This window comes from Saccharopolyspora sp. NPDC045941, from assembly GCF_056431445.1.
Window position 1 is genome coordinate 1 of record NZ_JBWKKU010000005.1, and the last position, 114,195, is coordinate 114,195.

General features: G+C 71.2%; 109 protein-coding genes (2 of these 109 cut by a window edge). 71 read left to right on the forward strand and 38 right to left on the reverse strand.

Going from position 1 to position 114,195, the window contains the following annotated elements:
- Positions 1-199: 199 nt before the first annotated feature.
- Positions 200-1,537: an APC family permease gene (locus AC07FN_RS05280; protein WP_478394491.1), complete on the reverse strand. Its 1,338-nt coding sequence runs from the start codon at positions 1,535-1,537 to the stop codon at positions 200-202.
- Positions 1,538-1,747: 210 nt separating this feature from the next.
- Here AC07FN_RS05280 and AC07FN_RS05285 point away from each other — a divergent pair, with 210 nt between their 5' ends.
- From AC07FN_RS05285 to AC07FN_RS05320, 8 genes are all read left to right on the forward strand, one after another.
- A complete protein-coding gene (locus tag AC07FN_RS05285; protein WP_397527182.1) occupies positions 1,748-2,164 on the forward strand; it encodes an OsmC family protein in 417 nt (138 codons plus the stop codon).
- A gap of 214 nt (positions 2,165-2,378) precedes the next feature.
- Positions 2,379-3,773, forward strand: coding sequence for an amino acid permease (locus AC07FN_RS05290; RefSeq protein WP_478394492.1), 1,395 nt, complete (start codon positions 2,379-2,381; stop codon positions 3,771-3,773).
- 136 nt (positions 3,774-3,909) lie between these two features.
- Positions 3,910-4,590, forward strand: coding sequence for a ribulose-phosphate 3-epimerase (gene rpe, locus AC07FN_RS05295; protein ID WP_132494221.1), 681 nt, complete (start codon positions 3,910-3,912; stop codon positions 4,588-4,590).
- Between the two features lie 75 nt (positions 4,591-4,665).
- Positions 4,666-5,709, forward strand: a complete 1,044-nt coding sequence (gene ribD / locus AC07FN_RS05300; protein ID WP_478394493.1) for a bifunctional diaminohydroxyphosphoribosylaminopyrimidine deaminase/5-amino-6-(5-phosphoribosylamino)uracil reductase RibD — start codon at positions 4,666-4,668, stop codon at positions 5,707-5,709.
- Positions 5,710-5,725: 16 nt separating this feature from the next.
- The gene (locus AC07FN_RS05305) at positions 5,726-6,373 is read left to right on the forward strand and encodes a riboflavin synthase (protein WP_478394494.1); all 648 of its coding nucleotides are present in this window, start codon (positions 5,726-5,728) and stop codon (positions 6,371-6,373) included.
- Positions 6,373-7,671: a bifunctional 3,4-dihydroxy-2-butanone-4-phosphate synthase/GTP cyclohydrolase II gene (locus tag AC07FN_RS05310; RefSeq protein ID WP_478394667.1), complete on the forward strand. Its 1,299-nt coding sequence runs from the start codon at positions 6,373-6,375 to the stop codon at positions 7,669-7,671. The genes AC07FN_RS05305 and AC07FN_RS05310 overlap by 1 nt, the downstream gene beginning before the upstream one ends.
- On the forward strand, positions 7,668-8,165 hold the full coding sequence (ribH, locus tag AC07FN_RS05315) for a 6,7-dimethyl-8-ribityllumazine synthase (RefSeq protein ID WP_452612687.1): 498 nt from the start codon (positions 7,668-7,670) through the stop codon (positions 8,163-8,165). Before AC07FN_RS05310 ends, ribH begins: the two co-directional genes overlap by 4 nt.
- The gene (locus tag AC07FN_RS05320; protein WP_358570659.1) at positions 8,162-8,605 is read left to right on the forward strand and encodes a PH domain-containing protein; all 444 of its coding nucleotides are present in this window, start codon (positions 8,162-8,164) and stop codon (positions 8,603-8,605) included. The genes ribH and AC07FN_RS05320 overlap by 4 nt, the downstream gene beginning before the upstream one ends.
- A gap of 190 nt (positions 8,606-8,795) precedes the next feature.
- Here AC07FN_RS05320 and AC07FN_RS05325 read toward each other — a convergent pair whose 3' ends face one another.
- Together AC07FN_RS05325 and AC07FN_RS05330 are read right to left on the reverse strand one after the other, a co-directional pair.
- Entirely contained in the window at positions 8,796-9,170 is a 375-nt protein-coding gene (locus AC07FN_RS05325) for an FKBP-type peptidyl-prolyl cis-trans isomerase (protein ID WP_478394495.1), read from the reverse strand.
- A gap of 196 nt (positions 9,171-9,366) precedes the next feature.
- Positions 9,367-10,698, reverse strand: coding sequence for an aminotransferase-like domain-containing protein (locus AC07FN_RS05330; RefSeq protein ID WP_478394496.1), 1,332 nt, complete (start codon positions 10,696-10,698; stop codon positions 9,367-9,369).
- Between the two features lie 127 nt (positions 10,699-10,825).
- Here AC07FN_RS05330 and AC07FN_RS05335 point away from each other — a divergent pair, with 127 nt between their 5' ends.
- The 4 genes from AC07FN_RS05335 to AC07FN_RS05350 all read left to right on the forward strand — a co-directional run bounded on the left by AC07FN_RS05335 (position 10,826) and on the right by AC07FN_RS05350 (position 15,397).
- Positions 10,826-11,737 (forward strand): branched-chain amino acid transaminase, encoded by a 912-nt coding sequence (locus tag AC07FN_RS05335; protein WP_478394497.1) that lies wholly within the window; start codon positions 10,826-10,828, stop codon positions 11,735-11,737.
- A 127-nt stretch (positions 11,738-11,864) separates the two neighbouring features.
- A complete protein-coding gene (locus AC07FN_RS05340) occupies positions 11,865-12,656 on the forward strand; it encodes a nucleotidyltransferase domain-containing protein (protein ID WP_452612973.1) in 792 nt (263 codons plus the stop codon).
- Between the two features lie 362 nt (positions 12,657-13,018).
- The gene (locus AC07FN_RS05345; RefSeq protein ID WP_478394498.1) at positions 13,019-14,341 is read left to right on the forward strand and encodes an alkyl sulfatase dimerization domain-containing protein; all 1,323 of its coding nucleotides are present in this window, start codon (positions 13,019-13,021) and stop codon (positions 14,339-14,341) included.
- Between the two features lie 177 nt (positions 14,342-14,518).
- Positions 14,519-15,397, forward strand: coding sequence for a LysR family transcriptional regulator (locus AC07FN_RS05350; RefSeq protein WP_478394499.1), 879 nt, complete (start codon positions 14,519-14,521; stop codon positions 15,395-15,397).
- Positions 15,398-15,501: 104 nt separating this feature from the next.
- On the opposite strand, the gene AC07FN_RS05355 is transcribed toward AC07FN_RS05350, so the two are convergent.
- On the reverse strand, positions 15,502-16,650 hold the full coding sequence (locus AC07FN_RS05355) for an MFS transporter (RefSeq protein ID WP_478394500.1): 1,149 nt from the start codon (positions 16,648-16,650) through the stop codon (positions 15,502-15,504).
- Entirely contained in the window at positions 16,643-17,398 is a 756-nt protein-coding gene (locus AC07FN_RS05360; RefSeq protein WP_478394501.1) for a DeoR/GlpR family DNA-binding transcription regulator, read from the reverse strand. Before AC07FN_RS05360 ends, AC07FN_RS05355 begins: the two co-directional genes overlap by 8 nt.
- A gap of 136 nt (positions 17,399-17,534) precedes the next feature.
- Between AC07FN_RS05360 and AC07FN_RS05365 the strand changes: the two genes are divergently transcribed.
- From AC07FN_RS05365 to AC07FN_RS05385, 5 genes are all read left to right on the forward strand, one after another.
- The gene (locus AC07FN_RS05365) at positions 17,535-18,557 is read left to right on the forward strand and encodes a beta/alpha barrel domain-containing protein (RefSeq protein WP_452612696.1); all 1,023 of its coding nucleotides are present in this window, start codon (positions 17,535-17,537) and stop codon (positions 18,555-18,557) included.
- A gap of 137 nt (positions 18,558-18,694) precedes the next feature.
- Positions 18,695-19,474 (forward strand): hypothetical protein, encoded by a 780-nt coding sequence (locus AC07FN_RS05370; RefSeq protein ID WP_478394502.1) that lies wholly within the window; start codon positions 18,695-18,697, stop codon positions 19,472-19,474.
- Entirely contained in the window at positions 19,474-20,940 is a 1,467-nt protein-coding gene (locus tag AC07FN_RS05375) for a hypothetical protein (protein ID WP_478394503.1), read from the forward strand. Before AC07FN_RS05370 ends, AC07FN_RS05375 begins: the two co-directional genes overlap by 1 nt.
- A 179-nt stretch (positions 20,941-21,119) precedes the next feature.
- On the forward strand, positions 21,120-21,329 hold the full coding sequence (locus AC07FN_RS05380) for a hypothetical protein (RefSeq protein WP_478394504.1): 210 nt from the start codon (positions 21,120-21,122) through the stop codon (positions 21,327-21,329).
- Between the two features lie 91 nt (positions 21,330-21,420).
- Complete coding sequence (locus tag AC07FN_RS05385) at positions 21,421-22,500, forward strand: glycoside hydrolase family 172 protein (protein WP_478394505.1); 1,080 nt, start codon at positions 21,421-21,423, stop codon at positions 22,498-22,500.
- A gap of 154 nt (positions 22,501-22,654) precedes the next feature.
- Here the strand turns inward: AC07FN_RS05385 and AC07FN_RS05390 are convergent, their stop codons facing one another.
- A complete protein-coding gene (locus AC07FN_RS05390; RefSeq protein ID WP_478394506.1) occupies positions 22,655-23,593 on the reverse strand; it encodes an MBL fold metallo-hydrolase in 939 nt (312 codons plus the stop codon).
- Positions 23,594-23,737: 144 nt separating this feature from the next.
- Between AC07FN_RS05390 and uvrC the strand changes: the two genes are divergently transcribed.
- The 9 genes from uvrC to AC07FN_RS05435 all read left to right on the forward strand — a co-directional run bounded on the left by uvrC (position 23,738) and on the right by AC07FN_RS05435 (position 33,290).
- Entirely contained in the window at positions 23,738-25,765 is a 2,028-nt protein-coding gene (gene uvrC, locus AC07FN_RS05395) for an excinuclease ABC subunit UvrC (protein WP_478394507.1), read from the forward strand.
- Positions 25,758-26,636 (forward strand): RNase adapter RapZ, encoded by an 879-nt coding sequence (gene rapZ, locus AC07FN_RS05400; protein ID WP_478389518.1) that lies wholly within the window; start codon positions 25,758-25,760, stop codon positions 26,634-26,636. The genes uvrC and rapZ overlap by 8 nt, the downstream gene beginning before the upstream one ends.
- Positions 26,633-27,601 (forward strand): gluconeogenesis factor YvcK family protein, encoded by a 969-nt coding sequence (locus tag AC07FN_RS05405; protein ID WP_478394508.1) that lies wholly within the window; start codon positions 26,633-26,635, stop codon positions 27,599-27,601. Before rapZ ends, AC07FN_RS05405 begins: the two co-directional genes overlap by 4 nt.
- Positions 27,592-28,578: a DNA-binding protein WhiA gene (whiA, locus tag AC07FN_RS05410; protein WP_478394509.1), complete on the forward strand. Its 987-nt coding sequence runs from the start codon at positions 27,592-27,594 to the stop codon at positions 28,576-28,578. The genes AC07FN_RS05405 and whiA overlap by 10 nt, the downstream gene beginning before the upstream one ends.
- A gap of 357 nt (positions 28,579-28,935) precedes the next feature.
- Positions 28,936-29,946: a type I glyceraldehyde-3-phosphate dehydrogenase gene (gene gap, locus AC07FN_RS05415; RefSeq protein ID WP_132491588.1), complete on the forward strand. Its 1,011-nt coding sequence runs from the start codon at positions 28,936-28,938 to the stop codon at positions 29,944-29,946.
- Positions 29,947-30,121: 175 nt separating this feature from the next.
- Positions 30,122-31,324 carry a phosphoglycerate kinase gene (locus AC07FN_RS05420; protein ID WP_478394510.1) on the forward strand — a complete coding sequence of 401 codons (1,203 nt, stop codon included), beginning with the start codon at positions 30,122-30,124 and terminating at the stop codon, positions 31,322-31,324.
- A gap of 2 nt (positions 31,325-31,326) precedes the next feature.
- Positions 31,327-32,112 (forward strand): triose-phosphate isomerase, encoded by a 786-nt coding sequence (gene tpiA, locus AC07FN_RS05425; RefSeq protein ID WP_478389515.1) that lies wholly within the window; start codon positions 31,327-31,329, stop codon positions 32,110-32,112.
- Between the two features lie 544 nt (positions 32,113-32,656).
- Positions 32,657-32,890: a preprotein translocase subunit SecG gene (gene secG / locus AC07FN_RS05430; protein ID WP_358570723.1), complete on the forward strand. Its 234-nt coding sequence runs from the start codon at positions 32,657-32,659 to the stop codon at positions 32,888-32,890.
- Between the two features lie 55 nt (positions 32,891-32,945).
- Complete coding sequence (locus AC07FN_RS05435; protein ID WP_358570726.1) at positions 32,946-33,290, forward strand: RNA polymerase-binding protein RbpA; 345 nt, start codon at positions 32,946-32,948, stop codon at positions 33,288-33,290.
- A 90-nt stretch (positions 33,291-33,380) separates the two neighbouring features.
- Here AC07FN_RS05435 and AC07FN_RS05440 read toward each other — a convergent pair whose 3' ends face one another.
- Entirely contained in the window at positions 33,381-33,866 is a 486-nt protein-coding gene (locus AC07FN_RS05440; RefSeq protein WP_478394511.1) for a MarR family winged helix-turn-helix transcriptional regulator, read from the reverse strand.
- 26 nt (positions 33,867-33,892) lie between these two features.
- On the opposite strand from AC07FN_RS05440, the gene AC07FN_RS05445 reads away from it, so the two are divergent.
- Positions 33,893-34,696, forward strand: coding sequence for an alpha/beta fold hydrolase (locus tag AC07FN_RS05445; RefSeq protein ID WP_478394512.1), 804 nt, complete (start codon positions 33,893-33,895; stop codon positions 34,694-34,696).
- Positions 34,697-34,933: 237 nt separating this feature from the next.
- Positions 34,934-35,407, forward strand: coding sequence for a ribonuclease E activity regulator RraA (rraA, locus tag AC07FN_RS05450; protein WP_358570735.1), 474 nt, complete (start codon positions 34,934-34,936; stop codon positions 35,405-35,407).
- Between the two features lie 153 nt (positions 35,408-35,560).
- On the opposite strand, the gene AC07FN_RS05455 is transcribed toward rraA, so the two are convergent.
- Positions 35,561-36,829, reverse strand: a complete 1,269-nt coding sequence (locus AC07FN_RS05455; RefSeq protein WP_478394513.1) for an SLC13 family permease — start codon at positions 36,827-36,829, stop codon at positions 35,561-35,563.
- Positions 36,830-37,099: 270 nt separating this feature from the next.
- On the opposite strand from AC07FN_RS05455, the gene AC07FN_RS05460 reads away from it, so the two are divergent.
- From AC07FN_RS05460 to AC07FN_RS05485, 6 genes are read left to right on the forward strand one after another with little or no spacing between them, the layout of a single operon-like run.
- Entirely contained in the window at positions 37,100-38,581 is a 1,482-nt protein-coding gene (locus tag AC07FN_RS05460) for an aldehyde dehydrogenase (RefSeq protein ID WP_478394514.1), read from the forward strand.
- A 34-nt stretch (positions 38,582-38,615) separates the two neighbouring features.
- Complete coding sequence (locus AC07FN_RS05465) at positions 38,616-39,974, forward strand: MFS transporter (protein WP_478394515.1); 1,359 nt, start codon at positions 38,616-38,618, stop codon at positions 39,972-39,974.
- Entirely contained in the window at positions 39,967-40,878 is a 912-nt protein-coding gene (locus AC07FN_RS05470; protein ID WP_478394516.1) for an NAD(P)-dependent oxidoreductase, read from the forward strand. The genes AC07FN_RS05465 and AC07FN_RS05470 overlap by 8 nt, the downstream gene beginning before the upstream one ends.
- Positions 40,875-42,368, forward strand: a complete 1,494-nt coding sequence (gene tcuA / locus AC07FN_RS05475; protein ID WP_478394517.1) for an FAD-dependent tricarballylate dehydrogenase TcuA — start codon at positions 40,875-40,877, stop codon at positions 42,366-42,368. Before AC07FN_RS05470 ends, tcuA begins: the two co-directional genes overlap by 4 nt.
- Positions 42,361-43,146 carry an N-acyl homoserine lactonase family protein gene (locus tag AC07FN_RS05480; RefSeq protein ID WP_478394518.1) on the forward strand — a complete coding sequence of 262 codons (786 nt, stop codon included), beginning with the start codon at positions 42,361-42,363 and terminating at the stop codon, positions 43,144-43,146. Before tcuA ends, AC07FN_RS05480 begins: the two co-directional genes overlap by 8 nt.
- Before the next feature lie 44 nt (positions 43,147-43,190).
- Complete coding sequence (locus AC07FN_RS05485) at positions 43,191-43,952, forward strand: GntR family transcriptional regulator (protein WP_478394519.1); 762 nt, start codon at positions 43,191-43,193, stop codon at positions 43,950-43,952.
- 36 nt (positions 43,953-43,988) lie between these two features.
- On the opposite strand, the gene AC07FN_RS05490 is transcribed toward AC07FN_RS05485, so the two are convergent.
- Positions 43,989-45,203: a glycoside hydrolase family 10-like protein gene (locus tag AC07FN_RS05490; protein WP_478394520.1), complete on the reverse strand. Its 1,215-nt coding sequence runs from the start codon at positions 45,201-45,203 to the stop codon at positions 43,989-43,991.
- Between the two features lie 237 nt (positions 45,204-45,440).
- Here AC07FN_RS05490 and AC07FN_RS05495 point away from each other — a divergent pair, with 237 nt between their 5' ends.
- Both AC07FN_RS05495 and AC07FN_RS05500 read left to right on the forward strand, forming a co-directional pair.
- A complete protein-coding gene (locus AC07FN_RS05495) occupies positions 45,441-46,889 on the forward strand; it encodes a DHA2 family efflux MFS transporter permease subunit (protein WP_478394521.1) in 1,449 nt (482 codons plus the stop codon).
- 48 nt (positions 46,890-46,937) lie between these two features.
- On the forward strand, positions 46,938-47,717 hold the full coding sequence (locus AC07FN_RS05500) for an SDR family NAD(P)-dependent oxidoreductase (RefSeq protein ID WP_478394522.1): 780 nt from the start codon (positions 46,938-46,940) through the stop codon (positions 47,715-47,717).
- A gap of 291 nt (positions 47,718-48,008) precedes the next feature.
- On the opposite strand, the gene AC07FN_RS05505 is transcribed toward AC07FN_RS05500, so the two are convergent.
- From AC07FN_RS05505 to tkt, 8 genes are all read right to left on the reverse strand, one after another.
- Complete coding sequence (locus AC07FN_RS05505) at positions 48,009-50,195, reverse strand: NACHT domain-containing protein (protein WP_478394523.1); 2,187 nt, start codon at positions 50,193-50,195, stop codon at positions 48,009-48,011.
- A gap of 142 nt (positions 50,196-50,337) precedes the next feature.
- Positions 50,338-50,955, reverse strand: coding sequence for a hypothetical protein (locus AC07FN_RS05510; protein ID WP_478394524.1), 618 nt, complete (start codon positions 50,953-50,955; stop codon positions 50,338-50,340).
- Between the two features lie 136 nt (positions 50,956-51,091).
- Positions 51,092-51,856, reverse strand: a complete 765-nt coding sequence (pgl, locus tag AC07FN_RS05515; RefSeq protein ID WP_478394525.1) for a 6-phosphogluconolactonase — start codon at positions 51,854-51,856, stop codon at positions 51,092-51,094.
- Positions 51,853-52,821 (reverse strand): glucose-6-phosphate dehydrogenase assembly protein OpcA, encoded by a 969-nt coding sequence (gene opcA, locus AC07FN_RS05520; RefSeq protein WP_478394526.1) that lies wholly within the window; start codon positions 52,819-52,821, stop codon positions 51,853-51,855. Before opcA ends, pgl begins: the two co-directional genes overlap by 4 nt.
- Positions 52,818-54,353 carry a glucose-6-phosphate dehydrogenase gene (gene zwf / locus AC07FN_RS05525; protein ID WP_478394527.1) on the reverse strand — a complete coding sequence of 512 codons (1,536 nt, stop codon included), beginning with the start codon at positions 54,351-54,353 and terminating at the stop codon, positions 52,818-52,820. Before zwf ends, opcA begins: the two co-directional genes overlap by 4 nt.
- Positions 54,350-55,984, reverse strand: a complete 1,635-nt coding sequence (locus AC07FN_RS05530; RefSeq protein WP_478394528.1) for a glucose-6-phosphate isomerase — start codon at positions 55,982-55,984, stop codon at positions 54,350-54,352. Before AC07FN_RS05530 ends, zwf begins: the two co-directional genes overlap by 4 nt.
- Positions 55,985-56,148: 164 nt before the next feature.
- The gene (gene tal / locus AC07FN_RS05535; protein WP_478394529.1) at positions 56,149-57,255 is read right to left on the reverse strand and encodes a transaldolase; all 1,107 of its coding nucleotides are present in this window, start codon (positions 57,253-57,255) and stop codon (positions 56,149-56,151) included.
- 14 nt (positions 57,256-57,269) lie between these two features.
- Positions 57,270-59,366 (reverse strand): transketolase, encoded by a 2,097-nt coding sequence (gene tkt / locus AC07FN_RS05540; protein ID WP_478394530.1) that lies wholly within the window; start codon positions 59,364-59,366, stop codon positions 57,270-57,272.
- Positions 59,367-59,858: 492 nt separating this feature from the next.
- Between tkt and AC07FN_RS05545 the strand changes: the two genes are divergently transcribed.
- Positions 59,859-60,794: a heme o synthase gene (locus AC07FN_RS05545; protein ID WP_478394531.1), complete on the forward strand. Its 936-nt coding sequence runs from the start codon at positions 59,859-59,861 to the stop codon at positions 60,792-60,794.
- 164 nt (positions 60,795-60,958) lie between these two features.
- Here AC07FN_RS05545 and AC07FN_RS05550 read toward each other — a convergent pair whose 3' ends face one another.
- On the reverse strand, positions 60,959-61,927 hold the full coding sequence (locus AC07FN_RS05550) for a quinone oxidoreductase family protein (RefSeq protein ID WP_363810220.1): 969 nt from the start codon (positions 61,925-61,927) through the stop codon (positions 60,959-60,961).
- Positions 61,928-62,156: 229 nt separating this feature from the next.
- On the opposite strand from AC07FN_RS05550, the gene AC07FN_RS05555 reads away from it, so the two are divergent.
- The 6 genes from AC07FN_RS05555 to AC07FN_RS05580 all read left to right on the forward strand — a co-directional run bounded on the left by AC07FN_RS05555 (position 62,157) and on the right by AC07FN_RS05580 (position 66,726).
- Entirely contained in the window at positions 62,157-62,477 is a 321-nt protein-coding gene (locus AC07FN_RS05555) for a hypothetical protein (protein ID WP_478394532.1), read from the forward strand.
- Positions 62,478-62,587: 110 nt separating this feature from the next.
- Positions 62,588-63,082, forward strand: a complete 495-nt coding sequence (locus AC07FN_RS05560; RefSeq protein ID WP_452612724.1) for a GbsR/MarR family transcriptional regulator — start codon at positions 62,588-62,590, stop codon at positions 63,080-63,082.
- A 109-nt stretch (positions 63,083-63,191) separates the two neighbouring features.
- A complete protein-coding gene (locus AC07FN_RS05565; protein WP_478394533.1) occupies positions 63,192-64,094 on the forward strand; it encodes an ABC transporter ATP-binding protein in 903 nt (300 codons plus the stop codon).
- 1 nt (position 64,095) lies between these two features.
- Positions 64,096-64,854, forward strand: coding sequence for an ABC transporter permease (locus AC07FN_RS05570; RefSeq protein WP_478394534.1), 759 nt, complete (start codon positions 64,096-64,098; stop codon positions 64,852-64,854).
- A gap of 8 nt (positions 64,855-64,862) precedes the next feature.
- Positions 64,863-66,101, forward strand: coding sequence for a sensor histidine kinase (locus tag AC07FN_RS05575; protein WP_478394535.1), 1,239 nt, complete (start codon positions 64,863-64,865; stop codon positions 66,099-66,101).
- Complete coding sequence (locus AC07FN_RS05580; protein WP_478394536.1) at positions 66,094-66,726, forward strand: response regulator; 633 nt, start codon at positions 66,094-66,096, stop codon at positions 66,724-66,726. The genes AC07FN_RS05575 and AC07FN_RS05580 overlap by 8 nt, the downstream gene beginning before the upstream one ends.
- Positions 66,727-66,820: 94 nt before the next feature.
- Here the strand turns inward: AC07FN_RS05580 and AC07FN_RS05585 are convergent, their stop codons facing one another.
- From AC07FN_RS05585 to mptB, 5 genes are all read right to left on the reverse strand, one after another.
- Positions 66,821-67,783: a COX15/CtaA family protein gene (locus tag AC07FN_RS05585; RefSeq protein ID WP_478394537.1), complete on the reverse strand. Its 963-nt coding sequence runs from the start codon at positions 67,781-67,783 to the stop codon at positions 66,821-66,823.
- 71 nt (positions 67,784-67,854) lie between these two features.
- Positions 67,855-68,706, reverse strand: a complete 852-nt coding sequence (locus AC07FN_RS05590; RefSeq protein WP_478394538.1) for an SCO6745 family protein — start codon at positions 68,704-68,706, stop codon at positions 67,855-67,857.
- A gap of 129 nt (positions 68,707-68,835) precedes the next feature.
- Positions 68,836-69,552: an ABC transporter permease gene (locus AC07FN_RS05595; protein WP_478394668.1), complete on the reverse strand. Its 717-nt coding sequence runs from the start codon at positions 69,550-69,552 to the stop codon at positions 68,836-68,838.
- Positions 69,553-69,641: 89 nt separating this feature from the next.
- Positions 69,642-70,577 (reverse strand): ABC transporter ATP-binding protein, encoded by a 936-nt coding sequence (locus tag AC07FN_RS05600; RefSeq protein WP_478394539.1) that lies wholly within the window; start codon positions 70,575-70,577, stop codon positions 69,642-69,644.
- Between the two features lie 11 nt (positions 70,578-70,588).
- Positions 70,589-72,145: a polyprenol phosphomannose-dependent alpha 1,6 mannosyltransferase MptB gene (mptB, locus tag AC07FN_RS05605; RefSeq protein ID WP_478394540.1), complete on the reverse strand. Its 1,557-nt coding sequence runs from the start codon at positions 72,143-72,145 to the stop codon at positions 70,589-70,591.
- An 85-nt stretch (positions 72,146-72,230) separates the two neighbouring features.
- Between mptB and AC07FN_RS05610 the strand changes: the two genes are divergently transcribed.
- The 7 genes from AC07FN_RS05610 (at position 72,231) to AC07FN_RS05640 (ending at position 78,911) form a co-directional block, all read left to right on the forward strand.
- Entirely contained in the window at positions 72,231-73,064 is an 834-nt protein-coding gene (locus AC07FN_RS05610; protein ID WP_478394541.1) for a helix-turn-helix transcriptional regulator, read from the forward strand.
- On the forward strand, positions 73,061-74,524 hold the full coding sequence (sufB, locus tag AC07FN_RS05615) for a Fe-S cluster assembly protein SufB (protein ID WP_358570820.1): 1,464 nt from the start codon (positions 73,061-73,063) through the stop codon (positions 74,522-74,524). The genes AC07FN_RS05610 and sufB overlap by 4 nt, the downstream gene beginning before the upstream one ends.
- Before the next feature lies 1 nt (position 74,525).
- Entirely contained in the window at positions 74,526-75,710 is a 1,185-nt protein-coding gene (gene sufD, locus AC07FN_RS05620; protein WP_478394542.1) for a Fe-S cluster assembly protein SufD, read from the forward strand.
- A gap of 40 nt (positions 75,711-75,750) precedes the next feature.
- Entirely contained in the window at positions 75,751-76,524 is a 774-nt protein-coding gene (sufC, locus tag AC07FN_RS05625; RefSeq protein ID WP_478394543.1) for a Fe-S cluster assembly ATPase SufC, read from the forward strand.
- Positions 76,521-77,810 (forward strand): cysteine desulfurase, encoded by a 1,290-nt coding sequence (locus tag AC07FN_RS05630; protein ID WP_478394544.1) that lies wholly within the window; start codon positions 76,521-76,523, stop codon positions 77,808-77,810. The genes sufC and AC07FN_RS05630 overlap by 4 nt, the downstream gene beginning before the upstream one ends.
- 24 nt (positions 77,811-77,834) lie before the next feature.
- Positions 77,835-78,290: a Fe-S cluster assembly sulfur transfer protein SufU gene (gene sufU, locus AC07FN_RS05635; RefSeq protein ID WP_132491500.1), complete on the forward strand. Its 456-nt coding sequence runs from the start codon at positions 77,835-77,837 to the stop codon at positions 78,288-78,290.
- Between the two features lie 210 nt (positions 78,291-78,500).
- The gene (locus AC07FN_RS05640) at positions 78,501-78,911 is read left to right on the forward strand and encodes a metal-sulfur cluster assembly factor (protein ID WP_358307410.1); all 411 of its coding nucleotides are present in this window, start codon (positions 78,501-78,503) and stop codon (positions 78,909-78,911) included.
- Between the two features lie 69 nt (positions 78,912-78,980).
- Here AC07FN_RS05640 and AC07FN_RS05645 read toward each other — a convergent pair whose 3' ends face one another.
- Positions 78,981-79,154: a hypothetical protein gene (locus tag AC07FN_RS05645; protein WP_478394545.1), complete on the reverse strand. Its 174-nt coding sequence runs from the start codon at positions 79,152-79,154 to the stop codon at positions 78,981-78,983.
- 461 nt (positions 79,155-79,615) lie between these two features.
- Here AC07FN_RS05645 and AC07FN_RS05650 point away from each other — a divergent pair, with 461 nt between their 5' ends.
- Complete coding sequence (locus AC07FN_RS05650) at positions 79,616-80,596, forward strand: nitroreductase/quinone reductase family protein (RefSeq protein WP_478394546.1); 981 nt, start codon at positions 79,616-79,618, stop codon at positions 80,594-80,596.
- A 54-nt stretch (positions 80,597-80,650) separates the two neighbouring features.
- Here the strand turns inward: AC07FN_RS05650 and AC07FN_RS05655 are convergent, their stop codons facing one another.
- The 4 genes from AC07FN_RS05655 to AC07FN_RS05670 form a co-directional block, all read right to left on the reverse strand.
- A complete protein-coding gene (locus AC07FN_RS05655) occupies positions 80,651-80,824 on the reverse strand; it encodes a serine hydrolase (RefSeq protein ID WP_478394547.1) in 174 nt (57 codons plus the stop codon).
- Between the two features lie 29 nt (positions 80,825-80,853).
- Entirely contained in the window at positions 80,854-83,262 is a 2,409-nt protein-coding gene (locus AC07FN_RS05660) for a GH92 family glycosyl hydrolase (RefSeq protein ID WP_478394548.1), read from the reverse strand.
- Positions 83,263-83,355: 93 nt separating this feature from the next.
- Positions 83,356-85,050: an EAL domain-containing protein gene (locus tag AC07FN_RS05665; RefSeq protein WP_478394549.1), complete on the reverse strand. Its 1,695-nt coding sequence runs from the start codon at positions 85,048-85,050 to the stop codon at positions 83,356-83,358.
- Between the two features lie 189 nt (positions 85,051-85,239).
- Positions 85,240-86,439 carry a lycopene cyclase family protein gene (locus AC07FN_RS05670; RefSeq protein WP_478394550.1) on the reverse strand — a complete coding sequence of 400 codons (1,200 nt, stop codon included), beginning with the start codon at positions 86,437-86,439 and terminating at the stop codon, positions 85,240-85,242.
- A gap of 58 nt (positions 86,440-86,497) precedes the next feature.
- Here AC07FN_RS05670 and AC07FN_RS05675 point away from each other — a divergent pair, with 58 nt between their 5' ends.
- From AC07FN_RS05675 to AC07FN_RS05690, 4 genes are all read left to right on the forward strand, one after another.
- The gene (locus tag AC07FN_RS05675; RefSeq protein ID WP_478394551.1) at positions 86,498-88,069 is read left to right on the forward strand and encodes a deoxyguanosinetriphosphate triphosphohydrolase family protein; all 1,572 of its coding nucleotides are present in this window, start codon (positions 86,498-86,500) and stop codon (positions 88,067-88,069) included.
- A gap of 242 nt (positions 88,070-88,311) precedes the next feature.
- Positions 88,312-89,940 (forward strand): ABC-F family ATP-binding cassette domain-containing protein, encoded by a 1,629-nt coding sequence (locus AC07FN_RS05680; protein ID WP_478394552.1) that lies wholly within the window; start codon positions 88,312-88,314, stop codon positions 89,938-89,940.
- A gap of 188 nt (positions 89,941-90,128) precedes the next feature.
- On the forward strand, positions 90,129-90,338 hold the full coding sequence (locus AC07FN_RS05685; RefSeq protein WP_093260265.1) for a helix-turn-helix domain-containing protein: 210 nt from the start codon (positions 90,129-90,131) through the stop codon (positions 90,336-90,338).
- A gap of 67 nt (positions 90,339-90,405) precedes the next feature.
- On the forward strand, positions 90,406-91,227 hold the full coding sequence (locus AC07FN_RS05690; RefSeq protein WP_478394553.1) for an enoyl-CoA hydratase/isomerase family protein: 822 nt from the start codon (positions 90,406-90,408) through the stop codon (positions 91,225-91,227).
- Here the strand turns inward: AC07FN_RS05690 and AC07FN_RS05695 are convergent.
- The gene (locus tag AC07FN_RS05695; protein ID WP_478394554.1) at positions 91,224-91,958 is read right to left on the reverse strand and encodes a sugar isomerase domain-containing protein; all 735 of its coding nucleotides are present in this window, start codon (positions 91,956-91,958) and stop codon (positions 91,224-91,226) included. The two genes, AC07FN_RS05690 and AC07FN_RS05695, sit on opposite strands and share 4 nt — an antisense overlap.
- 153 nt (positions 91,959-92,111) lie before the next feature.
- Between AC07FN_RS05695 and AC07FN_RS05700 the strand changes: the two genes are divergently transcribed.
- Both AC07FN_RS05700 and AC07FN_RS05705 read left to right on the forward strand, forming a co-directional pair.
- Positions 92,112-92,738 (forward strand): TetR/AcrR family transcriptional regulator, encoded by a 627-nt coding sequence (locus AC07FN_RS05700; protein WP_358570947.1) that lies wholly within the window; start codon positions 92,112-92,114, stop codon positions 92,736-92,738.
- A gap of 119 nt (positions 92,739-92,857) precedes the next feature.
- Positions 92,858-93,571, forward strand: a complete 714-nt coding sequence (locus AC07FN_RS05705; protein ID WP_478394555.1) for an Imm1 family immunity protein — start codon at positions 92,858-92,860, stop codon at positions 93,569-93,571.
- On the opposite strand, the gene AC07FN_RS05710 is transcribed toward AC07FN_RS05705, so the two are convergent.
- The gene (locus AC07FN_RS05710) at positions 93,572-94,399 is read right to left on the reverse strand and encodes a M55 family metallopeptidase (protein ID WP_478394556.1); all 828 of its coding nucleotides are present in this window, start codon (positions 94,397-94,399) and stop codon (positions 93,572-93,574) included.
- A gap of 169 nt (positions 94,400-94,568) precedes the next feature.
- Here AC07FN_RS05710 and AC07FN_RS05715 point away from each other — a divergent pair, with 169 nt between their 5' ends.
- From AC07FN_RS05715 to AC07FN_RS05730, 4 genes are read left to right on the forward strand one after another with little or no spacing between them, the layout of a single operon-like run.
- Positions 94,569-96,359 carry an ABC transporter substrate-binding protein gene (locus AC07FN_RS05715; RefSeq protein WP_478394557.1) on the forward strand — a complete coding sequence of 597 codons (1,791 nt, stop codon included), beginning with the start codon at positions 94,569-94,571 and terminating at the stop codon, positions 96,357-96,359.
- 3 nt (positions 96,360-96,362) lie between these two features.
- Complete coding sequence (locus AC07FN_RS05720) at positions 96,363-97,400, forward strand: ABC transporter permease (protein ID WP_452612754.1); 1,038 nt, start codon at positions 96,363-96,365, stop codon at positions 97,398-97,400.
- Complete coding sequence (locus AC07FN_RS05725; RefSeq protein ID WP_478394558.1) at positions 97,397-98,293, forward strand: ABC transporter permease; 897 nt, start codon at positions 97,397-97,399, stop codon at positions 98,291-98,293. Before AC07FN_RS05720 ends, AC07FN_RS05725 begins: the two co-directional genes overlap by 4 nt.
- Positions 98,290-99,873 (forward strand): dipeptide ABC transporter ATP-binding protein, encoded by a 1,584-nt coding sequence (locus AC07FN_RS05730; RefSeq protein ID WP_478394559.1) that lies wholly within the window; start codon positions 98,290-98,292, stop codon positions 99,871-99,873. The genes AC07FN_RS05725 and AC07FN_RS05730 overlap by 4 nt, the downstream gene beginning before the upstream one ends.
- A 3-nt stretch (positions 99,874-99,876) precedes the next feature.
- Here the strand turns inward: AC07FN_RS05730 and AC07FN_RS05735 are convergent, their stop codons facing one another.
- The 4 genes from AC07FN_RS05735 to AC07FN_RS05750 are packed head-to-tail and all read right to left on the reverse strand — an operon-like array spanning position 99,877 to position 101,972.
- On the reverse strand, positions 99,877-100,197 hold the full coding sequence (locus AC07FN_RS05735) for a type II toxin-antitoxin system PemK/MazF family toxin (RefSeq protein ID WP_478394560.1): 321 nt from the start codon (positions 100,195-100,197) through the stop codon (positions 99,877-99,879).
- Entirely contained in the window at positions 100,194-100,418 is a 225-nt protein-coding gene (locus tag AC07FN_RS05740; RefSeq protein ID WP_478394561.1) for a hypothetical protein, read from the reverse strand. The genes AC07FN_RS05735 and AC07FN_RS05740 overlap by 4 nt, the downstream gene beginning before the upstream one ends.
- 56 nt (positions 100,419-100,474) lie before the next feature.
- Positions 100,475-101,104: a nucleoside/nucleotide kinase family protein gene (locus tag AC07FN_RS05745; RefSeq protein ID WP_478394562.1), complete on the reverse strand. Its 630-nt coding sequence runs from the start codon at positions 101,102-101,104 to the stop codon at positions 100,475-100,477.
- 13 nt (positions 101,105-101,117) lie between these two features.
- Positions 101,118-101,972 (reverse strand): alpha/beta fold hydrolase, encoded by an 855-nt coding sequence (locus AC07FN_RS05750; protein ID WP_452612758.1) that lies wholly within the window; start codon positions 101,970-101,972, stop codon positions 101,118-101,120.
- A gap of 78 nt (positions 101,973-102,050) precedes the next feature.
- Between AC07FN_RS05750 and AC07FN_RS05755 the strand changes: the two genes are divergently transcribed.
- Positions 102,051-102,617: a CGNR zinc finger domain-containing protein gene (locus AC07FN_RS05755; RefSeq protein WP_478394563.1), complete on the forward strand. Its 567-nt coding sequence runs from the start codon at positions 102,051-102,053 to the stop codon at positions 102,615-102,617.
- On the opposite strand, the gene AC07FN_RS05760 is transcribed toward AC07FN_RS05755, so the two are convergent.
- Positions 102,614-103,546: a S66 peptidase family protein gene (locus tag AC07FN_RS05760; RefSeq protein ID WP_478394564.1), complete on the reverse strand. Its 933-nt coding sequence runs from the start codon at positions 103,544-103,546 to the stop codon at positions 102,614-102,616. The two genes, AC07FN_RS05755 and AC07FN_RS05760, sit on opposite strands and share 4 nt — an antisense overlap.
- Positions 103,547-103,917: 371 nt before the next feature.
- Between AC07FN_RS05760 and AC07FN_RS05765 the strand changes: the two genes are divergently transcribed.
- Genes AC07FN_RS05765 through AC07FN_RS05775 form a run of 3 tightly spaced genes read left to right on the forward strand, consistent with a single transcriptional unit; the run spans position 103,918 to position 106,273 of the window.
- Entirely contained in the window at positions 103,918-104,484 is a 567-nt protein-coding gene (locus AC07FN_RS05765) for a DUF3090 domain-containing protein (RefSeq protein WP_478394565.1), read from the forward strand.
- A gap of 5 nt (positions 104,485-104,489) precedes the next feature.
- Positions 104,490-105,284, forward strand: a complete 795-nt coding sequence (locus tag AC07FN_RS05770) for an SCO1664 family protein (RefSeq protein ID WP_358570973.1) — start codon at positions 104,490-104,492, stop codon at positions 105,282-105,284.
- 44 nt (positions 105,285-105,328) lie between these two features.
- Positions 105,329-106,273, forward strand: a complete 945-nt coding sequence (locus tag AC07FN_RS05775) for an MBL fold metallo-hydrolase (RefSeq protein ID WP_478394566.1) — start codon at positions 105,329-105,331, stop codon at positions 106,271-106,273.
- A 49-nt stretch (positions 106,274-106,322) separates the two neighbouring features.
- On the opposite strand, the gene AC07FN_RS05780 is transcribed toward AC07FN_RS05775, so the two are convergent.
- Entirely contained in the window at positions 106,323-107,561 is a 1,239-nt protein-coding gene (locus tag AC07FN_RS05780) for a serine hydrolase domain-containing protein (RefSeq protein ID WP_478394567.1), read from the reverse strand.
- A gap of 118 nt (positions 107,562-107,679) precedes the next feature.
- On the opposite strand from AC07FN_RS05780, the gene AC07FN_RS05785 reads away from it, so the two are divergent.
- From AC07FN_RS05785 to AC07FN_RS05800, 4 genes are read left to right on the forward strand one after another with little or no spacing between them, the layout of a single operon-like run.
- Positions 107,680-109,080 (forward strand): ATP-binding protein, encoded by a 1,401-nt coding sequence (locus tag AC07FN_RS05785; protein ID WP_452613875.1) that lies wholly within the window; start codon positions 107,680-107,682, stop codon positions 109,078-109,080.
- Positions 109,080-111,032 carry a vWA domain-containing protein gene (locus tag AC07FN_RS05790; protein WP_478394568.1) on the forward strand — a complete coding sequence of 651 codons (1,953 nt, stop codon included), beginning with the start codon at positions 109,080-109,082 and terminating at the stop codon, positions 111,030-111,032. The genes AC07FN_RS05785 and AC07FN_RS05790 overlap by 1 nt, the downstream gene beginning before the upstream one ends.
- A gap of 9 nt (positions 111,033-111,041) precedes the next feature.
- Positions 111,042-111,215: a hypothetical protein gene (locus AC07FN_RS05795; protein WP_478394569.1), complete on the forward strand. Its 174-nt coding sequence runs from the start codon at positions 111,042-111,044 to the stop codon at positions 111,213-111,215.
- Positions 111,212-111,742 (forward strand): nitroreductase family protein, encoded by a 531-nt coding sequence (locus tag AC07FN_RS05800; RefSeq protein WP_478394570.1) that lies wholly within the window; start codon positions 111,212-111,214, stop codon positions 111,740-111,742. Before AC07FN_RS05795 ends, AC07FN_RS05800 begins: the two co-directional genes overlap by 4 nt.
- Before the next feature lie 6 nt (positions 111,743-111,748).
- Here AC07FN_RS05800 and AC07FN_RS05805 read toward each other — a convergent pair whose 3' ends face one another.
- A complete protein-coding gene (locus AC07FN_RS05805) occupies positions 111,749-112,300 on the reverse strand; it encodes a DedA family protein (RefSeq protein ID WP_478394571.1) in 552 nt (183 codons plus the stop codon).
- Entirely contained in the window at positions 112,258-112,914 is a 657-nt protein-coding gene (locus tag AC07FN_RS05810; protein ID WP_478394572.1) for a class I SAM-dependent methyltransferase, read from the reverse strand. The genes AC07FN_RS05805 and AC07FN_RS05810 overlap by 43 nt, the downstream gene beginning before the upstream one ends.
- Before the next feature lie 192 nt (positions 112,915-113,106).
- Here AC07FN_RS05810 and AC07FN_RS05815 point away from each other — a divergent pair, with 192 nt between their 5' ends.
- A protein-coding gene (locus AC07FN_RS05815) for a sensor histidine kinase (protein WP_478394573.1) crosses the window boundary here: on the forward strand, positions 113,107-114,195 show its 5' portion. It continues 9 nt past the right edge of the window; the window shows 1,089 of its 1,098 coding nt (coding positions 1-1,089); its start codon is at positions 113,107-113,109; its stop codon lies off the right edge, out of view.
- On the forward strand, positions 114,189-114,195 hold the start of the coding sequence (locus AC07FN_RS05820) for a response regulator transcription factor (RefSeq protein ID WP_478394574.1). The gene runs 641 nt beyond the window's last position; only the first 7 of its 648 coding nucleotides appear in the window; its start codon is at positions 114,189-114,191; its stop codon lies off the right edge, out of view. The genes AC07FN_RS05815 and AC07FN_RS05820 overlap by 16 nt, the downstream gene beginning before the upstream one ends.

Genomic DNA, 114,195 nt, shown 5'->3' on the forward strand with positions numbered 1-114,195 from the left:
CAAGCGGCGCCGACCGGGGACCACAGTGGATAAGCCGGACCACCAAGCCGGCAGCCCCCACACGCCCACCGACGGGATTGCCGATCACCACCAACAACGAAGATCAACAACCCCGCTAGCAAGCACCCACCGGCGGATCCGGGTTATAGCAGCGCAAAACACGCACGGGTCCTGGCCGGCGGAAACGGAGCGGCCTCGGCTACTCCGGGGCCTGTCCGGCGGTCCGGCGGCGGGCGAAGTAGGTGATCAGGCCGATCACCAGCCAGACCGCTCCCACCGTCAGCGCCAGCGGGCTCGCCGTGGCCAGCGCGACCGCCGCGATCAGGGCGCCGACGACCGGGACGACCACAGTGGACACCCGGCGTTCCCGCCCGGACACCGCGAAGTAGCCGATCACCGAGGCGTGCAGCAGGACGAACGCGGTCAACGCCCCGACCGTCACCATCGACGACAGGACCTCCAGCCCGTCCTCGGCCGACGCCGCCCACACCGACACGATCAGCGTCACCACCGCGGCCAGTAGCGTCGCGTTGCGCGGCACGTGCGCCCGCCGGTCCACCCGGCCGAGCGCCGCGGGCATCTGGCCGTCCCGCGCCATGCCGAACAGCAGCCGGCTCACCGCCGCCTGCGCCACCATCGCCGAGAACGCCGGCGCGACCGCCTTCACCGCCGTCACGGCCACCGCGAGCCAGCCGCCCAGCGAGGCCCGCAGCATGTCGTAGAACGCCGAGTCCTGCGCGTCCGCGTCCAGCGCCAGCTCCTGCGGCGTCAGCGGGTTCAGCAGCGAGGCGAGGTAGGTCTGCACGAAGAACAGCACGCCGCTGAGCGCCAGGCAGAACAGCAGCGCCCGGCCGACCTGGCGGGACGATCCGGTGTTCTCCTCGGCGAACGACGCGATCGCGTCGAAGCCGAGGAACGACAGCACCGCCACCGACACCGCGCCCAGCACGGCCAGCGGCGCGAACGCGCCCACCCCGGTCAGTGGCGACAGCCACGGCCGGGCCGGACCCTCGGTGGCCAGCACCACCAGCGCGGCGACCACGAACACCGCGAGCAGCACGATCTCCACCACCAGCACCACCGTGCCGACGATCGCCGCGACCTTGACGCCGGTCAGGTTCAGCGCCGTCACGACGACGATCGCCAGCCCGGTCGCCAGCCACACTGGGATCTGCGGCACCAGCGAGTTCGTCGCGATGCCGACGAACAGCGACGCCACGCTCGGGATGAACAGGTAGTCCAGCATGATCATCCACCCGGCCACGAAACCGGGCGCCCGCCCCAGGCCCGCCGAGGCGTAGGCGAACACCGAACCGGCCTTCGGCACCGCCGCCGACATCCGCGCGTAGGACCACGCGGTGAACGCCATCGCCACGGTCGCGACGACGTAGACCAGCGCCACCGCGCCGCCGCTGCGCGCGTCGAGCACGCCGAAGACGCCGACGGGCGCGAGCGGCCCGATGAACAGCAGGCCGGAAACGATCAGGTCGCGGAGCGACAGCCGCCGCTGCAACCCCTCCGCGGAAGTAGTGGTCATGGCAGAACACCTGTCTCCGAACTCGATGTGCGGGTTCCCCGGGGCAGGAGACGCCCGAGAACCCGCGGCGCTGCGGGTTGCGAGGATGGGATGCCCGATCAAAGCACGCCCCGGGCCCGGCCGGAACAACGCGGCGCCCGCGATGGTTGACCTTGCACGGTTCCGCACCGAGGCTGGACCGGCAACCGCAACTCACGTCAGGTGGTACGAATGTCTTCCACTCCGGTCGAAGTGACCCGCACCGGTCCGCACACCTTCACCGCGACCAACCCGCGCGGCGGCGAGGTGACGATCGGCCGCGAGGACGCGCCCGACGCGTTCACCCCCGGCGAGCTGCTGCTCGCCGCCATCGCCGCCTGCTCCGCGGTCACCAGCGAGAACCTGCTGGTCCGGCGGCTCGGGGAGGACGCGAAGGTGACGGTGCACGCCGACCGGACCAAGGTCCCGGAGGACAAGCACAAGTTCGCCTCGGTCCAGGTCGGTTTCGACGTGGACCTCAGCGGGATCGAGGACGACGGCGAGCGCGGCAAGGTCGTCGACGCGGTGCAGCGCGCGATCGAGAAGTACTGCACCGTCAGCCGCTCCGTCGAGGAGGGCACCCCGATCGAGCTGACCCTCCCGCGCTGACTCGCACTACCGGTAAGATCGGCGTCGCTGTCGGTGACAACCAAGCTGGCAGCGATGCGAACCATCTGGACATCCGTGTCCGGGAATCTCCGCGCCTTCAGGCCGGAGAGGACGTCAAAACTGTGCAACTGACGCGTTCCACGGCGGTGCCGCGTCGTAAGGTGCTCGTCGCGCCCCCGGCAGCTGGTGCGCGACGAGTGGGAGGCACAACACAGTGGCACAGGAGACCGCATCGGCGCAGAAGTCCGGGTTGCGCAGAGATCTCTCCGGGCGCCAAGTCGGCATGATCGCCATCGGCGGCGCCATCGGCACCGGGCTGTTCCTCGGGTCCGGCCTGGCGATCTCCATCGCCGGCCCGGCCGTGATCATCGCCTACGCGGTCGCCGCGTTCGCCGCGCTCGCCCTGGCCTACGCGCTGGCCGAGATGATCGTGGTGCACCCCGAGGCGGGCGGGTTCGGGGCGGTCATCAAGCGGTACCTCGGCGGGCTCGCCGGGTTCGTGTCCCGCTGGATCTACTGGGCCGCGCAGGTGGTCAACATCGGCAGCGAGGTCATCGCGGCCGGGCTGTACATGCAGTTCTGGTACCCGCAGCTGCCGCTGTGGATCCCGGTGGTGGTCTTCTCGGTGCTGATGCTGGCGATCAACGTCGCCGCGGTGCGCTTCTTCGGCGAGTTCGAGTACTGGTTCGCCATGATCAAGGTCGTCACGATCGTGGTGTTCGTGCTGCTCGGCGTGGTCTACATCGTCTTCGGTCTGCCGGGCCAGCAGCCGGCCGGCGTCGGCGCGCTGACCGAGCACGGCGGGTTCCTGCCCAACGGCATCGGCGCGGTGTGGCTGGCCCTGACCGTGGTCACGTTCTCCTACCTGGGCACCGAGGCCGTCTCGATGACCGCGGCCGAATCCCGCAACCCCGGCCGGGACGTGCCGCGCGCGGCGCGCAGCATGGTGCTGCGACTGGGCCTGTTCTACGTGCTCGGCATGCTGGTGGTCGTCTCGATCCTGCCGTGGAACCAGGCCTCGTCGTCGGGCGACATCACGGAGAGCCCGTTCGTGCGGCTGTTCACCATCGTGGGCATTCCCGCCGCGGCCGGGATCATGAACTTCGTGGTGCTCACCGCCGCGCTGTCGGCCATGAACACGAACCTGTACCTGACCGCCCGCATGACCCACTCGCTCGCCCTGGACGGCTATGCGCCGAAGTGGTTCGCCGCGGTCAGCAAGAACGGCGTGCCGCGGCGCGCCCTGGTGCTGTCGGCGGCCGGGCTGGCGCTGGCCGCGTCGCTGTCGGTGTTCGCCGAGGACACCGCGTTCCCGATGCTGCTGGGCCTGGCGCTGTTCGGCGCGCTGGTGGTGTGGTTGATGATCTTCGCCAGCCAGCTGGTGTTCCGCCGCAGCCGGGCACTGGAGGGCCTGCCGCCGTCGCCGGTGCGGTTGCCGGGCGCCCCGGTGACGACGGTGCTGGCGATGCTGTTCGTCGCGGCGGTGCTGCTGACCACGCCGTTCACCGAGCAGTTCAACACCGCCTGGAAGGCGGGCGTCCCGTTCGTGCTGATCCTCTGCGTGGCGTACTACGTCGTCCGGCGCCGCAGCGCCGCGCGGTCGGAGTGAGCACCGCTGGAGGCACCGGTCGTGGGACGGGTGCCCTCCAGCGGCTCCGCCGATCGGGTGAGGAGCGGGAGCGCGAGGGCGCTTGCGCGGCCCGCCGCACCAGGCATTTACACTCGCGCATGTGTCGAACCAGCCGATGATCGCGCCCTCCATCCTGTCCGCCGATTTCGCCCGCCTCGCCGACGAGATGGCAGCTGTGAACGGCGCGCCCGGCGTGCGCGCTGACTGGCTGCACGTGGACGTGATGGACGCGCACTTCGTGCCCAACCTGACCCTGGGGCTGCCGGTGGTCGAGTCGCTGCTGAAGGCGACCGACATCCCGATCGACTGCCACCTGATGATCGAGGACCCGGACCGCTGGGCCATCGGCTACGCCGAGGCCGGCGCCTACAACGTCACGGTGCACGTGGAGGCCGCCAAGGACCCGATCGCGATCGCCAAGGACCTGCGCGCCGCCGGCGCGAAGGCGGGCCTGTCGATCAAGCCGAACACCCCGCTGGACCCGTACGTCGAGGTCCTCAAGCACTACGACACGCTGCTGGTGATGTCCGTGGAGCCGGGCTTCGGCGGCCAGAGCTTCATCGCCGACGTGCTGGACAAGGCCCGCAAGGCCCGCGAGCTGGTCGACACGGGACACCTGAACCTGGTGGTGGAGATCGACGGCGGCATCAACGCCGACACCATCGAGCAGGCCGCGGAGGCCGGCGTCGACTGCTTCGTGGCGGGTTCGGCGGTCTACAACGCCGACGACCCGGCGAAGGCGATCGAGGCCCTGCGCGCCAAGGCCGCCCCGAACTTCGCCCACGCCCGGCAGTGATGTAGTTCCTCCGCAATTTCCATTGAAATCGAAGATTCGATTTCAATGGAAATTGCGGGATGGGGAGGGGAACCGATGGTCGCTCGCGCCGAGGAGCAGGCGATGCGCACCGCGATCGCCGCGAGCGAGCAGGTGCGCGGCACGACCAGCCCCAACCCGCCGGTGGGTTGCGTGGTGCTGGCCGCAGACGGCGAGGTCGTCGGCATCGGCGCGACGCAGCCGCCGGGCGGTCCGCACGCCGAGGTCGTCGCGCTCCGCGCGGCGGGGGAGCGGGCCAGGGGCGGCACCGCCGTGGTGACGCTGGAACCGTGCTCGCACACCGGCCGGACGCCGCCCTGCACGGATGCCCTGCGGTCGGCCGGGGTCGCGCGCGTGGTGCACGCGGCCTCCGATCCCAACCCGCAGGCCGCCGGTGGCGCCGGCGTGCTGCGCGCCGCGGGCATTGATGTCCACAGTGGATTCTTGGTCGACGAGGTGGCGAGAGGTCCGCTGCGGGCCTGGTTGCACTTCGCGCGGACCGGTCGGCCGCACGTCACCTGGAAGTACGCGGCCACATTGGACGGTCGCTCGGCCGCCGCCGACGGCACCAGCAAGTGGATCAGCTCTGCCGAATCCCGCGCCGAGGTGCATCGATTCCGCGCGCAGGTGGACGCGATCATCGCGGGCACCGGCACGGTTCTCGCCGACGACCCGCAGCTCACCGCCCGCACACCGGACGGCGCGCTGCTGGCCCGGCAGCCGCTGCGGGTCGTCGTCGGCGATCGCGAGATCCCGCGCGCCGCCAAGGTCTTCGACGACGCGGCCGAAACGATCCAGCTGCCCGGCAGCGACCCGGCCGCGGTGCTCGCCGCGCTCGCCGGCCGCGGCGTCGTCGACGTGCTGCTGGAGGGCGGGCCGCGGCTGGCCGGCGCGTTCATCGCCGCCGGCTGCGTGGACCGGGTGCTCGCCTACGTCGCGCCGCTGCTGCTGGGCGCCGGTCCGGCCGCGCTCGGGGAAGCGGGAGTGGGAAGCATCTCGGAAGCATGGCGGTTGACCGTTGAAGAGACGACTATGAGTGGCCCCGACGTCCGGATCAGCGCGGTCCCGTTGGACGGCCGGCCGGGCGCCCAAGGCGGGTAGTGCGAGGAGGCAGCAGGTGTTCACCGGGATCGTCGAGGAGCTCGGCACCATCGAGGCGGTCGAGCCGTTGGCCGACGGCAGCCGGTTGACCATCGCGGGACCGGTGGTCACCGGGGACGCCGAGCACGGTGATTCGATCGCCGTCAACGGCGTGTGCCTGACCGTCGTGACGGTGGGCGACGGGCGGTTCACCACCGACGTCGTGGCCGAGACGCTGCGCCGCTCCTCGCTGAAGGGCATCGCGGCCGGCGACCGGGTCAACCTGGAGCGCGCGATGGCGCTCGGCGACCGGCTCGGCGGGCACATCGTGCAGGGCCACGTCGACGGCACCGCGGTGCTGCGCGGCACCGACGCCGACGGGCTCACCCGCTTCGAGCTGCCCCGGCGGCTGTCCCGCTACCTGGTCGAGAAGGGCTCCATCACCGTCGACGGCGTTTCACTGACCGTGGTCGACGCCGGTGACGGAGAGTTCAGCATCGCGCTGATCCCCACCACCAAGGAGCTGACCACGCTGGGCTTCCGCGAGCCGGGTGACGAAGTGAACATCGAGGTGGATGTGCTGGCCAAGCACCTGGAACGGCTCGCCGCCGCGCAACTGGACCACCAGGCCCATGGTGCGCAGGCCCGTTCGGGGGACAATGGCGGCGTCAGGGAGGCGCGGTGATGAACCCCGAGGACGAGGTCGCGAACACGGTGAGCACGAAAAGGTTCGACAGCATCGAGCGCGCACTGGCCGACATCGCGGCTGGGCGCCCGGTCGTCGTGGTGGACGACGAGGACCGCGAGAACGAAGGCGATCTGATCTTCGCCGCGGAGAAGGCGACGCCGGAACTCGTGGCGTTCATGGTCCGCTACACCTCCGGCTACATCTGCGTCGGGCTCCCCGGCGAGGACTGCGATCGCCTCGACCTGCCCCCGATGTACTACTGGAACCAGGACCGCAAGGGCACGGCCTACACCGTCACGGTCGACGCCGCCGAAGGCGTCAGCACCGGCATCTCCGCCTCCGACCGCGCCAAGACGCTGCGCGTGCTGGCCGGCGAGGAGTCGACCGCCAAGGACCTCACCCGGCCCGGCCACGTGGTGCCGCTGCGCGCCCGCGACGGCGGCGTGCTGCGCCGCCCCGGCCACACCGAAGCCGCCGTGGACCTCTCCCGCCTCGCCGGGCTGCGGCCGGCCGGCGCGCTGTGCGAGATCGTCAGCCAGAAGTCCGAGGGCGACATGGCGCGCCGCGACGAGCTGGAGGTCTTCGCCGAGGAGCACGACCTGGCGCTGATCACCATCGCCGACCTGATCTCCTACCGGCGCCGCTTCGAGAAGCAGGTGGTGCGCGTCGCCGAGGCCCGCATCCCCACCGCGCACGGCACGTTCCGCACCTTCGGCTACGACAGCACCATCGACGGCATCGAGCACCTGGCGATGGTCTACGGCGAGATCGGTGACGGCGAGGACATCCTGGTCCGGGTGCACTCCGAATGCCTGACCGGCGACGTGCTGGGCTCGCTGCGCTGCGACTGCGGCCCGCAGCTGGACGCGGCGATGGCCAAGGTCGCCGAGGCCGGTCGCGGCGTGGTGCTCTACATGCGCGGGCACGAGGGTCGCGGCATCGGGCTGATCCACAAGCTGCAGGCGTACCAGCTGCAGGACGACGGCGCGGACACCGTGGACGCCAACGTCGCGCTGGGCATGCCGGTCGACAGCCGCGACTACGGGCAGGGCGCGCAGATCCTGAGCGACCTGGGTATCAAGTCGATGCGGCTGCTCACCAACAACCCGGCCAAGCGGGTCGGGCTGGAGGGCTACGGGCTGCGGATCGTGGACCGCGTGCCGCTGCCGATCCGCCCGAACCCGGAGAACATCCGCTACCTCCGCACCAAGCGCGACCGGATGGGGCACGTGCTGGACAATCTCGACGACGGGGAAGATTCCTCGATCAACGGCGAGACTGGAGTTACGGCATGAGTGGCGAGGGTCGACCGCGGATCAGCGTGCCGAAGGCGGGTGACCTGCGGCTGGGCATCGCCGCGATCCGCTGGCACGAGCGGCTCGTCGAGCAGATGCTCTCCCGCGCGCTGGCGGCGGCGAAGGAAGCGGGCATCGCGGAGCCGACCGTGGTGCGGGTGCCCGGTTCGATCGAGCTGCCGGTGGTCTGCCAGCAGCTGGCGCACCAGCACGACGCGGTGGTCGCGCTGGGCGTGGTGATCCGCGGCGGCACGCCGCACTTCGAGTACGTCTGCGACTCGGTCACCCAGGGCCTGACCCGGGTGGCGCTGGACGAGTCCACGGCCGTCGGCAACGGCGTGCTGACCTGCGACACCATGCAGCAGGCGGAAGACCGGGCCGGGTTCGACGACTCGGTGGAGGACAAGGGCTTCGAGGCGACCGCGGCGGCGCTGGAGACGGCGCTGGTGCTGCGGGAGCTGCGCGGCTGGGACGGGGAACGGGGTTTCTTGTGAGTGCCGAGCGGGTGGAGGTCCGGCCGCGGAAGGTGCGGCGGATTGCGATCCCGATCGCTGTCGTGCTGGTGCTGGCGTTCGCGGTGGTCGGGCTGCTGCTGCGCAACACCCCGACCGGCGTGATCTTCTCGGTGTCCGACCAGGTGGCGATGGTGGCGCTGGGCCTGCTGCTGGGCGGCGGCGTGATGCTGCTGACCCGGCCGCGGTTGCGCGCCGACGCCGACGGCGTGGAGGTCCGCAACATCATCGGCACGCAGCGCTTCTCGTGGCCGCTGGTGCAGGCCGTCACCTTCCCCGACGGCGCCTCGTGGGCCCGGCTGGAGCTGCCGGAGGACGAGTACGTGCCGATCATGGCGATCCAGGCGTCCGACGGCGAGCGGGCGATCAAGGCGATGCGGGAGCTCCGCGAACTCCGCCGCGAGGTCGACGCCGCGAACTGAGCGACGTGGTGGCGCCTTCGACCGGACGAACCCGGCGGAGGCGCCCTTTCATTTCCGCAGTCCGACCGCCTGGGCGGCGGCGGAACTTTCCCGATTTCAGGCGAAACCGGAAAGTCGTGAACGCTTGGAACGGGCCGGGTGGCTTCCCGATTTCAGGCAAAATCGGGAAGCCACCCCGTGCTCTCTGTCGTCAGCGAGCCGAGACCAGGTCGCAGACGAAGACCAGCGTCTCGCCGGGCGCGATCACGCCGCCCGCGCCGCGGTCGCCGTAGGCGAGCTGCGGCGGGATGGTGAGCTTGCGGCGGCCGCCGACCTTCATGCCCTGCAGGCCCTTGTCCCAGCCCGCGATGACCTGGCCCGCGCCGAGCTGCAGCTCCAGCGGCGTGCCGCGGTTCCAGCTGGCGTCGAACTCCTTGCCGGTGCTGTGCGAAACGCCCACGTAGTGCACGGCGACCTGGTCGCCCGCCTTGGCCTCGGGGCCCTCGCCGACCTCGATGTCCTCGATCACCAGGTCCGCCGGCGGCGCGCCGGTCGGCTTGGCGACCTGCGGCTTTTCCTTGTTCACGTGCGTTCTCCTCGATCGATGGTGCGCAGCGTCGTGCAACGGCTGCCGGTGAATTGTCTCGGACGGTCCCATGTGGAGCACACTCGCCCAGGCATCGTGCCAGGGTGGACGGATACCGCCGGGCCGGTACCCGTGCGTGTTTCGTGCTGCTACGACGCCACAAAGCACGCACGGCACAGAGGCGGCCGGACTTGGTTCACGGCCGTTCCCAGGTCCGGGCGAGCGCGGCGACCGCCTGGTCGAGCAGCTCCGAGCCGAGGGCGAAGCTGAGGCGCAGGCGGTCGCGGTGGCCGCGGTCGGCCGCGAACAGCGAGCCGGGCGCCACCGCCACGCCGTTGTCCCTGGCGAGCTCGGCGAAGCGGTCGGTGTCGGTGCCGGGCAGCCGGACCCACAGCGACAGGCCGCCCGCGGGCCGCTCCCAAGTCCACTGTGGAAGGTGGCTGCGCAGGATGCCGGCGAGGTGGTCGCGGCGGCGCGCCAGTTCCGCTCGCCAGGTCGCGAAGTCGTTGTGCCGCAGCAGTTCCGCCGCGAACCGCTGCCCGACCGTGCCGGTCGCCAGGTCGCTGGTCTGCTTGAGCTCGGTCAGCTGCGACAGCAGCGGTTCCGGCGCGGCGAGCCAGCCGACCCGCAGGCCGCCCCACAGCACCTTCGACAGCGAGTGCACCTCGACCGCGCCGTGCGGGTGCTCGTCGGCGAACCGGCCGGGCCGTGGTCCTTCGTGCACCAGCTCGGCGAGCGTGCGGTCCTCGACGACGGGCAGGGCGGCGTCGCGCGCGATCCCGGCGAGTTCCCCGACGCGATCGGCGTCGGCCACCGTTCCGGCCGGGTTGTGCACCGCCTGCGCGTAGGCGAAGGCGGGCCGGTGCCGCTCGATCGCGTCGCGGAACGCGCCGGGCAGCATGCCGCGCCGGTCGGTGGCCACGGCGACGGCCCGCGCCCCGCAGCTCTGGATCGCGGCGAGCGCGCCGGTGTAGGTGGGGTCTTCGACCAGCACCGCATCGCCGGGGCGGGCCAGGCAGCGGGTCGCGATGTCGATGCCCTGCTGCCCGCCGCCGGTGATCAGCGGCTCGCCGCCGATGAGTTCCCGCAGGCCCGGCTCGCCCGGCAGGTCGTAGCCGTGCCTGCTCGGCGTGCTCAGCAGCGCGGCCGGGTCGAGCTTGGGCACCCGCAGGTGCGACGGATCGGGAACGACCGAGGTGGACAGGTCGGCGAACACCGCTCCGGGGCGCAGCAGCCGGCCCATCGCCGACTCCCGCCCGGCGGCGGCCAGGTAGGTGCCGCTGCCGTGCCTGCGCTCGCAGATCCCCTCCTCGAACAGCGCGTTGAACGCCGCGGCCACCGCGCCGCGGCTGCATTCCAGCACCCGGGCGAGGTCGCGCTCGGACGGCAGGCGGGTGCCCGGGCTGAGCGCGCCGGTGCGCGCGAGGTCGGTCAGCGCGGCCGCCAGCCGGCGGCTGAGCGGGCCGTTCCCGTGGCGGAGCCGGTCGCGGATCAGCGCGGCGAATTGGTCCACATCGGCACTCGGCATGCGGCCATTCTGCACCAGGGAGGATTAATCACTAGTGGATGAACTGGCCACTTGATAGCGTGCCAAGTGGCCGCGAAGTGGCTGGTCCCACATCGCGAGATAAGCCACTTTGGTGAAGGGGATGGCGATGGCGCTGACCGAGGCGGAATACATCTGGATGGACGGCGAGCTGGTGCCGTGGCGCGAGGCCCAGGTCCACGTGCTCAGCCACGGGCTGCACTACGGCACCGGCGTTTTCGAAGGCATCCGCGCCTACGCCACGGCGGACGGGCCGGCGCTGTTCCGGCTCGACGAGCACCTCGACCGGCTGTTCCGCAGCGCCAAGATGCTGCGCATGACGTTGCCGCACCGCAAGGAAGAGCTGCGCGAGGCGACGCTGGAGCTGGTGCGGGCCAACGGGCACCGCTCCTGCTACGTCCGCCAGCTGGCCCACCTCGGCTACGGTGTGATGGGCGTCGACCCGACCGGCGCGCCGGTGCAGATGTCGATCGCCAGCTGGGAGTGGGGCGCCTACCTCGACGGCGGCGACAGCGGCGTGGGGCTCATGACGAGTTCCTGGCGGCGCAACGATCCCTCCGTGGTGCCGACCGCCGCCAAGGCCACCGGCCCGTACCTGAACTCCGCGCTGGCCAAGCTGGAGGCGCGCGAGGCCGGGTACGACGAAGCGGTGCTGCTGAGCACCGACGGCTACGTCAGCGAATGCTCCGGCGAGAACATCTTCGTCCGGCGCGGCGACGTGCTCTACACGCCGCCGTCGAGCGCGGGCGCGCTGGAAGGCATCACCCAGGACTCGGTCACGACGCTGGCCACCGACCTGGGCATCACCGTGCGCCGCGAGAACCTGCTGCGCTCGGACCTGTATTCGGCCGACGAGATGTTCCTCTGCGGCACCGCGGCGGAGGTCACCCCGGTCCGCGCGGTCGACAACCGCGAGATCGGCGAGCCGGGCCCGGTGACGCGCAAGATCCGCGACGCCTTCACCGCGGCGATGACCGGTGCGGACGAGCGCTACCGGCACTGGCTGACCTTCGTCGGTTGATCGACTTCCGCCGTGCGGCTGATAGCCTCCGCGGCATGGACTCCTGACGGTGGACGAAGGACCCGCCGGGCGAACCGCGCCCGAGCGGGATTCGCCGCGCGACGGGCGGAAACGGCCCGTCGCGCGGATGCTGGTCGCATCGCCGAAGGAGTCTGATCAAGTGCTGGAAGATGCCGAATTCGAAGCCCGCGTCGCGGATCGGCTGGCAGCGTTGCCCGGGGTCCGGGCGGTGAGCCTCGGCGGCTCGCGCGCCCAGGGGATCCACCACGCCGACAGCGACTGGGACTTCGCGATCTACTACCGCGGCAGCTTCGATCCGCAGGACCTCCGCGACGTCGGGTGGCCCGGGGAGGTCTCCGAACTGGGCGAGTGGGGCGGCGGCGTGTTCAACGGCGGCGCATGGCTGCAGATCGAGGGCCGCCACGTGGACGTCCACTACCGCGACCTGGACGTCGTGGAGCACGAGCTCGCCGAGGCCCGGGCCGGCCGGTTCCAGTGGCAGCCGCTGATGTTCCACCTCGCGGGCATCCCCAGCTACCTGGTGGTCGCCGAGATGGCCATCAACCGGGTGCTGCACGGCGAACTGCCGAGGCCGGAATACCCGGACGCCCTCCGCGAGGCCGCGCCCGCGGTCTGGTGGGGGCAGGCGTCGATGGGCCTGGCCTACGCGCGGGCGAACCACGCGCCGCACGGCCGGCTCGCGGAAACGGCGGGCCTGATCGCGCAGGCCGCCTGCCAGGCGGCGCACGGGGTGCTCGCGGCCCGCGGCGAGTGGGTCACCAACGAGAAGCGCCTGCTGACCAGGGCGGGCCTGCGCGACGTCGACAGGGTGGTGGCGGGGCTGACGGCGCAAACGCTGGTCGAGGCGGTGGACGAGGCCCACGCCCTGTGCGACGCGGCGGTATCCGAAGCCAGGTAGGAGCTTGTTTCCGAACTTGCTCTGCGTGGCGGTGCGGGTGGCGGCCCCCCTGCGGGAATTGCGGTCGTCTTCTCGCTGTGGGATCCCCGACTCATTCACCACGTCGGGGCTGTCCTCGCGAGAAGACACCTGAGAACCCGCGGCGGTGCCGGTTGCGAGGGTGGGCTAAGCGGCTGCGCCGCTTAGCCCACCCTGCCGCATCTGCGCTGCTACATCAAAGCAATCTCTTTGGTAAGACCAAAACGCTCACGAGAGGGTCCGGGCCTGTCGTTATAGGGCGGTCTTATCCGCGGGGGCGGAAACGCGTATTGGACCCGCCGGGGCTCCGCCGCCGAGGATGGCCGCGGCGGAAAGGAGCCGTGATGGCGAAGGATTTCCTGGCGTACTGCGACGAGGTCTGGCGCGGCGAGGCGACGACGGCCGACTACCAGAAGGGCCGCTGGCAGGACGGGCACGTCATCGAACTCGCCGAGGGCGTGGCCCTCTTCCCGGCCTTCGGCAACGTCGTTGCCGTCCGGGGCGAGGACGGGCTGCTGCTGTTCGACACCAGCCACGAGCGGTTCAGCGCCCGGCTGCACGCCGCCGTGCGCGCCTGGAGCGACCTGCCGCTGCGCTACGCGGTGTACTCGCACGGGCACATCGACCACGTCTTCGGCGTCGGGCCGTTCGACGCCGAGGCCGACGAGCTGGGGCGGCCCCGGCCGGTCGTCGTCGGGCACGAGGCGGTCGTCGCCCGGTTCGACCGCTACAAGCTCACCAGCGGCTACAACGAGGTGATCAACCAGCGGCAGTTCCAGCGCGCCGACTCCCGCTGGCCGCTCGACTACCGGTATCCCGACGTCACCTACCGGGACACCATGACGCTCACCGTCGGCGGCCGCGAAGTCCGGCTCCACCACGGCAAGGGCGAGACCGACGACGCGACCTACGCCTACCTGCCGGACCAGCGGGTGCTGATGACCGGCGACATGTTCATCTGGGTCACGCCGAACGCCGGGAACCCGCAGAAGGTGCAGCGCTACCCCCGCGAGTGGGCGCAGGCGCTGCGGCACATGGCCGGGTTCGGGGCCGAGATGTTGTTGCCCGGCCACGGGATTCCCATCGTCGGCGCGGACCGGGTGCGCACCGCGCTGCTGGACACCGCCGAATACCTGGAGAGCCTCGTCGAGCAGGCCCTGGAGCTGATGAACCGCGGAGCCCGGCTCGACGAGATCGTGCACGCCGTGCGCCCGCCGGAGCACCTCGCGGACAAGCCGTACCTGCGGCCGGTGTACGACGAGCCGGAGTTCGTCGTGCGCAACGTGTGGCGGCTCTACGGCGGTTGGTACGACGGGAACCCGGCGCACCTCAAGCCGGCCCCGGACGCGCAGCTCGCGACGGCGCTCGCCGAACTCGCCGGCGGCGCGGCGGCGCTGACCGAACGCGCGAAAGCCGCTGCGGCGGCGGGGGAGTTGCGGCTGGCCTGCCACCTCGTCGAGTTCGCGGTCCAGGCGGAGCCGGACGACACGGCGGTGCACGAGGTCCGCGCCGACGTCTACGCGCAGCGCGCCAAGCAGGAGCTCTCGACGATGTCGCGCGGCGTCTTCTCCTGGGCGGCGGCGGAGTCGAGGGGCCGGGTCAGCGGCACCGGCGTGCTCGACGAGGTGGCGGAGGCGTCGAAGGGCAAGACCCGCTGGGCGATCTGACGGCGACCACCCCACCGGACGCCAGGAGGCCCGCAATTTCCATTGAAATTGGAGCTTCGATTTCAATGGAAATTGCGGGCCCTCTGAGGGGTGGGGTCGGGTGGAGGGTGGGTGGGCCTTCGGTGGGCGGGTGCTGGTTGGGGCCGGGTCGGTGGTCGGCGGCTTAACGTGATGGGTGTGGATGCGCGTCAACTCCGGTACTTCCTGGCCGTCGTCGAGCACGGCACCATGACCAAGGCCGCCGAGGCCATGCACGTCTCCCAGCCGTCGCTGTCGCAGGCGATCGTCGGGCTCGAACGGGAGTTGCGGACGCAGTTGTTCCACCGCACCGGGCGCGGCCTGGTGCTCTCCGCGGCGGGGCAGGCCGCGCTGGAACCCGCCCGGCGGGTGGTGCACGGGCTGGCCGAGGTCGCCTCCGCCGTGGAGCCGGTCCGGGAGCTCTCCGGCGGTCGGCTCGACCTCGTCGTCCAGCACCTGCTCAGCGGGTGGGGAGTGGCGGTGGTGGCCGCGTTCTGCCACCAGTACCCGCAGGTCGCGGTGCGGATGATCGAGCCGCCCAACTGGCACCGGATCGGCCGCACCGTGCGCACCGGGACCTGCGAGCTCGGCCTGTGCACGCTGCCGATCGCCGACGGCGAGGGCCTGCACACCAGGCAGCTGGCCAGCCGCGAGCTGCACATCGCGCTGCCCGCGAACCACCCGCTCGCCGACGACGAGGGCCCGCTGGAGCCCGCCGCGCTGGTCGACCAGCGGTTCGTGACCAGCCCGCCCCGGACGGTCTGGCGGACGCTGCTGGAGGAGGTGCTGGAGGAGACCGGCCGCAGCCCGGTCGCCGCCGTCGAGATCACCGCCAACAGCGGGGCCATCCCGCTGGTCGTCGCCGGGGTGGGCGTCGCGGTCGTCGCCGGGCAGACGGTCCACCAGGCCCGCGAGCAGGGCGCGGTGGTCCGTCCACTTCGGACCGATGTGCGGATGCGGGTCGGCGTCGTGCACCGCCCCGGCCCGCTGTCCCCGGCGGCCGAGGCCCTGATCGCTCTCCTGGAGCGCGACGAGTAGCCAGGCGATCGGCTCGGGCTCGCCGCCGTTCACCAGGGCGGAACGTGATCAGCCAGGCCGGAAAGCGTTCGCGGCGAAGGACCTAACGCGGAAACAGGTGCGGCTCAGCGGGGCCGGACCGCGGCGGCGGAGAGCGCGACGAAGGCGGCCAGCACCGCCGGGATCGCGAGGCCGGTGGTCAGGTCCGTCCAGCTGGTGACCAGGCCGATCACCACCGGGCCCGCGAGCAGGCCGCCGTAGCCGAGCGTGCTGACCTGCGCGAGATCCCGGCCGCTGCGGCTCGGATCGCGGTTGCCCGCCGCGTTGAACACCTGCGGGATGATGCACGACAGCCCGATGCCGAACAGGGCGAAGCCGATGATCGCCGCCACCGGGTGGTGCAGCACCAGCGCGCCACCGAGACCCACGGCCGCGACGGTGCCGCAGCACCGCACCAGGACGACCGGTCCGAGCCGGGCGACCAGGAAGTCGCCGAGGAAGCGGAACACGGCCATCGTCGCGGAGAAAACCGCGTAGCCGGTCGCCGCGACCGCCGGGCTGGTCTGCAGGACGTCGTGCAGGTACAGCGGCGACCAGTCCGCCATCGAGCCTTCGCCCAGCGAGCAGAAGAAGGCCAGCACGCCCAGGAACAAGATGCCCGGCGAGATCCCGCGCTGCCGCACCGGCTTCCCGGCCGCGGGGGCCTCCGGGAGCAGCAGCGCGCGCCGCGCGATCACCGACACCACGCCGAGCGCGGCCGCGACGAGCGCGAAGTGCGCGCCGACGCCGATCGCCGCGTGCGCCGCGAGCGCGCCGGCTCCGGCGCCCAGCAGGCCACCGACGCTGAACATCGCGTGGAACGTGCTCACGATCGGGCGCCCGTACCGCCGCTGCACCTGCATCGCGTGGGTGTTCATGGCCACGTCGACGGTGCCGTGCCCGGCGCCGAACAGCAGCAGCGCGGCCACCAGCGAGGGGAGGTTCCCGGCGATGCCGGGCAGCAGCAGGCTCGCCGACATCGCGATGCCCGCCGGTCCCAGCACCCGCGCGCTGCCGAGCCGGTCGGCGAGGTGTCCGACGATCTGCATGGCCAGCACCGAGCCGGCCGCGACCGCGAACAGCGCCAGCGTCACCTGCGCGTCGTCGAGGCCGAGGTCCTGCTTGATCGCCGGGATCCGCGCGGTCCAGGTGCCCAGCGCCGCGCCAGTGATCACGAAGTAGGCCGTCACAGCCCACCGGGCCCGCTGCGGGACGGCGACGATCGCCTCAGACAACGCGCACCTCCACGCCCGCCGCGACCAGCTCGGCGCGCGCGTCCGCAGGCGCGGCCCGGTCGGTGACGATCACGTCGATGGCGGTGATCGGGCAGACGAATCCCAGGCCGGTCCGGGCGAACTTGGCGCCGTGGCAGACGGCGACGACGCGCTGCGCGGCGGCCACCGCGGCCTGCTTCACCGGCACTTCCTCGAGGTCGTGCGCCGTCAGGCCGTGCGTCGCGGAAAGCCCGCACACGCCGAGGATCGTGGTGTCCACCCGCAACGCGCGCAGCGACATCTCGGTGAGGTGGCCGATGAACGACAGCTCGCCCGGCTTCGTCCGCCCGCCCGGCATCAGCAGGTCGACCTGCGGCGCGCCGCTCAGCGCGTTCGCCGCGTGCAGGTCGAGCGGGATCGCGGTGATCCGGCGGTGCGCGAGCCGCCTGGCCACCTCCAGCGTCGTCGTGCCGGAGTCGATGATCACGGACTCGCAGTCCGCGATCAGCTCCTCGACCGCCGCGGCCAGATGCTTCTTGGTCCCGGTCTCGTCGCGCTCGCGGAGCGGGAACGGCGCGGAGTGGCCGCGCAGGAAGCTCACCGCGCCGCCCCGCACCCGCCGCAGGACGCCCTGCTCGGCGAGTTGGTCGAGGTCGCGGCGGATGGTCATCTCCGACGAACCGGTGGCCTCGGCCAGCTCAGCCACCGTGACCCGCTCCGCCCGCCGCAGCCGCTCGATGATCGCCGAAGTTCTTTCCGAACTCTCCATGGGTTCAATCGAACAAGAAAGATGTTCGAAAGACAACCCTGCGTGCGGGTGCGATGTGCGAACCCGGGGCGGTGCACTGCTCCGGGTGAGGGACAATGGGAGTCGACGGCGTGGAGACGTCGGGTAGGAGGAGATCGTGAGCGTGGCCCAGGAGCGCAACCTTCGGTTGGTGCGAGACGTCCCGTCCGAGCTCGGCGTGCGGCTCGGCGACATCAGACTGCGCAACCGCCTGGTGACCTCGTCCAGCCTGCTCGGCTACGGCGTGGCCAACACCAAGCTGGTGCCCTACGGCATGAGCCCGATCTCGCAGTTCGTGCCGCTGTCCCGGTTCGGCGCGGTCACCACCCGCACGGTCACCGTCGAGCCCCGCGAGGGGCACTTCACCACCCGCGACGTGTGGCCGCTGCACGAGCTGCCCGCGCTGATCAAGCGCTACGGGCAGGCGCTGCGGCAGGTCGACGGCGGCTGGCTCAACGCCTTCGGCTGGTGCAACGTCGGCATCGACGCCTACCTGCGCGACTACTACCCGCGCACCCGCGAGCAGAACACCATCATCTCCGTCGGCGGCTTCTCCGCCGAGGAGTTCGTCACGCTGGTCGACAAGGTCAACGCCGCGGTGCCGGCCGGCGAGATCGCCGCGGTCGAGTTCAACGTCTCCTGCCACAACGTCAACTTCGACTTCAACCAGATCATCGAGTCGGTGCTGGCCGAGGCGGTGCCGCGCAGCAACCACCCGGTGATCCTGAAGCTCTCGCCGGACTACGACTACCTCGGCCACGCCCGGCTGGCGGCCCGCCACGGGGTGGCGGCGCTGACCGCGATCAACACCGTCAAGGGCCTGCGGCTGGACCCGAACACCGGGCAGCCGCTGCTGAAGAACGGTTTCGGCGGGCTTTCCGGCCGCGCGATCAAGCCGATCGGCCTGCGGGTGGTCAAGGAACTGCGCGACGCGGGCGTGACGCTGCCGATCATCGCCACCGGCGGCATCCGCAGCTTCGACGACTGCCGCGAGTACTTCTGGGCGGGCGCCGACGCGGTCAGCCTGGGCAGCGCCAGCTGGTTCGCCAGCTACCCGGGCTACGCGCTCTCGCCGCTGTACGCGGCCCGGATCCGGAACCTGGTGCGCCGCATCGAGAACTACACGCCGCCGCAGCGCTGATCCGCCGGCGTTGCTCGCATCGGGCGACTTTCGCCTTGCGGGCAGCGGTGATCGGGCGAATACCGCCACTGGGCGCTCGCGCGCTCGGTACGCTCGGGGATGTTGATCCTTGGGCGTAGCCGAGGAGGCGACGCTTGGTGGCGACGGAATCGGATGGATCCGGCGCCGCGACACCGCGGCGCAAGTGGTGGCAACGCCTGCTGCGCGGCCCGGCGTTCGTGGTCGTGGCGCTCGTCGGCGCGCTGGCCGGGATCGCCGCGCCGATGCTGTGGAACGCCGCCCGCGACGTGTCGCGCCCGCCGGTCCTGGTCTGGGCGAGCTCGGACGGCGGCCCGGTCGACGATCGCAGCTACGCGCTGCCCGACGTGGCCGAACCCGCGGAAATCGGGACGCCTGCGGAGTTCCTGGCCGATTCGCCGGCGCTGCACCGCGCCGTGAAGGCCGGCGTGCACGGCACGACGGTGACCATCGAGGGCGCTCGCTCCCGCGACGTCGTGATCACGAACATGCGCGCCCGGATCCTGAGCCGGGAGCCGAACGTCGCGGGCACGCTGCTCTGCAGCACGCCGCAGGGCGACCTGCCCGCGAAGCGGGTCGGCTTCGACCTCGACGAGTTCCGCCCGGTGGCGCGGGTGCTCGACGGCAGGCGGCTCGGCGAGCCGTACTTCGCCGGTCAGGCGCAGCAGCTCGCCGACGGCGAAACGGTGGTGTTCCAGGTCGAATCGCGCGCCGACGACGGCCACTACCGCTGGGTGATCGACGTCGACCTCGTCATCGACGGGAAACCGCAGACCTACACCGCGAAGCCCGACGCCGGCGAGTTCGAGATGACCGGCTTCAGCCCGCGGTACGGGGCGGCTTTCGCGGCCCGGGGCCTGCGGGCCTGGAGCTTCCCGGACCGGGCGGGTGGTTGCTGATGCGGTACGGGCTCCGGGTGCTGGCGCTCGTCGTGGTCGTGGCGGCCGGGGTCAGGCTGGGGATCTGGTGGAACCGGCCGCCGGAGGTCCGTTCGCCGCAGGAGGTGGCCGCGCTGCTGCCGTCGGGAGGAGACGGATTCCGGGCGCAGGACGAAGACTCGTTCGACCGGGGCTTCTTCCTCGCGGCGGTGGAGGATTGCGCCCCGGTGCCGGCCGTCCAGCAGTTCCGCACCGCGAGTTCCGCCGTCTTCAAGGGCTACGCGATCGGCGAGGAAACCCCTGCGCAGGTGGCGATCGTGCAGCTGGCGCAGGACGACGTGGCGCCGGTGCGGGACGCGCTGCGCTCGGCCGGCAACTGTCAGCGTCCGACCACCAGCGGTGGAATCGCGTGGACGAAGATCGCGAGCCCGTGGTTCGGCGACGTGTCGGCGCTGTTCACCACCACCGACTTCACCGTGGATCCGGAGAGCCAGGTAGTCACCGACATCGGCGGCGGTCCGGTGTGGACGTTCACCATGTCGGACGAGTGGCTGGTGGCCATCGGCGCGTACACGTCCCCCTTGCGGACGGTCGCCGAGCTCTACCCGAGGATGCTGGCGGAATTCGACCGCGAGGTGGGCACGGACTTCCTGCAACCGGGCGAATCCCGCGGCGGCTGCCCGCCCGCGGACGTCGCCATCGCGGACCTGCCGCCGGAAGCGCTCAGCCGACAGGCGATCGCGCAGCTGCAGAGCATGCACGACATGGCCTGCCAGGGCCGGATGGACGCGGCCCTGGCGGCGATGTCGGCGCCGCTGGTGGTGGACGGCGGCGTCGCCGACGGGCTGGTGGCCGTCGACGATCCCGCCGGGTTCGCGCGAATCCTGGAGACCCGCGGCGTTTACCGCAACGGCGCGGTGACCTACCGGCACGGCGATTCGGCGCTGGTGTTCTCGACGTTCTACGACGCGTTGAACCCGCGGCTGGGCTGGGACGCCTACGTGCGCCATTGCTCCACCGCGGAAACCGGCGCGGCCCGGCTGTGCGAGCAGGATCCCTACGGTCCGCTCGGCGGTGCGGACTGGACGGCCGTGCTGGCGGAGCGGGGCTGCGACGAGGAATTCGGGGCTATCGTGCACGGCCGGTTCCAGGACCTGACCGGCGACGACCGTCCCGAGGCCGTGCTGGCGGTGAGCTGCGACCTGGCCGACGGCACCAGCCTCCGGGAAGTGCAGGTCTACGACGGCGGATCGCCACCGGATTCGCCGCGGCTGATCCAGGCGCTGCTGGGCGACGACCCGGGACCGCAGGGCACCGGGCTCGCCCCGGCGACCGTGACGCTGTCCGGCGACGAGCTGACCGTCCAGTCGTGGAGCCGACCGCCGGGCGATCCGCAGGGCGAACCGAACCTGCTGGTGACGGACGGATTCCGCTGGCAGGACGGCAACTTCGTGCCGGAATGGCGGGACGTCGAGGACGTGTCGTGACCGGGATCCGGGCGGTTCGGCGACGGCGCGGCCGTCTACCGCACGGGCTCGCACCACCCGGGACCCGACGCGCGGCCTTCACGTCTCCGGCCGGTGGCTGATCGCGATGCGGTTCGCCGACGGATCGCCGGAGCTGACCGCGTCGATCCAACGGCGCCCCGGATCCGCGACTCCTGCAGGTGCTGCTGCGCGGCGATCAGGGCGAGCTGGGCACCGGGCTCAGGCCGGACCTGCTGGCCGTGATCGATGGCGAGCTCTGGATCGCGTCGCTCACCTGGCGAGAGGACGACGCCAGGAAGCGCCCCAGCGTTCGGCAGGTGGACCGGTTCTGCTGGCTGCCCAACGGTGCTTTCCAGAGCGTCGGCCGGAAAGTCGCGCCGATGCGTTGAACGGGTCCGGGGGCCGGAAATTGCATCGTGCGCCGATCTTCGCGTGGTAAGAAGTGATCACGGACACACGCGCTATTTCTGGGGAGGAATCTTGTCCGGATACGGGGATTTCGGCAGCAGCCTGCGGGATCTGCCCCGGCTGCGGCAGACCCGGCGCGGCCGGGTGTCCAGCTGGGACCGCACCGGGGGCAACACCGACAACACGCGCGTCGAGCCGGGTGAGACCAGGGAACTGGCCGACATCGCCGGGCCGGGCGTGATCACCCACATCTGGTGCACCGTCGCCCTCGACCACGTCGGCAAGCCCGCCGAGCTGGAGGGCGACTACCTGCGGCGGCTCGTCCTGAAGATCACCTGGGACGACTCGGCGCACCCCGCGGTGCTGGTGCCGCTGGGCGACTTCTTCGGCATGGGGCACGGCCGCAGCGCCAACTTCTCCTCCGCGCCGCTGCAGATGAGCCCGCAGGACGGCAAGGGCTTCAACTGCTGGTTCGCGATGCCCTTCGCCGGGCGCGCCCGCTTCGAGCTGATCAGCGAGATGAGCGTCAAGCCGGTGACGTTCTACTACTACATCGACTACGAGACCTACGGCGAAGCCGACCCGGAACTGGGCTACTTCCACGCCCAGTGGCGGCGGCAGAACCCCACCGACGGCGTCGAGCAGGGCGATCAGACCAACGAGGAGTTCCTCTTCGGCGGCACCAACACCGACGGCGCGGGCAACTACGTGATGCTGGAGGCCGAGGGGCGCGGCCACTACGTCGGCACGGTGCTCAACGTGCACAACCTCCGCCGCACCAGCGACTGGAACTGGTACGGCGAGGGCGACGACATGTTCTTCATCGACGGCGAGCCCTGGCCGCCGCGGCTGCACGGCACCGGAACCGAGGATTACTTCAACACCGCGTGGTGCCCGAACCAGTCGTACCAGGCGCCGTACCACGGGCTGACCATGCCGGGCGGGCCGAACTGGAGCGGGCAGGTGTCCTACTACCGCTTCCACGTCGAAGACCCGGTGGTGTTCGAGAAGTCCATCAAGGTGACCATCGAGCACGGGCACGCCAACAAGCGCTCCGACGACGTCTCATCGGTGGCGTACTGGTACCAGACCCTCCCGGCGCTCCCGGTCACCCTCGCCCCGGTCGCAGACCGCATCCCACACCCCCTCTGACAGTGATGATGTTCGTGGTGACGCCGTCTGGCGGGTCTGACCCACCCTCTGACTGACGTCCCGGAAGTCCGCAATTTCAATGGAAATCGAACCTCTGATTTCCATTGAAATTGCGGACGGTCACACCAACCGGGGTCGCCCACCCGGGAAATCGCTAGACGGCGCAGCGGAGCGGGCCTCCGTTGTAGGCGATCGCGTCGGCGAACGCCGCCGCCCGGTCGAACTCGGTCTCGTCCGCTTCGGCGTAGGCGCGGTGCAGGTTCAGGACGATCCGCTCGCGGTCCGGCCAGCCCGCGAACTCGCCGAGGTCGCAGCGCCGGGCCGCCTCCAGCGGCGAGAGGCCGTCGGTGCGGGCCTGGCGGGCCGTGTCCAGCACGAACCGGTAGTAGCGGGCGTGGTCCTCCAGCACCCGCGGGAACGCCGAACCCGGCAGGACAGAGCCGTGGCCCGGCACCACCTTCGCCGCGCCGAACCCCGCCAGCCAGTCCAGCGCCTTCAGCGCGCCCTCCACCGAACCCATGAACACCAGCGGCGTGACGCCGTGGAAGATCAGGTCGCCGGTGAACAGCACCCCGGCGTCCGGCACCCACGCCACCACGTCGCCGGGCGTGTGCGCGGTGTACCCGGGGTGGTGCAGCTCGATCTGCCGGTCGCCGCTCTGCAAAACCAGCGAATCCTGCAGCAGCACCGTCGGCGCGCGGGTCTCGGTGATGCCCCAGTCCGGCACGGGATCCCACACCGGCGGCGGCTCCGCGAGGATCGTCTCCGCCAGGATGCCCGTCCGGGTCGCCGGGTGTCCGATGAGGACGGTCGAGTCGGGCAGCAGCGCGTTGCCGTGCGTGTGGTCGCCGTGCAGGTGGGTGTTCACCGCGAACCGGATCGGCGCATCGCCGCTCGCGGCGCGCACCGCGTCCAGGAACCGGCGGGTGCGCTGCGCGGTCGCGCAGGTGTCGATCAGCACGACGCCGTCGTCGCCGAGCACCGCCCCGGCGTTGTTGATCCACCACGAACCATCCGGTTGGACCCACGCGTGAACCCCGGGGCCGACCTCGGACAGCGTCGCTCGTTCGGGATGGGCGTTGTCGATGTTCACTGCTGACCTCCGCGGCTCCGGGCTCTCCGAGGTGCGCGATCACGGGCGTCCCCCAGTGTGCCCCGCCGGGCCGCCCCGGGTGGTAGACCGAACGGTCGGCGCACCGAGATCCGGGCGGTCGGCCCCCGCACGTAGGGTGGAGGCGTGGCCGATCCGTCCACCTACCGACCAGCGCCAGGCACGATCCCGGACGCCCCCGGCGTCTACCGGTTCCACGATGCCGGCGGCCGAGTGATCTACGTCGGCAAGGCGAAAAGCCTGCGCAGCAGGCTCTCGTCGTACTTCGCCGACCTCGCCGGGCTGCATCCGCGGACCCGGCAGATGGTCACCACGGCCACCGGCGTGCAGTGGACCGTCGTCGGCACCGAGGTCGAGGCGCTGCAGCTGGAGTACTCCTGGATCAAGGAGTACGACCCGAAGTTCAACGTCCGCTACCGCGACGACAAGTCGTACCCGGTGCTGGCGGTGACCCTGCACGAGGAGTTCCCGCGCCTGCACGTCTACCGCGGCCCGCGCCGCAAGGGCGTGCGGTACTTCGGCCCGTACGCGCACGCGTGGGCGATCCGCGAGACCCTCGACCTGCTGCTGCGGGTGTTCCCCGCGCGCACCTGCTCCGGCGGGGTGTTCAAGCGGCACTCGCAGATCGGCCGCCCCTGCCTGCTCGGCTACATCGGCAAGTGCTCGGCGCCCTGCGTGGGCCGGGTCGACGCCGACGAGCACCGGGACATCGTCGAGGACTTCTGCGACTTCCTGGCCGGGCACACCGACCAGCTGATGCGCAAGCTCGACAAGGAGATGCAGGCCGCCTCCGCGGAGCTGGAGTTCGAGCGCGCCGCCCGGCTGCGCGACGACCTGGAGGCCCTGCGGCGGGCGATGGAGAAGCAGGCCGTGGTGCTCGGCGACGGCACCGACGCCGACGTCGTGGCCTTCGCCGAGGACGAGCTCGCCGCCGCCGTGCAGGTCTTCCACATCCGCGGCGGCCGGGTGCGCGGCCAGCGCGGTTGGGTCATCGACAAGGTCGAGCAAACCGAGACCGCCGCCCTCACCTCGCAGTTCCTCACCCAGTTCTACGGTGAGCAGGCATCGTTGGCCGACCAGGCAGACGCGGGCGGCAGCCCGGTTCCGCGCGAGGTGCTGGTGCCGCAGCTGCCTGACGACGCGGAGGCGATCGCCGGCTGGCTCGGCGAGCTGCGCGGCAGCCGGGTCAGCCTCCGGGTGCCGCAGCGCGGCGACAAGCGGGCGCTGATGGAAACCGTCGAGCGCAACGCCAAAGAGTCGTTCCAGCAGTACAAGCTGCGCCGCGCCGGCGACCTGACGGCCCGGTCGGCGGCGTTGCAGGAGCTCCAGGAAGCGCTGGCGCTGGACACCGCGCCGCTGCGCATCGAGTGCATCGACGTCAGCCACGTGCAGGGCACCGACGTGGTGGCGTCGCTGGTGGTGTTCGAGGACGGCGTGCCGCGCAAGTCCGAGTACCGCCGCTTCGAGGTCCGGGAGGGCGCCGAGGGCGGCGACGTCGGCTCCATCGACGAGGTCGTGCGCCGCCGCTTCCACCGCTACCTCAGCGAGACGGCGAAGTCCGACATCCCGCCGCAGCAGACCGGATCGGGGCCCGTCGGCGCGGCGATCGACCCCGACACCGGCCGCCCGCGCAAGTTCGCCTACCCGCCGAACCTGCTGGTGATCGACGGCGGCGCGCCGCAGGCCAACGCGGCCGCGGACGCGCTGACCGAAATGGGCATCACCGACGTCGCGGTGATCGGGCTGGCCAAGCGGCTGGAGGAGGTCTGGCTGCCCGCCGACCCGGACCCGGTGATCCTGCCGCGCACCAGCGAGGCGCTCTACCTGCTGCAACGGGTCCGCGACGAGGCGCACCGCTTCGCCATCGGCTACCACCGGAAGAAGCGCGGCAAGCGCATGACAAGCTCCACATTGGACGCGATTCCGGGACTGGGCGAAACCCGCCGCGCGGCGTTGCTCAAGCACTTCGGCTCGGTGCGCAAGCTGCGCCAGGCCGGGGTGGACGAGATCGCTACGGTGCCCGGGATCGGCCGTCGCACCGCCGAGACCGTGCACTCGGCGCTGGCGGCCGAAGGGGGAACCGGGCCGAGCCCGGTGCCGGACGACCGGGCGGGGCCCGGCGCCGACAACGCTGAAGGGGAGAGCAGTGACTGACGAGCAGTCGGGCATCGAGGTCGCCGTGGTCAGCGGCCTGTCCGGGGCGGGGCGCAGCACCGCGGCCAAGTGCCTGGAAGACCTGGGCTGGTTCGTGGTGGACAACCTGCCACCGGAACTGATCGCCACGATGGTGGAGCTGGGGGCTCGCTCCAGCGGCGCGGTCACCCGCGTCGCGGTGGTGATGGACGTGCGCAGCCGCGCGTTCACCGAGGACCTGGGCGCGGTCATCAAGGACCTCGACGCCCGCGGCTACAAGCCGAAGGTCCTGTTCCTGGAGGCCACCGACGAGGTGCTGATCCGCCGCTTCGAGCAGGTGCGGCGCGGCCACCCGCTGCAGGGGGAGGGGCGGCTGGCCGACGGGATCGCCGCGGAGCGGTCGCTGCTGTCGAGGCTGCGCTCCGAGGCCGACCTGGTGCTGGACACCACCAGCCTGTCCGTGCACCAGCTGCGGTCCAAGATCGAGGACGCGTTCGGCACCGAGGCGAGCACCCGCACCCGGCTGACCGTGCTGTCCTTCGGCTACAAGTACGGCCTGCCGATGGACGCCGACCTGGTGATGGACTGCCGCTTCCTGCCGAACCCGTTCTGGATCCCGGAGCTGCGCGAGTTCAACGGCCTCGACGAGGAGGTCCGCAACTACGTGCTCGGCCAGGAGGGCGCGGAGGAGTTCCTGCAGAGCTACCAGCAGCTGCTGCGGCTGGTCGGGGCCGGCTACCACCGCGAGGGCAAGCGGTACCTGACGCTGGCGCTGGGCTGCACCGGCGGCAAGCACCGCAGCGTCGCGCTCGCCGAGGAACTGGCCCGCCGACTCGCCGAGGACGACGGGATGATGGTCAAGACGGTGCACCGGGACCTGGGGCGCGAGTGAGCGCCCCGCTGCGCGCGGTCGCGCTCGGCGGCGGCCACGGCCTGCAGGCGACGCTGTCCGCGCTGCGCCAGATCACCACCGACGTGACGGCGGTGGTGACGGTGGCCGACGACGGCGGGTCGTCCGGGCGGCTGCGCCGCGAGCTGGGCATGCTGCCGCCGGGCGACCTGCGCAAGGCGCTCGCCGCGCTCGCCGACTCCGACGCCGAGGGCCAGCTGTGGGCGACGGTGTTCCAGCACCGCTTCGGCGGCAGCGGGGCCCTCGCCGGCCACGCCGTCGGCAACCTGCTGCTGGCCGGGCTGCTGGAGGTGCTGGGCGATCCGGTCGAGGTCCTCGACCACGCCTGCCGGCTGCTCGGCGTGCAGGGCCGGGTCCTGCCGATGTCGACGGTGCCGCTGGACATGGCCGCCGACGTCGTCGGGCTCGACTCCGATCCCGACGCGATTCGCACGATCCGGGGGCAGGTGGCCATCGCCAGTACGCCCGGACGAGTGAAACAAGTGCGTTTGCACGCGAATGGTGTCGAAGAACCGGCAGCCTGCCCGCAAGCGGTGGAGGCCGTGCTGGGCGCCGATCTGGTGCTGCTCGGACCCGGCTCGTGGTTCACCAGCGTGCTGCCGCACCTGCTGGTCCCGGAGTTGCACGAGGCGTTGGTGAGCACCACCGCGCGCCGCGTGGTGGTGCTCAACCTCGTCCCGCAGCCGGGTGAGACGGCGGGCTTCTCACCCGAACAGCACCTGGACGTACTCTCGCAGCACGCACCGCGGCTGCGGGTCGACGCGGTGTTGGCCGACGCGGACTCGGTGCCCACCCCTGATCGGCTTCGAGCTGCGGCCGCCGATCTGGGTGCGCAGACTTTGCTGGACAAGATCGCCGCGCCGGCCGTGCCGGGACGGCACGACCCGGAGGCGCTGGCGGCCAGCCTGCGGGCCGCATTGGAGAGGAGGACGGACCGGTGGCGATGACCGCGGCGGTCAAGGACGAGTTGAGCCGGTTGTCGGTGACGAAGACGTGCTGCCGACGGGCTGAGGTGTCCTCGTTGCTGCGCTTCGCCGGCGGGCTGCACATCGTCGCCGGCCGGGTGGTGATCGAGGCCGAGCTGGACAGCGGCTCCACGGCGCGCCGGCTCCGCAAGGAGGTCCACGAGCTGTTCGGGCACCAGTCCGACGTGCACATGATCACCTCCGGCGGGCTGCGCAAGGGCACCCGGTACGTGGTGCGGGTGGTCAAGGACGGCGAGGGCCTCGCCCGGCAGACCGGACTGCTCGATCCGCGCGGCCGCCCCGTGCGCGGCCTGCCCGCGCACGTCGTCTCCGGCGGCGCCTGCGATTCGGAAGCCGCGTGGCGCGGCGCCTTCCTGGCGCACGGCTCGCTGACCGAGCCGGGCCGGTCGTCGTCGATGGAGGTCACCTGCCCGGGCCCGGAGGCGGCGCTGGCGCTGGTCGGTGCCGCGCGGCGGATCGGCGTGGCGGCGAAGTCGCGTGAGGTGCGCGGCGCGGACCGGGTGGTGGTGCGCGACGGCGACGCCATCGGCGCGCTGCTGACCAGGCTCGGCGCGCACTCCAGCGTGCTCGCGTGGGAAGAGCGCCGGATGCGCCGCGAGGTGCGGGCGACCGCCAACCGGCTGGCGAACTTCGACGATGCCAACCTGCGCCGCTCGGCGCGCGCCGCGGTCGCTGCGGCCGCCCGGGTGGAGCGCGCGCTGGAGCTGCTGGGCCCGACGGCCCCGGATCACCTGACGGTGGCGGGCCGGCTGCGGCTGGCGCACCGGCAGGCATCGCTGGAGGAGCTCGGCCAGCTGGCGGACCCGCCGATGACGAAGGACGCGGTGGCCGGCCGGATCCGCCGCCTGCTGGCGATGGCCGACAAGCGAGCCCGCGAACTGGGCGTCCCGGACACCGAATCCGCGGTGACCGCCGAGATGCTGGAAGCCGACGCCTGACCGGTCGACCGCAGTTTCAATTGAAACTGCGGTCCCGGCAGCCGGTAAATCACCGTTTCAATTCGAACTGTGAAAATCCGGCACCGCGCCGAACCGGTGCAGAGATGCCGATCACGGGCGGCGATCGTCGCGACCGCCCCGATCGGTTCGCTCCGCGGCGCGTTGACCTGCGCTGATGCGGGTGTGGTCGCGGTTGGTCGCGGGCCGGGTGCGGCTGGTGGGAGACGTCGCCTTTCCGGAGCGTGAGCCCGCTCGCCCGCCCGCGTGCGAAGGCCCCGGTGGCAGATAGGGTGATGCCGAGACCATCAACCTCACCCGCCGCGTCGTCGGCCGGGTCAGTCACGAGGAGAGATCGGCGTGACCGTTCGCGTAGGTATCAACGGCTTCGGTCGGATCGGGCGGAACTTCTGGCGGGCCGCGACCGCCAGTGATCACGACATCGAGATCGTGGCCGCCAACGACCTGGGCGATGTCGCGACCATGGCCCACCTGCTCAAGTACGACAGCATCCTCGGCCGCCTCGACCAGGAGGTGAAGGTCACCGGTGAGGGCATCGAGGTGGGCGGCAAGCTCATCAAGATCCTCGCCGAGCGCGACCCGGGCAAGCTGCCGTGGGGCGACCTGGGCGTCGACGTCGTCGTGGAGTCCACCGGCTTCTTCACCAACGCCGCGGACGCCCGCAAGCACGTCGACGAGGGCGGTGCGAAGAAGGTCATCATCTCCGCCCCGGCCAAGGGCGAAGACCTGACCGTGGTGCTGGGCGTCAACGACGACAAGTACGACGGCTCGCAGACCATCATCTCCAACGCCTCCTGCACCACCAACTGCCTGGCCCCGATGGTCAAGGTGCTCGACGACGCCTTCGGCATCGAGCAGGGCCTGATGACCACCATCCACGCCTACACGCAGGACCAGAACCTGCAGGACGCCCCGCACAAGGACCTGCGCCGCGCCCGCGCCGCCGCGGTCAACGTGGTGCCGACCAGCACCGGTGCGGCCAAGGCGATCGGCCTGGTGCTGCCGGAGCTCAACGGCAAGCTGGACGGCTACGCGCTGCGCGTGCCGGTGCCGACCGGCTCGGTCACCGACCTCACCGCCACCGTCCGCAAGGACGCCACGGTCGAGTCGGTCAACGAGGCGTTCAAGGCCGCGGCCGCCGAGGGCAAGCTCAAGGGCATCCTCAAGTACAACGAGGACCCGATCGTCTCCGCCGACATCGTCACCGACCCGCACTCGACGATCTACGACTCGCCGCTGACCAAGGTCATCGGCAACCAGGTCAAGATCGTCGGCTGGTACGACAACGAGTGGGGCTACTCCAACCGCCTCGCCGACCTCGTCGACCTGGTCGGCAAGAAGCTGGCGTGAGAGTTCCAGGCTCGTTTTGCGTAGCGGTGCGGGTAGCGAGCTGAGCACTGCGGCGGCCGGTCTACCGCTGGAAGCGGCTGCGCCGCTTGCAAAGACCAGTCTCTGAAGGCCCGCATGAGCCGTTCGACATACCCCGGCTCGTGCGGGCCTTTTCCATAACTGCGTAGGAGCAGACGTGAAGAACCTCGACGATCTGCTGTCCGAGGGTGTTCGGGGTCGGCGTGTTCTGGTGCGCGCCGACCTGAACGTGCCGCTGGACGGCGAGAAGATCACCGATGACGGCCGGGTGCGCGCCTCCCTGCCGACCATCCGGAAGCTGACCGGGGCCGGCGCCCAGGTGGTGCTCGCCGCGCACCTCGGTCGCCCCAAGGGCGAGCCGGACCCGAAGTTCTCCCTGGCCCCGGTCGCGCGGCGCCTCGGCGAGCTGCTCGGCGCCGACGTCGCGCTGGCCGGTGACCTGGTCGGCGACTCGGCGAAGTCCGTGGTGGCGGGCCTGACCGACGGGTCGGTCGCGCTGCTGGAGAACGTCCGCTTCGACGTCCGCGAGACCAGCAAGGACGACGCCGAGCGCGGCGCGCTGGCCGACGAGCTGGCCGCGCTGGTCGGCCCGGACGCAGCGTTCGTCTCCGACGGTTTCGGCGTGGTGCACCGCAAGCAGGCGTCGGTCTACGACGTCGCCAAGCGGCTGCCCGCTTACGCCGGCGGCCTGGTGCTCGCCGAGGTCGAGGTGCTGCGCACCCTGACCGGCGACCCGAAGCACCCCTACGTCGTGGTGCTCGGCGGCTCGAAGGTCTCCGACAAGCTCGGCGTCATCAAGGCCCTGCTGCCCAAGGTCGACAAGCTGCTCATCGGCGGCGGCATGGCGTACACGTTCCTGGCCGCCCAGGGCCACAACGTCGGCAACTCGCTGCTGCAGGAGGACCAGATCTCCTCCACCGAGCAGCTGCTCGCCGAGCACGGCGACAAGCTGGTGCTGCCTGTGGACGTGGTGGCCGCCGATCGCTTCGCCGCGGACGCGGAGAAGCAGGTCGTGGCCGCCGACGCGATCCCGGCCGACTGGATGGGGCTGGACATCGGGCCGCGCAGCGTCGAGCAGTTCGCCGGGATCCTCCGCGAGGCCGGCACGGTGTTCTGGAACGGCCCGGCCGGCGTGTTCGAGTTCCCGGCGTTCGCCGACGGCACCCGCGGCGTCGCGCAGGCCATCGTCGACTCCGACTCGTTCAGCGTGGTCGGCGGCGGCGACTCGGCCGCCGCGGTGCGGACCCTCGGGCTGCCCGAGGACGGCTTCTCGCACATCTCCACCGGCGGCGGCGCGTCGCTGGAATACCTCGAAGGCAAGGACCTGCCCGGTGTGGCCGTCCTGGAAGGTGAGCGCTGAACATGGCCAGGCAGCCACTGATCGCCGGCAACTGGAAGATGAACCTGAACCACCTGGAGGCGATCGCCCTGGTGCAGAAGGTCGCCTTCGCGTTGCCGGAGAAGTACTTCGCGAAGGTGGAGGTGGCGATGCTGCCGCCGTTCACCGACATCCGCAGCGTGCAGACCCTGATCGACGGCGACAAGCTGCTGCTCAAGCACGGCGCGCAGGACATCTCCGAGCACGAGTCCGGGGCCTACACCGGTGACGTGTCCGGGCCGATGCTGGCCAAGCTCGGGTGCAGCTACGTGGTGGTCGGCCACTCGGAGCGCCGCGAGTACCACGCGGAGACCGACGAGCTGGTGAACAAGAAGGTCCGCGCCACCCTCAAGCACGGCATGTCGCCGATCCTGTGCGTCGGCGAGCAGCTCGACGTGCGCGAGTCCGGCGGCCACGTCGAGCACTGCACGACGCAGCTGATCAACGCGCTCAAGGGCCTCAAGGCGGAGCAGGTGCGCCAGGTCGTGGTGGCCTACGAGCCGGTGTGGGCGATCGGCACCGGCAAGGTCGCCACCGCCGCGGACGCGCAGGAGGTCTGCGGGGCGCTGCGGGCGGCGCTGGAGGAGAAGTACGGCAAGGAGATCGCCGACGAGGTGCGGGTGCTCTACGGCGGCTCGGTGAAGTCGAGCAACATCGGCGACCTGATCGGGCAGTCGGACGTGGACGGCGCCCTGGTCGGCGGCGCGAGCCTCAACGGCGACGAGTTCGCCAAGCTCTCCGCCATGGCCGCAGGCGGCCCCATCCCGTGATCTTCCCGCAATTTCAATTGAGGTTTTTCCAACCTCGTATTGCGTGGCGGTGCGGGTAGCGGAACCTCAGAGGTTCCCTGGTCTGTGGGTGCCCCTCCTGATGTATGCCCAATACACGGCGGAGGGGCCGTCCTCGCCGAGGGAACCCCGGAGGGGTGGGCACCGTGAACCCGCGGCGGTGCAGGCGTCGTAGGTTGGCTATGCGCCTGCGGCGCATGCGACACCTCATCGACGTGCAGCTTTGCGACCCGCGGCTGCGGGCCGGCCAGGATGAAAAACGCTCGATGGAAATCGAACCTCTGATTTCCATTGAAATTGCGGTCCCCGGGCCACGGGGGCGAGGTCGGACGGGGTGAATGGCGTGTTGACCGGGGTGCTCGGTCGGCGGGTGCCCTTCGCTCATCACCTGATCGGGATCGGCCCCTGTGGTGGCTGTCGGCCCGGGTTGTGAGACCGTCGTGGCGGCAAACGGGTGGACGGTGGTCAACTCGCTGTTGGTGGCCCGGTACGCTTGGTCGCGGACCGCTGTGCGAACGAGGACGTGATGACTCTTTTCCTGCAGATCGTGTTGATCGTGACGAGTGTGCTGCTGGTGCTGCTGGTGCTGCTGCACCGGGCCAAGGGCGGCGGTCTGTCCTCGCTGTTCGGCGGCGGTATGCAGTCCAACCTGGCCGGTTCCAGTGTGGCGGAGAAGAACCTCGACCGGATGACGTTGTTCGTCATGGCGCTGTGGGTCATCTCCATCATCGGTGTCGGCGTGTTGATCAAGATCGGTTGATCGACCGGGCACCCAGCCGGTCGACAACCCCGGGCCGCTTGGTGGGTGAAGACGGATGACTGGTGGCAACGCCATTCGCGGCACGCGTGTGGGCTCGGGCCCCACGGTAGGCGAGTCGGAGCGGGGGGAAGCCGCGCCGCGCAAGCGGGTCGACTACTGGTGCGCCAACGCGCACCACAGCCGGCCGTCGTTTGCGATGGACGCCGAGGTGCCGGAGGAATGGGACTGCCCGCGCTGTGGTTTGCCGGCGGGCTTGGACCAGGAGAACCCGCCCGAGGCGCGGCGGAACGAGCCGTACAAGAGCCACCTCGCGTACGTCAAGGAGCGGCGCAGCGATGCCGACGGGATGGCCATCCTGGAGGAAGCGCTGGCCAAGCTCCGCGAGCGCAAGGGCCGCTGAAATCAACGAACCGGGCCGGGTGGGCGACAGCTCACCCGGCCCGGTTCGTTTCTCGTGAGTGCTGGCTCCGGTAAGAACCGGCTTCAGCGCTCACGACGGCTCGACGTCGATCTCGTTGACCGCGGCGAGCATGTGCCGCAGCACCCGCATGGTCGTCGCCACCTCGGCATCGGTCAGGTCGCCGCCGACGAGCCCCATCGTTCTGTGCTCCTCCGCCTGCACCCCGTGGATGGCGGTGCGCCCGGCCTCGGTGAGTGCCACGAGCGACGAGCGGCGGTGCGCGGGATTCGGCTTCAGCGCGACGAATTCCGCCGCCTGCGCGTCGTTGACCATGCGCTGCACGAACTGCCTGCTGAGCTCCAGGGTCCGGGCGATCTGGGGGACGGTCTCGGCGGTGCCGGCCATTTCCAGCCGTTCGAGCACCGCGCGCACGCCGACGGACAGCCCGTTGCTGGGGCTTTGCTGTTCGACCAGCCGCGCGACGCGGCGGTAGAGCGGCCCGAGGACGGCGTAGACCTCGGCCAGTCGCGGTCCGAGCTCGGTGGGCGGCAGCGGGGAATCAGAGTTGTCAACCACGGTGTCATTATGACACCTTGGTTGTCATGAACACCATCGAATCAGTACGAGTTCCGGTCCCGGACGGCGAGCTGTACGCCGAGGTGGTGGGTTCCGGTCCGCCGCTGGTGCTGCTGCACGCCGGCTACCTGGGCGTGGGGATGTGGGACGAGCAGCTCGAACTCGCCGCCGACCACCTGCTGATCCGCTACGACGCCCGCTCCCACGGGCGCTCCACCACCGCGATGGCCGACTGCCGGGCCGAGGAGGACCTGCTGGCGCTGCTGGACCACTTCGAGGTCGGCACCGCGTCGCTGATGGGCAACTCGATGGGCGGCGCCACCGCCCTGACCTTCGCGCTGCTGCACCCGGAGCGGGTGGACCGCATCGTGCTGTTCGGCCCGGGCATCCCGCCGGTCGACTTCCGCGACCCGTTCATCCAGGAAGGGCACCGCGAGCAGGAGGCCGCCAGGCAGGCGATGGACATCGACCGGTACGTCGAGGCGTTCCTGCGCATCGGGGTCGACGGCCCGCACCGCCGGCCGGACGAGGTGGACCAGCAGATCCGGTCGCGCTGCCGGGACATGGCGATGACGACCGTGGGCAACCACCACACCGCGACCGGGCGGCTGCTGGAGCGCGACGTCGCGAGCAGGCTGGCGGAGATCTCCGCGCCGACGCTGCTGGTCGTCGGCGAGCTGGAGGCGACCGACCTGCACCGGATGGCGCGCGACGCGGTGGAGCGGATGCCCAACGCCGAACTGGTCGAGATGGCCAGCGTCGGGCACATGGCCAGCATGGAGAACCCGCAGGAGGCCAACGAGTTGATCCGCCGCCATCTGGGCGGATAGGAGTTCGCGGAGAGGATCCGTCGGGCGCGTCGGTTCCCGGGGAGCCCGTTCGATGCGTCAGTGAGCGGCCGACCGCTCACCGACGAGGGAGCGATTCCTGGAAGCCGGCGTCTACCACCTGGCGTGCAGTTCAATTGAAACTGCGGGGCCGGTGTGGCGTTGGTCGCGGTGTTGGGCCGCGTCCGGCTACCGGTGGGTACGCTCGCCGTCCACGACAGCGGCGATCCGGGAGGACTCATGGCTCAGGCGACGGCTGATCTCGCGGACCGGGAAGGCCCGGAGGTGCGCAGCTGCGACGTGCAGTTCCGCAACCTCGGCGGGCGCGAGGCGTTCGAAGGCCGGATCCGCACGGTCACGTGCTTCCAGGACAACGCCTTGCTCAAGAAGGTCCTCTCCGAGCCCGGCGACGGCCAGGTGCTGGTCATCGACGGCCGCGGCTCGCTGCACACCGCGCTGATCGGCGACCTGATCGCCGAGATCGGCCGCTCGAACGGCTGGAGCGGGGTCATCATCAACGGCGCGGTGCGCGACTCGGCGGTGCTCGCCGGGATGGACTTCGGGGTCAAGGCGCTGGGCACCAACCCGCGCAAGAGCACCAAGACCGGCGAGGGAACCGTCGACGATGTCGTCGAGCTCGGTGGCATCCGGTTCGTGCCCGGCGAGCACGTGGTGTCCGACCAGGACGGCATCGTGGTGATCACCGAGCCGTAGTTTCGCCGACCCGACGGCCGAGCGCGCGCAGGCTGTCCCGATCACGTTCCGACGGTTGGCGGCGGTGCGCGAACGCCCGGCCGGGTCGGGCACTTCGCCGAACTCGCCTGACCGGGGCACCGGGCCGGAGCCCGGTCAGGCGCTCACGACCGCTCAGCCCAGGCCCAGCACCACCAGCAGGAACCACGGCACCAGGGATCCGGAGACCAGCATGGCGCCGGCATAGCTCAGCAGCTGGCGGAAGTAGACCTGCTTGTCGCGGTTGCGGACGTTGGCCATCAGCATCGCGCCGCTCGGGGAGGTGGGGCTGACGTCGACCACGCTGGCCGCCACGCCGAAACCGGCCACCGCGCCGGGGATGTGCGCGAAGTTCGCCGCCTGCAGCGGAGGGATCAGGATCGGGAAGGTCGCGCCCAGCGTCGCGGTGGTGGAGGCGAACGCCGACACGACACCACCGATCACGAACGCCAGCAGGGTGGTGATCAGCGGGTTGCCCAGGCTGCCGATGGCGTTGGAGGCGTAGTCGATCGCGCCGACCTCCTTGGCGACGCCGACGAAGACGAACAATCCCGAGGTCAGCAGGATGACGCTCCACGAGATGCCCTTGACCGCGCCGTCGGCTCGCTTCGGGAAGAACAGCGTGAGCAGCGCGCCGAGCCCGAACGCGGTGATGCCCACGTCCAGCCCGAAGCCCAGCGCCAGCACCATCAGCGCCGCGATGGCCAGCAGCGTGACCTTCTGCTCGCCGGCGATCTTCGTCCGCTCCACGGTGGTGTCGACGCCGTCGACCGCGGGCTCCTTGCCGTGGCCGTGCCGGATCAGGTGCATCCCGCCGAAGGCGAAGTACACCACCGCCATCAGCAGCACGTACATCGCCAGGAACAGCGTGAACACGCTCCAGATCGACACGTCGGCCAGACCGGACTTCTCCAGCACGCTCTTGGTCACCGCGCCGTAGGAGTTCATCGGCGACATCGCGGTGGCGTTGACGCCGTGCAGGATGATCAGGCCCATCAGCAGCGGGCTGACCCGGTACTGCGCGGCGAAGGTCATCGCCAGCGGCGCCAGCAGCGCCAGCGCCGCGGAGGGGAAGACGCCGAAGGCGACCAGGACCGCGGCGATCACGCCGAACACCACCGGGATCAGCGCCACCTTGCCGGCGACCAGCCGGACGCCGGTCCGGACTATCAGCTCGACGGTGCCGTTCTCGCGGGCGATCGCGAACAGGTACGTGACCCCGGCGATCAGCACGAAGATGTCGGCGGGGAAGGACTCCAGCACCTGGTCCACGGACAGCCCGCCGATGCCGGCGACCACCAGCGCGCCGACGAAGCCGAGCACGCCGATGTTGACGTTGAAGGCGATCGCCAGGGCGAACATCAGGACCAGGCAACCCACGCTGGCCGCGATCGCAGCGGACATCGTTGTTCCTCTCTGCGGGGTTGGGCGACGATAGAATTCAGTCGAATGCAGCAGTGTGCAACTGTATGCAGCAGAATACGGACACGTAGCGCGAGGTCAAGAGCTTCTTCGTCGTCGACTCGACTCCGTTGGGGCGCAAGGGTTCGGGCTTGACACGCCGCGCCGGAGCGAGAGTATGCTTCTGTATACAACGGCGTACCGGGGTTTGCGGGGCCTGTGGAGCCACCTGCCCCCGGCGCGATGACGTCGACCGACCATGGAGTGCGTCTCATGACCAACCCCAGTGACCGGATGCTCATCGGCGGGCAGCGGGTGCGGGCGTCCACCGGGCAGGAGCTGCCCGCGATCAACCCCTTCACCGCGGCGGAGTTCGCCACCATTCCGGACGCGAGCCCGCAAGACGTCGACGCCGCCGTCTCCGCGGCCCGCGCCGCCTTCGACGGCGGCTGGTCGACGACGCCTGGCGTGCGCCGCGCCGAGCTGATGAACCGGCTGGCCGCGCTGGTGGACGAGCACGCCGAGGAACTGGGACGGCTGGAGTCCACCGACAACGGCAAGCTGGTCCGCGAGACCACCGGCCAGGCCCGCTTCGCCGCCCGCAACTACCGGTTCTTCGCCGGTTACGCCGACAAGCTCTACGGGCGCACCATCCCGTTGGACAACCCGGACACCCTGGACTACACGCTCGCCGAGCCGATCGGCGTCGCCGCGCTGATCACCGCGTGGAACTCGCCGATGCAGCTGCTGGCCAACAAGCTCGCCCCGGCGCTGGCGGCGGGGTGCACCGTGGTCGTCAAGCCCTCCGAGCACGCTTCGGCGACGACGCTGCGGATGGCGGATCTGGTGACGGAGGCCGGTTTTCCGCCGGGTGTGATCAACATCGTCACGGGCGGACCGCAGGCCGGGATCGCGCTGACCGAGCACCCGGGCCTGGACCGGATCAGCTTCACCGGCAGCGTGCCCACCGGCCGGGCCATCGCGGCGGCCGCGGCGAAGAACCTGATCCCGGTCACGCTGGAGCTGGGCGGCAAGTCCCCGAACATCGTCTTCGCCGACGCGGACCTGGACCGCGCGGTCACCGGCGCGGTCGCCGGGATCTTCGCCGCGGGCGGCCAGACCTGCATCGCCGGAAGCCGGCTGCTGGTGCAGGAATCGGTCTACGAGCAGGTGGTGCAGGCGGTCGCGGCGCGAGCCGCGGAGATCCGCCTCGGGGACCCGGCGGATCCGCGGACCCAGATGGGGCCGGTGGCCAACGAGCCGCAGCGCGACCGAATCCAGCGCGCCATCGACTCCGGTGTCGAAGCCGGCGCCCGCGCGGTGGCCGGCGCCGAGCCGGTCGATGACCCGGCACTGGGCGAGGGGCTGTTCGTGCGGCCCACGGTGTTCGCCGACGTCGCCAACGACTCGAAGCTGGCCCGCGAGGAGATCTTCGGCCCGGTGCTGAGCGCGATCCCGTTCGCCGACGACGACGAAGCCGTCAAGACCGCCAACGACAGCGATTTCGGCCTGGCGTCCGGGATCTGGACCAACGACCTGACCCGCGCCCACCTGGTCGCCAAGCGGCTGCGAGCGGGCACGGTGTGGGTCAACACCTACCGGGCCAGCGCCGCGCAGGCGCCCTTCGGCGGCACCCGGAAGTCCGGCTACGGCCGCGAACGCGGCGAAGAAGCCCTCCACGAATACCTCAACACCAAGAACGTGATGGTCGACCTCACCGGCCAGACCCCCGACCCCTTCTCGATCCGCCTCTGAACGGCGGACCCGCGGCAACGAAGCCGGAGATCTCATGAGCACCGCAGTGCCGACCGCGCCCCCGAGCGCGCCGGAGAAGATGACGCCCGAAGGGCGTCGCAGCGCGATGGGCGCATTCCTCGGGTACTTCGTCGACTTCTACGACATCTACCTGCCGACCATCGCGCTGGCCCCGGCGATGGCCTACTTCCAGCCGCCGCACCTGGACACGGTCGCTGCCACCACCGTCTACTACGTGACGTTCGTGGTGACGCTGCTCGGCCGGCCGATCGGCGCGGCGATCTTCGGCCACCTGGCCGACACCATCGGCCGCAAGACCGCGACGATGGTCGCGGTGTCCGGCTTCGGCGTCGTGACGCTGTTGATGGCGCTGCTGCCCGGGTACGACACCTGGGGCTGGTTCGCCATCCTCGCGCTGATCCTGCTGCGGCTGGTCGACGGGATCTTCCTCGGCGGCGAGTACACCGCAGCGGTGCCGCTGGCGATGGAGCGCGCCCCCCGGTCGCGGCGGGCGGTGGTGTCCACGCGGATCATGCTCGGCTACCCGATGGCGTTCATCGCGATCAGCGCGATCACCACGCTGATGCTCTACATCGCCCCGACCGCGTCCGGCGCCTACCTGGAGTGGGGCTGGCGGGTCCCGTTCCTGGTCGGCGCGCTGCTCTCGGTCGTCGTCCTGCTGTACTACCGCAAGGTCGAAGAAGACGGCCCCGCCGGGAAGCCCGAGGCGGCGAAGGGGCCGTCGCCGCTGAAGCAGCTGTTCGCCAAGGGCCCGCACCGGCGCAGCCTGGTCCAGGTCTTCGTGCTGATGACCGGCATGTGGCTGTCGCTGCAAACCGCGGTGTCGATGATGCCCGGCCTGCTGACGTCGGTGCTGAAGCTGCCGAGCACCCAGGTCACGATCGCCACGATGCTGATGTTCCTGGTGCTGGGCGGGGTTTACCTCGGTGTCGGCGAGCTGGCCGAACGCGTCGGCCGCCGCCCGGTCCTGATCGGCTTCGGCGCGCTGACCGCGACCGCGGCCGCCGCGGTCTACTGGCTGATGGTGGCCACCGCCGACGCCGGCGACGGTCTGCTGTGGACGCTGCTGCTGGCCGGGGTCGTCGTGGTGATCGCCAACGCCCCGTGGTCGATCCTCAGCGCCTACATCCCGGAGCGGTTCGGGCCCGAGGTGCGCGCCACCGGATTCGGGGTCGGCTACACCTTCGCCGTGCTCATCCCGTCCTGCTACAGCTTCTTCCTGCTGTGGCTGAGCAGCCTGATGCCCTACGAGTACACCCAGATCCCGCTGGTCGTGATCGGCGGCGTGCTCGCCGTGACCGGCGCGGTGATGGGACCGGAGACCAAGAACGCCGATCTGGGCGCAACCGGAAAGGAGTACATCGGTGAGTGACACCGTCTCGTTGTGCGGCCTGGGGAACATGGGGGGCGCCGTCGCCGGCCGCCTCGCCGCGCACGGCCCGCTGCGCGTGTTCGACCTCGATCCGGGGCGGGTCGCTCAGGTCGCCGAGCACCCGCGGGTCACCGCCGCAGGCGCGGTGGCCGAGCTGGCCGGGTCCGGCGTCGTGGTGCTTTCCCTGCCCGCGCCGAAGGTTTCGCTGCAGGTGATCGCCGAGCTGGCGCCGCGGATGCGGGCCGGCAGCGTGATCGTGGAGACCAGCACGGTCAATCCCGCGGACATGGCCGAGGAGCTGAAGATCTGCGCTGCGCACGGCATCGGCATCGTGGACGCCGCGATCCTGTCCGGGGTGTCGCAGATGGCCGGGGGCACCGCGACGCTGCTGGTCGGCGGCGAGGAGTCCGATGTGGACAAGGTGGCCGACGTGCTGGCGGCGATCAGCGCGACCATCACCAGGTTCGGGCCGGTGGGCAGCGGCATGGCCGCGAAGGTGATCAACAACGCGGTGGCGCACGCGGTGATGGTGGTGCTCGCCGAGGCCGGTGCGCTGGGCGCGGCCACCGGGGTGTCCGGCTCGGCGCTGGCCGCGCTGCTGTCCGGCCCCGAGGCCGGGCTGACCCGCCCGCTGACGCACCGCTTCGTGGAACGGATCCTGCGGGGCGAGTACGACGGCGGCATGCCCACCGAGGCCGCCCGCAAGGACTCCACCCTGGCGTTGGCCATGGCCCAGGACACCGGGGTGCCGCTGTTCGGCATCCAGGGCGCGCACACCGTCTACGAGCTCGGCGTCTCGGAAGGGCTCGGCCGGCTCGACTACGCCTCGATCGCCACGCTCTGGGAGCGCTGGACCGGGCGCCCCATGACCGAAACCTCGAACGACAAGGGAGACGAAGAATGAGCAAGCCGGAGACCGACCGGTTCGACGTCGTGGTGGTCGGCGGCGGCAACGCAGGGTTCTCCGCCGCGCACTCGGCCGTGGAGCAGGGCGCGAAGGTGCTGCTGCTGGAGAAGGCGCCGGAAGACGCCGCCGGCGGCAACTCCTTCTACACCGCCGGCGCGTTCCGGTTCGCCTTCGACGGCCTCGACGACGTCGCCGACCTGCTCGAACCCGACGAGCGGCACGCCGATTCCGTGGTGCCCGCCTACCCGGAGAGCGCCTTCGAGGACGACATGCGCCGGGTCACCGACGGCAAGTGCGACCCGGTGCTGACCAAGATCCTGGTCTCCCGCTCCGCCGATGCCGTGCGCTGGCTGGCGGGCAAGGGCATCCAGTGGCGGCTGATGTACGAGCGCCAGGCCTACCTGTCCGACGGCAAGTGGGTGTTCTCCGGCGGCCTGTTCGTCGGCACCGTCGACGGCGGCAAGGGGCTCATCGCCCAGCACACCAAGGCCGCGCTGGAAGAGGGCGTGGAGATCCGCTACGGCGCCGAGGTCACGGTGCTGCACCTCTCCGGCCCGGCCGAGCGAGGCGTCACCTATCGCGATTCCAACGGCGTCGAGCACCGGATCAGGGCCGGTGCGGTGGTGTTGTCGGCCGGTGGCTTCGAATCCGACCCCGAGCGCCGCGCCGAGCACCTCGGCGAGGGCTGGGACCGCGCGCTGGTGCGCGGCACGCCGACCAACACCGGTGACGTGCTCGACCTCGCGCTGGCCGCCGGCGCCGCCCCGCACGGCGACTGGGGTTCCTGCCACAGCGTGGCGTGGGACGCCGACGGCAGCCCGACCGGCGGCAACCGGGAGCTGACCAACCAGCTGACCCGGCAGAGCTATCCGATCGGCATCGTGGTCAACGTCGAGGGCGAGCGGTTCGTCGACGAGGGCGCGGACTTCCGCAACTACACCTACGCCAAGTACGGGCGGGAGATCCTGCGCCAGCCGCAGGGCCGGGCGTTCCAGCTGTTCGACGCCAAGACCCGCCCGCTGCTGCGCAAGGAGGAGTACGACTCGCGGCCCATCGCCGGTGCGCAGGCCGACACCCTGGCCGAACTCGCCGACGAGCTCGGCATCGACGCTGCGGGCCTGGAGCGCACCGTCACCGCGTTCAACGAGTCCATCGTGGACGAACCGTTCGATCCGGCGGTCAAGGACGGGCGCGCCGCGCAGGTCCGGCCGCCGAAGTCCAACTGGGCGCAGGCCCTGGACACCGCCCCGTACTACGGCTATGCCGTGGGCTGCGGGATCACCTTCACCTTCGGCGGGGTGCACGTCGACGAATCCGCCCAGGTGCTCGACACCGACGGGCAGCCGATCGACGGGCTCTACGCCGCCGGCGAGATGGTCGGCGGGTTGTTCTCCGGCAACTACCCGGGCGGCAGCGGCCTGACCTCGGGTGCGGTGTTCGGCCGGTTGGCCGGGGCCCGCGCCGGGAACGCAGGGCGCCATGGCTGAGGAATTCCAGGTCTACGCGATCCGGTTCGCCCACCGCGAAGCATCGGTGCGCGGCGAGCACTTCTACGGCCACGACCCGTGCGCCCTGGAAGCCTGGCCGATCTCCTACCACGTGTGGCTGGCGGTGTCGGACTCCCACGCCGTGCTCGTCGACGCCGGGTTCACGCCGGAAACGGCGGCGCGGCGCGGGAATCGCGACTACCTGCAAACCCCGATGGACACCATCCGCGCGCTCGGCGTGGACCCGGACCGCATCGAGCACCTGGTGATCAGCCACCTGCACTACGACCACTCCGGGCACGTGGCGGACTTCCCGCAGGCCGAGATCGTGCTGCAGGAAGCCGAGATGGCGTTCTGGACCTCCCGGCACGCCGGACGCGGGCAGCTGGCGCACTTCGTGGAGCCGTCCGACGTCGCGTACCTGGTGGAGCAGAACTTCACCGGCCGGGTGCGCCTGATCGACGGGGTACACGAGGTGGTGCCGGGCATCACCGCGCACCGCGTCGGTGGGCACACCCCGGGCCTGCAGGTGGTGCAGGTCCGCACTGCCGCCGGGAACGTCGTGCTGGCGGCCGATGCGTCGCACTTCTACGAGAACGTCGAGCAGGAGAAGCCGTACGGGATCGTGACCCACCTGCCGTCGATGTACGACGCGTTCGACACTTTGCACGCGTTGGCATCCGGCCCGGAGCTGATCGTGCCCGGTCACGATCCGCAGGTGCTGCAACGGTTCCCGGCGGTGCCCGGCCTGGAAGGACTCGCCGTCCGCATCGCCTAGGGACGCAATGCATACCGAGGTATACTTTGCGTTCGGTGCTCGGCGTGGCGCCTTCGACCGGGTCCGCCCGGCGCGAAGGCGCCACGCACCGGACCGAACGTAGTCGTGAGTGGGTCGTGCCGGTAAGAGCCGGGGTCGGCGCTCACGAGGTGATCGCGGCAGAAGGAGTGACGACGCTGTCCGAGGTGTACGACCGGCTGCGCGGCGAGATCGTCGACGGCACCTTCGAGACCGGTGCCCAGCTGGTGGAGCTGGCCCTGGCGGAGCGGTACGGCACCAGCCGCACGCCGGTGCGCGAGGCGCTGCGCCGCCTGGAACAGGACGGACTGGTCGAGCGGGGCGACCGCGGCATGCGGGTCCGCACTCGAAGCCCGGAGGAGATCCTCGAGATCTACGAGGTCCGGATCTCCCTGGAGGCCACCGCGGCATCAGCGGCCGCCCAGCGGCACAGCGAGTTCGACCTGATCCGCATCCGCCGCGCCCAGGCGGCGATGGACGGCACCTCGACCGACGACCCGGCGGCGATGGCGGCGGCCAACCGGGCGGTGCACGAAGCGATCTGGGTGGCCAGTCACAACGGCACCATCGTCGATCTGCTGACCCGCCTGAACAACCACCTGACCCGCTACCCGGCGACCACCCTCAAGGTCCAGGGCCGCTGGGCGGAAGCCCTCGACGAACACCGGGCCCTGATCGACGCGATCGAACAACGCGACGTGGCCCGGGCCCACGACCTGGCCCGGGACCACATGACCAAGGCGCGCGATCTCCGCCTCCAGATCTACCGCGAAGACCCCACCGCCTGACCAGGTGCCCGCCGCGGTTCCGGCGGGGATGGCGGCTCAGCGGTCCGAGTAGTGCTCCTCGACGACGCGCGCCATGGCTTCGGCGGCGTTGGTGGTCAGCGACTTCGCGCTGAAGTAGATGTCGCCCTTGACGCCGCGGTAGTGGCTGTTGAGCGCCAGGTGGGCGGAGAGCTCGCCGGGGTCGGTCCAGCCCTCCTTGCCGACCCGGTAGGCGGCCTGGCCGATGTAGAGGTCCACGCCGGTGCCCGAGACCGTCTTGGACCACCACGGGATCAGGGCGGCGTAGTCGGCGGCCGGGTGGCCGATCTGCCAGTAGACCTGCGGGGCGATGTAGTCGACCCAGCCCTCCCGCACCCACTTGCGGGTGTCGGCGTAGATCGCCGAGTACGACTCCAGGCCCTTGGTGTCCGAGCCGGCCGGGTCGCTGGACGCGTTGCGCCAGATGCCGAACGGGCTGACGCCGAACTTCGCGTCCGGCTTGGCCCGGTGCACCCGGGCGTCGAGGTCCGCCACCAGCTGGTCGACGTTGTGCCGGCGCCAGTCCCCGATGTCGTCGAAGTCCTTGCCGTGCTCGGCGAAGGTCTTCTCGTCCGGGACCTTCTGGCCCTCGACGGGGTAGGGGTAGAAGTAGTCGTCCAGGTGCACGCCGTCGACGTCGTAGTTCTCGACCGCGTGCATGATCGCGCGGGTCACGAACTCGCGGGCCGCAGGCACGCCCGGGTCGTAGTAGAGCTTGCCGCCGTAGGCGAAGGTCCACTCCGGGTGCTTGCGGGCCGGGTGCTCCGGGACGAGCGCCTGCGGGTCGTCGGTCATGCTGATCCGGTACGGGTTGAACCAGGCGTGGAACTGCAGGCCGCGCCGGTGCGCCTCGTCGACCATGAACCGCAGCGGGTCGTAGCCGGGATCACGGCCCTGCTGCCCGGTCAACCAGTGCGACCACGGTTCGTGCGGCGACGGCCAGAACGCGTCGGCGGTCGGCCGCACCTGGACGAACACGGCGTTCAGCTTGTTCGCGGCGGCCTGGTCGAGCAGCTTCCGGTACTCGTCCTGCTGCTGCGCGGCGGAAAGCCCCGGCCTGCTCGGCCAGTCGATGTTCTCCACCCCGGCGATCCACATCCCGCGCATCGCGGTGGTCGGCTCCTTCGCCGCCGCCCCGGTGGTCCCGAAGAGCCCGAGCAGGATCGCCACCAACCCCAGCGCCAGCCCCATCACGTCTGCCCGGATCCGACGCAACCCCTGCGTGCGGGTCATCTCAGCTCACCTCGCCGCTGATCGACAACTGCGCGCCACAGCGTACGACCAACACCCGGCCCCGCGCGCCGATGGCGAGGAATTACCACGTCACCCGATCCGGGTGGTCCAGACAGGACGAGGTCCGAATCCCGCCGGAACCGACGGCTCCGCAGCGGTTACATCGACTCAACGCAACCGCGGATCTTCGCCCAGCCCGATGCAGCTCAGCCGGCGAAGTCAGGACTGGAGGAGACGGTGGCAGCACACGCGTCGGACGCGCAGACCTCGTCATCGGCGTCCGAAGTGCTTGCGGGGGAGGAACATTCGGGGCGGGCACTGTTCTTGCTCGGCTCGGTGTTGGCGCTCGGCGGGGTCCTGGCACTGCTGAGCACGACGCTGGTTTCGGTGGGCATCGGCCGGCTGGCCGAGACGTTCGAGGTCCCGCTGTCCACCGTCCAGTGGGTGAGCACGGCGTACCTGCTGGCGATCGCGGTCGTCATTCCGGTCGCCGGCTGGGCGATGGACCGCTTCGGGGAGAAAGCGCTGTGGCAGGCATCGCTGGCGGTTTTCCTGGCCGGTTGCGTGCTGACCGCTGTTGCCCCGTCGGTGGGCGTGCTGATCGGTGCGCGGGTCCTGCAAGGCCTCGGTGGCGGCTTGTTCGAGCCGATCATGCTGACCGTGCTGGCTCGGGCTGCGGGTCCGCGGCGGGCCACGATCGTGATGAGCCTGGTCCAGATCCCGATCACCCTGGCCCCGGTCTTCGGGCCGATGGTAGGTGGGGTGCTCATCGACCGGCTTGGCTGGGAGTGGCTGTTCTGGATCAACGTGCCGTTCGTCCTGCTGTGCGCGGTGCTGGCGCAACGGATCCTGCTTGCCGACCCGTCTCGGCACGAGCGCGCCGCCTCCCGGCTGGACCTGACCGGCACGGTGCTGCTGCCGACCTCGCTCGCGGGACTGCTGCTGGGGCTGTCCCAGATGACCAGCGACGGCGGGATCGCCTCGCCGGTCGTGCTGGTTTCGTTCGGCGTCGGCACGGTGCTGCTGCTCGCGTACGTGGTGCATGCGCTGCGGATGCGCGGTGTGCCGCTGGTCGACGTGCGGCTGTTCGCCAGCGGTCGGTTCGCCGCGTCCGCCGCCACTGCGTTCCTGTTCGGGGCCTCGGTGTACGGCGTCATGTTCGTGCTGCCGCTGTTCTTCCAGCAGGCCGGCGGGTTCGACGCCTGGACATCCGGCCTGCTGCTGGCGCCGCAGGGCGTGGGCACGGTGCTGATCCTGCCGGTGGTTTCCCGGCTCGTCGCCCGATTCGGCCCGCGCGCGGTGGTTCTGGCCGGAATGGTCCTCGCGGCCCTGGGCACCATCGCCTTCACCCAGCTCGACCCGCGTGAGGGCACCGCGCTGCTCGTCTGCTCGCTCCTGGTGCGCGGGATCGGCCTGGGTGCCACGCTCGCGCCCGCCCTGTCTTCCGGATTCGCAAGCATCGCCCCGGAAGACACCGGCCGGGCGAGCAGCGCGCTGATCGCTTCCATCCAGTTGGGCGGATCGGTCTCGACAGCGGTGCTGGCCGTCGTGGTGCAGCAGCGGCTCGCGGGTCACGCCGCGATCACCCAGGCCTATGGCGGGGCCTTCTGGTGGCCTTTGGGGATCTGCGTGCTCGGCGCCGCAGTAGCCGTTCGCCTGCCGGGCAGGGAGACCCGGGCGGGCTGATTCGTCTTCCCGCTCCGCGCGGGTGATTTCAACAACGATCGGAGAGAAGTGGACAACTCCTTCAAGGGCAAGACGGCCATCGTTTCGGGCGCCAGCCGGGGCATCGGCCTCGCCATCGTTCGTGAACTGGCCGACCGGGGCGCCAACGTCGTGGGCGGTGCCCGCACCACCAGCCCGGAACTGGCCGAGGCCACCCCGCACGTCTGCACCGTGGACCTCGGCGACCCCGCCGGGCCGGAGCGGCTGGTAGACCACGCGCTGGGCCTGTTCGGCCGCGTGGACATCCTGGTGAACAACGTCTCCAGCACTGCCGCCCAAGCGGGCGGTTTCCTGTCGGTCGACGACCAGGCCTGGGACGACGTGCTCGGAATCGCCTTCCTCAGCGCCGTGCGGGCGACCCGGGCCGCGATGCCCAGCCTGCTGGAACACCGTGGGGCAGTGATCAACATCGGCTCCGTCAACGCCCGCCTCGCGCTGCCCCACCTGGTGGCCTACTCGGCGGCGAAAGCCGCGCTGACCAACCTCGGGAAGGCCCTGGCCGAGGAATTCGGTCCGCAGGGCGTGCGCGTCAACACGATTTCCCCCGGGCCGGTCCTCACCGGCGTCTGGACCGATCCGGGCAGCACCGGAGAAGCGCTGGCCCAGCAGGCGGGCGTGCCGTTGGCGGACTTCCTCGAACAGATTCCCGCGAACCTCGGCGTCTCCACGGGCAGCTTCACCGCGCCGGAGGAGGTGGCTGCCCTGGTGGCGTTCCTGGCATCCGGGGAGGTGCCGAACATCAGCGGCTCGGACCTCGTCATCGACGGCGGAATGCTCAAGACCGCCTAACCCGCCGCTGCCAGGGAGGTGGGTCTTGTGGGCCGCCATGGCGACCCACAAGACCCACGGCCCGTGGCCGGCTCGGGCGGTTCGGACCGGTCATACCCGCTTCTGCGCCGGTCGCCCTGATCCGGAGAAGATCGGCGCGCCTCGTGCCGGGATGGCGAAGAACTCCCTCACCCGATCCGGGGGGTTCCGAACCGCAGCCGGAACAGCGCCCCTCCGTGACCGCCTCGCCGACCGGCGGCGCTGAACGGGCGACCGCTCGGTTGCGGTCGCCGGCATGAATGAACCCGGCCGTCACGCCGCCTGGCGGGAGCGGTTCCCGGCCAGTTCCCGGGCCCGCTGCTCGGCTCGGGCGCCGAGCAGGGCCGGATCGCATTCGGCGAGGTGGTCGCGCACCAGCAGGTGCACGAACCGCCACTCGCCGTCCGATCGGCTCAGCAGGCTCCGGTCCGCGGCGTGCGAGAGGAAGTCGCGCCGCCTGGGCGGCAGGTAGCCGGTGAGCCGGAAAACCAGCAGGCCGAGCAGCGACGCTCCTGGACCGTCTTCCCAGGCGAGGAGCCCGCAGCCGCCGACCACCAACCCGAAGGCGAACCCGAGGAACCGGGAGTCGGGCGGTGAGCCCACGACGATGCCCGGCAACACGGCGACGAGCGCTCCCGCGACCACGCAGAGCACGTTCTGCTTGATGAAGCCCCAGTTCCTCGGCGCATCCCGGGTCAGCCGCGAGATGCAGAACTGGTCCGTGCCCAAGACCATCGTTCCGATGAAGGCGCTGCCCGCCAGGCCGATCACCCAGCCGCCCACCAGTTCTTCGGTCGGGCCGATCCACAGCGCCAGCCCCACTGCCGCTAGGCCGGACGCGAGCCCGACCAACCACGCGGTGACGGCTTCCGCCACGAAATAGACAGATGCGGTGAGCCCGGCGCTGACGGCGGCGCCAGCGGCGACGATGGCGGCGCAAACCGGTGCGGGGACATCGGCGAGGATCCAGCGCACCGCCAGCACGAGGCCGATCGTGCCAGGCCCGGCCGTCAGGCCGACGACCACTGCGGAGCGGACGGTCTTCGCCAGGTGCGGCAACGGCCGTGCACGGGCGGGCGTGAGCGCTTCGTCGCTGGTCACGGCTGTCGCCACAGCTGCGGCGCACGCGGTGACCACGCCCGCGAACAGGCCGAACCGCACCATTGCGGCGAGCACGATCGGCGCGGTGAAAGCTCCCAGCGCCACCGGTATGAAAACGCCCGTGGTCGCCACGTTGACGTCGAGCGGGACGCACTTGTACCAGTCGAGGTTGGACAGGAACCGGATCCGCAACGCCGCGTTCCCGCGGTAGGAGTCCCGGGCCAGCATCGCCAGGAACCACAACGCGCGGATGGTCTCCCGGGGCGTGTAGCGGGACGGCGGGGTGACACGGCGCGCCAGCACCTCGCAGACGTAGGCGTCGAACAGCTCCCGGCGGGCGGTGGTGGTGTCCTCGGCCCGCAGTTGCTCGCCGTCGGCTCCCTGCACGGCCAGGGCCATGATGTTGAGCATCAGCGGGGAGTCCAGCAGTTCCCACAGCTCCGGGTCGCTGGTCAGCATCGACCGGACGCCGCCGAGCCCCCGCCCGGTGCCCTCGAAGTACTCCGCCAGCCGGCGGCGGGTCAGCGGCTGGATGCGCACCGCGCCGTGCAGGCTGAGCCGTTCGGGCAGCCTGTCGTACTCGCCCAGGCGGCTGCACACCGCGATCTGCGGCACGAACACCTTCTGCGGCAAGGAGTTCAGCTCGCGGCCGCACTCCTCGCGGTGTTCCGGGGCCACCTCGTCGAGACCGTCGAGCAACAACGCCAGCTTTCCCGCGGCGAGCCAGGCCTCGGTGACCGCGTGCGGAATGGTGTACCTGCGCCGCAGTTCGTCGCGCAGCCACTGGACGAAATCGTTCGGCCCGCGCTTCTTGTCGTCGGTGCCGGGCCACCCCGAGAGGTCGACCAGCACTGGGATCGGCTGCTCCGGGTCCCGCCGGGCGCGTCCGACCAGTGCGTGAGCGAGCTCCAGCAGCAGCGTGGTCTTGCCCGCGCCGGGATCGCCGAGGATGAGCATGGACTGGTGGAGCTCGTCGAAGACCTCGGAGATCGGCGCGTTCGACGCGATGGCCTTCTCGGCACCGCCGACCGGTTGCACCGTCAGGGATTGCGGGCGGATGACCGCGTCCGGCCGTTCGTCGAGGTCCAGTTCGATCCGCGCTTTGGCGGCGAGCGACTGCGAGAACCGCTGATCGACGTAGCGCTCGACGCGGTCCAGCGCGTTCGGCCGGTTGCGCGGGTGATCGACGGGGCGGCTGGTGATGGCCGACTGCTGGCGCGCCAGCATCTCCCACAACCCGACGACCACGGAAACGGCCCACAGCACACCGATGACCGGCCAGGTCCAGCCGGTGTACGGCGCGAGGAACGCCGGTGCGCTGCCGCCGGTGCCGATGTTGATGGCGGTCGGCAACAGCACGGCGCTGACGGAAATCCCCAGCACGAATGCGCAGACGCGAAGAAGTCGACCTCGTGCACGGCGCATAACGCGGAAGATTACCCAGCGCCCGCAGCGGATTGTTCCCGCTCACGCGGATTGGAACGCTCTCGAGCCGGTGCGTTCAGGGCAGGCAGCGCAGCCGGCCGCCGGTGAAGTGGGCGAATGCCCGGTCGATCTGTTCGAGGGGCTGCCGGAGCGGGCGGACTCCGAACCACAGGCCGCGGACGCCGAACGTCTTCGTGCGCAGTGCGCGCTGGACGTCGGGATGGTCCAGCCCCACAACGCCCGGCGTCGCGGCTGCGCCGGGCGCGAGTTCCAGCGCGAGCAGCGGTTGGCCGAGCCGTCGTTTGAGGTGGATCCCGGCGATCGCGGGCCAGGGGAGGAAGACGGCCGGTGCCGCCTCGTTGCTGCAGTGCAGTCCCGCGTCCGAGAATCGCATCGCCACCGCGGGAATCCCGGCTCGTTGCCACGTCTCCCGCAGGCGTCGCACCGCGGTGAACTGGCGTCCGGCGTCGAGCGCGAGGAACAGGCCGGGCAACGCGATCAGCAGCATCGTCGGCCAGTTGCCGGGGAGCACCAGCGCGCTGCCGCCGCCGAGTCCGATGATGAGCCCGGCGGCGATCGACGAAATCCAAGCGGAGGTGCGCCGCGACCGCAGGATGAACCTGCGTCCCTGGGCGACCATCCGGGCATCGATCTCGACGACGAACTCCGGGGCCACATCTCGTTCCTGGTGCACCGGCCCAGTCTGAACCAGCGGGACCACCCGCGGAACCGGAACGATCAACGTCCCGCCACCAGATGTGCGACCTGCGGAACGAGTGACGGGCACCTCCGAGCGACTCGTGCTCGGAGATGCCCGTCGCCTCGGGGGATCAGCCTCCGGTCGGGACGGCCGATGCCGCGGTCGGGTCCAGCAGCCACAGGGTCCGGTCCCGGCCGCGGGCTCCCGCCGCCGGGATGTCCACCGGCTCCGCCCCGCCCAGCGCCGCCGCCACCGGCTCGGCCTTCGCCTCGCCCGTGGTCATCAGCCAGACCTCCGAAGCCGCCCGGATCGCCGGGAGCGTCAGGGAGATCCGGGTCGGCGGCGGCTTCGGGCAGTCGTGCACGCCCACCACCGTCCGCTCGGCCTCCCGCACGTACGGCGTGTCCGGGAACAGCGACGCCGTGTGCCCCTCCTCGCCGACGCCCAGCAGCAGGACGTCGAAGTGCGGCACCGCGATGTCGGTCGCCCGCGACGCCGTGGTCGCGAGCACCTCCGCGTAGTGCGCCGCCGCCGCATCGGCGTCCGGGCCGAACTTGCCGTCCGACGGCGCCATCGCGTGCACCCGCTCCGGGGCGACCGGGACGTGGTCGAGCAGGGCGTGGCGGGCCTGGGTCTCGTTGCGGTCCGGGTCGCCGTCCGGCAGGAACCGCTCGTCGCCCCAGTACACGTCCACGTTCGCCCAGTCCACCGCGTCCCGGGCGGGGGAGCGGTTGACCTGTTCGAGCACGCCGATGCCCGTCCGGCCACCGGTGAGCACCACCGACGCCACGCCGTGCGCGGCCTGCGCGTCGACGATCCTGGTGATCAGCCGGGCCGCCGCCGCGGCGGCCAGCAGTTCGCCGGTTGCGTGCACGACCACTTCCGGTCGGCTCATGAACCGGCCTCTGCCGACTCGGCGACCTCCGCCGCCGGTTCGTCTCCGCCGCGCACGATCTTGTCCAGGCCCTGCAGGGTTGCCTCGTAGATCTCGTCCGGGTCGAGGCGGCGCAGCTCCTCGGTGAGGCAGTCGCGCACCTCGCGGCGGTGCAGCGACACCCGCCGGTCCGGCTGGCCGGGCTGGGTCAGCGTCCCGACCTTGCCGTCCGGGCGGACGATCTCCACGTTGCCCGACGGGCGCTCCAGCACCGCCGAGACGATGCCCGGCCCGCGCGGGTGCTCCACCCGGCGGACCGGGATGCCCAGGTAACTGGCCAGCCACGCGGCCAGCAGGTCGGTCGACGGCGAGTCCGCCGCGCCGGTGACCGTGGCGGCCGTGACCGCGTCGTGCGGCGGCAGGTCCAGCGCCGCCGCCAGCACCGCGCGCCACGAGGTCAGCCGGGTCCAGGCCAGATCCGTGTCACCGTCCGCATAGGACTTGACGCGATTCTGCAGCGAGGCGATCGGGTCGCCGTCGGCCGCCGCGTCGGTGATCCGCCGGTGCGACAGCGCGCCGATCGGGTCCTTCGCGGGGCTTTCCGGTGCGTCCGTGGGCCACCAGGCGACCACCGGGGCGTCCGGCAGCAGCAGCGGCACCACCGAGCCCGCGCCCTCGTCGGCCAGCGGCCCGTACAGCCGCAGCACGATGACCTCCGACGCGCCCGCGTCGCCGCCGACGCGGATCTGGGCGTCCAGCCGGGGCGCGGCCTGCCGCGCCCCGCTGGCCACCACGATCACCCGGCACGGGTGCTCCCGGCTGGCGTCGTTGGCGGCCTGGATGGCCTTCTCCACCTCGGTGCCGTCGCCGGTGACGATCACCAGCGTCAGCACCCGGCCCAGCGCGACCGCACCACCGGACTCGCGCAGTTCGACCAGCTTCTTGTTGACCTGCGAAGTGGTGGTGGACGGCAGATCGATGATCACGGTCGCCTCCAGACGCGTCCGGTTCGGGCCAGCATCGCGTCCGCCGACGGCGGACCCCACGTCCCGGCCTTGTACGGCTGGGGCTTGCCGCGGGCGGCCCAGTGCTCCAGCACCGGGTCCAGGATCTGCCAGGACAGTTCGACTTCCTCGTTCACCGGGAACAGCGACGGCTCGCCGAGCAGCACGTCCAGGATCAGCCGCTCGTAGGCCTCCGGCGAGGACTCGGTGAACGCGTGCCCGTAACCGAAGTCCATGGTCACGTCGCGCACCTCCATCGAGGTGCCCGGCACCTTCGCACCGAAGCGCATCGTGATGCCCTCGTCCGGCTGCACCCGGATCACCAGGGCGTTCTGCCCGAGCTCCTCGGTCATCGTGCTGTCGAACGGCAGGTGCGGGGCGCGCTTGAAGACCACCGCGATCTCGGTGACCCGGCGGCCCAGCCGCTTGCCGGTGCGCAGGTAGAACGGCACCCCGGCCCACCGCCGGCTCTCCACCTCCAAGGTGATCGCCGCGTAGGTCTCGGTGACCGAGTCGGACGCGAAACCGCCCTCCTCGTGCAGGCCCGGCACCAGCGAACCGCCCTGCCAGCCGCCGGTGTACTGGCCGCGGGCGGTGGTCTCGTCGAACGGCCCGACCGGCTTGGTCGCCGACAGCACCTTGACCTTCTCCGCGCGCAGGTCCTGCGGCGAGAAGGAGACCGGCTCCTCCATCGCGGTGAACGCCAGCAGCTGCAGCAGGTGGTTCTGGATCACGTCGCGCGCCGCGCCGATGCCGTCGTAGTAGCCGGCGCGCCCGCCCAGGCCGATGTCCTCGGCCATGGTGATCTGCACGTGGTCCACGTAGTGCGCGTTCCAGATCGGCTCGAACAGCTGGTTCGCGAAGCGCAGCGCCAGGATGTTCTGCACCGTCTCCTTGCCGAGGTAGTGGTCGATGCGGAACACCGACTCCTCGGGGAACACCTCGTTGACGATGCCGTTGAGGTGCCGCGCGCTCTCCAGGTCGTGGCCGAACGGTTTCTCGATGACCACCCGCCGCCAGCTCTCGTCGGTCGGCTCGGTCAGCCCGGACCGCGACAGCTGCTTGAGCACCGTCGGGAACGCCGACGGCGGCACCGACAGGTAGAACGCGTGGTTGCCGCCGGTGCCCCGGTCGGCGTCGAGTTCCTTGACCGTGGCGGCGAGCCGGTCGAACGCGGCGTCGTCGTCGAACGAGCCGGGCACGAACCGGATGCCCTCCGCCAGCCGGTCCCAGACGTTCTGGTGGAACGGGGTCCGCGCGTGCTCCTTGACCGCGTCGTAGACGACCTGGCCGAAGTCCTGGTCGGCCCAGTCGCGGCGGGCGAAGCCGGTCAGCGCGAAGCCCGGCGGCAGCAGGCCGCGGTTGGCGAGGTCGTAGATCGCCGGCATCAGCTTCTTGCGGGAGAGGTCACCGGTCACGCCGAAGATCGTCAGCCCGCACGGGCCTGCGATCCTGGGCAGCCGCTTGTCCCGCGGGTCGCGCAGCGGGTTGTGCCACTGTTCGCTTTGAGTCACGCCCGGTCCTCCAAGGAGCGCAGATCCTGCACGGCCTTGACCAGCTCGACGAGCCCGGCCGCCCGGTCGGTGAGGTGCAGGCGCAGCACCGGCCGGCCCCGGTTGGCGAGCACCTGCCCGTCGCCGAGCGCCTGGGCGCGCTGCAGCTCGGCCAGGGTGTACGGCCGGTCCGGCACCTCCAGGTCCTCTTCGGCGGCGCCGGTGATCTGCAGGAACACGCCGTTCTGGTGGCCGCCCTTGTGGTACTGGCCGGTGGAGTGCAAGAACCGCGGGCCCCAGCCGAACGTCGTCTGCAGCCCGGTGCGGCGCGCCAGCTCCGGCCGCAGCACCGCGGTCGAGGCGTCGTCGAGTCGGTCCAGGTACGCCTGCACCGAAAGGTAGCCGCGCTCCGGCGCGGTGGCCAGGAACGCCCGCAGCGCCTCGGCCACGGTGCCGACGCCTGCGGTCAGCCAGTCGCCGGAGGCGTGCACCTCGACCGAGCCGTCGACCACCGCCGGGGTCGCGGCCGGGCCACCGGCCGGGCCGTCCAGCAGCGCCCTCGCGGCCTTCTTCGCGGCCTCGACGTCCGGCTGGTCGAACGGGTCGATGCCCAGCAGCCGGCCGGCCACCGCGGTCGCGAACTCCCACAGCAGGAACATGCCGCCCAGCGGGCCGGTGGTGCTGATCCGAGCGCTGTCGACGGCCGGCCCGACGGCCACGGTCGTCGCGTCCAGACCGGCGTCGGCGAAGCCGGGGGCCTCGGTGTTCTCCACGACCACCGGCAGCAGGCCGGTGCCGTTCTTGCCGGTCGACTCGGCGATCAGCTGCTCGACCCAGTCGCCGAAGCCCTTGATGCCCGAGCCGGTGTCGGCGAACACGACCTTCTCGGCGCCCTTGGCGTGCGCGGCGCTCAGCGCCGCGGCCAGCTGCAACGCCGGGTTGCCGGCGTCATCGGCGCTCAGCCGCCCGAACGCGGCGGCCGCGTCGTCCAGCAGCGCGGCGACGTCGGCACCGGCCAGTCCGGCGGGCACCAGGCCGAAGGCGGTCAGCGCCGAGTAGCGGCCGCCCACGTGCGGGTCGGCGGTGAAGACCTTGCGGTAGCCCGCCTCGCGCGCCGCCGACTCCATCGGCGAACCGGGGTCGGTGACCACGATGATGCGGGTCACAGGATCGATTCCGTTTTGCGTGAAAGCCCGCTCGAAGATCCGGCGGTGGCTGTCGGTCTCGACGGTCGTGCCCGACTTCGAGGAGACCACCAGCACGGTCCGGTCGAGATCACCGGACAGCGCGTCGGCGACCTGCCCGGGGTCGGTGGTGTCCAGCACGACCAGCGGCACGCCGGCGGTCGCGGTGATCACCTCCGGAGCCAGCGACGAGCCACCCATCCCGGCCAGCACGATGCGGTCCAGGCCCTCGGCGTGCAGTTCGGCGCGCAGCGCGTCGATCTCGGCGAGCAGCGGACGCGAGCTCTCGTGCAGCGTCGTCCAGGACAGCCGGATGGATGCCTCGCTCTCCGCGTCCGGGCCCCACAGCGTGGCGTCCTGGGCGGCGAGCTTGCCGGCAACCGCATCGGCGGCCAACTGCTCGACCAGCGGTCGGGCCTCGGCCGCTAGCGCCACATCGCGAATGTCGACGGAGGTTTCGGTTGCCATGTAGTTCCTTCAGCGCTCGATTTAGTTGGACTCGAACCCCAGTTCGACCTGCTTTTCCGGAGTTCGATCTTGGAAGCCAACTTCGTGCGACCACAGTGTCGCCGATCCGGGCCGGTGCGGCAGATGCGCACCGGCCCGGAATTCCCGGAGACTTCGGCTGTTCGTTACTCGGACTGGGCCAGCTGCTGGCTGACGGTCTCCAGCAGTTCGGTCCAGGACTTCTCGAACTTCTCGACGCCCTCGCTCTCCAGCACCGCGAAGGCGTCGTCGAGGTCGATGCCGATCTTCGCGAGGTCGTCGAAGACCTGCTGCGAGGCGGCGGCCGTGCCGGTGACCAGGTCGCCGCGCACGTCGGCATGGTCGGCGGTGGCCTTCAGGGTCGCCTCCGGCATGGTGTTCACCGTGTTCGCCGCGACCAGCTCGTCCACGTAGCGCGTGTCGGAGTAGGACGGGTCCTTCACACCGGTGGACGCCCACAGCGGACGCTGCGCCTTGGCGCCGTCGGCCTCCAGCGCTTTCCAGCGCTCGGAGGAGAAGACCTCCAGGTAGGCCGCGTAGGCCAGCCGGGCGTTGGCGATCGCGGCCTTGCCGCGCAGCTCCTCGCCGCCCTCGATCTTCGCCAGCCGCTTGTCGATCTCGGTGTCCACCCGGGACACGAAGAACGACGCGACGGAGGAGATCTGGCCGAGTTCGTGGCCGTTGGCCTTGGCCTGCTCCAGACCGGCCAGGAAGGCGTCCATCACGTCGCGGTAGCGCTGCACCGAGAAGATCAGCGTGACGTTGACGCTGATGCCCTCGGCGAGCACGCGGGTGATCGCGGGCAGGCCCGCCAGGGTGGCCGGGATCTTGACCATCAGGTTCGGCCGGTCCACGGCCTTCCACAGGTCGATGGCCTCGGCCACGGTGCGGTCGGTGTCGTGCGCCAGCCGCGGGTCGACCTCCAGGGAGACCCGGCCGTCGACGCGGCCGGTCGACTCGTAGACGTTGCGGAAGATGTCCGCCGCGTCCCGGACGTCGGCGGTGGTCAGCTCGCGCACCGCGTCGTCGACGCTCGCGCCGCGGGCCGCCAGCTCGCGCACCTTCTCGTTGTAGTCGGCGGCGTTGGACAGCGCGTTGGCGAAGATCGTCGGGTTGCTCGTGACGCCGACGACCGCCTGGTCGGTGATGAGCTCCGCCAGGTTGCCCGAGGAGATCCGCTGGCGCGACAGGTCGTCCAGCCAGATCGAGACCCCGGCCTCGCTGAGCGCCTTGAGGTTCGGGTTGGTGGTCACAGGAATTCCTCCGCTCACGCCTGCTCGGCGTTGCTCAGGCTGCGCCGGGCCGCCGCGACAACGGCGTCGACGGTGATGCCGAACTCGTTGTAAAGGGTCTTGTAGTCGGCCGAGGCGCCGAAGTGCTCGATGGACACCGACTCGCCGGCGTCCTTGACGAACCGGTACCACGGCAGCGCGATGCCGGCCTCGACCGAGACGCGGGCCTTGACCGCCTTCGGCAGGACCTGCTCGCGGTAGGCCTCGTCCTGCGCGTCGAACCACTCGATGCACGGCATGGACACCACGCGGGTGGCAACGCCCTCGGCCTCCAGGATCTTCCTGGCCTCGACGGCCAGCTGGACCTCGGAGCCGGTGCCGATCAGGACCAGCTCGGGCTTGCCGTTGCCGGCCTCGGCCAGCACGTAGCCGCCCTTGGCGACGCCGTCGGCGTCCACGCCCTCCAGCGTCGGCACGCCCTGGCGGGTCAGCGCCAGCCCGGCCGGGCCGCTCGGGTCCTCCAGGATCGCCTTCCACGAGGCCGCGGTCTCGTTGGCGTCCGCCGGGCGGACCAGCGAGAAGCCGGGGATCGCGCGCAGCGAGGCGACGTGCTCGATCGGCTGGTGCGTCGGGCCGTCCTCGCCGAGGCCGATCGAGTCGTGCGTCCACACGAAGATGACCGGGGTCTTCATCAGCGCGGCCAGCCGGACCGCCGGGCGCATGTAGTCGCTGAACACCAGGAAGGTGCCGCCGTAGGGACGGGTGCCGCCGTGCAGCGCGATGCCGTTGAGGATCGCGCCCATCGCGTGCTCGCGGATGCCGAAGTGCAGCGTCCGGCCGTACGGGTTGGCGTTCCAGGTGCTGGTGGAGATCGACTCCGGGCCGAACGAGGCGGCGCCCTTCATCGTGGTGTTGTTGCTCTCCGCCAGGTCGGCCGAGCCGCCCCACAGCTCCGGCAGCACGTCGGCCAGCGCGTTGAGGACCTCACCGGAGGCCTTGCGGGTTGCGACGCCCTTGCCGTCTGCCTCCCAGGTCGGCAGCTTCTCCTGCCAGCCGGCGGGCAGCTCGCGGGTGCTCAGCCGGTCCAGCAGCGCCTTGCGCTCCGGGTTGGCCGAGGCCCACTTGTCGAAGGCGACCTGCCACTCGGCGCGGGCGGCCTTGCCGCGGGCCACGACCTCGCGGGCGTGGGTCAGCACCTCGGCGTCGACCTGGAACGACTGCTCCGGGTCGAATCCCAGCGCCTGCTTGACCCCGGCGACCTCGTCGGCACCCAGCGCGGCGCCGTGCGCCTTGCCGGTGTTCATCTTGGTCGGGGCCGGGTAGCCGATCACCGTGCGCAGCACGATCAGCGTCGGGCGGGAGGTCTCGGCCTTGGCCGACTCGATGGCCTCCAGCAGGCCCTTGACGTCCTCGCCGCCGTGCACCACCAGGACCTGCCAGCCGTAGGACTCGTACCGCTTGGCGGTGTCCTCGGACAGCGCGATGCGGGTGTCGTCCTCGATGGAGATCTCGTTGGCGTCGTAGATCACCGTGAGGTTGCCCAGCTGCTGGGTACCGGCCAGCGACGACGCCTCGGAGGTGATGCCCTCCTCGATGTCGCCGTCGGAGGCGATCACGTAGACGTGGTGGTCGAACGGGCTCTCACCCGCGGCGGCCTCCGGGTCGTACAGGCCGCGCTCGCGGCGGGCGGCCATCGCCATGCCGACCGCGGTGGCCAGGCCCTGGCCCAGCGGACCGGTGGTGGTCTCGACGCCGTCGGTGTGCCCGTACTCGGGGTGGCCCGGGGTCTTCGAACCCCACTTGCGCAGCGCCTTCAGGTCGTCCATCTCCAGGCCGTAGCCGGCCAGGAACAGCTGCACGTACAGCGTCAGGCTCGAGTGTCCGGCCGACAGCACGAACCGGTCGCGGCCGATCCAGTTCGGGTCGGTGGGGTCGTGGCGCATGACGCGCTGGAACAGCGCGTAGGCGGCGGGCGCCAGGCTCATCGCGGTGCCGGGGTGGCCGCTGCCGCAGTTCTCCACCGCGTCGGCGGCCAGCACGCGGGCGGTGTCCACCGCGCGCTGGTCCAGCTCGGTCCAGTCTTCGGGCAGGTGCTTGGTGGTCAAGCGGGCAAGGTCGTCGGTGACGGACACGGACGCAGCTCCAAGTTTCCTTCGGCGGTTTTCGTATGTGACGGCGAATGCGGTGCTGGACCGATTCGAACCGCGGTTATCCCTCGTCCGACGGGCAGCCTAGTCGTGTCCGATCAGCCACGTGCCGACCCGTCTGGATTGATGCCCACTGCTCGCGGGGAGCGGCGGCGGTCGGCGCCCGGCACTGCGCCTGGGAGACCACGGTTGCGCCATCCGGGTGATGTCGGAGACTCGGCTGCCGCCTGTCCGTGCCCTGCTGTTCTGCGCTGAGGGGCGACCCGTTCCCGATCGCGGCGGGAACACGGCCAGGATACCGGGGAAGGGGCGTGACCAGGGCCACCGGTCCGTTCGCGGCCCCTCGGGCGCGACCCGCGCGAGGGCGGCTTCAGTAGCGCGCCTACTATTCGTGGTGGCCCATTTCCGGGGTGCCCGGGTTGGTCCGGGTCGTCCGAATCGCCTTAGGAGTGCCATGTCGTCGGTGAGCGCAGCGTCGTGACCACCGTCGTCGACGCCCCCCGGTCGCAGCGCGCTCGGCGGCCCGCTGAGCTGCTGAAAGCCTATGCCGGGCTGATCAAGCCGCGGGTCATCGAGCTGCTGCTGGTGACCACCATCCCGGCGATGCTGCTGGCCGCGCGGGGCATTCCGTCGCCCTGGCTGGTGATCGCCACGCTGATCGGCGGCACCATGGCGGCGGGCAGCGCGAACGCGCTGAACTGCGTCGCCGACGCCGATATCGACCAGGTGATGAAGCGCACGCGGGCGCGCCCGCTGGTGCGGCACACGGTGTCCAACCGGCACGCGCTGATCTTCGGGATCGTGCTCGGCGTCGCGTCCTTCGGCTGGCTGTGGGCGACGACGAACCTGCTGGCCGCGTCGATGGCCGTCGGCACCATCCTGTTCTACGTCTTCGTCTACACACTGGTGCTCAAGCGGCGCACCGCGCAGAACATCGTCTGGGGCGGCGCTGCGGGCTGCATGCCGGTGGTGATCGGCTGGGCCGGGGTGACCGGCCGCGTGGACTGGCCGGCGCTGGTGATGTTCGGCGTGATCTTCTTCTGGACGCCGCCGCACACCTGGTCGCTGGCGATGAAGTACAAGGATGACTACGAGCGCGCCGGCGTCCCGATGCTGCCGGTGGTGGCCGAGCCGACGTACGTGTCGCGGCAGATCGTGATCTACACCTGGCTGATGGTGGCCTGGACGCTGCTGCTGGTCCCGGCGACCGGCTGGCTCTACGCGGCGTTCGCGGCCCTGGCGGGCGCGTGGTTCATCCTCCTGGCGCACCGGCTGCACGCCGCGACCAAGCGCGGCGAGAAGACCAAGCCGATGAAGCTGTTCCACATGTCGAACACGTACCTGATGATCGTGTGCGTGGCCCTCGCGGTGGACTCGGCGCTGAGCCTCCCGGTCCTCGGCTGGCCCTTCTGATCCCCTCCCCACCCTCACCCCGACGTCCCCGACGTCCCGTCGTCCGGTCGTCCGGTCGTCCGCAATTTCAATGGAAATCGGACCTTCGATTTCCATTGAAATTGCGTGAGTTGTCCACAGCCTCCGGCATGTCGGGATGCGACACGCCGGAGGCGGGCCGGCGGTCAGGGCAGGAGGAGGAGCTTCCCGGTGGTTCGGCGGCCTTCCAGGTCTTCGTGCGCCCGGCGGGCGTCCGGCAGCGGGTAGGTGCCGCCGATGCGGATCTTCAGGGTGCCTGCGGCGATCCAGGCGAACAGCTCCTCGGCCCGCCAGTCCAGCTCCTCGCGGGTCAGGATGTGGTGCGCCAGGCTCGGACGGGTCAGGAACACCGAGCCCGCCGCGTTCAGCCGCTGCGGGTCCACCGGCGGCACCGGGCCGCTGGACGCGCCGAACAGCGCCAGCATGCCGCGCGGCCGCAGGCTGGCCAGGCTCGCGTCGAAGGTGGTCTTGCCGACGCCGTCGTAGACCACGTCCACGCCGCGCCCGTCGGTGAGGTCCGCGACCTCCTCGGCCACGTCAGCCTCGGTGTAACGGATGATCTCGTCGGCGCCCGCTTCCCGCGCCAGCTCCTCCTTCTCCGCCGTGGACACGGTGCCGATCACGTTGGCGCCACGCGACTTGATCAGCTGCGTCAGCAGCAGGCCCATGCCGCCGGCCGCGGCGTGCACCAGGGCGGTCTCGCCGGTGCCCACCGGGTAGGTGGAGGTGATCAGGTAGTGCGCCGTCAACCCCTGCAGGAGGGCCGCGGCCGCGGTCCGGTCGTCCACCCCGTCCGGCACCCGCACCGCCTTGTCGGCGGGCACCAGCGCCCGCTCGGCGTAGCTGCCCGGCGCCATCGCCCAGGCGACCCGGTCGCCGACGCCGAAGCCGGTCACGTCGGGCCCCACCGCGACGACCTTGCCCGCGCCCTCCGAGCCGGGCGTGAACGGCAGCTGCATCGAGTAGATCCCGCTGCGCTGGTAGGTGTCGATGAAGTTGACCCCGGCCGCGGCCACCTCGACCAGCAGCTGGCCGGACTGCGGGTCGGACAGCTCGGCTTCGCCGTACTCCAGGACTTCCGGTCCGCCGTTGGCCGCCACCCGAATCGCACGCATGTTCGCTCCTTCGCCTGTTGTCGTTCGACGGGTGCAACTCCGCACGCCGACCCGATCTTCCCCGAAGGAAGGTTTCCAAACTCATCTTGCACGGCGGTGCTGGCTGCGTGGGTGGGCCGAGCGGCTGCGCCGCTTCGCCGAAATCATCCCCGGCGGGCCCGTTGATCGCGCGGGTGTCGTGCGCAACGTGGTGGCCTCCAACGGGTGAAACGTGTTTAGGATTCCGGGCATGACGGCTGCTGAGAAGGACACCGAACAGACCACCGCACCGTCGCCGAAGGAGATCGCCGCGGCCAAGGCGTTCGTCGCCGCGCACGGCGGGTCCGCGCGCGCGGTGGTGGAGAACCTGGGGCGGGCCGGTGCCCGGGTCGTGCTGGTCGGCGAGGACGGGCTGCTCGGCGACGTGATGGTGCCCGACGTGGCGGCGGGGGAGGCCCTCGTCGAAGCCGTCGACGGGCTGTCGCCGCACGAGTGGGACGGCGAGACGGTCGCGGCGCTGAAGATCGGCCCCGCGCACCGGCGGAAGATGGCCGGCCCGCGCGCCCGGTGATGCTCGCCCGGCGCTGACGTCCCGCGACACACCGGTGGTCGATGCTGGCCGAAATCTTCGCTGTGGTCTATTTTTTCAGCGATGACTAAAGTCGATCACTTGGAGTCGTCGTGTCCGACTACTTGCAGCGCACCGACCGGCCAGCCATGTCGGAGTGGATCGAGCAGATGGCCGCGCACTTCGAGGCCAGCGAGGGCATGCCGCTGATCGCCGGCCGCATCCTGGCGTTCCTGCTGGTCTGCGACCCACCGGAGCGCACCGCCGCGGAGCTGTCCCACGCGCTGGCCGCGAGCACGGGTTCGATCAGCACCAACGTCCGGCTGCTGATGCGGCTCGGGGTGATCTCCAAGACCACGCGGCAGGGCCGCGAAGCGGCGCTGTACCAGGTGGAGGAGGACCGCTGGCCGGCGCTGGTGCGCCAGCGCATGGAGCGGGTGACCGCGCTCGAAGCGCTCACCGCGGAGGGGCTGCGGATGTTCAGCGGCCAGGGCGAGCGGGCCCGCCGCCTGCGCACGGTGAACGAGTTCTACCAGTGGCTGTCCGGCGAGATGCCGGAGCTCTGGCGCCGCTGGGAGCGCGAGGGCAAGCCCAGGCTGCGCTTCTGACCGCCGCTTCGCCGGGGCGCGGGGGATGCCGGCATCGGCCGATCGGCTGATGCCGGTTCGAGCGGGCCGGGCGATGTCCGGCGGAGCGTCGTCCCGCGAGACTCGAGGCATGGCGATCATCGAAGTCGGCGGGCTGCGCAAGTCCTACGGCGGAAGGTCCGTCGTGGACGGCGTGGACTTCACCGTCGAAGCGGGCGAGATCTTCGGGATCCTCGGTCCCAACGGCGCGGGCAAGACGACCACCGTCGAATGCATCGAAGGCCTGCGCACGCCCGATGCCGGGAAGGTGCGGGTCGCCGGTCTCGACCCGGCGGCCGACCGCGACCGGCTCACCCGGATCCTGGGCGCGCAGCTGCAGGAATCCCAGCTGCAACCCAAGATCACCGTGCGCGAGGCGCTGGAGCTCTACGCCGCTTTCTACCCGCGACCCGCGGACTGGCGGGGCCTCGCGGAGCGGCTCGGGATCACCGCGCAGCTGAAGACCCGCTTCGACGCGCTCTCCGGCGGCCAGCAGCAGCGGCTGTTCATCGCGCTGGCCCTGATCGGCAATCCCGAGATCGTGGTGCTCGACGAGCTCACCACCGGCCTGGACCCGCGGGCCCGCCGGGACACCTGGCGGCTGATCGAGGAGGTGCGCGCGGGCGGCGTGACGGTCGTGCTGGTCACCCACTTCATGGAGGAGGCCCAGCGGCTGTGCGACCGGGTCGCGGTGATCGACCGCGGCAAGGTGGTGGCCCTCGACGCCCCGGCCGGGCTCGTCGGCCGGGCCGCCGCGTCGACCGTCATCTCCTTCGCGCCCTCGGAGCGGCTCGACGAGACCGAGCTGGCTTCGCTGCCGGACGTGGCGTCGGTGCGGCGAGAGGGCGATCGGCTGGTCATCAGCGGCACCGACGAGACGGTCAACGCGGTGCTCACGCTGCTGGCCCGGCAGGGCGTCACCGCCCGCGAGCTGCGCGTCACCGATACGACGCTGGACGAGGCATTCCTCGACCTGACCGGGAAGGAGGCCTGACATGGCGGCATCGGCATCCGTCGCGGTGCTCAAGGCCGAGGCCCGGTTGTTCGCCCGCGAGCCGGGGAACCTGTTCTGGATCGTGCTGTCGCCCACCGTGCTGCTGACGATCCTCGGCCTGATCCCGGCGTTCCGGGAGGCCGATCCCGGCCTCGGCGGCCGGCGCGTCATCGACCTCTACGTCCCGGTGGTGGTGCTGACGGCCATGATCATGGCCGGTGTCCAGGCCATGCCGCCGGTGCTTTCCGGCTACCGGGAGCGCGGCATCCTCCGCCGCATGTCGACCACGCCGGTGCGGCCGTACGCGCTGCTGGCCGCGCAGATCGGCCTGCACGGTGCTGGCGTGCTGTGCTCGGTGGTGCTGGCGATCACCGTCGGCCGCGTCGCCTTCGGCGTCGCGCTGCCCGACCGGTTCGCCGCCTACGCGTTGATCTTGTTCCTCGCCATGCTCAGCGCGCTCGCGCTGGGCGCGGCGTTGTCCGCCGTGGCGCGGAGTTCGAAGGCCGCGGCGGCGCTCGGTTCGATAGCGTTCTTCTCGATGATGTTCACCGCTGGGGTGTGGATTCCGGTTCCGGTCATGCCGGAACTCCTGCAACGGATCGTCTCGTTCACGCCGCTGGGGGCCGCGTCGCTGGCGCTCGGCGAGGCGGCCGGGGGCAGCTGGCCGAACTGGCTGCACCTGGTGGTCCTGGTGGTGTGGATCAGGGTTCTCGTCGGTGCCGCCGTGCGCTGGTTCCGCTGGGAGCAGCCGGGACGGTGAAGCGGGGCATGACGACGGTCGAGCAGCGGGAGGATTGGTCCATCCGCTGGGGTCCTTACGCGTTGCTGGGTGTCGCCACGCTGGTTTCGGCGTTCGCGGCGGATGCGGTGATGACGAGTGCGGAGATGGAGGTCGCGGCCGCGCTGGTCCTGGTGTCGCTCGTCTGGCAGCTGTGCTGGGAGCGCTTCCGGCCGGGCGTGCCCGAGCACGGGGTGCACGGGCAGGTCTACTTCGCCGTGCGGTGGGCGCTCGCGTTCGTGCTCACCTGGCTCAACCCGTTCTTCGCGCTCTACGCGCTGCAAGGCTACTTCGACTCCAAGCGCCTGCTGCCGCGGCGCGCGGCGCACGCCGGGTTGGTGGCCACCGCGGTCACGATGGCCGGTTCGCAGTCCGGCGGTCTGCCGCCGCAGAGCTCGCTGAACTGGTTCGCGTTCGTCGCGTTGTTCGCGGTCAACGCCGGGTTGGTGCTCTTGTTCGTGCAGCTGGAAACGCAGCGGGACGAGAACGTCCGGGCCAGGGCGCTCACGATCGACGAGCTTCAGCGGGCCAACGCCCAGTTGCGGCAGGCGCACGAGGAGAACGCGGGTCTGCACGCGCAGCTCTTGGTGCAGGCGAGGGAAGCCGGTGTCAGCGACGAGCGCCGGCGGCTGGCGGCCGAGATCCACGACACCATCGCGCAGAGCCTGGCCGGGATCGTCACGCAGTTGCAGGCGGCCGCGGACAGCGAGGACCCGGCGGTGGCTCGCGGCCACGTCGAGCGGGCTGCGCTCCTGGCGCGCCACGGTCTCGGCGAAGCTCGTCGGTCGGTGCAGGATCTCGGGCCCAGCGCGTTGGAGCACGACGCGCTGCCCGTGGCGCTGCACAAGACGGTCGAGGAATGGTCGGCCACAGCCGGTGTGCGGGCCGAGTTCACCGTGACCGGCGACGTCGAGGCCCTGCACGAGGAGATCGAGGCGACCTTGCTGCGCATTGCCCAGGAGGCGCTGGCCAACGCGGGGCGGCACGCCCGAGCGACCCGGGTCGGCGTGACCCTGTCGTACATGGACGACGAGGTGAGCGTCGACGTGCGCGATGACGGCCGCGGCTTCGATCCGCACCGCGTCGATGCCCGGGAGCGCGCGGGCGGCTTCGGGCTGGGCGGGATGCGCGCTCGCGCGCAGCGGGTGGCGGGGACCTTCGAGATCGAGTCCGAGCCCGGCTGCGGGACGGCGGTTTCGGCGCGCGTACCTTTGGTGCGCCATGTCTGACCGCGCCATCACGCTGCTGATCGTCGACGACCATCCGGTCGTGCGCGACGGGTTGCGCGGGATGTTCGATTCGGTGGCCGACATCGATGTTCTCGGCGAGGCGTCGGACGGGCCGTCGGCCGTCGCGCTGGCCGCGGAGCTGGATCCCGATGTGGTCCTGATGGATCTGCGGATGCCCGGTGGTGGCGGGGTGGCGGCGATCGCCGAGCTGGTCCGGCGCGGTCAGCGCTGCAAGGTGCTCGTGCTGACCACTTACGACACGGATTCCGACACCCTCGCGGCGATCGAGGCCGGCGCCACCGGCTACCTGCTCAAGGATGCGATGCGCGACGAGCTGTTCGCCGCGGTCCGGGCGGCGGCCGCGGGCCGGACGGTGCTCTCGCCGGCCGTGGCCTCGCGGCTGGTGTCGCGGGTGCGGTCGCCGGGCGAGCAGCCGTTGAGCGCGCGCGAGCGCGAGGTCCTGGGGCTGGTGGCCAAGGGGAGGTCGAATCGCGAGATCGCGGCGGACCTGTTCGTCAGCGAGGCGACGGTCAAGACCCACCTCACCCACCTCTACGGCAAGCTGGGGGTCAACGACCGGGCCGCCGCGGTAGCCGCGGCTTACGACCGCGGCATCCTCGGCTGAGGACTCCTCGCGCGGTGAACGAGTTCTGCCGGCGGGGCGGTCTTGTGGGTGCTGCGCCGGTCCCGCTCGACGGCGGGCACGCAGGAGACCGGGGTCAGGCGGTGACGGGTTCCTTGGCGGCGGCCTCGGCCGCCGGCTGCGGCAGCGGGCCGCGGTAGCGGGCCTCGCACCAGAGCATGGCGGTCACGATGATCACCAGCGTCGCCGCCAGCATGTGCAGCACGACCATCGCCTCGGGCACGCCGAGGAAGTACTGCACGGAGCCGATCCCGCCCTGCACCAGGACGAGCACGCACGCAGTGCCGTAGGTCTTCAGCAGGGCCTTGGTCGGGCGGGCGCTGCGCAGCCACACGCCGAAGATCGCGAGCAGCAGCACGTAGGCCATCACCGCCAGGCCATGGGCCTGGACCATCGTGTACACCGGGAGCCCGAGCCGCGGGGTGTCCGGATCGCCGGCGTGCGGGCCGGCGGCGGTGACCAGGGTGCCGAGGACCAGCACGGCCGCGGTGACCACGACGAGGGCGGCCAGCAGCTTGCGCATCGGCGGCGGCACCACGCCGACCGGCGGGCGGTCGCCCTCGGTGGTCGCCTTGACCAGGATCGCGGCCAGGAAGATGAGCACCGCCGAGGCCATGAAGTGGATCGACACGCTCCACCAGGCGAGGTTGACGCGCACCGTGATGCCGCCGATGATCGCCTGCGCTGCCACGCCCAGCGGCATGGTCAGCGCCAGCCGGACGAGCCGCTTCCGGTAGGGCAGGCAGCGCCACGCGGCGAGGAAGCAGGCCAGCGCGATGAATCCGATCACGCCGGTCAGCGTCCGGTTGCCGAACTCGATCACCTGGTGCAGCGTCGCGACCTCGGGGTGCTCGATGGGCACCATGCTGCCCGGGAAGCACTCCGGCCAGGTCGGGCAGCCGAGTCCGGAACCGGTGACCCGGACGATCACGCCGGTCACCGAGATCAGCGCCTGCATCACCAGCACGGTGATGGCCAGCGCGCGCACGGTGCGCGGCGACGGGCGGGAGATCCGGGAAGTCAGAGAGGCCGTTGGCACGACCTCGATGGTATGACGCCGCCGGGACTCGCCCGCCCGCAGGGGCTTGACAACGCGGTGCCGATGAACATTCAGCGCGTGCGGCGGAGTCCCTGCGGCATCGCGCCCGCCTCCGCCAGCTGCTTGCTGAGCCTTCCGCCGCTGCCGATCAGCTCGGTCGTCCGGGCTTCGCCGAGCGCGGACCAGGGGGCCATCGACATCGCGTCGGTCGCGGCTTCGATCTCCTCGCGCAGCGCGTGACCGGCCTCGGTGATCTCGCGGTCGGCGCTGACCAGGCCGCGCTCGCGCAGCTGCTGGAAGGCGCGGTCCCACTGCTCGTCGGACCAGGCGCGGAGCTTCTTGGCCGCGTCCCCGCTGAAGCCGCCGGGCACGGTGCTGTGCAGCGCGAGCGCCTGGATGCCGCTCACGTTGCCCTGCTGCAGCGCGGCGATGTGCGCGTCGCCGCGGAACTCGCGCAGCAGCGTGATCGCGTGCCAGAGGCTGAGGTGCGGCTCGTCGGGCCAGTCGAGGTCGGCGTGCGCGGCGTACAGCGGTTTGCCGTCCGGGGTGCAGGCCTGCGCGGCCTCGCGGGCCAGTTCGGCGGTTTTCGCCACGGCGTCGGAGGCGACGGTGTCGTCGCCGAGCAGCCGGCGCAGGGCCGCGTCGGCGGCCTTGAGCCGGGCGGTGAGGACGGCTTCCGGCGCGGCGATCGACCAGGCCCGGGGGATCACGGGGGCGATGGATTCGGGGTTGAAGTTGTAGAACGTCGCCGCGACGACGCCGGCGCCGACGGGGCCCATCGCGGCGGACCGGCCGGCGTAGTAGGACATCAGGCCGCGTTCGAGGCCGAGCCCGGCGAAGCCGTCGGCGGCCTCGGGGGCGAAGTAGATCATGGCGTGGATGAGTTCCAGGGACTGCTTCGCTCGCCGCGCGATCTCCGTCATGCGCGCATCGTAGAACGTCGTTCCAGTATTTGTCTGCCCTCTCGAGGCTTCACCGGACTCAAGGCCGTGTGCACTTTGTGCTGCCACAGCAACGCAAAGTGCACACGGTCACTTGCTTGCGGGAACGGGTCAGGTCAGGCGGGTGGTGCGGATCGCCAGGGCGCCGCACACCACGCCCCACGCCACCAGGACCGCCACCGGCTGGACACCCGGCAGGGCGCCGTTGACCAGGGCCGCGTCGAGCGCTTCCGCGAGGGCGCCGGAGGGCAGGTATCCGGCGACCGCGGCGACCGGGCCCGGCAGGTCACTCGTGGGCAGCGCCAGGCCGCCGGCGAGCAGCAGCACGAACCAGATCGCGTTGGCCAGCGCCAGCACGATCTCGGCTCGCAGCGAACCGCCGACCAGCACCCCGGCCGCGCCGAAGGCCAGCGTGCCGAGCACCAGCAGCGGGATCGCGGGCAGCAACCCGGAAAGCGCCGGTGACCAGCCCAGCAGCACTGCGGCGACGCTCAGCACGACCGCCTGCAGCGCGACGACCAGCAGGGTCGCCAGGACGCGCCCGGACACCAGCGTCCACCGCGGCAGCGCCGTCGCGGACAGCCGCTTGAGCACGCCGTAGCGGCGGTCGAAACCGAGCGCGATGGCCTGGCCGGTGAACGCCGTGGACATCACCGCCAGCGCCAGGATCCGCGGCATCACCGAATTCACCCGCGGCTCCGGCAGCGTGCCGATGTGCAGCGTGCTCAGCCCGATCAGCAGTGCCAGCGGGATGATCAGCGTCAGCAGGGCCTGCTCGCCGTGCCGGATGATCAGCAGTGCCTCGATCTTGGTCTGCGCGGCCAGCATCCGGCCCGCGCGGCCCCGGCCGGGCTTCGGCGTGAACGTGCCCGCCGGGAACTGGGCGCCGAGCTGGGCCGGCGCGTTGGTCTCGGCGTTCACGATCGCAGCTCCCGTCCGGTCAGTTCGAGGAACACGTCCTCCAGGCTGCGGCGGCTGACCCGGAGTTCCTGCGCGAGCACGCCGTGCTGCGCGCACCACGCGGTCACCGTCGACACCACCTGCGGGTCGACGGTGCCGCGCACCACGTAGTCGCCGGGGCGCAGCTCGGTGGCCTCGCAGTCCTCCGGCAGCGCCGCCAGCAGCAGCTTCAGGTCGAGCCCGGTCTGCGAGCGGAAGCGCAGTTCCTGCCTGCCGTCCGCGGGCTCGGTGAGTTCCTCGGCGGTGCCTTCGGCGACCGCGCGACCGTGGTCGACGATCAGCACCCGGTCGGCCAGCGCCTCCGCCTCGTCCATCAGGTGGGTCGTCAGCAGCACGCTGACGCCGTCCCTGCGCAGCGCGCCGACCAGGTCCCAGACCAGCCGCCGCGCCTGCGGGTCGAGGCCCGCGGTGGGTTCGTCGAGGAACACCAGCTCGGGGCGGCCGACCAGGGCGCACGCCAGCGACAGGCGCTGCTGCTGGCCGCCGGAGAGCCGCTTGTAGGGCGTGCGGCGGGCGGCTTCGAGACCGAGCACGTCCAGCAGCCACGCCGGGTCCAGCGGGTCGGCGGCGCAGGCGGCGACCAGGTGCAGCATCTCGTCGGCGCGCACGCCCGGGTAGGCGCCGCCGCCCTGCGGCATCACGCCGATCCGCGGCCGCAGCGCCTCGGACTGGGTGTGCGGGTCGAGCCCGAGCACGCGCACTTCGCCTTCGTCCGGGCGCTGGAAGCCCTCGCAGATCTCGACGGTGGTGGTCTTGCCCGCGCCGTTGGGGCCGAGCAGCGCCAGGACGCTGCCGCGCGGCAAGCACAGGTCGAGTCCGGCAACGGCGACGGTGTCGCCGAAGCGCTTCTTCAGCCCCCGCAACCGGACGGCCGGGCTGTCGGCGTTGCTCACGACATCCAAGCCTATTGCGTGACCGGCCGAACACCGCCGCGGGTCGGCAGCAGGACCGGCACCTTGCCGCGCACCAGCCAGAGCGTGATCGCGAAGGCGATCGCCGCGGCGATCACGGCGAACGGGATCTGGTAGGCGCGCAGCACGAATCCCGCGCCGGTCGGCGGCACCAGCAGCGAGACCGCTGCGCAGATCGCGGTCGCGGTGATCCGGAACCGGTTGCTGTTGGTGGACAGGGCCAGCGGCACGACCGACCACAGCAGGTACCAGGGCCACAGCACCGGCACCGCCAGTGCGAGGGTGAGGAACGTGATGCCCATCGCCGCCAGGGGTTCGATGCGGCCGCGGAAGGACAGCCACAGCATCCGCAGGCACATCGCGGCGACGATCAGATATCCGATGATCTTGGTGATGACCAGCATCGCGTCGGTCTGGTTGCCCAGCCCGAGCAGCGTGCTCAGGCCGCCGCCGGTCATCCCGAACGCGGTCAGCGGCGCCATGAACGTCTTGACCCGGTTGGGCACGTCGAAGGTGTCGATCCAGCCGAGGCCCCAGCCGCTGGCCACTGTGATCACCGTCATCGTGGCCAGGAACACCGCGCTCAGCAGCGCCGCGACCCGCACCAGGTCGCGGAACCGGCCGCCGCGCCGCAGCACCAGGTAGATGCCGAAGAAGCCGAGCGCGATCCACCCCGGCGGCTTGATCGCCCCGGCGACGCTCAGCAGCACGCCGGCGGCGATGGTGCCCGGCACGGTCTGGTAGCGCAGGCCCAGCTCGATGGCGGCGAGCATGATGCCGACCATCAATGCCTCGTTGTGCATGCCGCTGACCACGTGGAACAGCACGATGGGGTTGGCCGCGCCGAGCCACAGCGCGGCGGCCGGGTGCACCCCGCAGCGGCGGGCCAGCCGCGGGATCGCCCAGATCGCCAGCGCGAGCCCGCACAGCATCACCGCGCGCCACACCAGCACCCCGAACACCACGTTGTCGCCGACGATCCGGGAGATCACCTGGCCGAACATCAGGAACAGCGGCCCGTACGGCGACGGGGTGTCGCGCCAGATGTTGGGCACGTTGGCGGTGAACGGGTGGTCGACGCCCAGCGCGGCGGCGGAGCCCAGCACGTACGGGTTGAAGCCGCGCGCGGCCACCTCGCTCTGCGCCAGGTAGCTGTACATGTCGGTGCTGAACAGCGGCGGGGCCAGGGCCAGCGGCAGCGCCCACATCGCCAGCGTGCGGGCCAGCTGGGTGACCGACAGCATCCGGGCGCGGCCCGGCCAGCAGAGCTTGCCCAGCCACAGCCAGGCGATGACGATCATCAGCATGCCCAGCCAGCAGGAGGCCATCGCCACGGTCGGGATGCGGACGGGCAGGCCGATCAGGCGGGCTCCGGACAGCGGGTTGTCCACCGGGGCGGCGCCGGCGCCGATCGCGCCGACCGCGAGCACCAGCGACCCGGTGGTGCCGAACCGGCGCACGACGTCGAGCTGACGCCGCTCGGTGCGGTCCAGGGGCTGTTGCGCCGCGGGATCGACCGCCGCTGCGCCTTGGGATTCGACTGCCGCCACGATGACGAAGCGTAACCGGGTGAGTCAGCTCACGCGGCGACCCCGCACCCTGGTGCCTCACGGCGAAATAGGTAACATTCGTGTTGTGAAAAACGTCGGGACGCCTCCGCCTGCCCCAGTCGTGGGCACCGCGGCCGCTGCTGAGGCCCAGTCGGCCCAGCAGGGTGCGGCCGCGCACGGCGACGGGCGCACCCGGCACACGGTCGCGCGGTTGCTGCTGGAACGGGGACCGATCACCGCTGCCGCGGTGGCCGACGAACTCGGGCTCAGCCCCACCGCCGTGCGCCGGCACCTCGACGTGCTGGTCGCCGAAGGCGAGGCCTACACCCGGGAAGCCTCCTCGCGGGGCCGCCGGGGTCGCGGCCGGCCCGCGAAGCTGTTCCTGCTCACCGAGGTGGGCCGGGCGCGGTTCGGGCACGCCTACGACGACCTGGCGGTGGCCGCGCTGCGGTTCATCGCCGAACACGAAGGGGAGCAGGCGGTCCGCGAGTTCGCCGACCGGCGGATGGCCGCACTGGTGGCCAACCACCGGGAGGTGCTGGCGGCCGCGGCCAGCCCGGCCGAGCGCGCGGAGTTCCTTGCCGACGCGCTCACCAGGGAGGGCTACGCCGCCTCGACGCGAAGCGTCGCCAGCGGCGAGCAGCTCTGCCAGCACCACTGCCCGGTCGCGCACGTCGCCGCGGACTTCCCGCAGCTGTGCGAGGCCGAGACGGCGGCGTTCGCCGAAGTGCTCGGCACCCATGTGCAGCGACTGGCCACCATCGCGAACGGTGATGCGGCCTGCACCACGCACGTACCCACCGCGCGGTTCGCGGATCCGGGTGGCGACACCCGGGGCTCCGCCCAGAGACCTGCCGGCCCGCTCCTGAAGGGCCAGCAGATCACCGCCCCGATTCCTGATGGAGGGGAGTCCGTATGACTGCCGCTGCGGAGCAGCGCACACCCACCACGCCGTCCGAAGGCAATGGCCAGCTCAGCCAGGACGAGATCCTGGCCAGCGTGGGCAGCTACGAGTACGGCTGGGCCGACTCGGACGCCGCCGGTGCCAGCGCCCGCCGTGGTCTCGACGAGGGCGTCGTCCGCGACATCTCGGCCAAGAAGGACGAGGCCGACTGGATGCTGGAGACCCGGCTCAAGGCGCTGCGGCTGTTCGACCGCAAGCCGATGCCGAACTGGGGCGCCGACCTCTCCGGGATCGACTTCGACAACATCAAGTACTTCGTCCGCTCCACCGAGCAGCAGGCCCAGACCTGGGAGGACCTGCCGGAGGACATCAAGAACACCTACGACAAGCTGGGCATCCCGGAGGCGGAGAAGCAGCGTCTCGTCGCGGGTGTGGCCGCCCAGTACGAGTCGGAGGTCGTCTACCACAAGATCCGCGAGGACCTTGAGGAGCAGGGCGTCATCTTCCTGGACACCGACACCGGTCTCAAGGAACACCCGGAGCTGTTCAAGGAGTACTTCGGCTCGGTCATCCCGGCCGGCGACAACAAGTTCTCCGCGCTGAACACCGCGGTGTGGTCGGGCGGTTCGTTCATCTACGTGCCGCCGGGCGTGCACGTCGACATCCCGCTGCAGGCCTACTTCCGGATCAACACCGAGAACATGGGCCAGTTCGAGCGGACCCTGATCATCGTCGACGAGGGTGCCTACGTGCACTACGTCGAGGGCTGCACGGCGCCGATCTACTCCAGCGACTCGCTGCACTCCGCGGTCGTGGAGATCATCGTCAAGAAGGGCGGCCGCTGCCGCTACACGACGATCCAGAACTGGTCGACCAACGTCTACAACCTGGTCACCAAGCGCGCCAAGGCCGAAGAGGGCGCCACCATGGAGTGGGTCGACGGCAACCTCGGCTCCAAGGTGACCATGAAGTACCCGTCGGTGTTCCTGATGGGCGAGCACGCCAAGGGCGAGGTGCTCTCGGTGGCGTTCGCCGGCGAGGGCCAGCACCAGGACGCGGGCGCGAAGATGGAGCACCTGGCGCCGCACACCTCCTCGACGATCGTGTCGAAGTCGATCGCCCGGGGCGGCGGCCGCACCTCCTACCGCGGCCTGGTCAAGGTCGCGAAGCGGGCGCACCACTCGTCGTCCAACGTCAAGTGCGACGCGCTGCTGGTGGACACCATCAGCCGCTCCGACACCTACCCGTACGTGGACGTCCGGGTCGACGACGTGTCGATGGGCCACGAGGCGACCGTGTCCAAGGTCAGCGACGACCAGCTGTTCTACCTGATGCAGCGGGGCCTGACCGAGGACGAGGCGATGGCGGTGATCGTGCGCGGCTTCGTCGAGCCGATCGCCCGCGAGCTGCCGATGGAATACGCGCTGGAACTGAACCGCTTGATCGAGCTGCAGATGGAAGGGGCCGTCGGCTGAGATGAGCACCACCAAGACCGACGCCCAGCACGGCCTCACCGAGCACACGCACGGTGGCGGCACGGGCATCCCCCAGTCGTCCCGCGGGGCGCGCTTCACGTCCTACGACGTGGAGGCCTTCGAGGTGCCCGGCGGCCGCGAGGAGGACTGGCGCTTCACGCCGATGAAGCGGCTCAAGGGCCTGCACGACGGCACCGCCACCGCCACCGGCAACATCAAGGTCGAGGTCACCGGTGACGGCGCGACCGTGGAGACCGTGGGCCGCGACGACGCGCGGATCGGCAACGGCGGCATCCCGTCCGACCGCATCGCCGCGCAGGCATGGAGCTCCTTCACCGAGGCCACCGTCGTGACGGTCCCGAAGGACACCAAGCCCGAGGGCCCGATCACCATCACGGTGCACGGCCCGGGCGAGGGCCAGGTCGCCTTCGGGCACCTGCAGGTCCGCGCCGAGCAGTTCGCCGAGGCCGTCGTGGTGGTCGACTACCGCGGCTCCGGAACGCTGGGCGACAACGTCGAGTTCGTCGCCGGCGACGGCGCGCAGCTGCGCGTGGTGTCGGTGCACGACTGGGCCGACGACGCCACCCAGGTCAGCTCCGAGCATGCCTACCTGGGCCGCGACGCGGTGTTCCGGCACCTCGCCGTCACCCTCGGCGGCGACCTGGTGCGGGTCAACACGACCATCACCTACGGCGACAAGGGCGGCGACGCCGAGCTGCTCGGCCTGTACTTCGCCGACGCCGGCCAGCACCTGGAGCACCGGATGCTGGTGGACCACGCGGTGCCGAACTGCCGCAGCAACGTGCTCTACAAGGGCGCGCTGCAGGGCGACGCGGCGCACTCGGTGTGGATCGGCGACGTGCTGATCCGGGCCGCGGCCGAGGGCACCGACACCTACGAGCTCAACCGCAACCTGGTGCTGACCGAGGGTGCGCGGGCCGACTCGGTGCCGAACCTGGAGATCGAGACGGGCGAGATCGAGGGCGCCGGGCACGCCAGCGCCACCGGCCGCTTCGACGACGAGCAGCTGTTCTACCTGCAGGCCCGGGGCATCCCGCAGGACCAGGCCCGCCGCCTGGTGGTGCGCGGCTTCTTCGGCGAACTGCTGCAGAAGATCACCGTGCCCGAGGTCCGGGAGCGGCTCGAAGCGGCCATCGAGGCCGAACTCGCCGTCGTCGGCGCCTGACCCGCAAGCTTTTCGAACACACCAGGAGAACGAAGAAGAAATGGCCACCCTGGAGATCAAGGACCTGCACGGCTCGGTCCTCACCGAGGACGGCGCCAAGCCGATCCTCAACGGCGTCAACCTGACCATCCGCTCGGGCGAGATCCACGCGATCATGGGCCCGAACGGCTCCGGCAAGTCGACGCTGGCCTACGCCATCGCCGGGCATCCGAAGTACAAGATCGACTCCGGCACGGTGCTGCTGGACGGCGAGGACGTGCTGGAGATGAGCGTCGACGAGCGGGCCCGCGCCGGTCTGTTCCTCGCGATGCAGTACCCGGTCGAGGTGCCGGGCGTGTCGATGTCGAACTTCCTGCGCACCGCCGCGACCGCGGTCCGCGGCGAGGCGCCGCAGATCCGCAAGTGGGTCAAGGAAGTCAAGCAGGCCATGTCGGACCTGGACATCGACCCGTCGTTCGCCGAGCGCAGCGTCAACGAGGGCTTCTCCGGTGGTGAGAAGAAGCGCCACGAGATCCTGCAGCTGGACCTGCTGGACCCGAAGTTCGCGATCCTCGACGAGACCGACTCCGGCCTCGACGTCGACGCGCTGCGGGTGGTTTCCGAGGGCGTGAACAAGTACCACGGCAAGGGCGGCAAGGGTGTTCTGCTGATCACCCACTACACCCGGATCCTCAAGCACATCACCCCGGACTACGTGCACGTGTTCGCCGACGGCAAGGTCGTCGAGTCCGGTGGCGCCGAGCTCGCCGACGAGCTGGAGGAGAACGGCTACGTGCGCTTCACCGGCAAGAAGGAGGCGGCAGCCCAGTCATGACCGTTGAGCCTCCTCGCGCGAGCACGCCGCTGGACGTGGCGGCGATCCGCGCGGACTTCCCGATCCTGGGTCGCACGATCCGCGACGGGCAGCGCCTGGTGTACCTGGACTCCGGGGCGACCTCGCAACGGCCGCGCCAGGTGCTCGACGCGGAGCGTTCCTTCCTGGAGCACTCCAACGCGGCAGTGCACCGCGGCGCGCACCAGCTCGCCGAGGAGGCCACGGACGCGTACGAGGGCGCCCGGGAGCGGATCGCCCGCTTCGTCGGCGTCGACGCCGACGAGGTGGTGTTCGCCAAGAACGCCACCGAGGGCGTCAACCTCGTCGCCTACGCCATGAGCAACGCCGCCACGTCCGGGGCGGAGGCCGAGCGCTTCCGCCTCGGGCCGGGCGACGAGGTCGTGGTGACCGAGATGGAGCACCACGCGAACCTGGTGCCGTGGCAGCAGTTGTGCGAGCGCACCGGCGCCACGCTGCGCTGGTTCGGGGTCACCGACGAGGGCCGCCTCGATCTGTCCGATGTGGACGGTGTGATCACCGAGCGCGCCAAGGTGGTCGCCTTCACCCACCAGTCCAACGTGCTGGGCACGGTCAACCCGACCGAGCAGATCGTCTCGCGGGCGCACCAGGTCGGTGCGCTGGTGGTGCTGGACGCCTGCCAGTCGGTGCCGCACAAGCCGGTGGACTTCAAGGCGCTGGGCGTGGACTTCGCCGTGTTCTCCGGGCACAAGATGCTCGGCCCCTCCGGGGTCGGCGTGCTCTACGGGCGCCGCGAGCTGCTGGCCGCGATGCCGCCGTTCATCAGCGGCGGCTCGATGATCGAGCTGGTGCACATGGAGCGCTCCACGTTCGCCGCGCCGCCGCAGCGGTTCGAGGCGGGCGTGCCGATGACCTCGCAGGCCGTGGGCCTGGGCGCGGCCGTCGACTACCTCACGGCGATCGGCATGGACCGCATCGCCGAGCACGAGCAGCAGCTCATCGAGGTCGCGCTGCGGGAGCTGTCGGCGATCGACGGGGTGCGCATCATCGGGCCCACCAACACCGAGCACCGCGGCGGTACCGTGTCGTTCGTGATCGACGGCGTGCACCCGCACGACGCCGGTCAGGTGCTGGACGACAAGGGCGTGGAGGTCCGCGTCGGACACCACTGCGCATGGCCGCTGCACCGCCGGATGGGAATTCCGGCGACCGTGCGGGCGTCCTTCTACCTGTACAACGAACTGGACGAGGTCAAGGCGTTGGTGGACGCGGTGCGCGAGGCGCAGCGCTTCTTCGGGGTGGCTTGATCGGGGACTGCCGGAGAACTCTTCATGCAGCTTGAACAGATGTACCAGGAGATCATCCTGGACCACTACCGCAAACCGCACCGGCACGGCCTGCGGGAACCGTTCGACGCAGAGTCGTTCCAGGTGAACCCCACCTGCGGCGACGAGGTCACCCTCCGGGTCCGGTTGACGGGCACGGACACCGACGCGATCGTCGACGACGTGTCCTACGCGGGGCAGGGCTGTTCGATCAGCCAGGCGTCCGTGTCGGTGCTCACCGACCTGGTCGTCGGCAGGCCGCTGCGGGAGGCGCTGACCACCGAGGCCGCGTTCAGCGAGCTGATGCACGGCCGCGGGAAGGTCGAGCCGGACGAGGACGTGCTGGAGGACGGCGTCGCGTTCGCGGGAGTGGCGAAGTACCCGATGCGCGTGAAGTGCGCGCTGCTGGGTTGGATGGCTTTCAAGGACGCGGTTTCGCGTGTGGTCGTGGAGGCGTCATGAGCGACAATCTCTTCCGCGCTCATGTAAGCCGACCGGGTGCGGGTGTCGCGCAGAACACCGTGGAGGCGTCATGAGCAGCCCTGTGTCACCCCGAGTCCTCTTCAGTCGCACCTCAGGGGAACGTGACGCGAACCAGCCACGAGGAACTGCGAAACGCGAGATCGAGCCGGGCGCAACCACAACTGTGAAACGCGGAGAGGCGGAACTGGCATGAGCGAGCAAGCCCCGGTGCAGGAGGAAACCGACGTGGCCCGCAGCGCCGAGGCGCTGCCCGAGCAGGCTGCGCCGGCTGCCGAGGTGGCCGCGCTGGAAGACGTCGAGGAGGCCCTGCGCGACGTCGTCGACCCCGAGCTGGGGATCAACGTCGTCGACCTCGGCCTGGTCTACGACATCCGGGTGGACCAGGACAACACGGCGACCGTCGACATGACGCTGACCTCGGCGGCCTGCCCGCTGACCGACGTCATCGAGGACCAGGCGCGCGCCGCGCTGACCACCGGCCCGGGCGGCGGCCTGGTCAACGACTTCCGCATCAACTGGGTGTGGATGCCGCCGTGGGGCCCGGAGAAGATCACCGAGGAAGGCCGCGAGCAGCTGCGCGCCCTCGGATTCACCGTCTGATCCTGGCTTTCGACCTGTTGAGGGGACCTGCCGCAATGGCAGGTCCCCTCATCGTCGTGCTGGGGTTGTTCAGGGCGTGATCTCCGGTCCTAGATCCGCGACCGCCGCGACGCGCTCCAGCAGCAGTTGCGCGGCGTCGATCTCGGCGGAGGAGCGGGCCAGCGCTTCCTCGTGGAACGCCCGGCCGGGGCCCGGGCCGGGCGCGCCCAGCCGGAGTGGTCGACGGCGCTGATGTAGGACCACGCGCCGGACAGCCGCCAACGGATTTGCGCGGCACTCGAACCGTTCTTTACGTCTTCGCCCACGTCCAGCCGGCCGGCGGCTGGTGCGTGAACAACGCCGGCGTCCTCGTCTCCGCCGGTTCGCTGTCGAAGCCCCGGAAACCGTTGTGGTGGAACGGTTTCCGGGGCTTGGTGCGGTCCGGGTGAAGGTGGTTTCCGGGGTGCTCCGCCTTGCGGGCGTGGTAGGCCCCTGCTAATCTTTCGGCGCGCCCCGGATGGGCCTACGCATGGAGGTAGCGGCTTCTAAGCCACCTTTTGAGTTGCGGCACGATTCTGCGTGTCTCGCACCTGGTCTCGTCTTATTGCGGTAATCCGCCTGCGGTACGACGTTTCCCTCCAGCGTTCCTGGCCTGCGGGGCTCTTTTCGTGTCCGCTCCTGGTGGTGTTCGTCCTCCGATCAACCGATCCATTGGGAAGGACTGCATGACCGACGGACAGACCGACGACTACGCCGACTTCGACGCCAACGCGTTCAACCGGCAGGTCGTCGAGGAATTCAGGCGGAACAACGGCAAGCTCAGCGGCTGGATGGAGGGCTGGTCGCTGGTCGTGCTGACCACGATCGGCGCCAGGTCCGGCCGGCGCCGCGAGGGCCCGCTGGGCTACTTCGAGGTCGACGGGCAGCCGCTGGTCGTCGCGTCGGCGATGGGCGGCCCGAAGAATCCCGCCTGGTACCACAACATCGCGAAGAACCCGCAGGTGACGGTCGAAACCGGTACCGAGACCTACGAGGCGATCGCGACCATCACCACCGGCGCCGAGCGCGATGCGCTGTTCGCCGGGGTCGTCGCGCAGGCTCCGGGCATGGGTGAGTACCAGGAGAAGACCACCCGCGTGCTGCCGGTGATCACCCTGCGCCGGATCGGCGCCGAGCCGATCGCCGGGGCGGAACCGGCGGCGGAGTCCACATCGGATTCCGGCGCCGAGCGGGTGCGCGGCTTGGGCGACTTCCTTGTGGCGGGCCACGATTGGCTCCGCAAGGAGCTCACCGAGCTCCGTGCCCAGGTGGACGAGATCATCGCCGGCGCTGCGGGCGACGCCGCGCTGGAGCGGGCGAAGCCCGGGCTGGCGGAGCAGATGCGCGCGCACTGCATGGAGTTCTGCGCGGCCGTGAAGGAGCACCACACGGGCGAGGACATGGGCGCCTTCCCGATGCTTGCCCAGCAGTACCCCGAACTCGCCCCGGATCTGGCGAGGCTGGGCGAGGAGCACGAGGTGGTGGCGCGGCTGCAGGACGAGATCCGGCAGCTCGTGGAGGGCTACGTGCCGGGCGAGAGCGACCCGGTGCAGCTGCGGGAACGGCTGGAAGTCCTGGCGTCCGAACTCGAGGAGCACTTCGCCTACGAGGAGCGGACGGTCGTCGACGCCCTCAACAAGATGGGGCCGGCGCCGAACATCCCGTGAGCGCACGAGATCGCGGGTGGTTCCTGGCCTGGAACCACCCGCGATCGTCGTTCGTCAGCCGGCGAAGCCGGAGCGCTGGGCGAGCACCATGCGGAGCGTGATCCCGGCGGCGAATTCGGGCCAGTGCTCGGCGATCGGCGCGTCGAGCTCCAGCAGCCCGCGCTCGACCAGCACCACACGCCGGCCCTTCCGGCACCGCACCCAGCCTGCGCGGGAGGGCTGCACCACGGCTCGAGGACCGCTGTGGCGGAACCGGATCACGGTGCCGCGCAAGGAGAAGCGGGCGCGGCGTCCGGCCCGGTGGCCCAGTCGGTGGGCTGGTCGGCGAGGCGGTGCTCGATGGTGCCGCCCGACCGCAGCCGTTCCAGGTCCACCGACACCCGTTCTTGCGGGGCACCGGAGATCCGCACCTCGTCGATGTACTGCAGCTTCGAACCGTCGGCCCCGGGTGCCTCGATCTTCAGCGGCGGACCGCCCGGCAGCTCCACGACGGCGCCGGCGAACCGCGGCGCGTTCAGCACGAACTCGCCGGTGCCCGGCGTCGTCGGGTACAGGCCCAGGGCGCTGAACACGTACCAGGCCGACATGGTGCCCAGGTCGTCGTTGCCGGTCACGCCGTCCGCGGCGTTGGTGAACAGGGTCTGCTGCGCCCGCACCACCGCGGAGGTCTTCGCGGGCTGCCCGACCAGCGAGTACATCCACGGCGAGTGCAGGTCGGGTTCGTTGTTGGGATTGTAGCGGAACTGCCCGTAGTAGTCGTACGGGTCGATCACCCAATCCTCCCGCGCAGTCCGCGCCGGGTCCTGGACGAGCTTGTCGTAGGCGAAGAACACGTCCAGCCGCCGGCCGGCCTGCTCCGCGCCGCCCACGGCGTCGAGCAGCCCAGGCACGTCCTGCTGGGTCAGCCACTGGTACTGCCAGGCGGTGCCTTCGTGGAATCCCTTGTCGGAGATCGGTTCGTAGGGTTCGAACCAGCTGCCGTCGGCGTTCTTCGGCCGGGGGAACCCGGTGAAGCCGCGTTCCGCGTCGTGCACCTGCGGGTCCCACACGTTGCGCCAGGACCGGCCGCGCTCGGCCAGCGCCGCCGCGTCGTCGGCCCGGCCCAGCGCCCCGGCCAGCAGCGACAGCGAGCAGTCGGCCAGCGCGTACTCCATCGTCGCTGAGCCGCCGTGCGCCGGGTCGACGTCCTGGCCCTTCTCCGGGAAATCCGGGTCGTACTGCACGAAACCGCTTGCCAGGTAGGAGGGATTCCCGGCGCGGCCCTCGAACGGTGATTCCGCGGGCGGAACGCCGTTGGCGTTCTGCGACAGCGCCCGGTAGGCCTGCTCCTCGCGGCCCGCAAGGGCGCCGAAGCGCCACAGGTCCACCAGGAACGGGGTGACCGGGTCGCCGGTCATGGTGTTGGTCTCGAAGTTCGCGTACGCCCACCGCGGCAGCCAGCCGCCCTGCTCCTCGATGGCCAGCACGCTCCGCGCGATGTCGCGGGCCCGGTCCGGGACCAGCAGCGCCAGCAGCTGGTTCTGCGTCCGGTAGGTGTCCCACAGCGAGAAGAACTGATAGTAGGTCCAGTCGTCGGCGCGGTGGATCCGGTCGTTGAACCCGCGGTAGCGGCCGTCGGCGTCGGTGGCGGTCGACGGCTGCAGCAGCACGTGGTACAGCGAGGTGTAGAAGATCGCCGTGTCGTCGGCGTTTCCGCCGGAGACCTTGATCCGGTCCAGCTCTCGCCGCCAGTTCTCCTGGGTGTGCCTGCGAACCTGGTCGAACCGGAGCTGCTGCTCGCCGTCGAAGCCCTCCGCGGCCAGATTCGCATCCGCGCCGGCCTGGTCCACATAGGATATCGCCGTCGTCGCGGTGACCTGCCGGTCGGCGAAGGTCAACCACGCACCGCGCAGGCCCTCCCCGCCGGAGACCGCGGCGCGGTCGAACCGGCCGCCGTCCGGTTGCCAGGTGCCGAACGAGGTCACCGGCTTGTCGAAGCGCGTGGTGAACCAGAGCGTGTAGTCCCGGCCGCCGCAGAAACCCTTGCTGCGCACCCAGCCTCGCACCGTCTGGCCGTCGACGATCTCCAGGCCGCTCGCGTTGATCGGGTTCTTCGCGTTGGCCTGGCCGATGTTGAGGAACACGTGCGCCGGGGCGCCGCTGTCGAAGGTGTAACGCTCGACGCCGACGCGGGTGTCGGCGGTGGCTTCGACGTCGACGCCGCCGTAGTCGGTCAGCCGGGTGCGGTAGTAGCCCGCGTCGCCGACCTCGCCGTCGTGCGTGGCCGCGGCCGCGTAGCGCTCGTGGTCGAAAGTGGACGGTGCGGTGATGTCGAAGTCGTGCCCGGTGCCGGCGCCGATGCTGCCGGTGGTCGGCAGCGTCGAGACCAGCCCGCCCTGCTCCCAGCAGCCCGCGCCGGAGAGGAAGAAGTGCCCGAACCCCTTGATCTTGGCGTCGTCGTACTGCCAGCCCGCGTAGTGCGATCCGATCGGGCTGACCTGCGTCATGCCGAACGGCGCAGCCGCACCGGGGAAGGTGTTGCCCTCGTCCTTGGTGCCGATGAAGGTGTTCACCGCCTCGACGGGGTCGGCGGGCTGCGCGGCGGCGGGTAGTTGTGCTCCGGTCAGCCAGGCCAGGAGCAGTGCGGCGGTGGTCGCGATCCTGCGACGGCGGCGATGCGTTGGCACTCGGCCCTCCCACATTGGTGACAACGTTGTCATGTGGAGCTTGATCACCAGCCTAGGGCGATCCGGGGAGGGTTCGGCAATCCGCCGTGCGTGTTACGCGCCGCGGAGCACTTCGATGCGGTCCGAGCCGGGCCGCGACATGACCCAGCTCGAACCGGACAGCGACTTGGCGCGCTGCTTCAGCGGCGCGAGCCGGCTGGAAGCCTCGTCGTAGCCGTGGACCGTGGTCGGCGTGCACACCAGGGTCGCCAGCGAGAGGGTCACGTCGAGTTCGCCCGCCGAGCGCGACGGGTCGAGCACCAGGCTCGCCAGCCGTACCAGGTCGTCGAGATCGCTCACCAGTAAGAAGTCGTCGCCGCCGACGTGGCCGACCTGCACCGACCGCAGCGCCGTCGCCGCGTCGGTGAGGCCGCGGCCGATCGAGCGGATCAGGTCGTCGCCAGCGGAGAACCCGGCCGTGTCGTTGACCTTCTTGAAGCTGTCGATGTCCAGCCAGCTCACCGCGAAGATCTCACCGGCGGCGATCCGGCGCGCCACGTCGCGGGCGATCGCGTCGCTGCCCGGCAGCCGCGTAAGCGGGTTGAGCGCCGCTGCCTCCTCCACCTTCAGCTCCGCCATGCCGCGGATCAGGTCGCCGGCCCGCACCGCGCCCAGGCAGCGGCCCGACTCGTCGACCACGATCGCGTCGTCGTACATCCGGTACTGGTCCGAGCGGGTCACCAGGCCCAGCGCTTCCATCGCCGTCGTCGCCGTGTTGACCACCCGCGGCTCGTCGGCCAGCCGCGACGCCGCGCGCTTGGCGTGCAGCGCGTGCCCGTAGGGGCCGGTCACCGCGAGCAGGAACCGGTTGCGGTCGATGGTCCACCGCGGCCGGTTCAGCTCGTCGACCAGCACCACACCGCTGATCTCGGGGTGGTCGGCCAGCACGCCGCGCACCTTGTCGGCGGTCGCGTCGATCGGCAGCATCGTCGCGGGCGACAGGAACTCCGTCACCCGGGGCCCGGTCGCGAGGGTGCTGATCGACGGGCCGTGCGGGTCGGTCACCTCCGCCGCCACGCCGGGCACGCTGCTCGCCGTCGGGGGCCGCCGGGCCGCCGGCGCGAGCAAGTTCCCCTGCACCAGGCGAATGCCGTTGCGGCGCAGCGCGGTCAGCTGGCGCTCGTTCTCCACGCCCTCGGCGACCAGCTGGCTCTCGGTCGATTCGCACAGGTGGCGGACCGCCTCCACCACCGCGACCCGGGCGGCGCTGTCCGGCAGCCCGGCGACCACGCCGCGGTCCAGCTTCACCACGGCGGGCCCGATGTCGGCGATCAGGGTCAGCGGCACGTCGCCCTCGCCCACGCCGTCCAGGGCGACCTGGAAGCCGTCGGCGCGCAGCTTCTCCACCCCGCTGAGCAGCGTGGCGGAGTCCAGCCGGGCGAACGGTGGGCCGATCTCCAGCGTCACCTCCTGCTCGCGGCGGCCGATCTCGCGGAGCTTCTCGCGCAGCAGGTCGAGCCGGGAGAGGTCGTGGGTGACGGTGCCGCCGAAGATGTTCAGGTGGAGGGGCAGCAAGGACTCGTGCTCCGCCGCCGAGATCAACGCGGCGGTCGCGAGTTCCACGTCCAGCTCGGTCAGCCGCCGCTGCCGGGCGGCCTCCCGGAAGAGGTCCTGGACGTGCGCGCCCGCCGGCCGGGCCAACGCCTCGATCGCGACGATGGCACCGGTCTTGATGTTGATCAACGGCTGGAACGCGAAGCGCACTTCGTCAACCAGCGCAAGCACGGAGTCGATGTTGCCCGGGCTCATGCCGCTCCATCGACGATGTTCACGACCTGTTCACCGACATCTCAGTTCCTCATCCCCGGCGGAGGACACCGCCTCTCCCCGCGGCCCAACCTAGCCTGTTTTGCCAGCGTGAAGCATCGGCCAGTCGGCGACCCTGTGGCCATCGACACAACGAAACGGAGCGGTTTCGCTGCAGGCGGTGTGCGGGTTTCAGCTGCCGCCGAGTCCGTGCCGGGCGGGCGGGTGTCCCACCGTGAGGCCGCCGAGCATCAATCTGCGCCGGATCCGCCACGGCGCGCTGCGGAAGAGGGCCGACATCGCGGCGGTCGTCCCGGCGGCGCTGCCCTCGGCCGCCAGGAACGCCGTCCGGTGCGGCTCGTCCAGGCGGAAGAACACCTCGAAGAACTCCGGCACCAGGTCCGGGGGGAGCGACAGCAGGGCCTGCAGCGCCCGGTGCCGCAGCGAGTGCGCGGCCACCGCGCGCGGCGGCCACAAGATCGACCAGCTCGCCCTGGCGGCGGAGGCCGGGCCGGAGGGGAGCGCGGCGCTGATCGCCGCCGCCAGCCACGGCGCGCGTTGCAGGGAGCCCGCCACGCTGAACCCGGTCGCCGGGTGCACGAAGCCCGCCGCCGCGCCGAAGGGGATCACCCGCCCGGGCCGGGGCAGCGGATCGTCCACCGGGAACCGGACCCGCTCCTCGCCGATCCGCTCCTGCTCGGTCACCCCGGCGGCGGCGAGCCGTCCGGCGAGCCGCCTGCGCAGCAGGGCCAGCGGCAGCGCCGGGCGGCGCGCGAGCGAGGTCTCTTCGAGCAGCACCCGGTCCGGGCCGAGGCGGACCGCGTAGAGGAACGTGGGCCAGCCGCCGCGGGTCTGCGGCGCGGGGTGCCAGTCCATGAACACGCCGGCGTCCGGATCGCAGTACGGTTCCGCCGCCGCGGCGTCGACCACCCAGCCCACCGCGGACTGCTGGGCCGCGGGGTGCGCCGGGCGCCCGCCGGAGAGGGCCCGCGCGGCGCCGGTCGCGTCGACCACGACGGCCGCCGCGATCCGCCGGCCGTCCTTGAGCACCACCGTCGACCCCGTCGGCCCGTGCTCGGCGGCCGTCGCGCGCCCGGTCACCTCGACGATGTCGGGACGCCAGAGGTGCTTCCACAGCGCCGCGTTGTCCAGCACCGCGTACGGCCGCTGCCATTCGTGCCGCTCGGTGCCGCGCACCGCCATCCGCGGCATCACCGATGCCATCGCAGCTGGTGGCACCGACGGCGGCAGCTCGTCGCGCCAGGTCCCGTAGGTGTGCGGCCAGACGCGTCGCGGTGCGGGATCGACGAGCGTCACCTGCAGGCCGGTATCGCTGCAGGCAGCCGCCGCCGCACGACCCGCCGGGCCGCCGCCCACGACAACGACATCCACCGGATCATCAGATCACGTCGGCCACCAATCGCGCGGCCAGGGCCGCTAACGTGAGCCCATGCAGGATGTGCAGCCAACCCGGACCGGTCGGCGCAGCAGTCGCGCCGGATCCGCTCACGGCCCAGGTGACCTAGCCGCCAGCCCGTTCCGCGCGGACCGCGACCGGGTGTCCAGCTCCGCGTTCTTCGCCCGCCTCGGCGGCGTGACGCAGGTGGTCAGCCCCAGCGGCTCCGGGCTGCTCCTGCACAACCGGCTCACCCACAGCCTGAAGGTCGCGCAGGTCGCCCGGGCCATCGCCGAGCGGCTGATGGCCAACCGGGAGAACGTGGCGCGCCTGGACCGCCTCGGCGGCTGCGACCTGGACGTGGTCGAGGCCGCCGGGCTCGGCCACGACCTCGGGCACCCGCCGTTCGGGCACCTCGGCGAGAGCGTGCTGGACAGGCTGGCGCGGCAGCGCTTCTCGCTGCCGGACGGGTTCGAGGGCAACGCCCAGACCTACCGCGTGGTCACCCGCATCGACGTGCGCGGCGTCGGCGGCGAGGGACTGGACCTGACCGCGGCGGTGCGGGCCGCGCTGCTGAAGTACCCGTGGACCCGGCTGTCCCGCCCGCAGCCGCACCCCCGGCACCTGGCCTCGCCGCCGCGCGGCGCATCCGAGCCGGCGGACCAGCCGGGCACCGGATCGGCGAAATTCTCCTGCTACAGCAGCGAAATCGATGATCTGATCGATGCCCGCGCGGCGTTCGCCGGCCGGATCGAGGACTGGCAGCAGACCGTCGAGGCGTCGATCATGGACACCGCCGACGACATCGCCTACGCGATCCACGACCTGGAGGACTTCCACCGGGTCGGGGTCCTGCAGCACACCAGCGTCTCGCACGAGCTGACCGAGTGGCTCGGGCACGTCGCGGAGTTCGCCGCCCGCTCCGACGCCGAGCTCGCCGGCGACGGCATGCGCCCCGGCTGCTCGCTGGAGCGGCTGCGCCGCCGGCTGCACGCCAAGGACGACTGGATCGCCGACGACGAGGCGTTCGTCAGCGCGGTGAAGAAGGTCGTCGCGAACCTCGTCAACAAGCTGCTGGAGGTGCCCTTCGACCGGTCCCAACTCGCCGAGCGGTCCATCGCGGCCTTCTCCGGGGAGTGGACGCAGCGCCTGGTCGAGGGCATCCAGGTCGACGAGCACCCGAACACGCGGTCCGGGCACGTGGCGCTCGCGGTGGAGCAGTGGCACGAGGTGCAGGTGCTGAAGTTCGTGCACCGCCGGTTCGTGCTGCAGCGCCCCGACCTCGCGCTGCACCAGCGCGGCCAGGACCGGCTGCTGAGCAAGCTCGTCGAGGCCCTGGACAACTGGCTGATCGACCGCAGTGAGGCCGCCCGGCTGCCGCACCGCCTGCGCGACCTGTTCGACCGGGCCCGCGCCGAGTTCTCGCAGCTGCGCAGCGACGACCCGGAGCTGCTGCTGGCGCCGGGTGACGCGGAGCCGGTCGACGCGGAGCGCCTGGAGCGGATGGCGCGCGGCCGAGCGGTGATCGACTTCGTCGCCTCGCTGACCGACGACCAGGCCGCCGCCTTGCTGGAGGCGCTGTCGGGCCGGACCACGCAGCTGTGGAACGACACGTTCGTGCTGTGAGCAGGAGCACCGCCGGTTGTGACCGACGTGATGAGGTCTGCGATCAAATCGGTGGACAACGCCCGATACACTGGGTTCGTGGTTAGCAAGCGCTACGTGGTTCGCGTTCCCCGCGCCACTCCATCGCTGATTCGCCCGGTCGTCGTTTAGCGACCGAGCCGCTCAGCAGTGCCCACGCCCACCCGGCCCGGCCGGTGGGCGCGCTCATGGAATCGCTTGACCACCGACTTTCGGAGTTCCCCTTGATTTCTGCCACCGGCCTGGAACTGCGCGCCGGCTCCCGCATCCTGCTCTCCGACGCGACCCTGCGCGTCCAGCCCGGCGACCGGATCGGCCTGGTCGGCCGCAACGGCGCGGGCAAGACGACGACGCTGCGCGTGCTCGCCGGCGAGGGCCAGCCCTACGCGGGCGACGTGATCCGCCGCGGCGAGATCGGCTACCTGCCGCAGGACCCGCGCGAAGGCGACCTCACCGTCACGGCGAAGGACCGGGTGCTCTCCGCGCGCGGGCTGGACCAGCTGATCCGCGACATGGAGAAGGCCCAGACCGCCATGGCCGAGCTGGTCGACGACCGGGAGCGGGACAAGGCGATCGCCCGCTACGGCCGGCTGGAGGAGCGCTTCGCCGCGCGCGGCGGCTACGCCGCGGAGAGCGAGGCCGGGCGCATCTGCAGCAACCTCGGCCTGCCCGACCGGGTGCTCAACCAGCCGTTGCGCACGCTCTCCGGTGGTCAGCGCCGCCGCGTCGAGCTCGCCCGGATCCTGTTCGCCGCGTCGGAGTCCGGGCCCGGCGGCGGTTCGGCCAGCACGCTGCTGCTCGACGAGCCGACCAACCACCTCGACGCCGACTCGATCAACTGGCTGCGCGACTTCCTGAAGAACCACGACGGCGGCCTGGTGGTCATCAGCCACGACGTGGAGCTGCTGGCGGCCGTGGTCAACAAGGTGTGGTTCCTGGACGCCATCCGCGGCGAGGCGGACGTGTACAACATGGACTGGGACCGCTACCAGGACGCCCGCGCCGCGGACGAGAAGCGCCGCCGCCGCGAGCGCGCCAACGCCGAGAAGAAGGCGTCGGCCCTGATGGCGCAGGCCGACAAGATGCGGGCCAAGGCGACCAAGGCGGTCGCGGCCCAGAACATGGCCCGCCGGGCGGAGAAGCTGCTGGCCGAGGCCGAGACGGAGCAGGCCCAGGAGAAGGTCGCCAAGATCCGCTTCCCGGAGCCGGCCGCGTGCGGGCGCACCCCGCTGACCGCCGACGGGCTGTCCAAGTCCTACGGTTCGCTGGAGATCTTCAGCGGCGTCGACCTGGCGGTGGACCGCGGCGCCAAGGTCGTCATCCTCGGCCTCAACGGCGCGGGCAAGACCACCCTGCTGCGCCTGCTCGGCGGCATGGAGAAGCCCGATTCGGGTGAGATCGTGCCTGGTCACGGGCTGCGCGTCGGGTACTTCGCGCAGGAGCACGAAACGCTGGACCACGACGCGACGGTGTGGGAGAACGTCCGCAGCGCCGCGCCGGACACCCCTGAGCAGCAGCTGCGCACCCTGCTCGGCGCGTTCCTGTTCCAGGGCGAGCAGTTGAAGCAGCCCGCCGGCACCCTCTCCGGCGGCGAGAAGACCCGGCTCGCGCTCGCGGGCCTGGTCTCCAGCGCGGCGAACGTGCTGCTGCTGGACGAGCCGACCAACAACCTCGACCCGGCGAGCCGCGAGCAGGTGCTCGACGCGCTGCGCAGCTTCGCCGGCGCCGTCGTGCTGGTCACGCACGATCCCGGCGCGGTTCAGGCACTCGAACCGGAACGGGTCATCCTGCTGCCGGATGGGACCGAAGACCACTGGTCGGACGACTACTTGGACCTCGTCCAGTTGGCGTAGCAGAGGTTGCGCTCGCAGCGTCCGCTACTACGGATGGATTAGTGCATTCCGGTGATCGCCGCGCGGTCATCTCGACCATTGGCCGATCTTTTTTCCATGATCGCCTGGCGTTCCCGCGTTTCCTGTTCGATCATTGCGCTGACAGGGGTCGCGAGGCCCGACCTGCTCAGAGGGAAGGCGGGGACACCGTGGCTGAGCTGAAGAAAGGCGCGCGCATCACGGGTAGCGCGCGGGACAAGCTTGCCAGTGACCTGAGAAAGAAGTACGAGAAGGGGGCGAGCATCCGCGCTCTGGCCGAGTCGACCGGCCGGTCCTACGGGTTCGTGCACCGCGTCCTGAGCGAATCAGGCGTGCAGTTGCGGGGCCGCGGGGGCGCGACGCGCTCGAAGAAGAAGTGAGCACGACGGCCACCGGCCGTCTGCACCTACGACATAGCACGACTCCAGAGATCTGCTCAGATCTGCAATGGAGGTCCGCTTGGCGGATTCGATAGTGGACGCCGGCCTGTTGGATCGTGGCGGTGTGGGGTTCACGATCCACGGGCGGCGGGCCACGATCACCTTGGACCGCCCGGACAAGCTGAATGCGCAGACACCGCACACCTGGCAGGCGCTGCGGGAGATCGGACGATCCCTGGGCCCGGAGGTCCGGGTAGTGGTGGTGCGCGGCGCGGGCCGGTCGTTCTCGGCCGGCCTCGACCGCCGGCTCTTCGGTTTCGCCGACGTCGACGGGGCGCCCGGGCTGGCGGCGCTGGCCCAGCGCCCCACCGAGCAGGCCGATGCCGAGATCGCCGGCTTCCAACAGGGGTTCAGCTGGCTGCGCGAACCCGATCGGGTGACCATCGCGGCCGTGCAGGGGCACGCCATCGGCGCTGGTTTCCAGCTCGCCCTGGCGTGCGACCTGCGCGTGCTCGCCACCGATGCCCGGCTGCGCATGGCGGAGACCGGCCTGGGGCTCGTGCCGGATCTTGGCGGCACGTTGCCCCTGGTCAGGACCGTTGGTTACGCAAAGGCAGTGGAAATCTGCCTGACCGGGCGGGAAATTCAGGCGGACGAGGCATTGCGGCTCGGTCTGGCCAACTCCGTCGTCGAACCCGACCTGCTCGACGACGCCGTGGACCAGCTCGCCGATGCCGTCGCCCAACCGCCGGACGGTGCGGTCCGCGAGACCTTGGCGCTGCTGGTCCAGGCCGACGAGGCAGTCGACCCGGAGCAGCAGCTCGCCGCCGAGCGCGCCGCCCAGCTGCGCCGCATCGCGGAACTGGCCGAGCAGCTCGGCTCGGACTAGTTCAGGCCGGGCACCCGCGCTCCGTAGTGCGCGAGGTTGGCGGCGTTGGCTTCGTCGCCGCCGACCGTGTTCGAGCTGCGCCAGACCGGCAGGTCGACGCCGGCCGCGTCGGCCAGGTCGTACATCTGCACCAGCAGCATGTTCCACAGGAACGCGTTCGCCATCGAGGACAGCGGTGCCGTCACCGGCTCCGCCGGCGGGTAGCTCGCGTCGCCGCCCGGGACCAGGGTGTCCAGCACGATCTCGGCTTCTTCGGCCAGCGTCGTGCCCGCGCGCTTCGGGGCCTCGCCGCTGGCCGTCGGCGAGGTGATCGCCACGACCGTCGAGCCCGCCGCGCGGGCGAGCCTGGCAAGTTCCACCGGGTAGGGGTTCACCCCGGAGTTGGAGAACACCACCAGCGCGTCCGCGCCGCCCCGGAAACCGGCCGCGGTGAGCACCTCCTCGGCCAGGCCGGTGCGGCGTTCGGTCCTGGTGCTGGCCACCGCGCCGTGCAGGGGCAGCAGGTCCGGGTGGTACAGCGGCCGCACCGCGGCCAGGCCGCCCGCCCGGTAGTACGACTCCATCACGCCGGCCAGCGAATGGCCCGCGCCCGCGGTGAACACGAGGCCGTCCGCCCGGACCGCGGCGAAGAGGCGGTCGGCGGCGGCCCGAAGGGCCTCGGCGTTGTGGGTGCCGATCTTTCGCAGGTGTTCCAGCGTTCGCTCGGCGTGAACCGGGCCTGTTTCCGACATCTTGCGCTCCCGTGGCGAGGTGATCGCGGACATGAGGTCTATACCAATCGCGGGGATGCCGGTCAAGGCGCGCGGCGTGCCCCTGCCCACCACTGGTGTGGTGTGCGGGCTACGCTGTTGATCAGCCTGCAAGATCGAACAGCCAGGGGATGCATGCCGCAACGAGGCAACCGCCGGGAACTGCTCGCCGACGCCGCCATCGAGGTGCTGGCGCGCGATGGAGGCCGCGGGCTGACGCACCGCGCCATCGATCGCGAGGCCGAGGTTCCAGAGGGTACGACCAAGAACTACTACCCGACGCGCAGCGCGGTGTTCCTGGCCGTTGCGCGCTACCTCGCCGCCCAGCACACCGAGGCGCTGCGCGGCCTGCGCAGCCAGGTCCCCGCCGACGTCACCGGCGAGGACATCACCGCGCTGTACGCGGCGATGTTGCGGCGGATGTCGACGAGTGCGCGATCCCAGTTCCTGGCGCTGTTCGAGCTGCACCTGGAGGCCGTGCGCAATCCCGAAGTGCGCGAGGAGCTCGGGGACATCACCGAGGCCAATGTGGACACCGCGGTGCAGCTGCAGGCTGCGGTGGGGCGCCGGATGAGCCGCCGCGGCGCGGGATTGCTCGATGCGGGCATGCTCGGCGTCGCGCTGTCGATGCTCAGCCTGCCCGACGATCTGGTCGAGGAGCTCGGGTTCGACGACCCGGACGGGCTCGCGCGGGCGTTATTGTCCCTCGCCTCGGTGCGGGACGAACCGGCGATCAGCGTGCTGCGCGACCACGCCAGCTGAACGCCGGGCGACCGTGCGGTGAGGGTCCGTCGGATGACGCACGGTAGCCTTTGGGGGGAACGAGATCTGGGCAGGGCGTCCTGGGGGTCGCCCACGATCGAAGTGGATGCAGGGAACCCATGTCGAATCCAGCACCGGACGAGACCGGCCCGCTCGAACCGCCTGCGGTCGTGTTCGCCCGCCTCACGGACGTCCCGGTGGACGCCTTGGACAAGCTGATCGAGGCGACGCACGAGGTCTACGCCGACCTCAACAAGGTGCTCGGCCACCCGTACTGGGGAGACCTGGTGTTCCACCAGGGCGCGGCGATCAAGGCGCTGAAGGAGGCGCGGATCTGCCTGGAAGGCCTGCGTTCCGAGGCGATCGGGGCCCGCAACACCGAACTCGGGATCACGATCGCGACCGCGGTGGCCGACGGCGAGCGGTACTACGCGCAGACCGAGGACGACAAGGCCGAGCTGGTGGACCGGGTGCTCCGGCCGCAGCAGCCCGGCGCCAGCCACCTCTACGTCTGGGACCGCCCGCACGAGGATCCGGACGCGGCCGGGCCGTACCAGCAGATCCGGATCGTCACCGACGCGGAGACCGAGGTCGGCGTCCTGAACTTCACCGAGGAGTCCGAGGAAGGCGATCTCGACTCCTGGCACACGCTCAACCCGGAGCCGTCGGCGGACGCGCCCGCACTGCCGTTCGACGCGGGCAGCACGCTGAAGTTCCCGCGCAACGCGGTGCTGCCGTTCCGGGAACTCCGGGCGGCGCTGGACGAATTCACCCGAACCGGGCAGCGGCCGTCGGCCGTGCAGTGGCAGGCTGCGCGCTGGGGCGATCTGTAATCAGCCGTAGATGCCCTGGACGGCGCGCGCGGCGATGGTCGTCACGATCTTGAACGCCTTCATCGCCTCGGTCATGTCCGGCGCGTCGAACCCGACCCGCCGCACGCCCAGCTGCTCGACGGTCGGGATCACCGCGGCGGCCGCGGCGAGGTGCGCGGCGTCGAACTCCACCTCGATGCGGTGCGGGCGGGCCACGCCTCCGGTCCGCCCGGCCAGGCGCAGGCTTTCGCTTGCCGCGGCGCGGATGTCGGCCGCGGTGCGGGCCGGCGGGCGGCAGATCGCCGCGTAGCGGCTGACGCATTCCTTCACTGCGACGGTCTTCGCCGCGGGCGCGTACCCGGCGGCCTCGGCGCAGGCCCGGTCGTCGCCGGTGACCAGCAGGACTGGCACCCCGTACTCGGCGGCGAGCGCCGCGTTGAGGCCGCCCTCGCCGGCGGGCGCGCCGTCGAGCCACACCCCGGTGATGGAGTTCTCCAGGTAGGTGTGGGAAAGGACGCCTTCCTCGCCGGCGCCCGCGTGGTAGCCGACGAACGCCACACCGTCCACATCGGACTCGATGCCCTGCATCATCGACAGCGGCTTGTGCCGCCCGGTCAGCAGCACCGCGCGCTCGTCGAGGTCCTCCAGCAGCAGGTTCCGCTGGGACGAATGCGCTTCGTTCACCAGCACGCCGGTGGCGCCGGCCGCGCAGAGCCCTTCGACGCACGCGTTGACATCTCCGGTGAACAGGCGCCGGAAGCGTTGCCACTGCTCGGTTCCGGGCACCACGTCGTCGGTCCAGGTGACGCCGGTGACGCCTTCCATGTCCGCTGAGAGCAAGATCCGCACGCCGCCCAATCTATGCCCCACGACCAGACTTTCGAGACACGGCTCGCCGATCGGGTAACGGTTCGGTACCTGTGCGTGATGCTGCTCGGAGACAACCGCCGGTTAACCATTGACGAACAGCGCCTGAAGGTGGTTCCTTCTTCTCACTCGCCACGAAGGAGGGGTCGCCGTGGGCAGACGATTCGCCGTGCTCTGGACTGCGCTGCTGGTCGCCTTGTTGGTGCCGATGCCGGCAACCGCGCAGCAGGACGGCGCGCGCCAGGAGGGCGCGACGCTGCGGATCGGGCTGCAGCAGCAGATCGACTCGCTGAACCCCTTCCTGGGGTACACGTTGGCCTCCACCGACATCTTCCGCTCCATCTACCCGACGCTGACGACGTACAGCCCGGACGACTTCTCGGTGATGCCGGAGCTCGCCGAGAGCTGGGAGCCCTCCCCGGACAAGCTCACCTGGACCTTCCGGATCCGGGCCGGAGTCAAGTGGTCCGACGGGCAGCCGGTGACCGCCCGCGACGCCGCCTACACGTTCAACCGGATGATGACCGATCCGGCCGCGAGCACCGCCAACGGCAACTTCGTGGAGAACTTCGAGACCGTCACCGCACCGGACGACACCACGCTGGTCGTCCGCACCAAGACGCCGCAGGCCACGATGCTGGCGATCGACGCGCCGATCGTGCCCGAGCACGTGTGGTCGAAGGTCACCGACGTCGCGGGCTTCGCCAACGACCAGATGCCGGTGGTCGGCAGCGGGCCGTTCACGCTCACGGGCTACCGCGCGGAGCAGGACGTCACGCTGACCGCCAACCCCGATTTCTGGCGCGGCGCACCGAAGGTCGCGGGACTGCAGTTCGTCCAGTTCAAGAACAGCGACGCCGCGGTGCAGGCGCTGCGCAAGGGCGACGTCGACGTCGTCCAGAAGCTCACCCCGGCGCAGTTCGACGCGCTGGCGGGCGAGGCCGACGTCGAGCAGGTCAAGGGCCAGGGCCGGCGGTTCTTCGAACTGTCGCTCAACCCGGGCGCGACCAACAGCGAGAACGAGCCGATCGGCAGCGGCCACCCGGCGCTGAAGGACGTGCGGGTGCGGCAGGCCATCGACCAGGCGATCGACCGGAAGGTCCTGGTGGACCGGGTGCTCGGCGGCTACGGCCAGGAGGGCGGCGGGTACCTGCCGCCGATCTTCTCCGACTACCAGTGGACGCCGCCGCAGCCGCGGACCTTCGACCCGGCCGCCGCCAACCGCAAGCTCGACGAGGCGGGCTACGCCCGCGGCGCCGACGGCATCCGCCGCACCCCGCAGGGCGAGCCGCTGGACTTCAACCTCGTGCTGCACGGGTCCCGGTCGGAGGACACCCAGGTCGGCGAGTTCGTCAAGCGGTGGCTGGCCGATCTCGGCATCAACGTCGAACTCCAGCCCGTGTCGGACAACCAGCTCAACGACCGCACCACCAGCGCCGACTACGACATGGTGATCAGCGGCTGGTCGGCCAACCCGGACCCGGACTACGTGCTGCGGCTGCAGACCTGCGCGTCCCGGCCGACGCCCAGCGGCGGCGGCAACCCGGACACGTTCCTGTGCGACCAGCAGTACGACGACCTGTACAACCGGCAGCTCGGCGAGTTCGACAAGGACAAGCGCGTCGACCTGGTCCAGCAGGCGCAGGCCCGGTTCTACGACCAGGCCGCCGGGCTGATCCTGTGGTACCAGAACTCGCTGGAGGCCTACCGGGCCGACCGCTACAGCGGGTTCACCCTGCAACCGAAGGCCGATGGCGTGATCGTGGCGCAGCAGGGCTACTGGGGCTACTACGGCGCCCAGCCCACGGACAAGGCGCTGAGCGGCTCGGGCACCGACTACACCGGCGCCGCCTGGGTGCTCGGCGGGGTCGTGGTGCTGGTCGGCGTCGTCGTCGCGCTGGTGGTGGTCCGCCGCCGGGCGACCGCCGACACCCGGGAGTGAACCGTGTCCCAAGCACTCGCGACAGTCGCAGAACCGGCGCCGCCCACCGGCGGCGGCCGCCGGGCGGTCCGCTACGTGGCGGGCAAGCTGGGCGGCGGCCTGGTGAGCCTGTTCCTGGTGGCGGTGCTGGGCTTCTTCCTGTTCCGGGTGATGCCCGGCGACCCGGTGCGCACCATGACCCACGGCGCGCCGGTCACCGAGCAGCAGATAGCCGTGCTGCGCGAGCGGTTCGGCCTGGACCAGCCGCTGTGGAAGCAGTTCCTGGACTTCCTCGGCAACCTGCTGCGCGGTGACCTCGGCACCTCCTACACCTACAGCCGCCCGGTGGGCGAGCTGATCCTCGACCGCATCGGCCCGACCGTGCTGCTGGTGGGCACGGCGACCCTGATCGCCGTGCTGCTGGGGCTGTGGATGGGCTCGCGCGCGGCGTGGCAGCACGGCGGCGCCTTCGACAAGACCTCGACGTCGATCGCGCTGACGCTGTGGTCGGTGCCGACGTTCTGGCTCGGGTTGATCGTGCTGATGGCCTTCGGCGTCGGTGTCGGGCCGATCCCGGGCATGTTCCCGGTCGGCGGGATCTCCTCACCGGACACGCCGCCGGAGCTGCTGCCGCAGGTCCTCGACGTCGCCCACCACCTGGTGCTGCCCGCGCTGACGATGGTCGCGGTGATCTACGCCGAGTACCTGATGGTGATGCGCTCGTCGCTGCTGGAGGAGATGGGCGAGGACTACCTGACCACCGCGCGCGCCAAGGGCCTGCGCGAGGACCTGGTGCGGCGGCGGCACGCGGTGCCCAACGCGCTGCTGCCCACCGTCACGCTGATCTTCCTGCGGCTCGGTCTGGTGGTCGGGGGCGCGATCACGGTGGAGACGGTGTTCTCCTGGCCGGGTCTGGGATTGCTCACCTACGAGGCGCTGCGGGTGCCGGACCTTCCGTTGCTGCAGGGCATTTTCATCGTGCTTGCGGGGAGCGTGGTGGTGATGAACGTGCTGGCCGATGTGCTCTACCGGGTGCTCGATCCGAGGGTGCGGGAATCATGACGGCCACCGCAGGGCAGATCATCCGGGCTCGCCGCCGGGCCAGGGCGGCCGAGGCGTGGCGCGTCTTCCGCGCGGACCGGGCCTGTTTGGTGGGTCTCGTGGTGCTGGTCGTGGTCGGCTTGCTGGCGTTGTTCGCGCCGCTGCTCACCGATGCCGGCGGCCTGGACGTCACGCGGGCGCCGGGTCGCCCGCTGCAGGCGCCGAGCGGCGATTTCTGGCTCGGCACCGACGAATCCGGGCGTTCGGTGCTGCTGCTGACCTGGTGGGGCGCGCGGGTTTCGCTGGTCGTCGGCCTGTCGGCGGCCGTGCTGTCGGTGCTGATCGGCACCGTGGTGGGGGTGCTCGCCGCGCACTTCGGCGGCTGGACCTCCCGGGTGCTGCTGCGCTTCACCGACTTCTTCCTGGTCCTGCCGTCGCTGGTGCTGGCCATCGCGCTGTCCACGGTGCTCGCCCGCGGGCTGTGGACGATCGTGCTGGCCATCGGGGTGACGGCGTGGCCGCCGACGGCGCGGATGGTGCGCGCGCAGACGCTGACGATCGAGGCCCGCCCCTACATCGAGCGGGCCCGGGCGCTGGGCGCGGGGCACGGCCACGTCATCGGCCGCCACGTGCTGCCCGCCGTGCTGCCGCTGGTGTTCGCCAACACGACGTTGTCGGTGGCCAGCGCGATCATCGCCGAGTCGACGCTGTCGTTCCTGGGCCTGGGCGATCCGAGCATGGTTTCGTGGGGTTCGATGCTGAAGTCCGCGATGGACACCGGCGCGGTCACCGGCGGCGCGTGGTGGTACCTGCTGCCGCCGGGCGTGGGAATCGTGGTGGTGGTGCTCGGTTTCACGCTCTGCGGACGGGCGCTGGAGGCCGTGTTCAATCCGAGGCTGCGGGGGCGGCGGTGACTCCGATTCTGGAATTCCGGGACGTGTCGGTGACCTATCGGGGCGCCGAGGAACCCGCGGTGCGCGGCGTGAGCCTGAGCCTCGGCGAGGGCGAAACCCTTGGCCTGGCAGGGGAATCCGGCTGCGGCAAGACGACGCTGGCAATGTCCGTGCTGCGGCTGCTGCCGAGCTCGGCACGCATCGACGGCGAGGTCCTGCTGGACGGTCAGGACGTGCGCGAGATGACGTTCGGGCAGCTGCGCGCGGTGCGCTGGGCGAGCGCTTCGGTGGTGTTCCAGGGCGCCATGCACGCGTTGAACCCGGTGCGCACCATCGGCGATCAGATCGCCGAGCCGATCAAGCTGCACGGCCGGGCGAACGGCGACCTGCGCAAGCGGGTCGCGGAGCTGCTCGCGCAGGTGGAGCTGCCCGCGGAGCGGGCCGACGCCTATCCGCACGAGCTGTCCGGCGGGCAGAAGCAGCGGGTGATGATCGCGATGGCGCTGGCCTGCGAGCCGCGCCTGGTCATCGCCGACGAGCCGACCACGGCGCTGGACGTGGTGGTGCAGGCCCAGGTCCTGGATCTGATGGGCCGGCTGGTCGCCGAGCGCGGCATCGCGCTGCTGATGATCAGCCACGACCTGTCGGTGCTGTCGGCCAGCTGCGAGCGGCTGGCGGTGATGTACCAGGGGCAGGTCGTCGAGCACGGTCCGTCGGGGCAGGTCATGACCGATCCGCAGCACGCCCACAGCCAGGCGCTGGCCAGTGCCTTCCCGACCGTCGGCGACCCGCGGTTCCGGCTCACCGAAGGGGCGCCGAGCGGGCCCGCGCTGCTGTCGGCGGAGGCGGTGTCGGTCGACTTCACCAGCCGTTCCGGGCAGACCGTGCGCGCCGTGCGCGGGGTGGACCTGGAGGTGGGCGAGAACGAGATCGTCGCGCTGGTCGGCCAGTCCGGCTCCGGCAAGACGACGCTGGCCCGGACGATGCTGGGGCTGCAGCAGCCGACGGGCGGTGCGGTGCGCTTCGACGGCGTGCCGCTGCCGACCGGCAGCGCCGGGCTGCGCGAGTACCGCAAGCAGGTGCAGCTGGTGCTGCAGGACCCGACCGGCGCGCTCAACCCCCGGCACACGGTTTACGAAGCGGTGGCGGAAGGTCTGCGGATCCACGGCATCACCGACGACGAGCGCGGTCGTGTCGCGGCGGCGCTGGAGGCGGCGGAGCTGCGGCCTGCGGAGAAGTTCTTCGGCCGCCTGCCGCAGGAGCTCTCGGGCGGCCAGCGGCAGCGCGTGGTGATCGCGGGAGCGCTGGTGCTGGAACCGCGGGTGCTGATCGCGGACGAGCCGGTGGCGTCGCTGGACGCGACGGTGCGCGGCGAAATCCTGGCGCTGCTACTGCGCCTGCGGGTCGAACGCGGCCTGTCGACGCTGGTGATCACCCACGACCTCGGCCTGGCCTGGAACATCGCGGACCGGGTGGCGGTGATGTACCAGGGCGATCTGGTGGAGGTCGGCCCAGTGGAGCAGGTCCTGCTCGACCCCAAGCACGACTACACGAAGACGCTCCTGGCCGCCGTCCCGTCCGTCGAGCGCCGCGTGGCCTAGCTGTCAGATCAGGCCGAATCGCAGCAGCAACGCCCGGTCGAGGTCGGCGAGCTCACCGGCGTCGAGCGAGCCTTTGAACTCGCCAAGCCGATCAGGCGACACCGAGTAGATCTGGTCGGTGAGTATCCGGCTCTTGGTGCCGTTCAGCTCGATTTCGGGCCGGTAGACGGCTGCGCCTGCCCGGGTGGAGGTGAGTGCGACCGCGACCGTGCTGGTCGAGAAGCGGCCGGACTGGATGATCACGGCATACCGCTTGTCTTGTTGCTCGTGTCCGCGCGCTCCGGGGAGTGCTTTGATCTCGTACACGGCTCCCCGGAAGATCACTCGGCGGCTCCCATGAACCGTTGTATGGCCAGCATTTCGGCCTGGTCATCAGGATCTTCCTTCAGCCGCTCTGCGTCCTGCTCTGCCTGCTCGAGCAGGATTTCCTTATAAGTGCGCAGGAGCGCGTAGCGGACGGCCTCGGACCGGCTCCGCGTATCGCCGGTTAACGCCTTCAGCGCGGTTTCCATGGCCTCATCGGTGCGAACGTTCAGCGTGCCCATGCCACCGATCGTAACACATTTTGTAATACGTGCAGGTGGGATGTGGTCTGGTTGGTTCAGTCCAGGCTGTCGACGACGGCGGGGCGGCCTGGGCGGTCGACTCGGACCACGAGGTCCGCGAGACGTTCCGGGGTGGCTTCTTCGGCGTAGTGCCGGAATGCGGGCAGTGTCCAGCGGTCCGGTTCCGGGGTTCGCCGCTGCAGGGCCGCTTCCGGGAGCCAGAGGTGGATCGCGAAGTCGAAGTCCAGGCCCGCGCCGAGCAGCAGCGGTCCGTCCACAATGGCCACTCCGCGGAGTGGGAGGGCGATGCGGGCGAGTCGGGGCGAGCGGTCCGCTTCGGCGTCCCAGAAGGCGGGTAGCACCTGGCCGTTTCCGCTCGCGGACAGCGGGGTCAGCACCTCGCGGGTCAGGGCTTTCAGGTCGAACCAGTTCTCGTAGAACGAGTCCGGGTCGTGGTGGCCGTGTTCCAGTCGCAGCGAGGCCGGGCGCAGGTAGTCCGCGGCGCGCACCCGGACCACCTCGCGCCCCCGCGCCCGCAGCGGTTCCACCAGCGCGGCGGCGAATTCGCCGGTGTCGGCGGCGGGTGCGCCGTCCACCGCCACCCGCGCCCAGCGGCCCCGCAGGGCGTCGATGCGTTCCACCACCTCTGCGGCCAGCAGGTCGGGGGAGATGGGGCGGACGCGCATGGGCCCGAAGGTATCAAGCCGCCTTCAGGAACTCCCGCAGGTGCGCCAGCACCGCTTCCGGGCGTTCCTCGGGCAGGAAGTGGCCGCATTCCGGGATTTCGGCGCTGGTGAGGTCGTCGGCGTAGTCGAGCCAGATCTCGCGCATCGGCAGCCGGGCGGGCAGGCCGGCCGAGCCCCACAGCGCCAGCACCGGCATGGTCAGCTTCCGGCCCGCCGCCGCGTCGACGTCGTCGTGCTCGCTGTCGTGCGGGAACGACGCCCGGTAGTCGTCGAAACCGGCGCGCAGCGCGCCGGGCGCGGAGAAGGCGCGCACGTACTCGTCGATCGCCGCCGCTTCCAGGCCGTGCCGGTTGACCGTCCAGCGCTCGAAGAAGTACCCGAGGTAGCCCGCGACGTCGGCACCGGCCAGGCGTTCCGGCAGGTCCGGCTGCATGTGGAACAGCCAGTGCCAGTAGGCCATGCCGGCTTCGGTGTTCAGCCGCTTCCACATCTCGCGGGTCGGCACGACGTCCAGCAGCGCCAGCCGGTCGACCTGCGCCGGGCGGTCCAGGCCCCAGCGGTGTGCCACCCGCGCGCCCCGGTCGTGGCCGACGACGCTGACCGACTCGAAGCCCAGCGATTCGGCCAGCGCTGCCACGTCGGAGGCCATCGTGCGCTTGTCGTAGCCGGTGCGGGGCTTGTCGGTCCGGCCGTAGCCGCGCAGGTCCGGCGCGATCACGGTGTGGGTGCGGGCCAGCTCCGGGATCAGCTTCCGCCAGCAGTGGCTGGTCTGCGGCCAGCCGTGCAGCAGCACCAGACCCGGGCCGCTGCCCGCCCGCGTGTAGTGCACGCGCAAACCGTTGATCAGGGCGACTTCTTCGGTCGGCATCCGGCGAACTCCGATTCTAACCGTCTTGGGAGGTTAGAACTTAGAATGCCATATCGACGGCCGGCGGAGGGGACGAGAATGGGTGATTGGATCTGGGACGGCGGTCGTCCCAGCCTCGATCTGGTCAACACGCTGCGCGACCGCTACTGCGGCGGCCGCGAACTGCTGGTGACGCCGGATCGCCTGGCCGAATGGCTGCGCGAAGCCGGGCTCCGCGCGGGCAGCGCGCCCGCGGACGCGCACGTTGAGTTCGCGCGCGAGCTGCGCGAGGCGATCGACCGGCCGCTGCAGGCCAGGGCCCAGGGACTCGGCATCGCGGAGTCCGATGTGGACCTGATCAACGAAGCCGCTCGCGCGGAGAACCGCGCTGCGACCCAGCTGCTGGTGCGCCCGGACGGGTCGGTGGAAGCCCGGCGCCCGCCGCCGGACGACCCGGTGCGGGCCGCGCTGGCGGCGGTCGCAGTCGACGCGATCGACCTGCTCGCCACCGATCCGTTCCCGCGCGTCGCCGTCTGCGCCTTCCACCTCTGCGGGATCCGGTTCGTCGACGTCTCCCCGGCGCGAAACCGGCAGTGGTGCTCGATGGCTCGGTGCGGAAACCGCGCGAAGGCCCGCCAGCACTACGCGCGGAAGAAAGCGAACTAGAGCAGCGCGGGCTGCAGGATCGAGAGGCGCTGCGCGTCGGTGTCGAGTTCGGCGGCCACCCCGAGCGGGATGGTGCGCTGGGCCGTGCAGTGGCCGAAGCCCAGCTCCCACAGGATCGGCACGCCCAGGCCGCCCAGGCGGTCCGACATCACCGTGCGCACCTCTTCCAGCGGTCCGCACTCCGTCCAGGAACCGAGCGCGATCCCGGCGGCGTGGTCGAACCAACCCGCGCGCAGCAGCTGCGTGACGAACCGGTCCAGCTGGTACGGGTCCTCCGTGACGTCTTCGAGCATGGCGATGCCGCGCTCCGGCGGCGTCGGTGCGTCCGGTGCGCCGAAGGAACCCGCGACGATGCTCAGGTTGCCGCCGTAGGTGATGCCCCGCGCCCGCCCGGGCACGAGCGCGTCCGCGGTGGAGCGGGTCAGGATGGTGACCGACTCGGGCTGGAACAGGGTGCGGCGCAGGTGCTCCCGCGCCGCCGCGTCTTCGGTGAACGCCTTCGTCGCGGCCATCGGCCCGAACACCGTGACCAGGCCCAGCTGGGTGGCGAACGCGTCGTGCAGGGCCGTGATGTCGCTGGAGCCGGTGAACAGCTTCGGCCCGGCCGCGGCCATCTCGGTCCAGTCCAGGAGGTCGAGGATCCGCATGCTGCCGTAGCCGCCGCGCACGCAGAACACCGCGCTGACGTCCGGATCGCACCACGCCTCCTGCAGGTCGGCGGCGCGGTCGGCGTCGGTGCCCGCGAGGTAGTCCAGGCGCGGGTGGCGATCCCGGACGTGTTTGCCGACCCTGGTGTTCAGGCCCCACGAGCGCAGTTGCTCCAGCCCGGTTTCGAGCAGGTCCTCCGGCACCGGTCCGGCGGGCGCGACGAGCGCCACGGTGTCCCCGCTGCGCAGCCGGTGCGGGCGACGTAGTTCGCGCATGGTCATGACTGGTCCGCCTCTCCGCGATCCACAGTGGTGGTTGCGTCCAGCCCGATCTCCCGTTGCGTGGCTTCTTGTGGCTGGCTTGCGTCACGGTCCCCTGGGGTGCGGTTGAGGAGGACTGAGGTTGACACAGGGCTACTCATGCCTGCTCCATCCGGCGATCTTGACCACCGCCCGTGAGAGTATCCGCACCAGGCGTGACGCGCTGGAGTTCGCCGATGGCGAACAACGCTGAAACAGGTGGTCGACGAGCCCGTTCAGCGAGTAAACCGGCGGTGGACCCGGCGGAAGCCGGGCCGGTTCGCAACGGTGATGAAGGAAACGGGGGCCAGCCGCGCACGCACGGCGCGCGGTGGCCTAGGGTCGGAGGAGTCATGGCTCGTGTCATCCACGTCTTCCGTCAACCCGACCGATTCGTCGCCGGAACGGTCGGGGAACCCGGCGATCGCACCTTCTACCTGCAGGCGTCCGAGGACGTTCGCACGGTCAGCGTGCAGCTCGAGAAGCAGCAGGTGTCGGTGCTGGCCGAACGCATCGGCGCGCTGCTGGAAGAAGTGCAGCGCCGGTTCAACGCCGATCTGCCCAGCCAGACCCCCGACGACCTCGTCGACACCGACCCGCTGGTGGTGCCGGTCGACGAGGAGTTCCGGGTCGGCACCATGGGGCTGGGCTGGGACGCCGAAACCGAGGCGGTCGTCGTAGAGCTCCTCGCGGTCACCGAGGAGGAGATCGACGAATCGGTGGTGCTCGACGACACCGAGGAAGGCCCCGACGCGCTGCGGGTGTTCCTCAGCCCCGCGCACGCGCGGGCGTTCGCCGAGCGCGCCGAGCGCGTCATCAACGCGGGCCGCAAGCCGTGCCCGCTGTGCGCCGAGCCGCTGGACCCCGCCGGGCACATCTGCCCGCGGCAGAACGGCTACCGCCGCTCGGAAGAGGTCTGACGGTCGTGCACGCGGGCGATCCCGCGCTCGCGGAACTGCTCCGGCACGGCCGGCTGGACGTGCAGGGGCGGCTGGTGGAGGCGTCCAACGCGACGCTGTTCTGCGGGATCGAGGCCGACGGCGTGTCCGCCGAGTGCGTCTACAAGCCGGTGCGCGGCGAGCGGCCGTTATGGGACTTCCCGGACGGCACGCTGGCCGGTCGCGAGGTCGCGTCCTACCTGCTGTCCGAGGCCACCGGCTGGGGGCTGATCCCGCCGACGCTGCTGCGCGACGGCCCGTTCGGGCCGGGCATGGTGCAGCTGTGGGTGGACGTCGAGGAGGACTCGCAGCTGGTCGACATCGTCGCCCCCGGCGAGGTCCCGGACGGCTGGCTGGCGGTGCTGCGCGCCCAGGACCACCGCGGCGACCCGGTCGTGCTTGCGCACGCCGACCACGAGCAGCTGCGGCTGCTGGCGGTGCTCGACATCGTGATCAACAACGCCGACCGCAAGGGCGGGCACATCCTGCACGCCCCGGACGGCCGGGTGCTCGGCGTCGACCACGGCGTGAGCCTCAACACCGACGACAAGCTGCGCACCGTGCTGTGGGGCTGGATCGGGCAGCCGCTGCCGGGCGACGTCGTCGACCGGCTGGGCGAGCTGCGCGCCCTGATGGAGGGCGAGCTGGCCGCTGAGCTGGCCGAACACGTCACCCCGAAGGAAGTCCAGGCGGTCAACGCGCGCATCGAGCGACTGCTGGTGGACGGCGTGTTCCCCGCGCCGTCCGGGGAATGGCCGGCCATCCCCTGGCCCGCCTTCTGACGCCGCGGGTGCGGACCCGCGGCCGCGCAGGGCAATCTGGTCGGGTGCGACCCGAGTACCAGCAGCCGATGATCCAGTCCTCCTACGCGGACCGCTTGCACGAGCCGCTGCCCAGCTTCCGGGCCGTGATGCGGCTGATGTGGACCGGCGGGTTCCGCGGCCGGGTGGAGGACGCCGACCGGATCCCGGTGCTGCGGACCGGACTGCCGCCGGTGACGGCGCGGGACACCTCGGTCACCTGGGTCGGGCACTCGACGTACGTGGTGCGGATGGCCGGGACGACGGTGCTCACCGACCCGGTGTGGTCGTCGCGGATCCCCGGCGTGCCGCGACGGCTCACGCCGCCGGGCGTCGCCTTCGGCGAGCTGCCGCCCGTCGACGCGGTCGTGATCAGCCACAACCACTACGACCACCTGGACGCGCCCACCGTGCTGCGGCTGCCCCGCGCCACCCCGGTGCTGGCGCCCGCGGGGCTGGGCCGCTGGTTCCGGCGCCGCGGCTTCACCGACGTCGTCGAGCTGGACTGGTGGCAGTCGGCGGAGGTCGCCGGGCTGACGTTCGACTTCGCGCCCGCCCGGCACTGGAGCCGCCGCGGCCCGCGGGACACCTGCCGCAGCCTGTGGGGCAGCTGGGTGATCACCGGGCCGGAGCACCGGGTCTACCACGCCGGGGACAGCGGCTACGGGCCGCACTTCGCGGAGATCGCGCAGCGCTACCCGGGCATCGACGTGGCGATGGTGCCGATCGGCGCGTACGACCCGCGCTGGTTCATGAAACCGGTGCACATGGACCCGGAGGAGGCCGTGCAGGCGGTGGCCGACCTGGGCGCGGAGCACGCGGCGACCATGCACTGGGGAACGTTCGTGCTCACCCGCGAGCCGGTCACGGAGCCGCTGACCCGGATCCGCAAGGCGTGGCGCGACGCGGGCCGCGACCCGGAGCGGCTGTGGGACCTGGCGGTCGGCGAATCCCGCGTCCTGGAGTCGTGAGCGTTTTGGATCGCCATAGCGGTCCAAAACGCTCACGAGCCCGATCAGGTCAGTCCACCAGGGCCTGGTAGACGAGTTGGTGCAGTTGGGATCGGATGGGGTGGGTGCTCGACGGCATCAGCTGGGTCAGGAACAGCACCGTCAGGTCCTCCGCCGGGTCCACCCAGAACGCGGTGCTGGCCAGGCCGCCCCAGGAGAACTCGCCCGGGGAGCTGATCACCTTCGCCGCCATCGGGTCGTCGATCACCGCGAAGCCCAGCCCGAAGCCCTTGCCCGCGTTGGCCACCTCCGAGAACGCGCCGAGCGCCAGCGTTTCCAGGTCCGCGCCGCCGGGCAGGTGGTTGCGGGTCATGTACTGCACCGTGCGGCTGCCGAGCAGGCGGACCCCGTCGAGTTCGCCCTCGCGCAGCAGCATCTGCGTGAACCGGTGGTAGTCGTGCGCCGAGGAGAACAGCCCGCCGCCGCCGGAGAGGGCCTTGGGCAGCTCGAACGCCGCCGCGCCCAGCTCCGCCTGCTTCGGGTGCGGGCGGGCCTTGCCCTGCGGGTCGGCGACGTAGAGGGTGGCGAGCCGGTCGGCGTCGGCGCGGTCCACCGCGAAGCCGGTGTCGGTCATGCCCAGCGGCTCGAAGATGCGGGTGCGGAAGAACTCGTCCAGCGTCTGCCCGGACGCCACCTCCACGATCCGGCCCAGCACGTCGGTGGCCACCGAGTAGTTCCAGGCCGTGCCGGGGTCGAACAGCAGCGGCATGCTCGCCCACTCGTCGCAGCAGCCCGCCAGGTCGAGGTCGTCGGCCATGCCGTACTCGAAGCCCGCGCGGCGGTAGAGCTCGTCGACCGGGTTCAGGTAGTGGAAGGCGTAGGTGAGGCCGGCGGTGTGGGTCAGCAGGTGCCAGATCCGCATGTCCTCGCCCGCCGGGCGGGTCTGCGGGGCGCGGGCCGTGCCGCCGCTGTAGACGCGCAGCTCGGCGAACGACGGGATGAAGTCGCTGACCGGGTCTGTGAGCTCGAACGCGCCCTCCTCGTGCAGCATCATGATCGCCACCGAGGTGACCGGTTTGGTCATGGAGTAGATCCGGAACAGGGTGTCGGTCTGCACCGGGGCGCCGGCGGCGACGTCGCGCATGCCGTGCGTCGACAGGTGCGCGATCTTGCCCTGCCGGGACACCAGCGCCAGCCAGCCGGGCAGCTTGCCCGCCTCGACGTACTTGGCGAAGTGCTGGTCGATTCGGTTCAGCCGGGCGGCGTCGAACCCTGCCTCGGCGGGGTCCACCTCGATCTCCAGGGCCACTTGATCCTCCTGCGCGTGCCGTCGCGGGTTACCTGGTTTTTCTACTCTCGCCAGACCGCATGCGAAATCCTTTCTGCTATGGCAGCGCGCGTCGGTGCGTGCCGGTAGCGTCGAGGGGGTGACGACCCCGACTTCACCCGAAGGGCTGCCCCGCACGGCGGGGGAGCTGCGGTCCAGCGGCCACGCGCCGCGCAGCGTCAAGGCGGAGCTGCGCGCCAACCTGCTGACCGCGCTGCGTTCCGGCCGCTCGCTGTGGCCCGGCATCGTCGGTTTCGACCAGACCGTGCTGCCGCAGCTGGAGCGCGCCCTGATCGCCGGGCACGACGTGGTGCTGCTCGGGGAGCGCGGGCAGGGCAAGACGCGGCTGCTGCGCAGCCTCACCGAACTGCTGGACGAGTGGACGCCGGTCATCGAGGGTTCGGAGCTCGGCGAGCACCCGCTGCAGCCGATCACCCCGGCCTCCCGCCGCCGCGCCGCCGAACTCGGCGACGACCTGCCGGTGGCCTGGCGGCACCGCAGCGAGCGGTACGTGGAGAAGCTGGCGACCCCGGACACCTCGGTCGGCGACCTGGTCGGCGACGTGGACCCGGTGAAGGTCGCCGAGGGGCGCTCGCTGGGTGACCCGGAGACGATCCACTTCGGACTGGTGCCCCGCGCGCACCGCGGCATCGTCACCGTCAACGAGCTGCCCGACCTGGCCGAGCGGATCCAGGTGGCGCTGCTGAACGTGATGGAGGAGCGGGACATCCAGATCCGCGGCTACAGCCTGCGGCTGCCGCTGGACGTGCTGCTGGTCGCCACCGCCAACCCGGAGGACTACACCAACCGGGGCCGGATCATCACGCCGCTGAAGGACCGCTTCGGCGCGGAGATCCGCACCCACTACCCGCTGGACGTCGACGACGAGATCTCGCTGGTGCGCCAGGAGGCGGACCTGCCCGCGGAGGTCGGCGACCACCTGCTGGAGGTGCTCGCGCGCTTCGTCGGCCACCTGCGCGAGTCCAGCGCCGTCGACCAGCGCTCCGGCGTGTCGGCCCGGTTCGCCATCGCCGCCGCCGAGACGGTCTCAGCCGCCGCGCTGCACCGCTCCGCGGTGACCGGCGAGCACCCGGCGGTGGCGCGGCCGGTCGACCTGGCGGCGGTGCCCGCCGTGCTGCGCGGCAAGATCGAGTTCGAGGCCGGTGAGGAGGGCCGCGAGGACGAGCTGCTCGGCTACCTGCTGCGCCGCTCGGTGGCCGACACCGCCCGCGGCCTGTTCGCCGGGCTGGACCTGCAGTCGCTGGCCCAGGCCGTCGTCGACGGCCACCCGGTGGCCACCGGCGAGCGCATCGCCGGGCACGACGTGCTCACGGCGCTGCCGGAGCTGCCGGTGCTGCACCAGGTCGCGGAGCGGCTCGGCGTGCGGGCCGGGGACCCGCCGGGGCGGATCGCCAGCGCCGTCGAGCTCGCGCTGGAGTCGCTGTACCTGGCGAAGCGGCTCGGCAAGGACGCCGAGGACGACCGGTCGGTGTACAGCTGATGAGCCGCCGGTTCCGGTACGACGCGTGGCACGGCGGGACGGACCCCCTGGCCCCGCCGGTGGACCTGCGCGCCGCGCTGGACCAGATCGGCCGCGACGTCATGGAAGGCGCATCGCCGCGCTCCGCGCTGGAGGAGATGCTGCGCACCGGAACCCGCGACACCGCCGGGCTCGACGAGCTCACCCGGCGGCTGTGGCAGCGGCGCAGCGAGCTGCAGCGGCGGCACCGGCTGGACGGGACGCTCTCCGAGGTCCGCCGGCTGCTGGACCGCGCGCTGCAGCAGGAGCGGCTGGCGCTCGCGGCCGACACGAGTGAGGACGCGCGGTTCCGCGAGCTGCAGCTCGACGCGCTGCCGCCGGACGTCGCCGGTCAGGTCGCCGAGCTGGCGAACTACGACTGGCGTTCGCCGGACGCGCGGGAGGCGTTCGAGGAGATCCGGCAGATGCTGGGCACCGAGTTCCTCGAACAGCGCTTCCAGGGCATGAAGCAGGCGATGCAGCACGTCACGCCCGAGGACGTCGAACGGGTGCGGCAGATGCTCGACGACCTGTCGGCGCTGCTGGCCGCGCACGCCCGCGGCGACGCCGACGTCCAGCAGAAGTTCGAGCAGTTCATGGCCCAGCACGGCGAGTTCTTCCCGGAGAACCCGCGCGACGTCGACGAGCTCATCGACGCGCTGGCGGCGCGTTCGGCCGCCGCGCAGCGGCTGCTGAACTCCATGAGCGAGCAGCAGCGCGCCGAGCTGATGTCGTTGTCGCAGCAGGCATTCGGCGATCCGCGGATCGCGCAGGCGTTGCAGCGGCTCGATCAGCAGCTGCAGGGGCTGCGGCCGGGCGAGGACTGGACGGGCCAGGCGCGGTTCCGCGGCGACCAGCCGATGGGCCTGGCCGAGGCGACCGCGGCGATGGCCGAGCTCGGCGAGCTGGACCGGCTGGCGGAGCAGCTGGGGCAGGCGTATCCGGGCGCGAGCCTGGAGGACATCGACCTGGAGGCGCTGGAACGGCAGCTCGGCCCGCAGGCGGTCGTCGATGCGCAGCGGCTTTCGGAGATCGAGCAGCAGTTGCGGCAGCAGGGCCTGTTGCAGCGCGCACCCGATGGCAGCCTCCGGCTGTCGCCGCGAGCGATGCGGCGGCTCGGGGAGACCGCGCTGCGGTCGGTGATCTCGCAGCTGCGGTCGCGACGCGGCGAGCGCGACACCGATCGCGCGGGCGCGGCGGGGGAGCTGACCGGCACCACGCGGCCGTGGAGCTACGGCGACGCGGAGCCGTGGGACGCCGTGCGCACGGTGCGCAACGCGGTGCTGCGGCGCGCGGGGGAGGGCCCCGACTCGGCGCTGCTGGACATCTCGGACCTGGAGGTGGCGGAGACCGAGCAGCGCTCGCGCGCGGCTGTGGTGCTGTGCGTGGACACGTCGTGGTCGATGGTGCAGGACGGCCGCTGGGTGCCGATGAAGCGCACCGCGCTCGCGCTGCACCACCTGGTCGCGACCCGGTTCCGGTCGGACGCGCTGCAGCTGGTCACCTTCGGCCGCTACGCGTCCACTGTGGACGTGGGTGAGCTCGCCGCGCTGGAAGGGGTTTGGGAGCAGGGCACGAACCTGCACCACGCCCTGCTGCTCGCGGGCCGCCACCTGCGCCGCCACCCGGACGCCCAGCCCGTGGTGCTCGTCGTGACCGACGGCGAACCGACCGCGCACCTCGAACCCGACGGCGAAGCGGTGTTCCAGTACCCGCCGACGCCGCACACCCTCGGCGTGACACTGTCCGAAGTGGACGCATTGCACCGGTTGGGGACCACGCTGAGCGTCTTCATGCTCGGCGAGAACCCGCGCCTGAAGGCGTTCGTGGACATCGTCGCCCGCCGCGGCGGCGGCCGGGTCCTGTCGCCCACCGCGGACGGCCTCGGCGCGGCGGTCGTCGGCGACTACCTGCGGACCAAGCGCCGCCGCTAGGGTGCGAGCATGGTCGATTCGCGCGTTTTCACCTGGGACGTCCGCTACGCGGCGGGCGACTACAGCAGCGACCTGGAATTCGATGCGGACGGCTTCGTCGTCGATGCCCGGGAATGGCCCGGCGCCTGTCCACCCAGGCGGCGAGCGCCGTCGACGGCTCGTGAGTGGTTTTGGTCGCTATGACAGCACAAAGTGCACACGGGGCTGATCCGCTCCGCAACCTGGCGTCGCTGCGGGCTACGCGGTGGTTCACCGATGCGTACGTGAGCGACGCGGATCTGCGCCGGATCCTGGACGCGGCGCGGTGGACCGGTTCGGCGCGCAACAGGCAGCCCTGGCGCTTCCACACCGTCCGCGACGCCGCGACGCGGGACGAGCTGAGCCGCTGCGGCGCCTACGCGGTGCACCTGCGGTCCGCGCCCGTCGTCGTGCTGCTGGCGCTCGATCACGGCTGGGCCGACTCGGAGTTCGACGGCGGCCGGGTCGCGCAGAACCTCATGCTCGCCGCGCACCTGCTCGGGCTGGGGTCGTGCCCGGTCACGTTCTTCCCCGCGGAGAACGTCGAACGCGTTACCGCCATCGCCGGGTGCTCGCCACCCTGGCAGGTGCGCACCGGCATCGCGCTGGGGCATCCCGCGCCCCGGCCGCCGGGAACCTCGGCGATCCCCACCGGCCGCCACCCGCTCGACGTCCTCTGGACCTCGGACTAGCGCCGCTCACGAGCGTGCCCGCAGGGTCGCCCGCCACACCACGATCGCGATCGATAGTGCGAACAAGACGCCCACGCCGGAAAGTGCGGTGTTGAGCAGCCGCGCGACGTGCAGGCCGGCGGCGTACCCGGTGCCGGCGAGGCAGCTCGCCCACAGCGTCGTCGACGGGATGCTCGCCACGGCGAACCGCCGGTACGGCATGCCCGTCGACGCCGCCAGCCGCGGCGTCAGCACTCGCGCGCCGGATAGCCACTGCCCACCCGCCACAGCCGCGAGGCCCAGACGGCGCACCATGATCGGCACCGGCATCCTGGGCGGAACACCGCATTGCCGGCCACGCAGATAGCCGAGCTGCGCGCCGAGAACCGCGCCGGTGGCCACGACGAGCATCGTCGGCCCGAGCGGCACGATGCCGTGACGGGCGCACAGCCCGGCTGCGAACAGCACGCTCGTACCGGGCAGCACCAGGCCGACGAGGAAGCCCGCCTCGACGATCAGCACGAGGCAGGCTCCGGTCAGCAACAGGATCGGCGGCACCCCGGCGAGCACCGAGTGCACGAGGTCAAACAACGGGACCCCGGCAGCGGTAGACCCTCGCCGGCGGCAGGTTCGACCAGACCACAAAGGACGTTCGCGTCTCCCGGAACGTGGCCTCCAGCTGCCGCCGGAACGAGCGCGCCTTGTGCGGCAAACGCGGTCAGGTACCCGATCGCGCTGAACGTCCCATCCGGACACAGCGCGCCGGCCACCGAGCGGAGCAACGTCGCGCGGTCCTCCGGCGCAAGCAGCGTCCACGGCAACGAGCTGACGACCGCATCTACGCTGCCCGGCCGGATCCCGGCGCCGGCGAGTACCTCGTCCAGCGCCAGCGCATCGGCCTGCAGCACGCGCACGCCATGCCGGGTTCTCCGCAGATGCGCGGCCAGGCCGGGATCGAGCTCCACCGCGAACTGGCGTCCAGAACCCGCCATCCTGGCCGTGATCGCGTCGGTGATGGAGCCGGTCCCCGGCCCGAGTTCGACGACCGTCGCATCCGAGCGGTCCGGCGCGACGGACGCGGTGAGCGCGGACACCGCGGGCCCCGTCGGGGTCAGCGCGCCCACGCGCGCCGGGCTCTGCAACGCCGTCCGCACGAACAGGCGGAGATCGTTGCGGTGTTCGATGGTGGTCACTGGTGCACGCTCCTCACTGGCGTCGATGCATCGAGCGTGCCGGGGCGGGCGGGCGTCGACCATCGGCCGATGACCACGGTGCGGAGTGGCGTTCGACCACCCGAGAGGTAGGTTTTTCCCTACCGTGCACGGCGAATCCCGGCGGTAGGGTCGCCTTGATCGAGCCGACGGCACTGGGAATCGGGGGACCGCATGAGCGCGCTGCGGACACGGCTTGCGGCTCCGGAAATGCTGCTCACCCTCGCGCTGAAGGGGGTGGCGCTGCTGGCGTTGCTGATCTCCGTCGGCCTCCTCGCGGCGGCGAAGCGCCTGTTCGGCACCGGCGACACCGCTCGCCGCAGCGCGTTGGCCCTGATCCAGGACCTCGCGCGAAACCAGCACGCGTGGTCGGCCCGAGTGCTGGGCAAGCAGGCCGAGGACACGCACGGTCCGCTCCGCTGGGCAGGTGCTTTCGGCCTCCTCGCGCCGTTGTGCTTCGTCGCGGTGCTCACCGTCGTCGCCATGCCCGTGCTGTTCGCGGCCGCATCCGATGGCCGCGTGAGCCTGGCCGAGACCGCGGTCCTGGTCGTCCTGGTGGCGTTCGGCTGGTTGCTGGCACACCGGTTCGCGCGCCTGCTGGCCCTGCTGACCGACTGGTTGCTGAGCCCGTCCCAGTTGGCCAGGCGCGTCGCGGAACTGGCGGAGTCGCGTGCGGAAACGGTGGACGCGCGCGCCTCCGAACTGCGGCAGATCGAGCGGGACCTGCACGACGGTGCGCAGGCGCGGCTGGTGGCGCTCCGGATGTCGCTCGGCATGGCGCAGGATTGCTCGGATCCCGCGCAGCTGCGGGAATTCCTCGCCGAGGCGTACGAGTCGGCGGGGCAGGCGCTCGACGATCTGCGCACGCTGGTGCGCGGCATCCACCCGCCGGTGCTCGCCGAACGCGGCCTGACCGGCGGGATCGAGGCGGCGGCGTTGCGCTGCCCGGTGCCGGTCCGGGTGTACGCCGAGCTCGCCGGCCGACCCGAAGCGCCCGTCGAATCCGCCTTGTACTTCGCCACCACGGAGTTGCTCGTCAACATCGCCAAGCACAGCGGCGCCAACGGCGCGGTGATCCGGCTGACCGGCGGCGCCGACAGGATCCGGGTGGTCGTCACCGATGACGGCAGGGGCGGGGCGGAGCTCACCGCAGGCGCCGGACTGCACGGGATCGAACGCAGGCTCGCCGCTTTCGATGGCAAGCTGACGATCACCAGCCCGAGGGGCGGGCCGAGCGAGTTCACCATGGAGGTGCCGTGCGCG

What these genes read in the sequence shown, in the direction of transcription:
- AC07FN_RS05280 (WP_478394491.1), bottom strand. Translation starts at nt 1,537, where the DNA reads ATGACCACTACTTCCGCGGAGGGGTTGCAGCGGCGGCTGTCGCTCCGC.
- AC07FN_RS05285 (WP_397527182.1), top strand. Translation starts at nt 1,748, where the DNA reads ATGTCTTCCACTCCGGTCGAAGTGACCCGCACCGGTCCGCACACCTTC.
- rpe (WP_132494221.1), top strand. Translation starts at nt 3,910, where the DNA reads ATGATCGCGCCCTCCATCCTGTCCGCCGATTTCGCCCGCCTCGCCGAC.
- ribD (WP_478394493.1), top strand. Translation starts at nt 4,666, where the DNA reads ATGGTCGCTCGCGCCGAGGAGCAGGCGATGCGCACCGCGATCGCCGCG.
- AC07FN_RS05310 (WP_478394667.1), top strand. Translation starts at nt 6,373, where the DNA reads ATGAACCCCGAGGACGAGGTCGCGAACACGGTGAGCACGAAAAGGTTC.
- ribH (WP_452612687.1), top strand. Translation starts at nt 7,668, where the DNA reads ATGAGTGGCGAGGGTCGACCGCGGATCAGCGTGCCGAAGGCGGGTGAC.
- AC07FN_RS05330 (WP_478394496.1), bottom strand. Translation starts at nt 10,698, where the DNA reads ATGCCGAGTGCCGATGTGGACCAATTCGCCGCGCTGATCCGCGACCGG.
- AC07FN_RS05335 (WP_478394497.1), top strand. Translation starts at nt 10,826, where the DNA reads ATGGCGCTGACCGAGGCGGAATACATCTGGATGGACGGCGAGCTGGTG.
- AC07FN_RS05340 (WP_452612973.1), top strand. Translation starts at nt 11,865, where the DNA reads ATGCTGGTCGCATCGCCGAAGGAGTCTGATCAAGTGCTGGAAGATGCC.
- AC07FN_RS05345 (WP_478394498.1), top strand. Translation starts at nt 13,019, where the DNA reads ATGGCGAAGGATTTCCTGGCGTACTGCGACGAGGTCTGGCGCGGCGAG.
- AC07FN_RS05360 (WP_478394501.1), bottom strand. Translation starts at nt 17,398, where the DNA reads ATGGAGAGTTCGGAAAGAACTTCGGCGATCATCGAGCGGCTGCGGCGG.
- AC07FN_RS05375 (WP_478394503.1), top strand. Translation starts at nt 19,474, where the DNA reads ATGCGGTACGGGCTCCGGGTGCTGGCGCTCGTCGTGGTCGTGGCGGCC.
- tpiA (WP_478389515.1), top strand. Translation starts at nt 31,327, where the DNA reads ATGGCCAGGCAGCCACTGATCGCCGGCAACTGGAAGATGAACCTGAAC.
- secG (WP_358570723.1), top strand. Translation starts at nt 32,657, where the DNA reads ATGACTCTTTTCCTGCAGATCGTGTTGATCGTGACGAGTGTGCTGCTG.
- AC07FN_RS05435 (WP_358570726.1), top strand. Translation starts at nt 32,946, where the DNA reads ATGACTGGTGGCAACGCCATTCGCGGCACGCGTGTGGGCTCGGGCCCC.
- AC07FN_RS05445 (WP_478394512.1), top strand. Translation starts at nt 33,893, where the DNA reads ATGAACACCATCGAATCAGTACGAGTTCCGGTCCCGGACGGCGAGCTG.
- rraA (WP_358570735.1), top strand. Translation starts at nt 34,934, where the DNA reads ATGGCTCAGGCGACGGCTGATCTCGCGGACCGGGAAGGCCCGGAGGTG.
- AC07FN_RS05455 (WP_478394513.1), bottom strand. Translation starts at nt 36,829, where the DNA reads ATGTCCGCTGCGATCGCGGCCAGCGTGGGTTGCCTGGTCCTGATGTTC.
- AC07FN_RS05460 (WP_478394514.1), top strand. Translation starts at nt 37,100, where the DNA reads ATGACCAACCCCAGTGACCGGATGCTCATCGGCGGGCAGCGGGTGCGG.
- AC07FN_RS05465 (WP_478394515.1), top strand. Translation starts at nt 38,616, where the DNA reads ATGAGCACCGCAGTGCCGACCGCGCCCCCGAGCGCGCCGGAGAAGATG.
- tcuA (WP_478394517.1), top strand. Translation starts at nt 40,875, where the DNA reads ATGAGCAAGCCGGAGACCGACCGGTTCGACGTCGTGGTGGTCGGCGGC.
- AC07FN_RS05480 (WP_478394518.1), top strand. Translation starts at nt 42,361, where the DNA reads ATGGCTGAGGAATTCCAGGTCTACGCGATCCGGTTCGCCCACCGCGAA.
- AC07FN_RS05490 (WP_478394520.1), bottom strand. Translation starts at nt 45,203, where the DNA reads ATGACCCGCACGCAGGGGTTGCGTCGGATCCGGGCAGACGTGATGGGG.
- pgl (WP_478394525.1), bottom strand. Translation starts at nt 51,856, where the DNA reads ATGAGCCGACCGGAAGTGGTCGTGCACGCAACCGGCGAACTGCTGGCC.
- AC07FN_RS05530 (WP_478394528.1), bottom strand. Translation starts at nt 55,984, where the DNA reads ATGGCAACCGAAACCTCCGTCGACATTCGCGATGTGGCGCTAGCGGCC.
- AC07FN_RS05550 (WP_363810220.1), bottom strand. Translation starts at nt 61,927, where the DNA reads ATGCGTGCGATTCGGGTGGCGGCCAACGGCGGACCGGAAGTCCTGGAG.
- AC07FN_RS05555 (WP_478394532.1), top strand. Translation starts at nt 62,157, where the DNA reads ATGACGGCTGCTGAGAAGGACACCGAACAGACCACCGCACCGTCGCCG.
- AC07FN_RS05565 (WP_478394533.1), top strand. Translation starts at nt 63,192, where the DNA reads ATGGCGATCATCGAAGTCGGCGGGCTGCGCAAGTCCTACGGCGGAAGG.
- AC07FN_RS05570 (WP_478394534.1), top strand. Translation starts at nt 64,096, where the DNA reads ATGGCGGCATCGGCATCCGTCGCGGTGCTCAAGGCCGAGGCCCGGTTG.
- AC07FN_RS05575 (WP_478394535.1), top strand. Translation starts at nt 64,863, where the DNA reads ATGACGACGGTCGAGCAGCGGGAGGATTGGTCCATCCGCTGGGGTCCT.
- AC07FN_RS05580 (WP_478394536.1), top strand. Translation starts at nt 66,094, where the DNA reads ATGTCTGACCGCGCCATCACGCTGCTGATCGTCGACGACCATCCGGTC.
- AC07FN_RS05590 (WP_478394538.1), bottom strand. Translation starts at nt 68,706, where the DNA reads ATGACGGAGATCGCGCGGCGAGCGAAGCAGTCCCTGGAACTCATCCAC.
- AC07FN_RS05595 (WP_478394668.1), bottom strand. Translation starts at nt 69,552, where the DNA reads ATGCTGGCCGCGCAGACCAAGATCGAGGCACTGCTGATCATCCGGCAC.
- sufB (WP_358570820.1), top strand. Translation starts at nt 73,061, where the DNA reads ATGACTGCCGCTGCGGAGCAGCGCACACCCACCACGCCGTCCGAAGGC.
- sufD (WP_478394542.1), top strand. Translation starts at nt 74,526, where the DNA reads ATGAGCACCACCAAGACCGACGCCCAGCACGGCCTCACCGAGCACACG.
- sufC (WP_478394543.1), top strand. Translation starts at nt 75,751, where the DNA reads ATGGCCACCCTGGAGATCAAGGACCTGCACGGCTCGGTCCTCACCGAG.
- AC07FN_RS05630 (WP_478394544.1), top strand. Translation starts at nt 76,521, where the DNA reads ATGACCGTTGAGCCTCCTCGCGCGAGCACGCCGCTGGACGTGGCGGCG.
- sufU (WP_132491500.1), top strand. Translation starts at nt 77,835, where the DNA reads ATGCAGCTTGAACAGATGTACCAGGAGATCATCCTGGACCACTACCGC.
- AC07FN_RS05640 (WP_358307410.1), top strand. Translation starts at nt 78,501, where the DNA reads ATGAGCGAGCAAGCCCCGGTGCAGGAGGAAACCGACGTGGCCCGCAGC.
- AC07FN_RS05650 (WP_478394546.1), top strand. Translation starts at nt 79,616, where the DNA reads ATGACCGACGGACAGACCGACGACTACGCCGACTTCGACGCCAACGCG.
- AC07FN_RS05665 (WP_478394549.1), bottom strand. Translation starts at nt 85,050, where the DNA reads ATGAGCCCGGGCAACATCGACTCCGTGCTTGCGCTGGTTGACGAAGTG.
- AC07FN_RS05675 (WP_478394551.1), top strand. Translation starts at nt 86,498, where the DNA reads ATGCAGGATGTGCAGCCAACCCGGACCGGTCGGCGCAGCAGTCGCGCC.
- AC07FN_RS05690 (WP_478394553.1), top strand. Translation starts at nt 90,406, where the DNA reads ATGGAGGTCCGCTTGGCGGATTCGATAGTGGACGCCGGCCTGTTGGAT.
- AC07FN_RS05695 (WP_478394554.1), bottom strand. Translation starts at nt 91,958, where the DNA reads ATGTCGGAAACAGGCCCGGTTCACGCCGAGCGAACGCTGGAACACCTG.
- AC07FN_RS05700 (WP_358570947.1), top strand. Translation starts at nt 92,112, where the DNA reads ATGCCGCAACGAGGCAACCGCCGGGAACTGCTCGCCGACGCCGCCATC.
- AC07FN_RS05705 (WP_478394555.1), top strand. Translation starts at nt 92,858, where the DNA reads ATGTCGAATCCAGCACCGGACGAGACCGGCCCGCTCGAACCGCCTGCG.
- AC07FN_RS05725 (WP_478394558.1), top strand. Translation starts at nt 97,397, where the DNA reads ATGACGGCCACCGCAGGGCAGATCATCCGGGCTCGCCGCCGGGCCAGG.
- AC07FN_RS05740 (WP_478394561.1), bottom strand. Translation starts at nt 100,418, where the DNA reads ATGGGCACGCTGAACGTTCGCACCGATGAGGCCATGGAAACCGCGCTG.
- AC07FN_RS05745 (WP_478394562.1), bottom strand. Translation starts at nt 101,104, where the DNA reads ATGCGCGTCCGCCCCATCTCCCCCGACCTGCTGGCCGCAGAGGTGGTG.
- AC07FN_RS05750 (WP_452612758.1), bottom strand. Translation starts at nt 101,972, where the DNA reads ATGCCGACCGAAGAAGTCGCCCTGATCAACGGTTTGCGCGTGCACTAC.
- AC07FN_RS05755 (WP_478394563.1), top strand. Translation starts at nt 102,051, where the DNA reads ATGGGTGATTGGATCTGGGACGGCGGTCGTCCCAGCCTCGATCTGGTC.
- AC07FN_RS05760 (WP_478394564.1), bottom strand. Translation starts at nt 103,546, where the DNA reads ATGACCATGCGCGAACTACGTCGCCCGCACCGGCTGCGCAGCGGGGAC.
- AC07FN_RS05765 (WP_478394565.1), top strand. Translation starts at nt 103,918, where the DNA reads ATGGCTCGTGTCATCCACGTCTTCCGTCAACCCGACCGATTCGTCGCC.
- AC07FN_RS05790 (WP_478394568.1), top strand. Translation starts at nt 109,080, where the DNA reads ATGAGCCGCCGGTTCCGGTACGACGCGTGGCACGGCGGGACGGACCCC.
- AC07FN_RS05795 (WP_478394569.1), top strand. Translation starts at nt 111,042, where the DNA reads ATGGTCGATTCGCGCGTTTTCACCTGGGACGTCCGCTACGCGGCGGGC.
- AC07FN_RS05800 (WP_478394570.1), top strand. Translation starts at nt 111,212, where the DNA reads ATGACAGCACAAAGTGCACACGGGGCTGATCCGCTCCGCAACCTGGCG.